The following is a 112,270-nucleotide window of genomic DNA, read 5'->3' as shown; positions in this document are numbered from 1 at the left end:
TCGGCGTTTGCGATCGCCGCGATCGAGGTGCCGGCTGCCACCTGGCTCAGCCGCAGCATCGGACTCGACGGCGTCTGGCTCGCCTATCCCATCACATTCGCCGCGATGATGCTGCTGCAGATGAGCTATTATCTCGTGGTCTGGCGCAAGCGGACGGTGCACAGGATGATCTGATGCACTCCGATGCCTCCCGGCCGCTGGAATATGATGACCGTCATAAAACCCTGGACGGGGCTGCTGCGCTGGACCACAATGTGAGAAACCGAGGAGACCGCCCATGAGCCGTCCAGCGCCAGAATTCATGTTCGACTTCGGCAGTCCCAACGCCTATCTGAGCCACGAGGCGATCCCGGCGATCGTGCAGCGGATCGGCGTCCAGTTCTACTATGTCCCGGTGCTGCTCGGCGGCATCTTCAAGGCGACCAACAACAAGTCGCCCGCCGAGTCGCTCGCCGGCGTCAGGAACAAGCGTGAGTTCCACGAGGTCGAGACGCAGCGTTTCCTCAAGCGCTACCACGTGCAGCCCTGGGTCTGGAATCCATACTTCCCGGTGAATACGCTGAACCTGATGCGCGCGGCCATCGCCGCCCAGCTCGAAGGCGTGTTCGAGACCTATGTCGACGCGGCGTTCCACCACATGTGGCGCGAGCCGAAGAAGATGGACGATCCCGAGATCGCGATCGCTGCGATCACATCCTCCGGGCTCGACGGGGCCAAGCTGTTCGCGCGCGCCCAGGAGCCCGAGGTCAAGGCGAAGCTCATGGAGAACACGCAAGCCGCCGTCGAGCGCGGCGCATTCGGTTCGCCCACCTTCTTCGTCGGCAACGAGATGTTCTTCGGCAAGGAGCAGTTGCGCGACGTCGAGGAATATATCCTGGGCAAGTGATCGCCATCATCGCGAGCCGACGGGTCCACTCGAAGCACGGCCCGACGGGCTCGCCATAGGCGAGACCCGGGGCTCCTCGCAATGACGCTGAAGTGAGATCGGGAGACAAAGCATGCAACAGCGCAACGCCACCGTCGCGGTCGTCGGGGCCGGCGACTACATCGGCGCCGAGATCGTCAAGAAGTTCGCGTCGGAAGGCTTCACGGTGTTCGCCGGCCGCCGCAATGGCGACAAGCTCGCGCCGCTGGTCGCGGAGGTCGAGGCCGCCGGCGGGCGGATCGTGGCGCGCTCGCTCGATGCCCGCAAGGAGGACGAGACCACCGCCTTCCTCAACGACGCCGACAGGCATGCGCCGCTCGAGGTCGTGATCTTCAACGTCGGCGCCAACGTGAACTTCCCGATCCTCGAGACGACGGACCGGGTGTTCCGCAAGGTCTGGGAGATGGCGTGCTGGGCCGGCTTCGTCACCGGGCGCGAGGCCGCCCGGCTGATGCTGCCCCGCGGCGGCGGCAAGATCTTCTTCACCGGCGCGACCGCGTCGCTGCGCGGCGGCTCCGGCTATGCCGCCTTCGCTTCGGCCAAGTTCGGACTGCGCGCCGTGGCGCAGGCGATGGCGCGCGAACTGATGCCGCAGAACATCCATGTCGCCCATCTCATCATCGATTCCGGCGTCGATACCGCCTGGGTCCGCGAGCGCCGCGCCCAGCTCTGGGGTCAGGAGGCGCTCGACAATCCGGACCTGCTGATGCCGCCGGCGTCGGTCGCCGGTGCCTATTGGCAGCTCTACCAGCAGCCGAAGAGCGCCTGGACCTTCGAAATGGAGATCCGGCCGTTCGGCGAGAAATGGTAGAGGCGAATGGCGAATAGGGAGTAGCGAATAGGGAATGGAGCCTATTCCCATTCGCTGCTCGCCATTCGTCACTCGCTTCTGCATGATGCGGCCCGCTCACAGAGGGATCCACCCATGCGTATTCTCGTCGTCGGCGCCGGTGCCATCGGCGGCTATTTCGGCGGCCGGCTGCTGCAGTCCGGTGCCGATGTCACCTTCCTGGTCCGCCCGCGCCGCGCGGCTGAGCTCGCCAGTGCCGGCCTCGTGATCCGCAGTCCGACCGGTGACGTCACCTTGCCCAATCCGAAGACGGTGCAGGCGGACGGTTTGAAGCAGCACTTCGACGTCGTACTGCTGAGCTGCAAGGCGTTTGATCTCGACGACGCGATCGACTCGTTTGCACCCGCGGTGGGACCTGACACCGCGATCATTCCGATGCTGAACGGCATGAGGCACCTCGACGTGCTCGACGCCAGGTTCGGTCGCGCGCGCGTGCTCGGCGGGCTCTGCGCCATCGCCGCGACCTTGAACGAGAGCCGCGAGGTGGTGCAGCTGCAGCCGATGCAGTCGCTGAGCTTCGGCGAACGCGACGGCGGATCATCGGAGCGCGTCCGCGCGATCTTCGAGATTTTCCAGCGCGGCAATTTCAATGCGTCGGCCAGCGAGAACATCATGCAGGACATGTGGGAGAAGTGGGTTTTCCTGTCCTCGCTCGCGGCGTCGACCACCTTGATGCGCGGGCCGGTCGGCGTGATCCTGACCGCGCCGGGCGGCAAGGATTTCCTGCTCGGCATGCTCGACGAATGCAGCGCCACCGCTGCTGCTGCCGGCTACCCTCCGGCCGGTGCGTTCTTTCAGCGCGTTTCCGGCATGCTCACGGCGGAGGGTTCCCCCATGACCGCCTCGATGTTCCGCGATCTGCGCGCCGGCCTGCCGGTCGAGGCCGATCACGTCATCGGCGATCTCGTCGCCCGCGCCGATGCCGCCAAGGTCCCGGTGCCGCGGCTGCGCATCGCCTATACCCAGCTCAAGGTTTACGAGGCACAGCGGGGGAAGTAGCCTCGATGAGGCGGCAACGATGAGCGAAGTCCCTCGATAGATTCCGCGGTATGGGTCCCGGACCGTCGTCCGGGACGACGGCCTTTGTCTTGGCAACCATCCCGACTACAAATGCGCCAGATAATGCGCCAGCGCCGTGATCTCCTCGTCGCTCAGCGGATAGGCAACATCCGTCATCGCGGCCTGGCTGCCGCCGACGCGCTGTCCGCTCTTGTAGTCGTGCAGCGCCTTGACGAGATATTCCTCGCGCTGGCCGGCGAGCCGCGCCACGCCCTTGGTGCCGGCATAGCTGTCGAGATGGCATGAGGCACAGCGGCGACCGGCGGCGGCTTCGGCGCCCTTCTTCGACAGCTCCGGATTATCGTCGGGCGGTGACTTCGCCGGCTGCAGCGAAGCGAAATAGGCGCCAAGGTTGCGGATGTCCTCGTTGTTCAGCTGATCGATGATCGGCTTCATCGCCTCGTTCTTGCGGGTGCCGGCCCGGAAGAACACCAGCTGCCACTGGATGAACTGGTCCTGCTGGCCGGCCAGCGAAGGAATGTTCTCGGTCTGGGAGATGCCGTTCTCGCCATGGCAGCCGACGCAGAGCTCGGCCTTTGCCTTGCCGGCTTCGACATCAGCCGCCTGCGCGGAGGGGCTCATCAACACCAGCGCCAGCACGCATGCCGCAGCGGCAACTCCATGACGCATGTCAAATCCTCCGAATGCCCGGCTTCGCCTGCGCGGCCGGGATCGCCACGCTCAGATCAACGCGCAGCCCCGAAAATAGTTGGGGCTGCGGCCGCCATAAGGCAGCGCGCAGCCCCGCTTTCACGACGAGATCACTTCTTCTCGTAGCTGATGCGATAGATCGCGCCGGCCCAGTCGTCCGCCACCAGGATCGAACCGTCCTTGGCGAGGATGATGTCGTCGGGACGGCCGAGGTAGCCCTGGTCGCCCTCGATGAAGCCGGAAGCGAACACCTCTTGCTTGGCGTCCTTGCCGTCGGGACCGACGATGACGCGCATGATCCGGGCGCCCTGGTACTTGTGCCGGTTCCAGGAGCCGTGCTCGGCGATCAGGATGTTGTTCTTGTACTCCGCCGGGAACTGGTCGCCGGTATAGAACTTCATGCCCAGGGGCGCGACGTGAGCCCCGAGGTTCAGCACCGGAGGCGTGAACTCCGAGCATTTGTGGCCCATCGCGAATTTCGGATCCGGCAGGTCGCCCTGGTGGCAATAGGGATAGCCGAAATGCTCGCCGAGCTTCGAGATCATGTTGAGTTTGTCGCTCGGCAGATCGTCGCTGACCCAGTCGCGCGCATTCTCCGTGAACCAGTATTTGCCGGTGCGCGGATCGACGTCGCCGCCGACGCTGTTGCGCACGCCGAGCGCATAGATCTCGGCATTGCCGGTGCGCGGATCGACGCGGCGGATCTGCGACACCGATGTCGGCGGAATGCCGATGTTGAAGGGCGGTCCGAAGGGAATATAGAACCAGCCGTCCTTGTCGACCGCGATGTATTTCCAGCCATGCGCCGCATAGGACGGCATGTCGTCATAGACGACCTTGCCCTGGCCGAGATTGTCGAGATTGGCCTCGGCATTCTCATATTTGATCAGCTTGTCGACGGCGATGACGTACAGATTGCCGTCCTGGAAGGCGAGGCCGGTCGGCATGTTCAGGCCCTTGAGGACCGTCTTGACCTCGCGCTTGCCGCCCTTGTCGCTGATCGCATAGACGTTGCCGAGCCCGAACGAGCCGACGAACAGCGTGCCCTTGTCGCCCCAGGCCATCTGCCGCGCGGCAAGCACGCCCGAGGCCCAGACTTCCATCTTGAAGCCGTCGGGCAGCTTCACCTGCTTGACGATCTTGGCGAGCTCGGCATCGGAGGCGCCGGTCGGCGGGCCCGATGGCGGCGCCAACCCCTTCTGCGCCTCGGTCTCGTCGCCGAGGAACCAGTCGTCCGGCGGATGCGTCCAGAATTCCTTGGTGCCCGATTCGTACTTCTTGAGCGGCTTACCCGCGTCGGATTTCTGCTGCGCGCCGGCAATGCTGGTGCCGGCGAGAAGACCGATTGTTGCAAGCGCAAGAATGCTTCGGTGGAAAGCCGATGTCATCGCTTCACTCCCATGAGGCAGCTCGTCTGGCTGCGTCTACTTTTCGGAACGTATCTGAGGACGTCCTTTGGCCGGCCACGTCGAGTGGTCCTGCGCGAAAATGGTAGCACATCCTGAGCGGGTGAGAAGCGGATTGCGGCGAAGTTTGCGCGGCACTCACGAGCCGCCTCTGCACTCAAAGCATGCCAAATGCGCGCTTGATGTGCGCGCTCTTGCAACCCATCGATCGCTTTTGCGCTGACGGCAAGCACGGCCATGCGCTGTATTCATACGCACTGATCGCAGGCGCGACTGGCGGCCGCATCGCCAGTCGCTACTCTGCGGCAGCACGAGCGGGCGCGGGCCGTGCGAGAACCTCCAAGACTCGTGCCGAACAAAACTCGTGCCAAACAGGATGCCCGATGTCGCGACAGTCCGAACTTCAGACGCCGAAGGCCGGTGCAGGTGTTCTCGAGCTGCTGCGCCGGTTCGCCGCCGACCCGGCCGCGGCGGCGGGCTATGGTGAAGAATGTCTGACGAGGACACGAGCGATCGAGCCGCAGTTGAAGGCGTTCGAATATCTGCCGCGCGACGTCACGGCGAAGGCCGGACCGCTGGGCGGAATTCCCGTCGCCATCAAGGACATCATCGCCACCTCGGACATGCCGACCACCAACGGCTCGCAGATCTATCGCGATCACGTCCCGGAGGCGGACGCCTGGGTGGTCGAGCGGCTGCGCAATCTCGGCGCGACGATCTTCGGCAAGACGGTCTCGACCGAGTTCGCGTGGCGTCATCCAGGCCCGACCGTCAACCCATGGAACCCCGAGCACACGCCGGGCGGCTCATCGTCCGGATCAGCCGCGGCGGTTGCGGCGGGCCTGGTGCCGCTGGCGCTGGGCACGCAGACGCTCGGCTCGGTGATCCGGCCGGCGGCGTTCAACGGCGTCGTCGGCTTCAAGCCGAGCTTCGGCGCGATTCCCCGCGTCGGCGTGCATCCGCTCAGCCCGTCGCTCGACCATGTCGGCTTTTTCGCCCGCCGCGTCGACGACGTCGCCTTCGCCCTCTCGCTGCTGGCCGGCAGCAGCGCCGACGATCGCCACGGCCGGCCGCTGCCGGGCTTCACGGTGGATGTTGCGCAGGGCGTCGCGCCGCTCTCCAGGCCGCGGCTCGCGGTGGTACGCTTCGCCAAATGGGAGCGCGCGGAGGCGGACCAGAAGGCGGTGTTCGAGTCGGTCGTCGACACGTTGCGCAGCGCCGGCGCGGCGATCACCGAGATCGAACTGAGAGAGCTCGATACGGCAAACGGGAAGGCGGTCACCACCATCATGCTCAGCGAGGCGACCACGATCTTCTCCGACCTGATCGCGCGCTATCCGGATCGCGTCAGCGCAGTCATGAAGGACCATGTCGAGAGCGGCCGCAGCAAGACCGCCATGGAATATCTCGCCGCCAAGGCGGCCCAGGCCCACCGGCAGAGGGCGCTCGCAACCGAGCTCGACGGGTTCGATGCGGTGCTCACCTTGCCGGCCTTCGGCGAAGCGCCGCGCGGCCTGGATTGGACCGGCGATGCCGAATATTGCGCGCCCTGGACCTTCGTCGGAGCGCCTGCAATCTCCCTGCCGGCGGGGTTCGGCCATGACGGCCTTCCACTCGGCGTGCAGATCACCGGCCCCTATCGCAACGACCTCCACGTGCTCCGCGTCGCGAAATGGGCCGAAGCTGTGCTGGCGTTCGATCCCGGCGTACCGCTGCTGGCGCGCGAATAGCCCTCAAAAAGTGCGAGCGAGGATGCCGCCGCGCCACAAGGTTCACCTGCGACAAGCCCAGTGGCGGGTTTGCGGCCGGCGCTGTAGAACGATCACATGACAGTCACAGACATCGCGAGCAGGACCTATAATCACGGTTGGCGCCTCGATCCGATCGTGCGCAGCCTGCTCGATACCGATTTTTACAAGCTGTTGATGCTGCAGATGATTCGGGAATTCTACCCGAGTCAGCAGGTGACGTTCTCGGTCATCAACCGGACGAAGCGTGTACGCTTGGCAGACGTCATCGACGAAGGCGAGTTGCGCGCCCAGCTCGATCACGCCCGCACCATCCGCTTCTCCAAGAAGGAGCTGATCTGGCTGGCCGGCAACACATTCTACGGCAAGACCCACATGTTCTCGCCGGAGTTCATCGCCTGGCTCGCCAATTTCCGCCTGCCCGAATACGAGCTGCGCAAGTCCGAGGGCCAGTACGAGCTGCATTTCCATGGGCCATGGACGCACACCACGATGTGGGAGATCCCGGCGCTCGCCATCGTCAACGAGCTGCGCTCGCGCCAGGCGATGAAGGGCCAGGGCCGGTTCGCGCTCGACGTACTGTTCGCTCGCGCCAAGGCCAAGCTGTGGGCCAAGGTGGAGCGGCTGCGCAAGCTGGACGGCCTGCGGCTGTCGGATTTCGGCACCCGCCGCCGTCACGGCTTCCTGTGGCAGCGCTGGTGCGTCGAGGCCGTGAAGGAAGGTCTCGGCTCGTCGTTCACCGGCACTTCCAACGTGCTGCTGGCGATGGACAATGATCTCGAAGCCATCGGCACCAACGCGCATGAGCTGCCGATGGTCGCGGCGGCGCTTGCCAAGGACGATGACGAGCTTCGCTTCGCGCCCTATCGCATTCTCGACCAGTGGCGGCAGACCTATGCCGGCAACCTCCTGATCGCGCTGCCCGACGCATTCGGCACCAAGGCCTTCCTGCGCGACGCACCCGATTGGGTCGCCGACTGGACCGGCTTCCGGCCCGACAGCGCGCCGCCGATCCAGGCCGGCGAGGAGATCATCGCCTGGTGGAAATCGAAGGGACGCGATCCCAAGCAGAAGCTCCTGGTGTTCTCCGACGCGATGGACGTCGAATCCATCGAGCAGATCCATCATCGCTTCTCCGACCAGGTGCGGCTGTCGTTCGGCTGGGGCACCAACCTGACCAACGATTTCGTCGGCTGCTCGCCGGACGGCTCGGTCGACCTCGATCCGATCTCGCTGGTCTGCAAGGTGACGTCGGCGGACGGCCATCCCGCCGTGAAGCTGTCCGACAACCCGGAGAAGGCGACCGGCGACCCCACCGAGATCGCGCGTTACCTGCGGGTGTTCGGCGACGCCGGGCGAGTGCGCACGCCGGTGGTCGTCTAGGCGGCCAACACCCGGCGGCAATTTTCTCTTTTCTGCCACGATTCTTGTTCCGGTTTTGTTCGACTTGCGGTATTACCACCGCGAGCGTTCGGATCGGATGGCAGGAGATCGTTGGCATGCGTCGGGTGATCGGCCGAGTTGGGCAGCTGCTGTCTGCAATCATCCTTTGGGTCGGCGCGATCCTGATCACCACGGGGCCGGCTGCCGCTGACAAGCGGGTGGCGTTGGTGATCGGCAACTCCATCCACGAGCGCGCGCCGCTGCTGGACGAGCCGGCGGCGGACGCCCGGCTGATCGCCGACAGCCTGTCGCGGCTGGGCTTCACCCTGAGCGGTGGTGCTGCGCAGATCGACCTCGACCGACGCGGCTTCGATCGCGCGCTGGCCGAGTTCAAGGGCCGGATCGCCGACGCCGACGTCGCGCTGGTCTATTACGCCGGCTACGGACTCAACCTGGGCGGCGCCGATTATCTCGTCCCGGTCGACGCGGCGCCGGCGACGCCCGCGGACCTGACCACCGAGCTGCGCGACCTGACTGGCATTCTGCGCGAGCTGAGCGGATCGAGCTCCCGGCAAAACGTGATCATTCTCGACGCCTTCCGCTCCAATCCGTTCTCCGGGCGCGGCATCGCCGGTCTTGCCGCCGGCCTCGTCCCGGTCGACGTTTCCGCACAGACCGTGATCTCCTTTGCCGCACAGGCCGGGACGGCGGGACAGCGCGGTCCGGACGGTCACGGCGTGTTCGCCGCCGCCCTTGCAGAAGCGCTCCAGCAGCCTGGCCAACGCCTGATCGAGACCTTCAACCAGACCAACGCAGCGGTGGAGCGCGCCACCGACGGAGCGCAGCGCCCGCTCGTGATGTTCACGTCGATCGACGGCAGCGCCCAACTGAGCGCCGCTGCGGCGAAGCCGGCGCAGCCCGCTGGCCTGGGCGCCGGACATAGCAGCGCTCCCCTGCCCAGCCCGACCGCATCCTCCGACGCGCCGGACGCGCGGACGCCCGGACTCGCGGTGCTGTATGACGAGGATCTCTCCAACCCCAACGGCAAGCGGTATTCCGGCTCGGTGACCTGGCGGACCGAGACGGTCAAGAATGCACAATCAGGGCGGCCCACGCCGGTGATCCGTGGCGAGATCGACCTTCCCGAGCGCAAGCTGAAGGTCAGCCTGCAGCTGCGCCGCAACGACGATCCCAGCCTGCCGGCCAGCCATGTCGCCGAGCTCACCTTCAGGCCCGCCGCCGATTTCGTCGGTGGCGGCGTCAGCAACGTGCCGGGAATGCTGATGAAGACGGATGAGAAGTCGCGCGGGACGCCGCTCGCCGGGCTCTCCGTCAAGATCACCGAAGGCTCGTTCCTGGTCGGCTTGTCCAACGTCGAGGCCGATCGCGCACGCAATGAGGAGCTTCTCGCGCGGCGCGAATGGTTCGACATCCCGGTCGTCTATGCGAACCAGCGCCGGGGCATCCTCGCAATCGGCAAAGGTCCAAGTGGGGATCGGATATTTGCCGACGCACTCGCGGCCTGGGACAAATCCCCGGCGACGAAACGATGAGGCATAAAGCGAGAGAGCAACGGAGCGGAATTTTTGGAGCGGGCGAAGGGGTTCGAACCCTCGACCCCGACCTTGGCAAGGTCGTGCTCTACCACTGAGCTACACCCGCATCCGTGACGCCTTGGCGGCGTGGCCGCCAGCGACGGGCAGACCTATGCCAAATGCCGCGGACGAATGCAACAGGTCTGCGACAGGTTTCGTACGCCGGCGACGTTCAAATTTTAGCGGTCGGGACCGGCCGAACCGGGCCAAAACCTGCCCATCACCGGACCGCGATGGGCGCTGATTGAAATTTCCGGCTGGACCGCCACTTAAAGTGAAAGAAAACGTGTATTGAGGCGCGGCGGCGGTCGGTTCCCGGTCGCCGTCCATCGGAATTTTTTCGGACGAGGGACCCCGTGACCATTGTTGAACAGGGCGGCGGAGCGGCGCCGCAGGTGCCGGATCTGATCAAGGACACCACGACGCAGAGCTTCGTGAAGGACGTCATCGAGGAATCGAAGCGGCAGCCGGTCCTCATCGACTTCTGGGCGCCGTGGTGCGGACCGTGCAAGCAGCTGACGCCCATCCTGGAAAAGGCCGTCAAGGCCGCCAAGGGCAAGGTCAAGCTGGTCAAGATGAACATCGACGAGCATCCGGCCATCCCAGGCCAGATGGGCATCCAGTCGATTCCGGCCGTGATCGCGTTCGTCGGCGGACGGCCCGCCGATGGCTTCATGGGTGCCGTGCCCGAGAGCCAGGTCGCCACCTTCATCGAAAAGATCACCAAGGGCGTTCCCGGCGCCGGCGAGCCCGACATCGCCGAGATCCTCAAGGAAGCCGAAGCCGTGCTGGCCGAGGGCGATGCGGCCGGCGCGGCCGAGATCTATGCCGAGGTGCTCGCGGTCGACGCCGCCAACATCCCGGCGATCGCCGGGCTTGCCAAGTGCCAGGTCGAGCTCGGCGCGATCGACGAGGCCAAGCAGACGCTGGCGATGGTCCCGGACTCCAAGCGCAGCGATTCGGCGGTCTCCGCCGTGCAGGCCGCGATCGATCTGGCCGAGCAGGCCCAGTCGCTCGGGCCGGTCGGCGAGCTCGAACAGAAGGTCGCCGCCAATCCGCTCGACCACCAGGCGCGTTTCGACCTGGCGACCGCGCTGAACGCCGCGGGCAAGCGGAAGGAAGCCACCGACCAGTTGCTCGAGATCGTGAAGCGTGACCGCAAATGGAACGAGGACGGCGCGCGCAAGCAGCTCGTGCAGTTCTTCGAAGCCTGGGGCGGCGCCGACGAGGCCACCATCGAGGGCCGCAAGCGGCTGTCGACGATCCTGTTTTCGTAACCCGGCTGGGCGGGACGCGCGCTCGTTCCAGCGGACACGAGGTATCGCATGCCGATCAATGCCGAATATCGCGGTCCCGCCGAGCTGCCGGAGATCGTTCCGGTGTTTCCGTTGGCGGGAGCCTTGCTGCTGCCGCGCGGCCAAATGCCGCTCAACATCTTCGAGCCGCGTTATCTCGCGATGGTCGACGATGCGCTTCGTGACGGCCATCGGCTCATCGGCATGATCCAGCCCGATGTCACGCATTCCTCGAGCGAGGAGCGGCCGGTGCTGTTCAAGGTCGGCTGCGTCGGCCGGATCACGCAGCTCGCCGAGTCCGGCGATGGCCGCTACATCCTCGAGCTCACTGGCGTGTCCCGCTTCAAGGTGGTCGAGGAAATGACGGTGCTCACGCCCTACCGGCAGTGCAAGGTCGATTATTTCCCGTTCGTCGATGATTTCACGGCGCGCAAGGGTGAAGACGCGGTGGACCGCGAGGCGCTGCTCGCGGTGCTCACCGACTTCCTCAAGGCCAACAATCTCAAGGTCGACTGGGCCGGCATCGAAGCGGCGCCGAACGAAGCGCTCGTGAACGCGCTGGCGATGATGTCGCCCTACGGACCGGCGGAGAAGCAGGCGATGCTCGAGGCGCCGGACCTGAAGACCCGCGCCGAAATCCTCATCGCCGTGACCGAGATGGATCTCGCCAAGAAGCGGACCTCGGGCGATCCGCCGCTGCAATGATCATTCGGCGGGAGCCGCACGCGGCGCTGGCGGAGCCGCCGTCAGACGCATCAGCGCGATGGTGGCGACGATCACCCCGATGTAGACTGCAAGCTGCATCGCGGTAGGCTGATCAGTATAGCCGATCAGAGCCTTGAGCGTCCGCCCGGCGACGCCACGCTCGGGCAGAACCGCGCTCGAATCCCACACCACTTGGTCGAATGACGTCAGCCAGTTGGCGCGGGCGAGAAAGAACACCGCCTGCGCGGCCATTCCCGCCGACAACAGGGTGATCAGCACGGTGGTGGTCTTGAACAGCGCGCGCGGCGGGATGCGCATCAGACCGAGATAGGTCGCGAGACAGACGGCGACGCCGAGCAGCAGGCCAAGAACGCCGCCACCGAGCAGCGCCCGCCCGCCGCCGTCGCCGGAGGCCGCCACGCCATAGAGAAACAGCGCGACCTCACTGCCCTCGCGCAACACGGCAATGGCGATCACGGTCGCCAGCGCGACCAGCGGCTTGGCGCCTTCGGCCACCGCCTGGCCCATCGTCCGCAGCTCGTTGCTCATCTCGCGGCCGTGCCGGGCCATCCAGACATTGTGCCAGGTCAGCATGATCACGGCAGCCGACAGGATCCCCGCATTGAACAATTCCTGTCCCATGCCTTCAAAGAGCTGAGTCAGCGTTCCCGCGAACGCCGCGACGATGCATGCGCCGACCAGGCCGGCAAACAGCCCCGCGCCGATCCAGCGCAGGCGATGCGGGACCGCGCTGGTGACGGCAAGCACGATGCCGACGATCAGGCCGGCTTCGAACACTTCGCGGAACACGATGATCAGGGCGGCGAGCATGGGATCTGGACCTATTGGACGTTGACGAAGCCGCGGGCCTTTTCGTTGAAGTCGTTATAGAACTCGTAGCGCCCGGACTTCATCGCGCGGACGTTGAGAACCGCCTCGCTGTTGGCCGCGATCACCTTCTCGACCTTCAGGGTCTCGCTCTCGAACTCGATCGCCTTGCCCTCCATGTTCCTGACGCGGATGGTCAGCGGCGCGTCCGCAGGAACGGTCGGCTCCTTGGGCTCGAATTGACCATTGGCATAGGTGAGGCAGATCTCGTTCGATCCGCCGGCGTGCGCCTGCGCTGCCATCACGAGCATGCCGACGCTTCCACCTACGACGACCAACTTCCGCACCACGTCGACCAACATCGATCCGTCCCCTCTCCTATCCAGACAAGCAAATCGGAGAACGGTTGCGCGCCCCGGATCGATGTCGACACCGGGCACCCGTTCGCGACGACGAACAACTAAGCGGCTCGTCGCCGTGTCTGCAAAGAGACTCCTTCTAAGTTGGAACCATTCTTGGCGAATGTGTCGCGGCAGTGGCCTCGCGGTGAACGGAGTGCGGCCGAACGGCAGTTGAGGCGACGCGGCGGTGACGGAGCGTCACGGTGCCTTCCTCTGGCCGGGTACGTGGCGGCGCTGCGGTCGACCGGAATTCCCCGCATCAGTAGCCGGCGATGGCGAGACCGACCACGCCGGCGAGCATGACCCAGCCGAAATGCCGCCCGCGCGTCGCCAGCGCATTGGCGCCTGCAGCGAAAGCGAACACGACGATGACCGTGGCCACCGTCCAATGCCGCGCCGGCTCCGACGCCATTTGCGGGGCGACGGCGAGCAGCACGCCACAGCCGATCCACGCCACCGTGCCAGTCTGCCAGACCAGCCGCAGCAGGGTTCGCAGCCGCTCCGGCGAGATGGCGGCACGCGCGAAGACCATCGTCTCGCCGAGCACGCCATGGATCACGGCGACGGTGATCGCCAGCAGCCCCGCGCATACCAGCAGCACATCACGCATGGCATACCCTCCATACAGTTCTGTATGGAGGATGCACGACGTCCTGGCGGCCGTCAATACAGTTGTGTATGGTCGTCTCATGGAGACGACATGACCGATCAGCTCTCGGCCGACGATTGGCTGGACCAGGGATTGAAGGTGCTGGCCAGCCAAGGCTTCACCGCGCTGAAGGCGGAACCGCTGGCAAAAGCCCTGGGCGTGTCACGCGGCAGCTTCTACTGGCATTTCGCCGACGTGGCTGCGTTTCACGCCGCCCTCCTCAAGACGTGGCGGGAGATTGCGGCCGAGCAGATCATCACCGGGGTGGAGGCGAGCGCCGGCGACCAGCCGGCGATTGCCGTGCTCCTCCGGCGCACGTTCACGGTCAAGCTCGTTCTGGAGCGCGCCGTGCGCAACTGGGCCGGATCCGACCCCGCCGCGCGCCAGGCGGTGCAGGCCATCGATAGGCGCCGGCTGGGCTATGTCGAGAGCCTGCTTGCAGCCGAGGGACTGACGCCGACGATCGCACACGCACGCGCCCAGGTGCTGTACTGGGCTTTTCTCGGCCATGCGCTGTCGGATCGGCCGTTGCCGGCCCAGCAACTGGACACGGTCATCGACGAACTGATCCGGATCGCCCTGCACAGGCCTTGATGGACGACAAGCAGGCGCGCGATATGCTACAGAGGCGCCCGCCGGAGACCCTTGCCATGAACGCCCCGCTCGAACGCCCCGCCAATTCCGTCGATCCCAAGCTGCTCGAGATCCTGGTCTGTCCGGTGACCAAGGGCCCGCTGGAATACGACGCGGCGAAGCAGGAGCTGGTCTCCCGGTCGGCGAAGCTCGCCTACCCGATCCGCGACGGCATCCCGATCATGCTGCCCGAGGAAGCGCGGAAGATCGACTGACCGATGCGGTCCGTCGTGATCCGCTGCGCGCTCGCTTTGGCGCTGATGGCCCTCGCTTCGGCGGTCTCGGCCGAGGAGAGCGCCGTCCGCATTGGCCCACTCGACGCCGTCTTGACGACGCCAGCGGGTGTCGCGCGCCCGCCGGTGGCGCTGTTGATCGCCGGCTCGGGGTCGACGGACCGGGACGGCAACGGGCCGCAGCTCAAGCCGGCGACCTTGAAGAAGCTCGCCGAGCAGCTCGCCCTCCAGGGCATTGCCAGCCTGCGCTACGACAAGCGCGGCGCGCGCGGCTGGAAGGCGGAATTCGGCAAGCCTGAGGACTTCCGCTTCAAGGACTATGTCGACGACGCCGCTTCGCTGGTCGACTTCCTGCGCGGCAAGTTCGCCCGCATCGTTCTCGTCGGCCACAGCGAGGGCGGCCTGGTCGCCATCCTCACCGCCCGCCGCACCCCGGTCGACCGCCTCGTGCTGCTCACGACGTCGGCGCGGCGGCAGGGCGATCTGCTCAAGGCGCAGCTCGAGAAGAAGCTGCCGGCGGCGAAGATGGAGCCGGTCGCCAAGGCGATCGACGCCATAATGGCCGGGCAGGTCGTGGACCCGCCACCGCCCGAGCTGCCGGTCGCGCCGAGCATGCAGCCCAGCATCGGCTCCGCCTTCGCAGAGGACCCGATCGATCCGCTGAAGCAGCTCACGATCCCGATCCTGATCGTCGGCGGCGCCCGCGATCACCAGATCGCACGCCTCGACATGGTCGCGCTCGCCGCCGCCGCACCGGCCGCCAAGTCGCTGTGGCTGCCGGACATGAACCACGTCCTGGTCGACGTCGCCAATGAGGACGAGAACCTCGCCTCCTACAACGACACGGAGCGTCCGCTCGACCCCGACATGGTCGAAGCCGTCGCCGGTTTCATCACGGCCGCAGGCCCGCGCTAGCTCTTTGTTTGAGCATGATCTTTTCGGAAAACCGGTCCCCACTTTTCCGGATCATGCTTTATAACGCTTCCCCCTTCAACAGCCGCGGCATCTCCCCGGTGAGGCCCGCGGCCTGCTTGATGAACAACTCCTTCAGCGGCGGCGCGCGATCGACGATCCCAAGGCCGATGTCGCGCACGGCGCGCAGCAAGGTCGACTTGTTCGAGAACAGGAAGTTCAGCGAGTTGGTGGCGACGCCCATCGCCATCGTGTCGAAGCGGCGCCAGCGCTGGTAGCGCTCGAGCACATCGACCTGCCCCGGATCGATCCCCATGCGCGCAGCATCGACCACGACCTCGGCCAGCGCGGCGACGTCCTTCAGCCCCATGTTGAGGCCCTGCCCCGCGATCGGATGGATCACATGGGCGGCGTCGCCGACCAGCGCCAGCCGCGGCGCGATGAAGGAGCGGGCAACGAAATAGGACAGCGGAAACGCCCGGGGCTGGTCGAGCACCTTGAGCTCGCCGAGATGCAGGCCGGCGCGCTTCTCCAGCTCGGCGTGGAATTCGTCCGCGCTCAGCTCCACGAGGCGCTTCGCTTCCTTGCGCCGCTCGGTCCACACCAGCGAGGAGCGCTTGCCGGTCAGCGGCAGGATCGCGAATGGGCCGGGCGGCAGGAAATGCTCTTCGGCGCGGCCGCCATGGTCGCGCTCGTGACCGATGGTGACGACGATGCCGGACTGATCATAGTCCCAGCCATGGGTCTGGATGCCCGCGCGCTCGCGCAGCTTCGAACGCGCGCCGTCGGCGGCAACCAGCAGGCTGGCTTCGCAGCGGCTGCCATCGCCCAGGGTCACTGCAACGCTGTCGCCGCGCGTCTCAAAACCGGTCACCGGCATCGCCTTGAGCTCGACGCCCGCCGCCTCCGCATGCTTGACCAGCGCGTCGATCAGGTGCCGGTTCTCGACCATGTGCGCGAACGGCTCGCCGGCCTCGACCTGGCCCGCAAAGGTCAGGAACGACGGCCGCGTCGCATCCTCGAGCTTGGAATCGGTGATGACCATGTCGAGGATCGGCTGCGCCTGCGGCGCCACGTCCGCCCAGACGCCGATCGCGTCGAACAGCTTGCGGCAGGCCGCGACGATGGCGCTGGCGCGTGGATCGCGGCTTGGCCGGTTGGCGAGCGCCGGATCGGCCACGATGACGGGCACCTCGGGGCCGAGCCCCTGCCGGAGCGCCAGCGCAAGCGCCAGGCCGGCAAAGGCGCCGCCACAAATGACAATGCTTCGCTGTGTCGTCATGGCACCCTGCTCACGGTTACTCTTGCGGGGCGATTATAGCTGGGCGAAACAGGGGCGTGAACCAAGGGCTGCCACCCCAGGCCGTCATTTCCGGATGCCTGATCCCGCCCGAACGGGGCCGGAGCGGACGGCCGAGCCAGCGAAAGCAACACGCCATGTCCAAGGGACTGATCGACCTGATCTCGATCCTCGATCTCGAGCCGATCGAGGTGAACCTGTTCCGCGGCAACAGCCCGAAGACCAGCTGGCAGCGCGTGTTCGGCGGCCAGGTGATCGGCCAGGCGATGATGGCGGCGTGCCGCACCGTCGAGGGCCGGCTGCCGCATTCGCTGCACTGCTATTTCATCCTGCCGGGCGACCCGCAGGTGCCGATCATCTACCAGGTGGAGCGCCTCCGCGACGGCAAGAGCTACGCGACGCGCCGCGTCACCGCGATCCAGCACGGCAACGCTATCTTCTCCATCATGGTCTCGTTCCACAGCGACGAGGAGAGCGCGTTCAACCATCAGGACAGGATGCCGGACGTGCCGCCGCCGGAGAAGCTGACGGCCGAGGAGATCTCCAAGCAGCCGATGTTCCAGGAGGTCTTCCAGCGGATGCCGGACTTCATCCGCCGCTATTACGAATCCGATCGTCCGATCGAATTGCGCCCGGTCGAGCTCAGCCGCTATTTCGGCCAGAAGATCGACGACGGGCGCATCCATGTCTGGATCAGGACGGCGGCGAAGCTGCCCGATGATCCGGCGCTGCACATGTGCGCGCTAGCCTATGCGTCGGACTTCTCGCTGCTTGACGCCGTGATGGCGCGCTACGGCCGCACGCTGTTCGACAAGCGCATGATGCCGGCCTCGCTGGATCATGCGATGTGGTTTCACCGCCCGTTCCGCGCCGACGAATGGTTGCTCTATGCGCAGGATTCGCCGAGCGCGCAGGGCGGCCGCGGGCTCACCCGCGGCTCGATCTTCAAGCCCGACGGCACGCTGGTCGCCTCCGTCGCGCAGGAGGGATCGATCCGCGAGCGCCGGGCCTAGCCGCATCACATCGGCTGCGCGGTGCGCGGCACGACCGCGAATTGCGACACGTACCAGGCGCTGTACCAGCGCAGCAGCCACGGGATCGGAATGATCACCGAGCTGCCGAGCACGAACGCGAAGGTGCGCCACAGCACCTGCAGGCCCGAGCCGGTGAACACGACCTCGCGCCGCGTCCCCTGGATGTTGCGGCACACCCAGCGCATCCAGGCGGTCAGCACCCAGGCCCAGCCGATGACGGTGATGCCCGACACGATCATCAGCAGGTACCAGCCGGCATAGACGACGGGGCTACCTTCGAAATGGATCGGCAACCGCTCGCCATTCGAGGCGAGGTTGCTCAGCAGCCAGCGCAGCACCATCCAGCCCAGGAACGCCGGGGCAACCAGCGAGATGAGGTTGAGGATCGGCCGGTCGCTGAGGCTGACATAGGCCAGCACGCCCATCGCGACGAAGACGTACCAGATGTCGAGCGGCTGACCGGTGAAGGTGAGGTTCGGCCGGCCGGGCACCCTCATCCGCTCGATCACGTAGCGGTAGAGATAGACAGCGGTCCAGGGCGTGATGACGATCAGGAACTGGCCGACGACATATAGCAGCGTCCAGCCGAGATAGGACCAGATGTCGAGCTTGACCGAGAGCGCGCCGCCCGACGCGGCGGTGCCGGCGTCGAACGCGGGCGGCGTGGCCGGCGACATGCTCGGCACGCCCGACATCAGGCCGGGAATGCGCCCGGCCTTCTCCCAGCCGGCCATGCCGTCGCTCCACAGCAGCGTCTCGGCGGTCACGACGCCCCGGGCGATCAGGTCGCGCAGTTCGTCTTCCGAAATGGGACCCTGTTGCTGGCCTTGCGCCGCGTAATACCAGGAACGATTCGACATGGGATGTCCTTGAATAGAGGATGGCAGGAACACGTCTTCAGTCTGTCGGGCGATGTCGCGTTCCGTTCAGTGATATCCGTCACTCCTTGACGTTTTCGCTTAACGCTGCGCTGATTTTGTGCCATTTGCCTAGGAACAGGCCAAAACGGCCGTCCCAAGCCTGCCTCCGAAACAGGCTGCTTCGCTCCGAGGAAACCAAGGCCCGCCCATGAAGCTCGTCGTCGCGATCATCAAACCCTTCAAGCTCGACGAGGTGCGCCAGGCCCTCACCGCGATCGGCGTCCACGGCATGACCGTGACCGAGGTCAAGGGCTACGGCCGCCAGAAGGGCCACACTGAGATCTACCGGGGCGCCGAATATATCGTGAACTTCCTGCCCAAGCTGCGCATCGAGATCGCGGTCAACTCCGAGATGGCCGACAAGGCGGTCGAGGTGATCACCACGCATGCGCGCACCGGCCAGATCGGCGACGGCAAGATCTTCGTGACGCCGATCGATCATGCCCGCCGCATCCGCACCGGCGAGACCGACACCGACGCTCTGTAAACCGTTCAAGCAGCCGCGACGGCTGCACGCCCGCCGCAACGGCGCGGCGGAGCGAACATTCTCAAACTGATCCGACATGCCGGGGGGACTGTCATGGGGACCTGCGCGTCTCGTTGCCTGCGCGCGCCTGCTGCTTTGGCTGCGGCGGCCGCGATCATCTTCGTTACACCCGCACGGGCGGCAGCGCCGTCCACGATCGATCCGGCCGACACCGCCTGGATGATCGTCGCCACCGCGCTGGTGCTGATGATGACCATTCCCGGTCTGGCGCTGTTCTACTCGGGCATGGTGCGCAAGAAGAACGTGCTGGCGACCATGGCGCAGAGCCTCGCGGCGGTGATGCTGATCTCGATCCTGTGGGTCGCGTTCGGCTATTCGCTGGCGTTCGTCGGCGACGGCACCTGGATCGGCTCGCTCGACCGCGCGTTCCTCGCCGGCATGGGCATGGACAGCGTCCATCCTGGCGCCAAGACCATCCCCGAGTCGCTGTTCATGCTGTACCAGATGACGTTTGCGATCATCACGGTGGCGCTGGTGGCGGGCTCGGTCGCCGACCGCATGCGATTCTCGGCCTATCTGCTGTTCAGCATCGCCTGGTTCATCTTCGTCTATGTCCCGCTGGCGCATTGGATCTGGGGCGGCGGCTTCCTTGCGCAGGCCGGCGTGGTCGATTTCGCCGGCGGCCTCGTCGTGCATCTCTCCGCCGGCACTGCCGGGCTGGTCGCCGCGCTGGTGATGGGACGGCGCCAGGGCTATGGCAGCGAGAACCTCTCGCCGTTCGACCTGTCGCTCGCGGTGGTCGGCACCGGCCTGCTCTGGGTCGGCTGGTTCGGCTTCAATGGCGGCTCGGCGCTTGGGGCCAATGCACATGCGGTGATGGCGATCCTGACCACGCATCTCGCCGCCTGCGCCGGCGCCGTCACCTGGGGCGCGCTGGAATGGTCGACCCGGCGCAAGCCCTCGGTGCTCGGCATGATCTCCGGCGCGGTCGCCGGCCTCGGCACCATCACGCCCGCGTCCGGCTTCGTCGCGCCGTGGCACGGCCTGGTGATCGGCGCGCTCGCCGGTATCATCTGCTACTGGGCCTGCACCTCGCTGAAGCACCGCTTCAACTATGACGATTCGCTCGACGTGTTCGGCGTCCACGGCATCGGCGGCCTGACCGGGACCCTGCTGGCCGGCGTGTTCGCGACGGCCGCGATCGGCGGCACCACCGGGCTGATCGAGGGCAACCCAAAGCAGCTTGCGGCCCAGCTCTACGGCGTCGCCGTCACACTGGTGTGGTCGGGCGGCGTGACCTGGGGTCTCCTGAAGCTAGTCAGCGCCTTCGTGCCGCTGCGGGTGTCGCGCGAGCACGAGCTGGAAGGGCTCGACATCTCCCAGCACGGCGAGGCGCTGCAATAGCTGCAGCAAACGGCGCCAATTGACCTGTTCGGCGTCGCGGGATTCTGCCCGCGCCGTGGGCAGCATTGTGTCTTGAGCCTGACATGCGCAACTTTTGCGCATGCCTGCCCATTCCTTGAGCGCGGCGGAATGGCGCAGCCCCTGATGCCCCCCCTGAGGGCTGAAAAGGTCAGGATTCACCGCTCGTTAGCCCTGACCAGCCGTCTGGCACGGCATTTGATTCTATCGCCCCCGGCTGTGCCCGCGTCGTGAAGATTTTCTCCGCGTGGTGAACCTCAGTCGACAGGAAGCGCTCGGTAATGTCCGTACCGGGCCCAAGCGGGGATTGGACCCATGAAAATTGTTATGGCGATCATTAAGCCATTCAAGCTCGAAGAAGTCCGGGACGCCCTGACCGCCATCGGCGTTCATGGTCTCACGGTGACGGAAGTGAAGGGGTACGGCCGTCAGAAAGGTCATACGGAAATCTACCGCGGCGCTGAATATGCGGTGAGCTTCCTGCCCAAGATCAAGATCGAGGTCGCGATCCCCTCCGACCAGGTCGACAAGACCATCGATGCCATCTCCTCGGCCGCCAAGACCGGCCAGATCGGCGACGGCAAGATCTTCGTCATCAGCCTCGACCACGCCGTGCGCATCCGCACCGGCGAAGCGGACGCTGCGGCCCTTTGATTTCGCGCTCAAACCAGAACACTTACGGAGTAGAATAAAATGACGTTCAAACGTCCAACCAGCGCGGGATGGATCACGCTCGCCATCGCCGGGCTCTGCGTCGCAGGCCTCGCCGACGTGGCGTTCGCCGAGGACGCGCCGGCCGCCGCTGCCGCAGCCGCCCCCGTTCCCAACAAGGGCGACGTCGCCTGGATGCTCGTGTCCAGCGCCCTCGTGCTGATGATGTCCATCCCCGGCCTCGCGCTGTTCTATGGCGGTCTCGTCCGCACCAAGAACATGGCCTCGGTCCTCACCCAGGTGTTCGCGATCGTCGCCATGGTCGGCGTGATCTGGACGCTCTACGGCTACTCGATGGCCTTCACCGACGGCGGCAGCATGACCTCGTGGGTCGGCGGCTTCTCCAAGGCCTTCCTGCACGGCGTCGACGCCAACTCGACCGTTCCGACCTTCTCGAACGGCGTGGTGATCCCGGAGCTCGCCTACTTCGTGTTCCAGATGACCTTCGCGATGATCACCCCGGCCCTGATCGTCGGCGCCTTCGCCGAACGCATCAAGTTCTCGGCCGTGATGCTGTTCATCCTGCTCTGGGTGACCTTCATCTACTTCCCGATCGCGCACTGGGTCTGGTACATCGCCGCTCCCGATGACGTCGCTGCCGCTGCCAAGGCTCTCGCTGCCGCTGGCGACGCTGCTGCCAAGACGGCCGCCCAGGCCAAGCTCGACGAAGTCACCGGCGCGGTCGGCTGGCTCGCCGGCGCCGGCGCTCTCGACTTCGCAGGCGGCACGGTCGTTCACATCAACGCCGGCATCGCCGGCCTGGTGGGCGCGGTCCTGATCGGCAAGCGCACCGGCTACGGCAAGGAGCTGATGGCTCCGCACTCGCTGACCATGACCATGATCGGCGCCGCGCTGCTGTGGGTCGGCTGGTTCGGCTTCAATGCCGGCTCGAACCTGGAGTCGAACGGCGTCACCGCGCTGGCCTTCGTCAACACCATGGTCGCCACCGCCGGTGCGGCGCTGTCCTGGCTGCTGTGCGAATGGGCCGTCAAGGGCAAGCCCTCGCTGCTCGGCATCTGCTCGGGTGCGGTCGCCGGCCTCGTCGCCGTCACGCCGGCCTCCGGCTTCGCCGGCCCGATCGGCGCGCTGGTGCTCGGCCTGATCGTCTCCCCGATCTGCCTGTTCTTCGTCTCCACCGTGAAGAACGCGCTGGGTTATGACGACGCCCTCGACGTGTTCGGCGTGCACTGCATCGGCGGCATCGTCGGCGCTCTCGCCACCGGCATCCTGGTCAACCCGGCGCTGGGCGGCGTCGGCATCACCGACTACACCAACATCACCGGCAACAACGCCGGCACCTACGACTTCGCCACGCAGATGCTGGCGCAGATCAAGGCTGTCGTCGCCACGCTGGTGTGGTCGGGTGTCGGCTCGGCGATCCTCTACAAGGTCGTCGACGTGATCATCGGCCTGCGCCCGACCGTCGAGCAGGAGCGCGAGGGTCTGGACATCACCGACCACGGCGAGCGCGCCTACAACTACTGAGTTCTCCCGGGACTTGGTCGTAAGCGACCAGGTCCGCAACTTCGGTTCGGGCAAATACCCGGCAATGCCCTGACCGTTGAGGGGCTCCAGCGCAAGCTGGGGCCCCTTTCTTTTTTGGCCTTTCGACTGGGCTTGTCTTTTGTCCGAGATGGGCAGCCGCAGCGCTGCGGACAGGTCGTAGAGGCCGATCGCGTGCCACACCGCCGGTGTCGTCCCCGCGAACGCGGACCCATACCGCGTGATCTTTGTAAGGGGCAGGCGGCAGGTACCACAGGTCTGGCCGAACACACCCGGCCCTCCCTGCGCAACGATTTTAACGGCTGCTTCGCGTTCTCCCTGGTACGCCGGGCTGTCTGGCCACCATCACGAGCGCGACACGCCAGGGCATCGCCACCCGCTTGATATCAGCGTCGGGATATCAGGACCGCGCGACTTGACCGTGCGTGCATCGATCGTTCGTCCGCGCAACTAAGTCACGCTGCGTTGACCCACGCCCGTCGCATCCCACTGCCAACGATCCGTGACGGTCGCGAAACGCCCCTCATGCGGCAGCAGGGCGCGCGGAAATGTGATTTGCCCGACGTTGCAAGGGGAAATGCTGCGGCAAACTAAAACGACGGGCAGTTTGCCCATGGCAGGCTTGCGGTCACGTCCATCCCGCTCGGCTTTACGGTGAGCCCGGCCATCCCCGTCCTTGTTTGCTCAAAAGGAAGACGTGGATGCCCGGGACAAGCCCGGGCATGACGGAGTAGTTAGTTCGCGATCACCGCGCCCTGATGACGGGCGTGACGCCGAATAGCACGTCCGCCGTTGCTCTGGCCGATGGGCGCTGCGAGCAATGCAAGCCGATGGACGGCTCATGCACCTTCGAACTTGAACGACACGTTGAGCTTGGCCCGATAGGCTTCCACTTTCCCCTTCGCGTCGAGCTGCATGTCCAGCTTGACGACTTCCGCGACGCGGAGGTCTCGGAGTGTTTTCGCCGCCTGTTCGACCGCATTCGCGGCCGCCTTTTCCCAGGATTCACCGCTGGTACCGATCAGCTCGATGACTTTGTAGACGCTGTCAGACATGTCGTTCTCCTGTTCGGTATGAAGCAGGAAGCAGGAGCTTCCTGCCACAACCGAGCGTAGCATCACGACATCAACACGGGAAGCGCTCGGCAGAGTATTGATCCCGAAGTTCACCCAGCCTTTCAGGGCAGGATTTCCTATTCTCAGATGCGATCGCGGCCCTCTACGCCGGGAACTTCTCGACTGACGACCTGAGGGCCATGGGCAGGCGCTCGGCGAAGAGATCGCAACCAGATGGTCGACGAGCCGCGCAAGAAAGGTCTGGATCTCTGAGCCGCGCCAGGGCCGGGCGCTGCTGAGCCGGCATCTTACGCCGTTCGATCGGTTATACTCCGCCCAACTTGCAGATGTGCTTCCATTCCTCCGGCGTCACCGGCTGCACCGACAGGCGCGACTGCTTGACCAGGGCCATCTCACTGAGCGTCGTGTCGGTCTTGATCGCGGCGAGCGTCACCGGGGTCTTGAACGCCTTGTGCGCCTTGATGTCGACGCAGACGAATTTGCCGGTCTTGTCGGTCGGGTCGGGATAGGCTTCCTTGATGATCTCGGCGATGCCGACGATCTCCTTCCCCTCGTTGGAATGATAGTAGAAGGCGAGGTCGCCCTTCTTCATCGCCACCAGGTTCTGCCGCGCCGTGTAGTTGCGCACGCCGGTCCAGGCCTCCCCCTTCGCGCCCTTCTCCACCTGCTGGTCCCACGACCATACCGAGGGTTCGGATTTCACCAGCCAGTAGTTCATGATGCAGTTCTCTTTTCTCTTTCCATTCATCGTGGCCGGGCAAAAGTGCGAAGCACGTCTGTTGTCAAAGGCCCCGGCCATCCACGTCTCACCGCCAGCTCTATTATCTTAGACGTGGATGCCCGCGACAAGCGCGGGCATGACGGCGGAGGTGGCTGCGCGACCGGTAGCGCCGCGCCTACACCGCTCACTCCTCCGCCTTGAACGGGCGCAGCATCAGCGCCTCGATCGCAGCGTCGATCGTGACGCTGCCGGCGAGAATGGCGGCCACGGCCAGCGCGACCGGCATCTCGACGCCGCGCGAGGTGGCGAGCTCGACCAGCACGGGCGCGGTGTATTGTCCCTCGGCGAGCTTGCCCGCCGGCAGCGGCTCGCCGCGGCCGAGCGCGAGGCCGGCGGCGAAGTTGCGCGACTGCGGGCCGGCGCAGGTGAGGATGAGGTCGCCGAGGCCGGACAGGCCGGTCAAGGTCTCGCTGCGCGCGCCATAGGCGCGGCCGAGCCGGACCAGCTCGGCGAAACCGCGCGTGGTCAGCGCCGCCAGGGCCGAGGCGCCGAGCTGCCGTCCGGCGACGATGCCGGCGGCGATCGCCAGCACGTTCTTGGCGGCGCCGCCGATCTCGACGCCGCGCACGTCGGTCGCGTGATAGGGCCGGAAGGTCGGCGAGCCCAGTGCCTGCACCAGCGCCGCCGCAAGCGGCTCGTCGCGGGCGGCGAGCGTCACCGCCGTGGGCAGGCCGCGCGCGACATCGTCGGCGAAGCTCGGGCCGGACAGGATGGCGGGGATCGCATTCGGCGCCGCCTCGGCGATGACCTCGGTCATGAATTTGTGGGTGCCGTGCTCGATGCCCTTGGCGCAGGCGATGAGCGGTGTGCCAGGCCGAAGCAGCGGCGCGAGGTGCATGACCGCGCCGCGCAGGTGCTGCGCGGGAACGACGATGAGAACGGCGTCGGCGCGGGCGGCCCGGGCGAGATCGGCGGTGACGGCGATGCTGTCGGCGAGCGGAATGCCGGGCAGGCGCGGATTCTCGCGCGCGCTGGCGATGCGCGCGGCGTGGTCGGCATCGCGGGCGTACAGCGTGACGTCACGGCCGGCGCGTGCCGCGACGGCGGCGAGCGCGGTGCCCCACGCCCCGGCGCCGATGATGCTGATGGTTTGGAAACTGATCATGCGCGGCAACCGCCGCTGCGCTCCCTCTCCCCTTGTGGGGGAGGGCTGGGGAGGGGGGTGCCACGGGCGAGAGCGTTCGTGGGGCTACGCCCACCCCCGACCCCTCCCCGCCTAGCGAAGCTCCGCTTCGCGCGGGGGTAGAGGGGCGCACCGAGTTTGACGCGCCAGCTTGCGCTATGGCGTACAAGAGAACGAGCCAATGGATGGCGGGTGCTCGGCGCAGCCAGCAACTCTGCCACGGTCAAAACCCCGCGCGCGTATTCGCGAACTTGCCCGGCACGCTGGCATTGGCATCCAGCAGCCAGCGGGCGCGCGGGGCGGCGTCCATGCCGTCGACCATGCCGAGCGCGAGCCGCTCCAGTCCGGCCCAGGCAATCATCGCACCGTTGTCGGTACACAGCGCCGGCGGCGGCATGATCAGGCGGGTGCCGCCGGCTTGCGCGACATCGTCGAGCGCGCCGCGGATCGCCTGGTTGGCGGCGACGCCGCCGGCGGCGACCAGCGCGGTTGGCGCACCGAAGCGCTGCTTGAACAGATCGAGGCCGACGCGCAGACGGTCGGCGGTCGACTCCAGCACCGCCGCCTGGAAGCTGGCGCAGAGGTCGGCGACATCCTGGTCGGTGATGCTCTCCAGTCGGCCGATCTCGTTGCGCACCGCGGTCTTCAATCCCGACAGCGAGAAATTCGCATCGCTGCGGCCTAGCATCGGACGCGGAAACGCAAAGCGCTGACCGTCGCCGTTGCGCGCGGCCTGCTCGACTTCAGGTCCGCCGGGATAGGGCAGGCCCAGCATCTTCGCGACCTTGTCGAACGCCTCGCCCATGGCGTCGTCGACGGTGGTGCCGAGCCTGATGTAGTCGCCGACGCCGGCGACCGCGACGATCTGGGTATGGCCGCCGGAGGCCAGGAACAGGCAATAGGGGAAGTCGATTGCATCGGTGAGGCGCGGCGTCAGCGCATGCGCCTCGAGATGGTTGACCGCGATCAGCGGGGTATTGTGGACGAGAGCAATCGCCTTGGCGGTGGTGAGGCCGACGATGACGCCGCCGATCAGTCCTGGGCCGGCCGCCGCGGCGACGCCACCGAGCGCGGCATAGTCGATGCCGGCTTCGCGCATCGCTGCGTCGATGAGATGGTCGAGCATGTCGACATGGGCGCGCGCCGCGATCTCGGGAACCACGCCGCCATAGATGGCGTGCTCGTCGGTCTGCGAGCGCACGACATTGGACAGGATCTGCCCCTTGCCATCCGAATCACGCGCCACCACGGCGGCGGCGGTCTCGTCGCAGGTGGTTTCGATGCCCAGCACGAGCGTTTGCGATTCGTTACCCAATCTCAACCCTTTTGGTCATTATGAGTGCGCAGAACCGCCTAACACCACGAGGTCGCCAGGTGCAATCACCCGTCCGTTGCAGCCCGGCCGATCCGTATTCGACGGGAGCATAGCACATGGCCGTGCTGGTGACCCGTCCCGCCCCCGACAATGAACGCACCGCCGCGGCTTTGCGCGCGCGCGGCTTCGACGTGCTGCTGGCGCCGATGCTGCGCTTCGAGCCGGTCGCGCTGCCGCCTGACGCCGGCCGCGACGCCGCCGGACTGATCGTGACGTCATCGAACGCGCTGCGCGCGGCCGCGCCGCAGCTCGGAGTGTCCGCCTTGCTGCGCCTGCCGCTGTTCGCGGTCGGCGACCAGACCGCGGCGGCCGCACGCGACGCCGGCTTCACGCAGGTGATCTCGGCCGCGGGCGATGCGACGGCGTTGCGCGACCTGATCGCCAATGGCGGCGTCGTCGACGCCGGGGCCACCCTGCTCTATCTTGCGGGCGCCGACATCTCGCGCGATCTCGCCTCCGAGCTCGCCGCGCGCGGCTACGACGTGGTCACGCAGACCGTCTACCAGATGGCACAGGTGACCAGCCTGCCACGCGAGGTCTGCGACGCGTTCGCGGCAAACGCGATTCGTGCGGTGCTGCATTATTCGCGGCGGAGCGCGGCGGCGTTCGTGGCGGCGATCCGGGCCGACGGCGTCGAAATCTCGGCGCTGGCGGTGCCGCATGCCTGCCTGTCGGCCAATGTCGCCGAGGTTCTTCGAGAGGCTGGCGCGACCCAGGTCACAATCGCGGCGCATCCGGATGAAAACGACATGCTGGAGGGCCTGACCCGTGCGCTACGGTCGTGAATGGCGTAAGAGGGCCTGCTCAATCTTGCCTCAGCCAGGGAACTTCCACCATGGTCGATGAACCCGACACCGCTGCACCGGCCTCCGACACCGGGCGGCCGAAACGGCCACCGCCGACCATCGACCTGGAGCCGACCTCGCGCGAGGAGCGCCCGTCGGCCAGCGAGAGCGCGGCCGAGCGGCCGACTGCCTCGCCATGGTCCGCGCCGGCCGAAGCCTTGGCCGAGGGGTCGTCGGGCGCGGCGAGCCAGTCGCATCCGCATGCCGCCGGTGACACCGAACCGGAATCTGCTGCCAGCGAGACGCCCGAGGAGACCGTCGCCGCGGCCGAGCCGCCGCGCGCCGACCTTCCTCCGCCCCCGCCACCCCGCCCGGTCTCACCCTGGATCATCGCGCCATTCTCCGGCGCGGCCGCGGCCGCGCTGGTGATCGGCGTCGGCTGGATGCTGGGCTGGCCGCAGGTCGTACCGCCGTCGGCCGTCTCACCGCAGGCCGCGGCGGTCGAGGCGCTCGCCACCCGCGTCGCCGGGCTGGAGCAGCGCATCGGCAAGCCGGATGGCGCCGTGACCGGCCGGCTTGAGGCCGCCGACAAGGCGATTGCAGCGCTGCGCAACGATATCGCCGGCCTGCGCGCGCAGGCTGACAAGACGGTGGCCGCGCTCAACGACGTCAGGGCGCAGCCGCGCGACGGCGCCGCGCCGGCGCCCGCACCCGAGCCGGTCGATCTCTCCGGCCTGACCGCCCGCATCGATGCGCTGGAGCAGGCGAGCAAGAGCCAGAGCGCGGCGCTGGCGCAGGAGAGCCGCAAGATCACCGAGGCCGCGGCTGCCAAGCCCACCGACGACGCGCCGCTGCGCCGTGTGGTCGCCGCGACCCTGCTCGACGTCGCCGTGCGTCACGGCGATCCCTACGGGCCGGCGCTGTCGACGGCGAAGTCGCTGGCGCCCGATCCGGCCGCGCTGAAGCCGCTGGAGGTCTTCGCCACCAGCGGCGTGCCGAGCCCCGCGGCGCTGAGCCGCGAGCTGCTCACCATCGTGCCGAAGCTCTCGCCGCCGGCACCGGAGAGCACCACGGGAACCTCGATCCTCAGCAAGCTCTCGGCCGGCGCCTCGAGCCTGGTCAAGGTCGAGCGCACCGACGGCGCCGGCACCGATCGCGGCGCGGTGGTGGCGCGGATCACCGCGGCGGCGCTGCGCAACGATTTCGCCGAGGCGCGCCGCGAGCTGAAGGGTCTCTCGCCGGAGGATCGCGCCCCCGCCAATGACTGGCTCGCACGTGCCGACGCCCGCGACGCCGCGCTGGCCGCCGCCCGTAAATTCGCCGACGACGCGATGACCGCGCTCGCCAAACCCGCGCAATAGGACGCCCAAGGACGCACATGTTCCGGATCGTCATTTTCCTCATCCTGGTCGGGCTCGCCGCGGCGGGCTCGGCCTGGGTCGCTGAGCAGACCGGCGACGTCGTCTTGAATTGGGGTCCGTGGCGGATCGCCATGACCTTGCCGGTGTTCGTGCTTGCGCTCGGCCTGACCATCGCCGCCTGCGTGCTGGTCTGGAACCTGTTCAGCGCGCTGCTGCGGGCGCCCGGCCGGATCCGCAAGGCGCATCGCGCCCGCCGGCATCAGCGCGGCCGGCACGCCATCACCCACGGCCTGCTCGCGATCGGCCATGGCGATTCGACCGCGGCGCGCCAGCACGCCGACACCGCCAGGCGGCTCGCCGGCGACGATCCGCTGACGCTTCTCCTGCACGCCCAGGCGGCGCAGCTCGAAGGCGACCGCGACGGCGCCCGGCGCGCCTTCCGCGCCATGGCCGAACGCCACGATACCCGCCTGCTCGGCCTGCGCGGCCTGTTCATCGAGGCGCAGCGCGCCGATGACGCCTACGCCGCCGTCATGATCGCCGACGAGGCGCTCAAGCTGGCGCCCAACGCCACCTGGGCCTCGCATGCCGTGCTCGGCTTCCGTTGCGCCGAGGCCGACTGGGACGGTGCGCTGGCGATCCTCGACAGCAACTACACCGCCGGGATGATCGACAAGCCGACCTACCGCCGCCAGCGCGGCGTGCTGCTGACGGCGCGCGCGCTGGCGCTGGAGACTGCGGATCGCGACCTGTCGCGCACGAGCGCGATGGAGGCGGTGAAGCTGGCGCCCACCCTGGTGCCGGCCGCGGTGCTGGCGGCGAAGTTCGAGAGCGAGGCGCACCAGGTGCGGCGCGCGATGAAGATCATCGAGGCGGCCTGGGCCGCCGGCCCGCATCCGGAGCTTGCCGACGCCTACGCCCATGTGCGGCTCGGCGATTCCGCAACCCAGCGGCTGGCGCGGGTGGAGAACCTCGCCGCGCGCACGCCCGGCCATGTCGAGGGCGCGCTGGCCGTGGCGCGCGCGGCGATCGACGCCGCCGAGTACGGCCGCGCCCGCGCGGCGCTGGCGCCGTTCACCGACGATCCGACCCAGCGCGTGGCGATGCTGATGGCCGAGCTGGAGCGCACCGAGCATGGCGATGCCGGCAAGGCGCGGGAATGGGCGCTGCGCGCGGTGCGCGCCCGCCACGACCCGGCCTGGACCGCGGACGGCTATGTCAGCGACCGCTGGCAGCCGATCTCGCCGGTCACCGGCCGGCTCGACGCCTTCCAGTGGCAGACGCCGGTGGCGAGCCTGCCCTCGGAGCGCAGCAGCGTCATCGAAAGCTCGGCCTTCGCCGAGGCCGTGCTGGCCCCGCCGGCCCGTCCGGCCGCCGCCGAAGCCGTGATCGAACCGCCAAGCGAACCCGCGAGCGAGCCGGTGGTCATCACGCCGGCCGTGCAGGACAACGAGCCGCCTCGCCCGGCGGCGGCCGCCGAGCCCGAACAGGCCGAAAAGCCGGTCGAGGAGGCCGTGGACAAGCCTGTCGACAAGCCGGTGGATATCCCTGTGGACACGGCTGAGGACGGCAAGCTGATCGAAGCCACCGCGGTCGCCGTTGAGCCGGCGCCGCCGTTGCAGGCCGCGGGCCCTGCCGAGACCGAAGCCGAGCCGGACACGGAGGCCGAGCCGGACGCGGTGGCCGCCAAACCGGCCGAGACCGCGGCGACCGCACCGACGCCGCTGTTCCGCACCCGCAACGATCTCGCCCGACCGGCCGAGACGCCCGTCCAGGCGATCGTCCCGATCATGCGGCCGCCGGACGATCCCGGCGTCGACGACGACGACCAGCCCCGCGACGAGTTCGCCGAGCAGATCGCGCCCAAGGCGCAGGCCGGCGGCTGGCGCGGGTTCTGGTCGCGGTTCGGCGGCTGAGGGCCCAGGCCCTCCCGCTGTTCCCGGCCACACCGGTTCGATTCCAGGCCGCGGCGGCGCGCGTTGTCCTTGCCAACGGGCCGTCCGCCCGATATCAGGAGCACGTTCGCGTCGTCCGTCCCCGTGCCGGGCGCTCGCCGCTATGGTTCGCCGCAATAGCTCAGCTGGTAGAGCACGTCATTCGTAATGACGGGGTCGGGGGTTCGAGTCCCTCTTGCGGCACCAGTATTTTCAAGCACTTATCTCTCATCAGACATTTCGGCGGCAGTTCCGAGGTACGGCACAGGTACGGCCTCGCCGACGGACTAATCTCTCCCTAACTAAATTGGACGTGGAGATAATTATCCCCTTCACGCGAATCACAATACGCGTAAAGTGTCGCTTGATTTGGGACGTTGTGTCCTAAAGACAAACGGCCCGCCGGATTTCTCCAACGAGCCGTTTGCTGGTCCCGGTAGGTTCTCTACCTGGATCGCCAGTGAGGGGGCGGGGCCGACCAACCGGGAAGTTCGTCCGGCCCTGCTCCTCACAATGCGACTCAATCGGAACTGAGTCGCGCCCGGACTCTCAGGCGAATCATTCGATTCCGCAAGGGACAGTTGGCTCATTTCCCATATTTCGGAGGTGGGCGCTCAAAATCTCGGGTCACCAGCGGCGTGACGCCACGAGCGACTATATCTCCTTGAAGACTTGAAAAGCCGTCGCGCCCAAGTTGTTCAAGATAAGCCCCATCTGGAGAAGCGGGCCAATTGCCCGAAATCGAGATTGATCCCTTAGTCGTGCCATCGAGGCTTGGGATCACGATTATCCGTGAAGCGCGCGATCTGTTCGGGATTTTGGCTATGCGTATTCAACAGACAGACTGATCTTGAGACCCTCCATGCTCGCTCCAAGCTGTTTCAACGGTAGCTCGACGATCCGCCGCCCAGCTTTCGGCCGTTGGAGGCCAGCGCCTTCCCAGGCTCCCAAATGGAGCGAGTCCGGGCCGACGATTGTGGCCCCCTGGTAGTGGACGATTAGGACCGATCAGCGCTCCTAAAATGGACAGCTGTTAGGAGAGGCGACCTTGGCTTTCAGGAACTGCTCCCTAGATGATACATCTGGGGGTGTCGGACGCAGGGAGGCGAGTTATGTCCAAAGATGGACCGCCTATTAGCGGCGGGTATCGCTACGGTGAAGTGGAGGCGCTCCGCACGGGTTTGCCTACTAGCGCGATGGCAACGCGCCGCAAGCCTACCGTGGACGAACTAGAAGCACGAAAGACGCTAGTAAAGTTCGCGGCGTACCCGGAAAGAACGAAGTCTATCGGTAAGCCGCTTCCGACAACGGTTGGCGTCAGCAAGCGTCGGGCCGAATCCCTTCGAAGAATCGAAGAATTGAGACAAAAAGAACTTGCTGATATGACAGTGACCCTATTTCAAGATGGCGATCTGAAGATCAAATGGGTCTATGGAGGAGCTCACAAGAATCGCCTTGTTGAAGAAGATTCGGCAGGAATTTCCCGAATCTCAATAACATATGGGAACAAAGATCGCGCGCTCTACGCTTGGTTTCATGACCGCGTAAGATGGTGCAAGTAAACCGGGCGTTCTGCCTCGCCGCTTGCTGACCAGTAGTTAATCGAACGGCTAAGCGCCGCGGCTCTCAAAATCCCCGAAAAATGTATCGTAATGCGCTCGCGAATTTCGCGCATTTGCGCGAAGGAGTATGGGGGCCAATCGGCGCCGACGATTTTTGGTCCGCGCCCAGCCGTCTTGTGCCTGAGCGTACAGCGAAGGAGGACGACCGAGATGACCCTTAAGCTTGGCGGAGCGCGGATCGCGGTTATATGGGGAAACTGTCGTCACGAAATTGTCCTCAGCCCCCGTAACTGGTCTGCGGTCAAACGGGGCGGCAAGCTCAAGATTAGATCACGGGGGTTCTCAGAAGAGGGCCCCCAGTGGGAATATTGGAGCTTTGCTGGGGGCCTCAATGGCGCTCTCTTGGTGGAGTATGGCGAAGCGGGAGTGGGCTTTGATGGTGATCTGCATGACGCGACAATCGAGGAGCCCTAGTGATCACCGGGATCCGGGTACTGTGGTCTTTGCTATCTAGGCTCCGACTGCTCTGGCCAACTCGCCAACTAGCTCGTCGCTGCTATGCCAATAGTCGTCCAGCCAACTGATCGCATCCGGCAGTGTTTGCTTGGTGAAAGATATTGAGTCGTTGTAGCAGACGAGAGCCCCTCCTATTATTATTCCGTCCTCAACCCCGATCACTCTCTTTCCATCGATTTCATCTGGAGGCTCTTCCGGCACGCCTTCGTCGTCCGACGTCTGCTCCCCCAAAGATTCGTACTGACAAATCTCAAGCAGCGCCCTCTCGTTGTCCGGTTTGCTTAGCCGGAGGTATTCGGTCCAGTTGCTGACCATTGTTGATTGCTCTCTGGAGTCCAGGATCTTCGGGTACTCTGTATTCATAAAGTGGTCCCCCTTGGATTTGGGCCGCTATAGACGCTGCGCGAAACAGACCTTTCAAGACTGAACTTGCGGCCGAAACTTTACATGATTGGTCGATCGCTTTGCGCCACTCGATTTTCGCAATTTTTCGCGCGGAGCACTATAGGGCCGATCCACGTCGCGCAATTTTGGCCCCCGCCCCCCGGCCGCAGTCGCTCTGGAATCGAGAGGCGCGCCGTTGGCGACTGTTCGCAAATGAATTATTATCCGAACAGTCCTGATCACGGTGGCACGAATTCCTTGGCAGAATCACAGCTGAGGCTGGTGAGGCCGGCCGCCCAAAGCCGAACAGTCCGACCGCAGCGGCAGACCAATGCCGAGTTGCGCAGCCGCGAGTACCTGATCGACGCGGAGCCGCCGCAGCGCCTGTAATTCATCGCCACGGATCGGATGCGTGCTCGGTGACCCCTTCTTGCCCCTGCGGACCGCCAAGGTCGCGGCTTCGAAGTCCACTTGGTCCCAACGAAGGTCGACCAATTCGGAGGCCCGTAGGCCGTGACGGTAGGCCACGAGGATCATAGTCGCATTCCAATGTCCCCACCGGTTGCCCCTCGCTGCTTGGGTGAGCTTGGCCACCTTCAGCGAGAGCAGGACCCAAAGTCGCCCCCCGTATTCACCACCGACTCGTTTTGATAGACCGTTCGGAGGAACTCCAGCGGGCTTACGTCAGCCATTTTCCAATCTCTTGATCAAACTTTTCCACTTGAACGCGCATGCGTGCGCCTTGTTGCACTTCGTCGCAATAGCCGCCCAACGTCATTCGTAATGACGGGGTCGGGGGTTCGAGTCCTTTCTGCGGGACCGGCCTATCCCTCCTTCCCCGTCTCTCCTGTCCTGCCCCCCCTCCACGCGCTACGCGCCATTTGCCGGTTAAGAATTGCTTAACCCAAATCGCGCCAACGTCCGGCGCGAGCGGCGGGATGAATGCCCGCACTGGCGGCTGGCGGCGATCCGGACGGGCACGTCCGTCGCGTTCGAATCCCGCAGGTGCCGGTTGCGCTCGGGCGTACGCCAGCGGCAGGTCCGGTGGCGATCAGTATCCAGCGGTCATGGTGGGACGTCTCTCGCGAGGGCACGGCGCCTGCGCGCGTGACGATTCGACCGGCACTGGCGATGCACCGGCTGCCGGCTACGGCGCCGGACCAACGGCCGAAGACGCAACGCGAGACAAAGGCGAACCCGCGACATGAGCACCACTGCCCTCGACAGCCACACGCAGTTTCAATCGATCGTCGGCCAGATCCGGACGCTCGCCTACAAATATATCGAGGACAAGGACTTCGTCAGCGCGCAGCTCGCGTTCCAGAAGCTGCTCGAGCTCGACCCCAAGGACATCAACGCGCGCTTCATCTATGCGCAGCTGATCGACGACGGCTCGCACAAGAAGCGGGCCGAGGCGCGCGACATGATGCTGGCGATCCTCGACGAGAACCCCGAGATCTTCGAGCAGGCCACCGAAGGCAATCTGCACCTGATCCGCAGCGCCGCCGTGCGCTGCAGCCATGTCGGCCCGTTCACGCGCTCGATGGAGCTGTTCCGCAAGCTCGCGGCAGCCTCCAACGAGGCCGCCGACTATTTCTCGCTCAGCGAGATCCTGACTCAGAACAATGAGTTCGAAGAGGCGGTCGCGGCGCTCGAGAAGGCGATCAAGCTCAACCCCGCCTACGACAACCCGCTCAACCGCGAGACACTGGATCTGGCGCGCACGAACGCCAAGAAGGGCAACAAGGCCAAGGAAGCCAAGGGCCGCGCCAAGGTCGGCCGCTACCCGGAGACCAAGGACTTCCTCGGCGACCTGCAGACGCTGATCACCAGCCACATCGCCGTCAACCTCGCCGCCGCGCCCAAATTCCTCGACAAGAGCACGCGCTTCTTCACCATGGGCTCGTGCTTCGCGCGCAACCTCTCCAAGAGCCTCAACGACAGCGGCTACAACAGCCACCACATGGAGATCTCGGAGTACATCAACACGACCTTCGCCAACCGCGTGTTCGTCGACTGGCTGCGCGGCGCCAAGATCGATCCGGAGATCCGCGAGCGCATCGTCGAGCTGCTGCCGCCGGGATCGAGCCCGGAGAATACGCTGGCGGTCATCAAGCAGGCCGACGTGTTCATCCTGACGCTCGGCGTCGCCGCGGCCTTCTTCGACCGCGAGACCGGCGCCTTCGTGCTGCCGCGGCCGACCGCGCTGAACTCGCGGGCGCTGGCGGAGAAGTACAAGTTCCGCACCGCCAGCGTGCAGGAGAACGTCGACAACGTCCTCTACCTGATCGAGTTCATCCGCAGCATCCGGCCGGACATCAAGGTGATCGTCACCGTGTCGCCGGTGCCGCTCCTGACCTCGTTCGAATATGAATCGGTGGTGCAGGCCGACTGCCTGTCGAAGAGCACGATGCGGCTGGTCGCGCACGAGGTCGTCAACAATTCGAACCTCGCGGACATCTGGTACTGGCCGTCGTTCGAGGTGTTCCGCTGGGCCGGCTCGAACGCGTCGAGCTTCTTCGCCGCCGACGACGGCGCCGCCTGGCACGTCTCGGAGGACAAGGTGTCCGCGACCGTCCGCGCCTTCGTGCAGACCTTCTCGCCGGCCTGAGCGCTGGTCGGGACGGCGATCGAAGGCGGCTGCCTCAGGGCAGTCGCTTCTTCCACAGGCGGATGATCAGGATGCCGGCCTGGGCGTAGCCTGGCGGCGAACTTTCCGTGCCGAACGGCGTCTTCGAATACAGCGAGCTCGAGACCAGGAAGCCGCCGACATACGGCTCAGGCAAGCCCGACAGCGCCAGGAAGCAGCGGTGGGTGAGCAGGCCGTCCTCCGGCAGATTGCCGCGCACCAGCCGGCAGTCGCCGATGCCGGTGAATGCGATGCCGTTGAGCTGGCCTTCGGTGTAGGTGCCGAGCAGGGTCGGATCCATCGCCTGACCGATACAGACCCGCATCTCGCCGATGCTCTTGTCACCGGTCTCGGTCATGCGGCCGTCAGCGGGCCGGACCCCGACGGAGCGGATCGAGAGCTGATCCTCCAGCGCCGGCGCGAAGCCGGTCTTGGTCGGCGCGCAGAAATCCGACGGCACGACACGGCCCTGGCGCACACTGCGCGCGATGTAGATCTCCTCGACATTGTCGCCGGACTGCGCCGGGCCCTGCCCGCTGGCGGTCAGCGGCGTCACGGCCGCCAAGAACACTGCAACGATCACCCGGCGCATGCGCGCATCCTTCCTCCGAATCGATCGCTCTCCCTATCGGATTCGGCGAATCTTCTGAACAGCACCAACGAACAGTACATAGGCATACGATCATACCTCAAGTCCAGCATCTCACCGGCATCATGGGAGCACCTCGTCATGACGGTAATTTGGTAGCCACAGCCGGGTGTGCCGGATCGCCTCGGTGCCCACCGCCCAAGGGCTGCGGCCGGTGGATTTCCGGATGGGCTCGTCCCGAGCTCCCCTCGTCCTGAACGGACGTCGCCGCGACGGCGGAAAGGTTTCGAGAAAGATGCTGCGCCGATCCGCACTGCGCTGTGCCGGCATGCGCTCCATTCGCGCCTGCAACGCGGAGCGTGACCTCGGTCACATCGGGCGGCCACGCCGGCGCCTAGACCTTCCCGCAGTCAACAAAGGGGAGCTTACTCGATGCGCAAGATGATCCTGATCGGAGCCATGGTGCTCGCCTCCGCCACCGTCGCGCAGGCCGAAGGAACACGCAGCCTGTCGCTGTCGTCGAACGACGCCGCCGCGCGGGCGCCGCGTCCGACCTACGTCCAGCAAGCCGGCGAGGTCACCGTCACTCCGGCGCCAGTTCCGGCCGTCGCGGCCCAGACCCAGCCCATCGACCCGCCCGCCGCGCCACCGGTTGCGCCAGCGGCCCCGGCCGCCGTGCCGTCGCCGCCGCAGCCCGCCGCCACCGCGGCGCCGGCACCGCAGCCGGGCTCGGTGCAGCGATCATCGCGGCGGTCGACATCGGCGCGCTCGGACCGGACGCGCCGCAAGGGCTGGACCGAAGCCCGCATCGTCCGCGAGCTGCATCGCCACGGCATCTATTGGTGAGCGGCCGGCAACAGAGGACAAACGAAAAAGGCCGGGCGAACGCCCGGCCTTTCGCGCGCAGAGGTCATGCAGCCATCACTGCGAGATGGTCTGGATCACGCTCGAGATCGGCCGCGCATTGGTCATCGTGGTCGGCAGCTTCGGATCCTGGCCGATCATCGCGTCATATTCCGGCAACGTGTCGAGCGTGCCCTTCGGCTTCATCGCGACCACCTTGTAGCCGCCGGCCTTGAGCCGGCGCAGCAGGGTCGGCAATGCGAGCGCGGTGTTCTTCTGGAAGTCGTGCATCAGGATGATGCCCTTGCCCTTCTTGTCGAGCCCGGTCATCACCGTGTTGACGACCTGGTCGGCATCCTTGGAGCGGAAGTCGAAGCTGTCGACGTCGCAGGAGAACATCGCGACGTTGCGGCTGCCGAGATAGGCCACGGCCGACGGCCGGTGCTGCAACTGCGGGAAGCGGAAGAACGGCGCCGGGTTGGTGCCGAGCGCGAACTTGACCGCGCTGAAGCCCTTCTCCAGCTCCTCCTTGGCGGTTTCGTCGGTCATCTTCTTGCCGTTCAGATTGGCGTGCGACCAGGTGTGCACGCCGACCACGTGACCGGCCGCCAGCACCTGGCGCAGGATCTCCGGATGATAGGTCGCATGCTTGCCGATCGTGAAGAAGATGCCGGTGGTGCATTCGTCGGCCAGCGCCTTCAGCACCGCCGGCGTGTTGACCGGCCACGGGCCGTCATCGAAGGTCAGCACCACCTCGCGGTCGGCGAGGAAGTCGAACTGCTTGAAATGGTCGAGGCCGAAGCCGGGGCCACCGGTGGTGTCGACCAGGACGGTGCGGGAGATGCCGAGCGCGTCCGGATTGGCGCAGGTCGATCTGGGCTGCACCGGCGCCGGCACGCTTGCGGCCGTGCGCGTGGGAATGGTGCCGGTGGTCTCGACATCATCCTTCGCGCTGGCCTTGGCGGCAACGCGCGCCGGAGGCGGCGCCGGCTCGGAGGGCTTCGCCGCTGCGCTCTGCGCGGCGGCCTTGGCGGCGCTGGGCTTCGATACGTAGTACCAGACACCGGTGATCGCCAACGCCGCGACGACGGTGGCCAGCAGCAAGCCTAACGCATGACGCATGGTTACTCTTCCCGAAAACGCGAGACACTCGATGGCGGACGCAACGCTGTCCGCCTGCTTCGATTAGCTTCCATTAGTGCCAACGAATCCTTAACGCGGTGCCAACACGGGCAGGATCAGCCAAGATTTCCAGGATGATGCCGGCGCGAGACCGGCAGTTGACCGGAGCGACATGTCGCCGCGGCCATCGGCCTGCCGAACCTGCCGGGCAGGGTTGAGCCGCCGGATCTGGCGTGACCGGCATCACGGTTGCTCGAGCGGGATCGGACCATGATGGGCGCATTGAAACGCGGCCCGCGACATGCGGCGCCAATGGGAGCCAGCCATGACGAATTCGACCAACCTGCTGCGCAAGGCCGTCCTGACGGTCGTCAACCTTGCCGCCGTCTCGACCTTGTCCTCGACCGCGAGCTTCGCCTTCAGCGCCGAGGCGCAGCAGATGTGCACCGGCGACGCCTTCCGGCTGTGCAGCAGCGAGATCCCCAACATCCCGGCGATCACCGCCTGCATGATCAAGAACCGCTCGTCGCTGAGCTCCGGCTGCCGCGTCGTGCTCGACCGCGAGCTGTCCAGGCGCAACGGCAAGGTCGCCGAGGCGGGCGACGCCAATTGAGAACGCTTCCGGCTCCCGCCTGCGCGCCCCGGCTGCGACCGGGGCGCTTGCGAGGCCCGGTTGTGAGCACTAAAAGCGCCGCCAAACCTTCAATGCCGGGAGCGAGGCGCCAGTCATGAACAAACTCACACTGATCATCCCCCTGGTGCTGATCGCGTCGACCGCCTCGGCCCAGCAGCAGCCCGGTCAGGACGCGTGCGCGCGCGACGTGTCACGGCATTGCCGCGCCGTGATGAACAACGGCGACCAGGCGGTGCTGGCCTGTCTCAAGGAACACCGCGCCAAGCTGTCCAAGGCCTGCGACAAGGTGCTGACCGAGCACGGGCAGTAAGCGCCCAACTAAGGCCCGCTGCGAGCCCCGGTCGCCACGGCCGGCGCCTGCTCGGCGGTGCGGTCGATGTCCTCCTTGGCGCGGACCGAGCCGAATGGCCGCTCCAGCATCCGGCGGATGCGCACCGGGTCGGCCCCGATGTGGAAATCGATCGCGCGCTTGTGCAGCTCGCGCTCGGCGCGCGTCGAGCGGTTGCGCTGACGCAGATAGTCGATCCAGGTCGGACAGTGATAGCGCTCGGTCCAGAGCTCGGGATCGGCGATGTCGCGCGCGATCGACCAGCCATAGGCGCCGTTGCGCTGGCGGCTGAGCTGGACGTCCTGCATCAGGTCGTGGAAGGCGCGGGCATTGTCCTCGGCGACGCGGTACTCGATCTCGACCACCAGCGGGCCCGAGCGCGGCGTCAGCTCGAGCTGCACCTCGGGATCGGCCAGGGTCTCGCCGTCCTCGTTGCGGGCGCCGATCGGCGGCATCCGCAGCCACAGGCCGAGCAGCGGCGACACCATCATCAGCGCTCCCGACGCCAGCAGCGCGACCTCGACGCCGGCGGCGTCGGTGAGACGTCCCCAGCCCCAGCTGCCGATCGCGATGCCGCCGGAGATCGCCGCCTGGAATGCCGCCAGCGCGCGGCCCGCGACCCAGCGCGGCGCCGACAACTGCACGCCGATGTTGAACAGCGCCACCGCGAGCATCCACACCGCGCCGGCGATGACGAGCGCCGCCGCCGTCAGCACCGGCGCGGTGCTGAGCGCGACGGCCGCGGTGGCCGCGCCCAAGGTGAGCGCGCAGGTGCGGATCGCGGCCTCGCCCGACAGCCGCTTCCTGATCTCGCCGATGTTGAGCGCGCCGACCACCGCGCCCATGCCGAAGGCGCCGAGCATGATGCCGTAGGTCTGCGCGCCGCCATGCAGCAGGTCGCGCGCGACCAGCGGCATCAGCGCGGAGATCGAGCCGCCGATGATGCCGGTGACCAGCGTGCGGATCAGCACGATCCGGATCGACGGCGAATGGACGATGTAGCGGACGCCGGAGACGATGGCGCGGTTGAGCGGCTCGCGCGGCAGCCGGCTCGGCTCCACCACGCGCCGCCACAGGAAGAGCGCCGCGAGCAGCGGCAGATACAGCAGCGCATTGGCCGCGAACGCCGCAACCGCGCCGGCAGCCGCGACCACGACGCCGCCGATCGCAGGTCCGAAGCTGCGCGCGATGTTGTAGCTGATGCCGTTCAGCGCGACCGCGGCGGGCAGCGTCTCCGGCGGCACCTGTTCGCTGACCGAGGATTGCCAGGCCGGCCCCATCAGCGCCATGCCGCTGCCGATGACGAAGCACAGCGCCAGCAGGCGCTCGGGCGTCACCAGCCCGTACCATGCCAGCACCGTCAGGGTGATGGCGCCGCCGAGCGCCACCGCGAGCGCGACCAGCGCGACGATGCGCCGGTCGTACATGTCGGCGATCGCGCCGGCGGGCATCGAGATGAACATCACCGGCAGCATCAAGGCGGTCTGCACCAGCGCCACCTTGTCGGCCGACGACGTCATCTGCGTCATCGCCCAGGCGGCGCCGACCGCCTGGATCAGCAGGCCCAGGTTCGACAGCAGGCTAGCCAGCCAGATGCGGCGGAACACCGCGTGCCGGAGCGGCGCGGCGATGCTCTCGGCCGCGAACAGCTCACGTTTCTGCGGCGCATTCATGCGGGTCCGTCCACGTCGCCAGGTCGCCTCCGATAAGATCGCATCGAACTATCGCTTGATTCCGGCCGGACCTATGTGATGCCTGCGAATGTCTGCCGCTGTCCAGTGCCCAGAGCGCTCGCATCAGGGACCGCGGCCAACGAACACGACATGAACAAGACCAAAGGGAGACCGCCGATGAATCTGACGCGCCGCACCATTTTGAAGAGCATGGGAACCTTGCCCCTGCTCACGAGCGGCCTGACCTTACCAGCGCGCGCGCAAACGGCGGCAGCCGCGGCCGGCGAGATGCCGCCTGTGCTGTTCGTCCACGGCAATGGCGATCACGCGGCGCTATGGATGACCACGCTGTGGCGGATGGAATCCGACGGCGTGCCGCGCACGCGCCTCGCTGCGCTGGACTTCACCGACCCGCTGGCGCGCAACGACGATTCCGTGGCGCAGCCGAGCCGCTCGTCGACCGAGGATCAGCGCCGCGAGCTGACCGAAGCGATCAAGGCCCTCAAGGAGCGCACGGGCGCGGCGCGCATCGCATTGGTCGGCAGCTCGCGCGGCGGCAACGCGATCCGCAACGTGGTGAAGAACGGCGGCGGCGCCGATGTCAGTCATGCCGTGCTGTGCGGCACGCCCAATCATGGCGTGTTCGACTGGGAGGATAGCCCCGGCAGCGAATTCAACGGCCGCGGCCCGTTCCTGCGCGGATTGAATGCCGGCGACAGCGAGGTGACGGAGGGCACCGCCTTCCTGACGCTGCGCAGCGATGGCCTCGACAAATATGCCCAGGCTGACGGCCGCCTGGTCGGCAAGCCCGGTGTCCCCACCGGCATCACGGCCGAGGGGCCGGCACTGAAGGGCGCGACCAATCTCGTGATCGGAGCGCTCGACCATCGCGAGGTGGCGTTCCACCCGCGCGCGTTCCGCGAGATCTACAAATTCATCGCCGGCCGTGAGCCGACGCAGATCGCGATCCAGCCCGAGCCGCAGGTGCGGATCAGCGGCCTCGTGACGGCAACGCCGGGCGGCGCGCCGACCAATCGCCCGGTGGCGGGCGCAAGCGTGGAGGTCTATCGCGTCTCGAGCGAGACCGGCGCACGCAATGGCGAGCCGGTGTATCGCGGCCAGACCGGCGCCGACGGACGCTGGGGTCCCGCGGAGGTCGATCCGACGTCCTATCTCGAGATCGTGCTGACTTCGCCGGGCGCGCCGATCACGCATTTCTACCGCTCGCCATTCCCGCGTTCGTCCGACGTCGTGCATCTGCGCGCGGCGCGGCCGCTCGGCAAGGCCGATGCCGGCGCTGGAGCGATCCTCATCATGATCAGGCCGCGCGGCTATTTCGGCCTGCCCCGCGACATCGTGCTGCTCGACGGCAAGGAACCTGCCGACATACAGAAGGGAATACCGACCGATGCCGCAACGACATTGCGGCTGCCGGCGGGCGACGTCGGACGCAGCGTCACCGGACTGTTCAACGAGGAACGCATCGCCGCCCGTCTTTGGCCAGCATCGGAGAGCAGGATTGCAATGATCGAGCTGACTAATTAGTTGCCGGAGTATGATGGTACATCACAGCCTCGAAGAGCGCGGAATCGCGCTCTCCCTCTCGCGTTGCGAGCGAGATGACAGCGTTACCTCTGGCGGAAGACCGTCCCTGCGCGGCGGCCCGGCGCGGCCTGCAGCCGGGGGCTCGGTTGGTCGCAATGCAGCCGATCGATGGTTCCAGGCTCGTGACAGCGTCAAGAGGCCGTGAATGAGTACCGCCGACGTCCATTATCTGCCGCAGGCACGATTGCCGCTGATACCGCCAACACCGCCGCGGGCGCCGGACAGCATGGGCGCGCTGCGCCGCGTGCTGATGATGGGCGACAACGCGATCGCGACCTGGAGCCAGCGCGCCTATGAGGACGACATCATTCGCGGCCGCTTCTTCGGCAGCTCCAGCTACATTCTCAATACGCCCGATACGATCAAGCATGTGCTGGTCGACAATTGGGAGAACTACGGCCGCACCGTCGGCGCCATCCGCGTGCTGCGTCCGGTGCTCGGCGAGGGGCTGCTGATCGCCGAAGGCAAGGCGTGGAAGCACCAGCGCCGGACGCTCGCGCCGGCTTTCACGCCGCGCGCCGTTTCCGGCCTCATCCCGCACATGGTCGCGGTGAGCGACGAGACCGTCGCCAGGCTGAGGCAGCAGTGCGGGCAGCCGCTCGACCTGCGCGAGATCATGCAGCGCATGACGCTCGACATCGCCGGCCGCACGATGTTCTCGTTCGAGATGGGCCGCCACGGCGCCACCCTGCGCGATTTCGTCTACGAATATGGCGCGCGGCTGGCCAGCCCGCATCTGCTCGACATCGTGCTGCCGCTGTCCTGGCCGACACCGCGCGATGTCGCGCGCCGGCGGTTCCGCAAGCGCTGGACCGCCTTCGTGGCCATGCTGATGGCGGAGCGCCGCGCCGCCGGCAAGCTGGAGGACGCACCGCCGCGCGACCTGTTCGACCTGATGGGCGCGGCACGCGATCCCGAGACCGGCGCGGCGTTCACCGACGCACAACTCGCCGACGAGGTCGCGACCATGATCCTCGCCGGCCATGAGACCACGGCAACGGCACTGTTCTGGGCGCTGTATCTGATCGCGCTCGATCCAGCCAATCAGGACAGGCTGGCGCAGGAGGCGCGCGCCGCGACCGATCTCAGCGACCCCGATCAACTGCCGTTCACGCGCGCCGTGCTGGACGAGACATTGCGGCTCTATCCGCCCGCGTTCCTGATCGCGCGCGCCGCCGGCGGCCCGGACCGGATCGCCGCGTTCCCCGTGAAGCGCGGCGACGTCGTGCTGATCTCGCCGTGGCTGCTGCACCGGCACGAGAAGCTGTGGGATGCCCCCAACGCCTTCAAGCCCGAGCGATTCGTGCCGGGCGCGCCGCCGCCGGAGCGCTTCGCCTATCTGCCGTTCGGGGCCGGCGCGCGGGTCTGCATCGGGGCGCATTTCGCGCTCGTCGAAGCCGTGCTGGCGCTGGCGCGGCTGGTCGGCGCCTTCAGGATCGAGCTCGTCGACCGCGCGCCGGTGCTGCCGGTGGGCGTGGTGACGACGCAGCCGGACCGGTCGCCGCTGTTCAAGATCACGCCCAGGATGGAGGTCTGACCGCCACGCGGCAGCCACGCTCGGCACTTGCTTGCGGGTTTGCCAAGTCCCATCTTAGCCGGGCATGAGCGACATCCAGGCCCAGCTTTCGGTTCTGAAGCAGACCGCCCATCCGGCCGTCGCCGACGCGATCATACGGCTGATCGAGTCGGGCGAAGATCACGAGCTCAACCGTATCAACGCCCTCGAGTTCTCCGCGCGCGCAGGTCTCGACGAGGAGCAGGTCATCTCCGGCTTCCTCCATGCGGCACGGATCGGCTTGTTCGATCTCACCTGGAACGTCCTGTGTCCCGGCTGCAGCGGCGTGCTCGATGCGCACGCCACGCTGAAATCCCTCCGCCATGACGATTACCATTGCGGATTATGCGCGTGCGGCTACGAGCCCTCCGTCGACGAGCAGGTCGAGGTTGCCTTCACCGTGACCTCCAAGGTCAGGCGCATCGCAGCCCACGATCCCAACACGCTGACGCTCTGGGAGTATTACAAGCAGATCTTCTGGAGCTCCGGCATCGACCTCGACCGGGAGTCCTTTGCTTCGCTGAGCGAGCAAGTGACCCTCGATGCCCTCGAGCTGCCGGCCGGCGAGAAGGCGGTGCTATCGCTGCAGCTCCCGTCGGATTTCATCATCATCTTCGAGCCGGTGACGCATTCTGCGCATTTCATCGACGTTCAGGGCGAGCCGACCAGGGAGCGCCAGCAACTCGGGCTGCTGTTCAACAAGACGCATCCTCCGACCGGTTCGGTCACCTTGCGTCCAGGCCCGCTGCGGCTGGCGCTCGACAATCAGGCCGGCGTACGGACGCTGCCGACGGTGTTCATCGCCGGCGATGCGCTCCACCATCTCCTCGGCAAGCGCCGGCCGTTCCTGACCGCCAAGCGCATCCTGTCCAACCAGACCTTCCGCGACGTGTTCAAGGCCGACAATCTCAACATCGACCAGCGGCTGAAGATCACCTCGCTGACCTTCCTGTTCACCGACCTCAAGAGCTCGACCGCGCTGTATGAACGCGTCGGCGACCTTGCGGCGTTCGACCTGGTGCGCGCCCATTTCCGCGCGCTGCTGGAAATCATCAACGCCGAGAAGGGCGCAGTGGTGAAGACGATCGGCGACGCCGTGATGGCGACTTTCATCAAGCCGGAGCATGCGCTCGCCGCCGGCTTGCGCATGCGCGCGGCGATGCAGCGGCTCAATGCCGAGCGCGGCACCGAGGACCTCGTGGTCAAGATCGGCATCCACGAGGGGCCGTGCCTCGCGGTGATGCTGAACGACCGCCAGGACTATTTCGGTCAGACCGTCAACATCGCCGCCCGCGTGCAGAGCCTGTCGACCGCGCAGGAGATCCATCTCACCGCGCCCGTGGTCGAGAGCCCCGGCGTCGCCGACATCCTGCGCAGCGCAAAGATCGCGCCGATCCAGAAGCACGCGGCGCTGCGCGGCATCGCCGACCGGATGATGGTGTACGAAATCCCCTGAGGCCTTACCGAAATGTCATGCGCTGCGCAGGCCGCGGCGGATTGCCGGCGGCGCGTGGCATTTGCATATAATGAGCAGTTGCCGACCGGCTTGCGGCCGCCAAGGGATCCAACAGCGAAGGACGCCATGCTCGAAGGACTGCGCCAATTCATCGCCGACGTGGTTTCGCCGCACGAAACCCCGGCCTTCGACGACAACGGCTATCAGCTGGCGGCAACCGCGCTGCTGATCCACGTGATCTCGCTGGACGGCGAGCCGAGCGAGATCGAGCGGCGCAAGCTGCACGGCCTGATCGAGCTGCGCTTCGGGCTCGACCACGGCTCCGCCGACCGGCTGATCGCCCAGGCCATGCTGGCCGAGGGCGAAGCGGTCGATCTCTATCGCTTCACCAGCGTGATCATGCGCGAGGTCGATGAAGCCGGCCGCCTGCGCATCGTCGAGATGATGTGGGAGCTGGTGTTCGCCGACGGCAAGGTGACCGAGTTCGAGGACAATGTGGTCTGGCGCGCCTCGGAGCTGCTCGGCATCTCCACGCATGACCGCATCGACATCAAGCACCGGGTCGCGGCGCGCAAGTCCGGCGCTCCCGCGTGAACCGCTCTGTCTCGGCCGGAACCGGCGTGATCCGGAGATGAACAAACTTTAATTTTGTTCCGAACCTCGCCCCTGCATGTAAACCTATGTGAATCCGAAACTATTACTGCAATCTGGTGCAGGACTGCCGATCGCGGCGTCTTGCATGTTCCCGTCCGCCTATGCTCTCGTCCGCCGCTATTGGATGATGTGTGGATTGTGATCGAAGAGCAGGATTGTGGGTGAACGTGTCACGCTGGTAACGGGTGCGTCGGCCGGGATCGGCAGCGAATTGGCGCGCGTGTTTGCCGCGAACGGGCACCGGCTCGCATTGACGGCCCGGCGCGAAGACCGGCTCGCCGCGCTGGCGCAGGAGATCGCGGCCAAAGGCGGCCCGGCGCCGCTGGTGATCCCCTGTGATCTCACCTCCGCCGTCGCCGGGGCGACCATCGAGGCCGCGCTGGCCGCCGCCGGCGTGGAGCTGGAATATCTGGTCAACAATGCCGGCTTCGGCCTGTTCGGCAAGGCGGTGCAGCTCGACCGCGCCGAGCAGCTGGACATGATCTCGGTGAACGTCCGCGCCCTGACCGAGCTGTCGCTGCGCTTTTCCGAGCAGTTGATCCGCAACAAGGGCGGCATTCTCAATCTGGGCTCGGTGGCCGGGTTCCTGCCGGGGCCCGGCATGGCGGTCTATTACGCCTCCAAGGCCTATGTGATCTCGTTCACCGAGGCGCTGCGCAAGGAGATGGCGCCGCATGGCGTCCGGGTCACCGTGCTGTGCCCCGGTCCGGTGCCGTCGGAATTCCAGGATCGCGCCGGGTTCAAACCGGGCGTGGATTCGGTGATCCTCAACGTCTCGCCCAAGGCGGTGGCAGAGGCCGGCTACCGCGGCCTGATGGCCGACAAGCGCGTGGTGCTGCCCGGGCTCGGCATCAAGATCGTACCGTTCCTGCTGCGCTGGTTCCCGCGGGGCTTCATCCTCGATGCGGTCGGGCGGCTGCAATTGAAGCGGAGCTGATCGCGCTGGCCCGGCCCTTGCTTTGCAATGTGCGCTCGCTCACGCGCCGTTAACCTTTGCTTAGCTATGATCGCCAGGTGATGCTCAGGCAAGACCCTTCGTTCCATCCGAACGGGCCCCAGGCGGACGTTCGGCAGCTCCATCCGAAGCCGGCCATGGCGGCTGCGCCGCATCGGCCGGTCCTCATCATCCTGCACCAGGAAACCTCGAGCCCCGGCCGGGTCGGCAATGCGCTGCGCGCCCGCGGCTATCCGCTCGACATCCGCCGGCCGCGGTTCGGCGATCCGCTGCCGGAGACGCTCGATGGGCATTCGGGTGCCGTTATTTTCGGCGGTCCGATGAGCGCGAACGATCCGGATGATTTCGTCCGCCGCGAGATCGACTGGATCGAGGTGCCGCTGCGGGAGCAGCGTCCGTTTCTTGGGATCTGCCTGGGCGCGCAGATGCTGGCGATCCAGCTCGGCGCCGAGGTGGCGCCGCATCCGCAGGGGCGCGCCGAGATCGGCTATTATCCGATTCGCCCGACCCGGGCCGGACGCAAGCTGTGCCCGCATTGGCCCGACCATGTCTATCATTGGCACCGCGAAGGCTTCGACCTGCCCGACGGCGCCGAGCTGCTCGCCGAGGGCGGCGATTTTCCGGTCCAGGCCTATCAATACCAGAACGCCACCGGGCTGCAGTTCCACCCCGACGTGACCTACGCGATGATGTGCCGCTGGACCACCCGCGGCCATGCCCGGCTGGACACGCCCGGCGCCCGCCTGCGCCACCATCATTTCGAGGGCCGCGCCGTGCATGACGCCGCCGAGCGGGCCTGGCTGGCGCATTTTCTGGATGGCTGGCTGGCACGCGAGCCGGTGGCGGCGATGGCGGAGGCTGCGGAGTAGGACCGGTGATTTGAGCGGATTGGCTTGGGCGATGCTGAAACAGCCCGGCTTCGCCAAGGGGCTTCGCCGGGCACCACGCTTCGCCCTTCAGGCTACTTGCGCGGCTGCGGACGACGGCCCGCCGCCGCCCTTCGGGCTATGGCGCGGCAACCTTCGCTCGCTTCGCTATCGGATTGTTGAAATCGGCTTGCCGAGCCGAAGCTTGCGAAGCGAGCGAAGGTTGGTGGAGCCAGGCGGGATCGAACCGCCGACCTCGTCATTGCGAACGACGCGCTCTCCCAGCTGAGCTATGGCCCCGTAACACGACCGCTTCGATGTTGGGAAAAGGCGGCCGGCAGATCGGGCGCCATTTACAGTGGGTGCCGAGGTCAAGTCAAGAACGGTCACATCGCCCGTTAGCCTTGACGGGCAGCTTCCCTTGTTTGCGCCGGGGGGAACCGATATCTAGCGAATAGCCCTCCCCCCGGCCCAAGAAGTCCCCCGAATGAAGCCGATCATTTACGTTCTGATCCAGATCATCACACTTTACATGTACCTGTTGATTGCTTCGGCGATCCTGTCGTGGCTGATCGCCTTCAATGTGGTCAACACGCGCAATCAATTCGTCGCGGGTGTCGCCGAGTTCCTGTACCGAATCACCGAGCCAGTATTGGGCCCGATCAGACGCCGCCTGCCGAATTTCGGGGGGCTCGATATTTCGCCGATCATCGTGTTCTTCTTGCTTATGCTCCTCCAGATGTATCTGGCTGACTACGTCTATCCTTTCGTGCCGTAGGCTCAAGGAATGGACTCGCCTCCCTGGCGTCCAGCCTCGGACGGCCTGACCGTCGCGCTTCGCGTGACGCCGCGCGGCGGCCGCGACGCGATTGACGGCGTCGAAACGCTGTCCGACGGCCGCAGCGTGCTCAAGGTCCGCGTCCGGGCCATCGCCGATGGCGGCGAGGCGAATCGCGCGGTGACCGAGCTGCTCGCCAAGGCGATCGGCGTCACCAAGGCCTCGGTGCGAATCACCTCGGGCACCACCTCGCGGCTGAAGCAGGTTGCCATCGATGGCGATACCGCCAAGCTCGATCAGGCCTTGCGCGACCTCATTGCAGCCCATAAGCCGACCGGGAAATCCTAGAGCGGGCCGCGCTCGCGCGACCAGCGGCGAACGACGAGGCAGAGAGCAGACATGACGGCGCGCATCATCGATGGAAAAGTGATTGCGGCGGATCTGCGCGCGCAAGTCGCCCGTGAGGTCGAGCGGGTCAAGCGCGAACATGGCCTGACGCCAGGGCTGGCCGTGGTGCTGGTCGGCAACGACCCGGCGTCCGAGGTCTATGTCCGCAGCAAGCACACCCAGACCCAGGCGGCCGGCATGGCCTCGTTCGAGCACAGACTGCCGGCCGACGTGTCGCAGGACGCGCTGCTGGCCTTGATCGGCAAGCTCAACCGCGATCCCGCCGTGCACGGCATCCTGGTGCAGCTGCCGCTGCCGAAGGGGCTGGAGACCGAGGTCGTGATCAATGCGATCGATCCGGCGAAGGACGTCGACGGGCTGCATCCGCACAATGCCGGCCGCCTCGCCGGCGGGCAGCCGGCGCTGGCGCCATGCACGCCGCTCGGTTGCATCATCCTCAGCAAGACCATTCACGCCTCGCTGGAGGGCCTGAACGCGATCGTGATCGGCCGCTCCAACCTGGTCGGCCGTCCGCTGGTGCAGTTGCTGCTCAACGAGAACGCCACGGTGACCATCGCGCATTCCCGTTCGCGCGACCTGCCGGCGCTGACCGCGCGCGCCGATCTGGTCTACGCCGCCGTCGGCCGCCCGGAGATGGTGAAGCGCGACTGGATCAAGCCGGGCGCGACCGTGATCGACGTCGGCATCAACCGCATCCCGACGGCCGAGGGCAAGACGCGGCTGGTCGGCGATGTCGCCTATGCAGAGGTGTCGGAGGTCGCCGGCGCGATCACGCCGGTGCCGGGCGGCGTCGGCCAGATGACCGTGGCCTGCCTGCTGGTGAACACGCTGCGCGCCGCCTGCGCCATTGCCGGGCTGCCGAAGCCGGCGGTCTGAGCTCACCGTCATTCCGGGGCGATGCGCAGCATCGAGCTGAGGTGCGCAGTTGCGCACCTGAGAATCTCGAGATTCCGGGTTCAGCCGCTGCGCGGCTGCCCCGGGATGACGTCAATCGTTTTACTTCTTCGCCGCCTTGGCGCGCGCGATGCCCTCGGCGATCAGCTGGTGGGCGTCGTCGGCATTGCCCCAGCGCAGCACCTTCACCCATTTGCCGGGCTCGAGATCCTTGTAGTGCTCGTAGAAGTGCTGGATCTGCTGCAGCGTGATGTCCGGCAGGTCGCTGTAGGTGCGGACCTTGTCGTAACGCTGGGTCAGCTTCGAGGACGGCACCGCGATGATCTTCTCGTCGCCGCCGGCCTCGTCCTCCATTAGCAGCACGCCGACCGGACGCACGCTCATCACCGCGCCCGGCACGATCGCGCGGGTGTTGGCGACCAGCACGTCGCAGGGATCGCCGTCATTGGACAGCGTGTGCGGGATGAAGCCGTAATTGCCGGGATAGCGCATCGCCGTATAGAGGAAGCGGTCGACGAACAGCGTGCCGGCTTCCTTGTCGAGCTCGTACTTGATCGGCTCGCCGCCGACCGGCACTTCGATGACGACGTTGACCTCGCGCGGCGGATCTTTCCCGATCGGGATGGCGTCGATGCGCATGGATGCTCCGTAGAACTTGAACGTTTCAGGGTCGGACGCCCGAGGAATGAGCGCTGGCATTCGCAGTCGCAAAAAAAACGCGGCTGCGCAACAGCTACCTCAAGCCAACACTTTCAGTTCAATTCACCGGCGCGTTAACGCTTAACGCGCCCAGAGCACAGCCGGTCCAGGCTCAGTTGGTCCAGGCAAAGGCAACCTTGTCGAGCGACTTCGGTCCGAAGCGCTCCGACGACCGCGCGACCATGCGGCCGCCCAAGGCGCGGTAGAACTCGGTGGCGGGATCGTTGTCGGACAACGCCCACACCACCATGCTCTTCAGGCCGCTCTGCGCGAGGTCGCGCTTGGCGGACTGAAAGAGCCGGCGACCGAACCCCAGCCCCTGAAATTCCGGTCGCAGATAAAGCTCGTAGACTTCACCGTCGAAGTGCAGGCTGCGGGCGCGATTGCGGCCGTAATTCGCATAGCCTGCGACCTTGTCGTTGAACACCAGCACGCTGACGCGGCTGCCTTTGCGGATCGCGCTGTCCCACCATTGGGGGCCACGCCGGTTGATCAGCTTCTCCAGCTCAGCGCCAGGGATGATCCCCTGGTAGGCGGAACGCCAAGCTTCATCATGGGCTGACGCCACCGCAGCCGCATCTGCAGCCTTGGCCGGACGGACTTCGATCAGGGTTGTGCTCATGAGTAGATCAAAGCAAGTCGGCGGTCCGCCTTCAAGGTGCCACGTTAAAGATCGGTTAACCTGTGGACTTTCGGCATCACCGTGGCGGAAAGCTGTGCCGAAAAGGGACAATTTCGCAACATTGTTGAGGGTCGGCGGTGCCCTGTCACCGCGCGTTCATACGTCGAACGAGAAATCGCATCCGACGGGCCGCGGCCTCGGCTAGTGTGGCGCGGGCTCAACATCTTCCCGTTCGGCTGAATGGTGCTGCTTCGCTGCGTCTCATGGTTGCTCGCGCTAGTCGTCCTGTCAGTAGCAGCCGGCGCAACGGCACAGCCGTTCGGTCCCGCGTCGCCCGAAACCGAGCCGGCGCGCCGGCAGCAATGGCTGATTCCGTCGATCGAGCCAGAAATTCCCGCGCATGCGATCCTCTATCGGCCTGCTGGCGATGGACCGTTTCCGCTGGCGGTGATCGCGCATGCCTCGACGCAGAATCCGCTGTGGCGGGCACAGCTGCCGCAGCCCACCTACACGGCGCTGGCGCGTCTCCTGGTCGGCCGGGGCTATGCCGTGCTGGTCCCGGAGCGGCTCGGGCACGGCCGCACCGGCGGTCCCTATGTCGAAGACCAGGGCGGCTGCGCCGACGCGGACTACGAGAAGGCAGGACGCGCGACGGCGGCGCAGATTTCGCGCGCGCTCGCCTACATGCGCGAGCAGCCGTTCGCGGCGAAGGGCGGCGCCGTCGTCATCGGCCATTCGGCCGGCGGCTGGGGCGCACTGGCACTCGCCGATCAGCCGCCGCAGATCGTCTCGGCAATCATCGTGTTCGCACCCGGCCGTGGCGGCCATGCCGACGACGTGCCAGGGCGCGTCTGTGCAGAGGCGCGCCTGCTCGATACGGCCCGCGTGTTCGGACTCGGCGCGCGTGCTCCGGTCACGTGGCTGGTTGCGACCAATGACAGCTACTTTCCACCAGCGCTTTCGCGTCGGCTCGCGGAGGCCTTCAATTCGGCCGGAGGCCGGGCGGGCTTCAAGCTGTTGCCAGCTTCCGGCGCGGAGGGGCATTGGATGATCGAGCACGACGACGGCGTGGCACTGGCGGCGAATTTGTTGTTGAAGGCGCTGACAACGACTCGTCGGTCGACGCATCCGATGCCGCCGAACTAGCAGGACACGATGACGCTGTATTTCCTGGTCAAATATCTCCACGTGCTCGGCGCCATCGTCATTCTCGGCACCGGCACGGGGATCGCATTCTTCATGCTGATGGCGCATCTCAGCGGCGAGGCCGCGTTCATCGCGCGCACCGCCGGCGTCGTGGTGATCGCCGACATGCTGTTCACGCTGTCGGCCGTGCTGCTGCAGCCGATCACCGGCGGCACGCTGATGTGGCTGTCGTCGACGGCCGTCACCGACGGCTGGCTGCTCACCTCGCTCGCGCTCTACGCCGTTGCCGGCCTGTTCTGGGTGCCGGTGATCTTCATGCAGATCGAGCTGCGCGACCTGGCGCGCCTCGCGGACATCGGCGCCGAGAAGCTGCCGCCGCGCTATTTCATCGTCTTCCGCCGCTGGTTCCTGTGTGGCATCCCCGGTTTCGGCGCGGTCATGGCCATCCTGTGGCTGATGATCGCAAAGCCGTTCTGAGGACAGGCGCATGATCCGTTCGGTCAACTCCCGCATCCTCGTGCTCGGCGCCTCCGGCCTGATCGGACGCTTCATCACCGACGATCTGCGCCAGCGTGGCTGTACGACGGTCGGTGTCGCGCGCGCGTTCTCGCCCTCGCAACGCGCGTCGCCGTTCGACATCGAGCTGCCGATCATGGCGCTCGATGCGCCGGCCTTGGCGAGCCTGATCCGCGCTCACGAGAGCGACGTCGTCGTCAATTGCCTCGGCGTGCTGCAGGATGGTCCGGGGAGCGACACCGCTGCCGTGCATCGCGACTTCGTCGCGCGCCTGCTCGCGGCGATCACGGCCTGCGGCCGTCGCGTGCGCTTCATCCACATCTCGATCCCCGGCATGGCCGACGAGGATCACACCGCCTTCGCCACCACCAAGCGCGAGGCGGAGCGGCTGATTGCATCCTCAGGCATTGCCCACGCCATCCTGCGCCCGGGCTTCGTGATCGCACCGTCGGCCTATGGCGGCAGCGCGATGGTCCGCGCGCTGGCAGCGCTCCCGGTCGACCTGCCGGCGAAGGATGCGGCGACGCCGTTCCAGCCGGTGGCGGTGGCGGACATCGCCACGACCATCGCCTGGCTTGCAATGCAGCCGACCGATGACGAGGCGACGCGCGCGGTGAGCTGGGACCTGATGCAGCCGGAGGCGGTGACGCTCGGCGACGTCATCGGCGCGTTTCGTCGCAGTTTCGGCACGATGGATTGGCCACGCGTTGCCGTGCCTGCGACCCTGATCAATCTCGGCGCTTTCGCCGGTGACCTCTGCAGCCGGCTCGGCTGGATGCCGCCGATGCGCACCACCGCGATCGCCGAGCTTCGCCGCGGGGTGCAAGGCGATCCCGCACCGTGGATCGCGGCAACCGGCATCACACCCGCGACGCTGGACCGCGCCGTCGGCGCGCATGGCGCCACCATTCAGGACAAATGGTTCGCGCGGCTGTTCCTGATCAAGGCGCTGATCATCGCGAGCCTCGTGCTGTTCTGGGTCGCATCGGGGTCGATTGCGCTGTTCATCTCGTTTCCCGCGACCACGGCGATCCTAACCACGCGCGGCTGGCCCGACTGGTTCGCCGTTCCGTTCGCGGCGATCACCAGCATGATGGACATCTCGGTCGGCGTGTTGATCGCGTTCCGCAAAACGGCGACTTTCGGCCTCGCTACCGGCATCTTCGTCTCGCTCGGCTACATGGTGGGCTGCGCGGTGCTGACGCCTGATCTCTGGCTCGAACCGCTCGGCGCATTGGTGAAGACGGAACCGGCGATCGTGCTGATGCTGGTCGCGCTGCTCATGATGGACAATCGCTGATGACCAACTGGCCCGACGACGACGTGATTCTCTACGACGGCGTCTGTGTGTTCTGCTCCCGCTGGGTGCAGTTCGTGATCGCGCGCGACGCCGCCAAGCGTTTCCGGTTCACGCCGATCCAGTCGCCATACGGCACCCGGCTGGCGCAGGCCTTCGGCATCGATCCCCGGGATCCCGACACCAACGCCGTCGTGCATGGCGGCACGGCGCATTTGAAATCCGATGCTGCGCTGACCGTCTTGTCGAACCTGCCGGGCTGGGGCTGGACGCGCGCGCTGCTCGCCATTCCGAAGCCGCTGCGCGATGTGGTCTACAGCGTGGTCGCGCGCAACCGCTACCACATCTTCGGCAAATACGAATCCTGCTTCGTGCCGGATGCCGAGCTGCGCAATCGGGTGCTGGAGCAGTGATCGGGTCGGCGCTGAGATGCGGCAGCGAGCCGCCAATTAATCGATTGAAACGAATGATACATACAATATAATCTGTTGGATCGATTGATAACAGCATGAAATTCTTCTCCCCAGACTTGGTTTGGGAGAGATTTCCATGACTGCCCCTTCGCATGATCTGATCGCCGATGCGCCCATTGCCGTTCATCATCGACCTGCGCACGCGCCGGCGGCATCGGCGCTGCTGCCCGGGCTCGCGCTGTCAGCCGCGCTCGCGGCCGGCGCCTTCGGGCTGCGGCTGCTGCCGGGCCTCGGCCTGTTCAGCCCGATGATCCTGGCGATCGTGGCAGGGATGGCGCTGCACAACGTGGTCGGCACCCCGGCGCGGGCAAAGCCCGGCGTCGCCTTCTCGATGCGCCGCGTCCTGCGGCTGGCGATCATCCTGCTCGGCCTGCAGCTGACGGCGGCCCAGATCGTCGAGGTCGGCGCGCGTGGTCTCGCCGTGATCGCCCTGAGCCTCACCGGCACCTTCCTGTTCACGGTGTGGATGGGACGGCTGCTCGGCGTCAACCGCAAGCTGGCGGAGCTGATCGCCGCGGGGACCTCGATCTGCGGCGCGTCCGCCGTGATCGCGACCAACACGGTCACGCGCGCCCATGACGAGGACGTCGCCTATGCGGTGGCCTGCGTCACGGTGTTCGGCTCGATCGCGATGTTCATCTATCCGCTGCTTCCGGCGCTGCTGCATCTCGACGCGCACGCCTTCGGCCTGTGGAGTGGCGCCTCCATTCACGAGATCGCCCAGGTGGTCGCGGCCGCGTTTCAGCAGGGCCAGCAGGCCGGCGAGTTCGGCACCATCGCCAAGCTGGCCCGCGTGATGCTGCTGGCGCCGGTCGTGCTCACGCTCGGCCTGCTGGCAACGCGGCGTGTGCGCCATGGCGGCGAGACCCGGGGCAATGCGCAGCCGCCACTGCCCTGGTTCGTGTTCGGCTTCATCGCGCTGGTCGGCCTCAACAGCGTGATCAGCATTCCCGCCGAGATGAAGACGGTGATCGTGACGGCGACCACATTCCTGCTGTCGATGGCGCTGGCCGCGATGGGACTGGAAACCGATTTCGCCAAGCTCAAGGCAAAGGGCCTGCGGCCGCTGGCGCTGGGCCTGCTCGCCTTCCTGTTCATCGCAGGCTTCAGCCTGGCCCTGGTGAAGCTGACCACGTAGGACGCATGTGACGCTCGAACAGCTCAGGATTTTCGTTGCGGTCGCGACCCGCGAGCACGTCACCCAGGCGGCCCGCGACCTCAATCTGACCCAGTCGGCGACATCGGCGGCCGTGGCCGCGCTCGAAGCCCGCTACGAGACCAAGCTGTTCGATCGTGTCGGACGCCGCATCGTGCTCACGGCGACCGGGAAGGCGTTTCTCGTCGAAGCAAAGGCGGTGCTGGCGCGCGCGGCCGCAGCCGAGACCGTGCTGAACGATCTCGCCGGCCTGAAGCGGGGGCAGCTGGCGCTGGCCGCGAGCCAGACCATCGCCGGCTATTGGCTGCCGGCCTTCATTCACCGTTTCAAGACGGCGCATCCCGCCATCAAGCTGCAACTGTCGATCGGCAATACGGAGCAGGTGGCGGACCGGGTGCGCGAAGGCTCCGCCGATCTCGGCTTCGTCGAGGGCGACGTCGACGATCCCGCGCTCGCGGCCCAGCCGGTCGCCGAGGACGAAATGGTGCTGGTCGGGCCGATCGATCATCCCCTGTGCCGCGGCGCGTCTGTCACAACCAGAGACCTGAAGACGGCACGCTGGGTGCTGCGCGAGCAGGGCTCCGGCACGCGCGCCGTGCTCGAATCAGCGCTCGGCGGGTTCGGGATCGCGCCAGCCGAGCTCGACGTGGCGTTCGATCTGCCGTCCAACGAAGCCGTGCGCGGCGCCGTCGAGGCCGGCGCCGGCGTCACGGTGCTGTCGCGCCTCGTCGTGATGCGCGCGGTCAAGGCGGGCCTGCTTGCTGTCGCCAATATCGAACTGCCCAAGCGCCGCTTCTACAGCCTGCGCCACAAGGAGCACCATCAGACCCAGGCTGCGCGGGAGTTCCTGCGAATCGCAGGGGAGACCGCGGCTGTCGACACTCATCGGTGACGGCTGAACCGCGAAAATCACAGAGAGAATCGAATCTGGATCAACGAATTCCGTCATCGCGAGCGCAGCGAAGCGATCCAGAACTGCGACCACCTGCGTGACCCTGGATTGCTTCGCTGCGCTCGCAATGACGAAGGAAGGACTAGGGCTTACGTAACGATGCCAACGCTTCCCGCGCCGCCCGCTCGCCCGAGTCTCGCGCGCCATGGGCGGTGGAGAAGAAGTCCGATGGCGTCGCTTCCCCAGCGAAGAACAGGCGGTCATCGACCGGCGCGGCGAACACCGCGCGCTTGTCGGCATGGCCCGGCAGCGCATGCGAATAGGCGCCGCGCGCGAACGGGTCGGCACCCCAGCGCGACTCGGCGAGCGGCTTGAGACTTTTGCGGATGTCGCCGCCGAGCAGCGCGACGACGTCATCGATCGCCTGGGCCGCGAGCGCGCCCTCGCCGGCCGCTTCGATGTCGCGGGCGAAGCTGCCGCCGTAGAAGCCTTCGATGCAAGGCTGGCCGAACGGGCGCAGCTGGAAGCTGCCGACCCGCGCGGTGCTGCTGCGGCCGCGCATCCCGGAATCTTTTGGCAGGTGCTCCCAGCCGTCGAGCGCCAGCGTCACCTTGTTGTCGAGGCCGAGCGGCAGACCGGCGGCGGCTTCGACCTTGGCCGGCAATCCGGGCGTAAAGCGGATCGCCTCGTCCGCGATGAGATTGGTCGGCACGGTGACGATCACCTTGTCGGCGGTCAGCGTGCCCTGTGATGTCGTCAGACGGATAGGCTTGTCGCTGTGATCGATCCGCGTGACGTCGCAGTTCAGCGCGATTGGCAGGCCGGCACCGTAGGCGGCAACCAGCGCGCCATAGCCGCGGCGGATCCGCCAGTTCAGCTCGGTGTCCTCATAGGCCTCGAAGTCGAGCAGCGACATCTGCTCGAGCTCGCAGCCGTTGAGATAGGTGCAGATCGCATCGATCATGCCGTTCCAGCGATTGCCGGGCTCGAGGCAGATGCTCGCAGGCGCATCGCGGCCGCTCTTGGCAGCATCTGCCGTGCGGGTGAAGAACGACTCCAGCGCGCAAAGGAAATCCTCGCGCTCAGGCTGCGGGAATGCCGCGTCATAGGCCTGGTCGCGCCACGGCGGACGTGACTTGTCGATGGCGAAAGCGAGCTTCTCGGCGATGGCGACGAACGAATTGCGATCGGCCGAATGCAGCCAGCCGCAGCCGAGATCGAAGGTCACCTCGGGCGAGGCCATGATGGTGTGGGCTCGCCCGCCGATGCGGTCGCGCGCCTCCAGCACGATGAAGGAGACGCCCGCGTTCTTCAGTGCGTGCGCGGCGCCGAGGCCGGCCGCGCCGGCCCCGATGATGGCGATGTCGGTGGAGAGTGGAAAGGACATTGGCTCATCCAACTCCGTCGTCATGCCCGGGCTTGACCCGCCTGCGCGGCCGAAGCCGCTTCGGCGCGGCGAAGGCCCGGGCATCCACGCCGTCGCTTCCACGGCGCCAGACCGTGGATGGCCGGGTCAAGCCCGGCCATGACGAAGGAAAGAGCAAAGGCTGGCCTTACGCCACCGCTTCCTTCTGCTTCTCCGCGCGCTTGCGCTCGTTCGGGTCGAGGTGCTTCTTGCGCAGGCGGATCGACTTCGGCGTGATCTCCACCAACTCGTCGTCCTCGATATAGGCCAGCGCCTTTTCCAGCGTCATCCGGATCGGCGGAGTCAGACGGACGGCCTCATCCTTCGAGGTGGTGCGGATGTTGGTGAGCTGCTTGCCCTTGAGGACGTTGATCTCGAGATCGTTGTCACGGGTGTGCTCGCCGACGATCATGCCCTTGTAGACCTTCCAGCCCGGCTCGATCATCATCGGGCCGCGGTCCTCCAGCTTGAACATCGCGTAGGCCACGGCCTCGCCCTGGTCGTTCGAGATCAGGACGCCGTTGCGGCGGCCCTGGATCGCGCCCTTGTACGGCAGGTAGTTGTGGAACAGGCGGTTCATGATCGCCGTGCCCTTGGTGTCGGTCATCAGCTCGCCCTGATAGCCGATCAGGCCGCGGGTCGGCGCGTAGAACACCAGCCGCAGACGGTTGCCGCCGGACGGCCGCATCTCGATCAGCTCGGCCTTGCGCTCGCTCATCTTCTGCACGACGACGCCGGAATGCTCCTCGTCGACGTCGATCACGACTTCCTCGATGGGCTCCAGGGTCTGGCCGGTGGCCGGGTCCTTCTCGAACACGACGCGCGGACGGGACACGGAGAGCTCGAAGCCTTCGCGGCGCATGGTCTCGATCAGGATCGCGAGTTGCAATTCGCCGCGGCCGGACACTTCCATCGCGTCCTTGTCCTGCGATTCCACCACACGCAGCGCGACATTGCCCTCGGCCTCGCGCAGCAGGCGGTCGCGGATCAAGCGGCTGGTGACCTTGTCGCCTTCGGTGCCGGCGAGCGGCGAATTGTTGACGATGAACGACATCGACACGGTCGGCGGATCGATCGGCTGCGCCTGCAGCGGGCTCTCGACGACCGGATCGCAGAACGTATCGGCCACGGTGCCCTTGGTGAGGCCCGCGATGGCGACGATGTCGCCGGCTTCGGCGAAGTCCACGGGCTGGCGCTCGAGACCCCTGAACGCCAGGATCTTGGTGATGCGGCCGGTCTCGATCAGCTTGCCTTCACGCGACAGCACCTTGACCGCCTGGTTCGGCTTCACCGTGCCGGACGCGATGCGCCCGGTGATGATGCGGCCGAGATAGGGGTTGGCCTCGAGAATGGTGCCGAGCAGCCGGAACGGGCCCTCTTCGACCACCGGCGGCGCCACATGCTTGATGACGAGATCGAACAGCGGCTGCATGCCGTCTTCGTGCGAGGCATCGGGCGAGGTGCCCATCCAGCCGTTCTTGCCCGACCCGTAGAGGATCGGAAAATCGAGCTGCTCATCGGTGGCATCGAGGGCGGCGAACAGGTCGAACACCTCGTTGACGACTTCGGTGATGCGCGCGTCGGGCCGGTCGACCTTGTTGATGGCGACGATCGGCTTCAGGCCGAGCTTGAGCGCCTTGCCGACCACGAACTTGGTCTGCGGCATCGGGCCTTCGGCGGCATCGACCAGCACGATCACGCCGTCGACCATCGACAGGATGCGCTCGACCTCGCCGCCGAAATCGGCGTGGCCGGGGGTGTCGACGATGTTGATCTGGGTATCCTTCCACTGCACCGAGGTGCACTTGGCCAGAATGGTGATGCCGCGCTCGCGTTCCAGATCGTTCGAATCCATCGCGCGCTCAACCTGACGCTGGTTTTCGCGATAGGTACCGGATTGCTGCAGCAGCTTGTCGACCAGGGTCGTCTTGCCGTGGTCAACGTGGGCGATGATAGCGATGTTACGGAGGTTCATGGTCGGTGTCTTCTAAGCTTTCTCAAGAGCCCGTGCTCTGTCCCCGGCGGGGCGCGCGCTTTATGATAGTCGAATCAAGCTGTTAGCTTTGCGACGCGCGCTCGCGAAACTCGTTCGGCGGCAGGGGCCGGCAGCCCCAAATAGGAAGCCCGGCCAATCGACCGGGCAGACCTCGCGCGTTGCGGCGCAATATAGGCAGAAAATGCCAAAAAACAATGACTGCTTTCAGGAGCGAGGAGCAGTTTCCGGGCGGCTGGCTAATGCCTCCGCCGCCACGCGCCTCCGGCCGCGCGGGAGAAAACGCTGACGGCCGACGCGGCCGCTGCGCCCATGCGCGGAAAGTCAATGGCGCCTGCGGGCTCAGCCCGCCTCGGCCTGCTCGGTCGGATAGACACCGCGCAGGACCTCCTCGAAATGGGTCTTCACGGCCTCGTTGCACAGGCAGGAACGGCGCTTCAGCGCGTCGAAGTCCCGCACCATGAAGGCGCCGCGGCGGGTTTCGAGAATGCCCTCGGCCCTGAAGGTCTGGACAACCCGGCTGACGTAGCTGCGGCCGACGCCCAGCAGGGTGGCCAGCTGCTCATGCGTCAGCGGCACGATCGGCTCGCCATCGGTGCGGTCCATCGCGGCCACGATCCACTTCGCCGTGCGCTGCTCGATCGAATGGATCGCGTTGCAGGCGGTCGACTGGAACATCTGCGCCAGCATGCAATCGGCGTAGCGCGCGAACACGTTGCGCAGCGTCTTGGATTGCAGCTTGGCGGCCGCCAGGCGGGACAACGGCAGCCGGGCGAACGGGCCGCCGAACTTGACGACGATCCGCGTATAGGCGGGCAGGAAGCCCTCGCTGACGATCCCGCCGACGGCGCCCTCGCGGCCGACCAGGATGGTCTCGACGTCGCGACCGTCCTCATTGGGAACGAGATAGGACGTCAGCGCCGGCCCGCAGGGAAAATGCACGATCTGCACGTCGTCGCCCGGACTGTAGAGCAGCTCGTTCGGCGTTGCCGTGTCCTCGACCAGATTCGGCGAGATCAGCGCGTAGTCGGCCGGACTGAGCCGCCGCAGCAGGTTGTTGTAGGGCCGTTCCCGGCTCAGCGTGGTCACACCCTGGCTCAGCATCGTCATCCCCCGTGCGCAACGCATGTGCGTGATCCGTGCTCCTTGTGTTCACAAGTGCACCGACAGAGGAACTCTGATATGCTGCCTTGGTTCCAGGAACCCGCCAGCGCGCTCGAGAGGAGGCGCCGGCCGCGGGGTCCGTCCCTCCTCCTGGAACCCGCAGATCCCATGACCAGCTCGCAATCAGGCGTGCCCGAGTTCTATCAGCATGTGCTGGTCGTCGAAGACGACCCCATCATTGCGCTCGGATTGGAAGACACGATCACCGACCTCGGCGTTCCCGACATCAGGATCGCAGCCGACGTCGCCACCGCGCTCGCCATGATCGCCGAGCGTGTCCCGCAATTCGCACTCCTCGATGTCGGCCTGGTCCGCGAGAAGAGCTTTGCGATTGCCGAGCGGCTGGCGGCGCTCGGCATTCCCTTCGCATTCTCGACCGGTTATGGCGCCGACCGCGTGCCGGCCGCATTCGCCGACCGGCCGCGGCTGCCGAAGCCGTGCCCGACCGAGGCGCTGGAGGCCGTGCTGCGGCGACGCGATTAGTTGCCGTCGCAGCACGCGATCGTGTTGCCGCCGAGCAACAAGACCTCAGCCGAGCTTCGGATCGAGCGTGGTCGACCACAGCGCGACGTCGGCGCGATCCCGCAGGGTCACGGTCATCTGGCCCGTTGCGCCTTCGATCTTGACGTGGCCGAAGAACTGCATCCCGGCCGATGGCGGCAGGTTCTGCTTGTCGAGGCCGGGCGCCTTGATGAAGCGCACCTCGGGGCCGAAGGTGTTGTCGAGCTCGTTCGGACCGAACGTGCCGGCATGCAACGGACCGGAGACGAACTCCCAGAACGGCTCGAAGTCCTGGAACTGCGCCTTGTTCGGATCGTAATAATGCGCGGCCGCGTAGTGCACGTCCGCCGTCAGCCACACCGTGTTCTGGATCGGCGCCGTCTTGATGAAGCGCAGGATCTCGGCAATCTCGAGCTCGCGGCCGCGCGCCGGGCCGTCACCCTGGGCGATGGCTTCCGAGCCCTTCTTGTTGGCCGCGTCGTCATAGACGATGATGCTGAGCGGCATGTCGGAGGCGATCACCTTCCAGGTCGCGCGCGAATTGAGCAGCGCCTGCTTCAGCCAGCGCATCTGCTCCGGCCCGATGAAGTAGGACGCCGGGCCATATTTGTCCTCGAGATTGGGACCGTTGGCGCCGCGGTAGCTGCGCTCGTCGAGCACGAACACGTCGAGATGCGGACCGTAGTTGATGGTGCGATAGACGCGGCCCGGCTCGATGATGCTCTCGCGCATCGGATACATCTCGTGGAAGGCGCGCGCCGCGCGGGCCGCGAGCAGCTGGATGTTGCGCTCCTTGTAGCTCGCCGGCAGCTCCTTGGAAGCCGACCAGTTGTTGGTGACCTCATGATCGTCCCACTGCACGAAGATCGGCACCTCGGCATTGAAGGCGCGAACGTTCTCGTCGAGGAAATTGTATTTGTGGGCGGCTCGGAATTCGTCGAGCGTCTCGGCGACCTTGGCCTTCTCTTCCACGGTGAGGTTCTTCCACACCTTGTTGTCCGGCAGCTTTACCTCGGACTTGATCGGGCCGTCGGCATAGATGGTGTCGCCGGAATGCAGGAAGAAATCCGGGCGGTGCTTCTTCATCGTCGCAAAGGTGAACATGCCGCCATCATCGGGATTGATGCCCCAGCCCTGCCCCGCCACATCCCCGCCCCAGACGAACGAGACGTCGCGCTTGTTGCCGGGCGCGGTGCGGAAGCGGCCGGCCACGGCCTCGCTTTCGACCGCGGTATGCGACAGGTCGCGGAACTTGACGCGGTAGAAGATGTCCTGGCCGCTCGGCAGGCCTTCGATCAGCATCTTGGCCGTGAAGTCGCTCTCCGGAAGCGCGGCGATCGGTGGCAGCGCCCGCGCGTCCTTGAACGATTCGGTGGTCGCCACCTCGACCAGCATCTGCGACGGCCGATCGGCACGCGCCCAGACCACGCCGCCATCCATGCCGACGTCGCCGGACTGCACGCCATGCGTGATCTGCGGCCGGTCGGCGGCGCGGCTCAGATAGGGCATCGCCAGCGTCGTGACGCCGGCTGCGGCGGCCGTCGACAGGAAGCGGCGGCGGGACAGGGCTGTGTGCGGTCGAGGAATGCGAAGCGTCATGCGGATCTCCTGGTCGGATCGCGCGCGGGAGCAGGCGCGAGTCACGGCCCGGCAGACCTAGGAAAGATTGATGACGCTGGAATTACAATCGCGCCCCGGCCGCCGCGTGACACGGCCGCAGCGCAAGCGTGGTCCGACCTCAGGTGCCGGCGGCACGCAACTGCGCGCCGGTTCGCTGCAGATTGGCGGGCATGCTCATCAGGATGAGCTTGCGATCGGCCACCGCGTTGTGGAACTGCTCGAGCGCGATGTTGAACGCGGTCAACGCAGCGTGCTCGATCGCACCGTCCTCGAAGAAGGTCAGCGTGTTGCGCAGGATCTCGTCGGCCTCGCTCTGCAATTGGTCGAGCTCCTCGGTCGAATCGCTCCTGCGCGCGATGGTGATCATCTCCAGCAGACGATCGCGCAGCGAGGTGTTGATGGTGCGTTCGTCGCGCTTGAGATAGCCGGCGAACCACGCACCGGCCGAACCCATCGCCGAAAGCGCCATCAGGCTCCACCAGATGTAGTCGCTGTAGCGGTCGAGGAAGGTCTTCTCCTCGCCGTCGACGAACGCCGCCGCGCCGGGATGAGCGGGGATCGCCGCGTCCTTGTCGGTGTCCGGCGTCTCGATCTTGGCGGCAAGCGGAAATTCCGACAGCAATTGCTGGCGCACCGAGAACAGCTGATGCGTGAACGTCGAGACCGTCGAGTCGGTGAGGCCCTTGCGTGCCACGATGTGGTGATTGAAGCTGATCGTCTTCACTTCATCTTCGGGGCGATCGGGCGCCCCGCCGAACGCGCCGGCCGGAATCTCGGTGGCCTCGTATTCGGGATGGTTCTGTGCGATGGCTGCGGCGGAATCGATGGCCAGGAACGTCGGAGGCCCGCTTTCCTTGGTGGCGGCGGCGATCGCATCCGCCGTGATCTTGCTGTTGATGGGACCGGCCGCCAGATAGACATCGGCCCTCTGGCTTCGGACCGCTTCGGCGGCCTCGGTGATCGGGAATTGGACGATCTCGACCTTGCTGGGGTCGACGCCATATTGGCGCAGGATGACCTTCAGCAGGTTCGCGTTCGCCGGCGTCCGGCCGATGATGCCGACTTTGTGGCCCGCGAGCTGCGAGATCTTCGTGATCTTGGCGCCACCTTTGCGGCTCTTGCCCTTGCCGGACGAGGGCACCCAGAGGATGACGACGTTCTTGCGCAGCGTCGCCACCGCCTGTGCGTTCTTTGGGACCTCGAGGTCACCCCGCACGATCGCAAGATCCACCTTGGCGGCGGCCAGCGCCTGCGCGCTCTCGGCGGCGCCCTCGGTCGGAACCGGCCGCAGCCTGACGGAGGCGTGCGACTGGGAAAAGGCCTGGGTCAGGGCCTGGACGACCTTCAGGTCGTCGCTGTTGGGCGGACCGACCGCGATCTTGAGCACCACGGGACGCATCGCAAAATAGTAGGCACCCGTCAAAGCGCCGACGACCGCAAGGATCCCGGCGATGACGATGAACACGGCAGGGCGCATCCGTGAGCGCTGCGCTGGCGTGGTCTGAGCATCTACCAGATTCTGTCCTCCGGTGGTCCTGGGCCCGGGCGATGCCACAGGCGGCTTCGTCTGGCCACGTCGTCCTTCGATAGAGCTGAACTGTAGCAAATTTCTTGTCCGCCCGGGGTGACATCTGCGTCATGGTTACCATCGCACCAGCCACCGGGGGATCGGGACAGGTCCGAGCCCCTCCGGCAACGGCCTGTGACAAGGCTCTGATCGGGCGGACCCCAGCGCGATCCGGCTGGAGGTAGACCCCGCAATCGCCCGGATGTTGCCACGTGTCCGGTCGATTGCACCACGAGAGGAGATCGAGATGCCGCAACGATTGTCGGCGGAGGCACGCGCCACTGCCTTGCGGGAGCTTCCCGGCTGGTCCGAGGCGGTGGGCCGTGAGGCCATCGCCCGCACGTTCACATTCACAGACTTCAACGAAGCCTTCGGCTTCATGACCCGCGTCGCCCTGGTCGCCGAAAAGGCTGACCATCATCCCGAGTGGCGCAACGTCTACCGCACCGTCGAGGTGGTCCTCACGACCCATGACGCCGGCGGCGTGACCCTGCGCGACATCGAGCTCGCCAAGGCGATGAACGCGATCGCCGCGACGATGCGCGGCTGAGGCCTTGGCGACGACGGCACGCGCCTTGCGGCCGGCGTCGCCATCACCACATCCGAGGGCGAGGACCGCGCCCCCGGCGCCGTCTGGAACCGGAGATCGGACATCATGTCGGATGCGACCGACTACAGCGTTGGCTTCGAGCCCGCGGAGCGGCTGGCCCGGGATCGCGAGACCCTTCGCCGTCGTTTCTGGATCAAGTTCAAGAAGGTTGTCGCGCGGTTGCCATTCGCCGAGGAGCTGCTTGCGGCGTATTACTGCGCCTTCGACAAGGAGACACCCCGGCACGTACAGGTCGCCCTGCTCGGCGCCATCGCCTACTTCGTCGTGCCGTTCGACTTCATGCCTGACGTGCTGCCCATCCTCGGCTTCACCGACGACGCGGCGGTGCTCGCCACCGCCATCCGCATGGTCGCCTCGAACATCACGCCCGACCATCATGCCGCCGCCCGCGCCGTACTCGCGCGGCTGGCGGCAGACAAGAACGCTGACGTCGCGAAGGACGGCGAGACGATCGGCTGACGACGGCTCCGGCCGGGCAAGCCGGGCGCCCGCAGTCAGCGCCTCGGAAGGGCGCAAAAGCAAAAAGCCCCGCATCCGCGGGGCTTTTCTCTTGATGGGACGTCGTCGAACGCTCCGAGCTCAGCGCTGGCCGCGCGCCTGGGCGCGGGCGCTGCCGGTCTTCTCGGCCTCCCAGGCCTGGTACTGCTTGAACAGCGCCTCGCGGTCGGCCTGGCTGGGCATCGCCCTGCCGGCGCTGCTCTGCTTCAGGAAGTCGTCGAAGCGGTCGCGTTGCGCGCCTTCCATGGCATGGCTCTCCAGCCATTTGCTGGCGGACGGCAGCCGCTGCCAGCCGGCGAGCGGGGCCGACAGCGAAACCTCCTTCCACTTCGGATGGAACGGCGGATTCTGGAATGCCGGGAATTTGGTGAAGAAGGCGTCGACGAAGGTTGCGAGCTTGCGATAGCGGTCGGTGTTCGGCGCCCAATTGTAGGCGGCGAGCACGGCCGGCACCGCGATCGTGTCGACCTTCTCGCCCTCGGCGATCAGGTTCGGGTAGTCCTTCGCCGTCAGGGTCGCGGGCAGATAGTCGGTCTGCAGCGGTCGATCGTAATCGACGTTGACGAGATGGAAGCGGCCGTCGTTCACGAAGGTCGAGACCGACTTGTAGGGCTTGCCGCCGACCACGATGACGGCATCGAGCTCGCCGCGCTTCAGCTTCTCCATCGCGATGCGCTGCTCGATGTAGGCGAAGTTGGCGCGCAGGCCAAGCCGCTCGAACACCGTCAGCGCCGTGACGAAGGTGCCGCCATTCGGCAGGTCGACGCTGACGCGGCGGCCCTCGAGGTCACGCAGGTTGCGCACCGCGCGCGGCGCGATCACCTGCATCTCTTCATTGTAGAGCTTGGTGACGTAGGTGAACTGCCGCTTGATGTCCTTGGCGAAACCCTTGCGCTCGAGATAGTCGAGCGTATCGGCGCGGACGATGCCGAGATCGACGCCCTGCAGGAACAGGATGTCGGCCACGCTCTGCACCGAGCCGCGGCCGACGATCGGCAGGACGCGCAGATTGTTGCCGTCGTCGAGCAGCGAGGCCAGGTCGGCGCCGAACTGCACATAGGTGCCGCCGATCGTGCCGGTGATGAGCGTCACCGTGTTGGCGTTCAGCGCCTGCTTGGTCTGCACCGAGCCGAACTGGAAGATCGCCTTGAGGCTGTCGCTCACCTTGGCCGGGTCGAACTCGCCTTCCTCGGCGTGGGCAGCAAAACCGCACGCTATCATCATTGCGGCTAGGGCCGCTCCAACAAGACGTCGCATCTGTCCCCCTTGATGTAAGGCTGGCACATGGTTGCGAGCCGGACGCGGGCAGCGCCAAGTCTCGGCTGGCGTCGCCCCTGAACGGACCCGAAAATCATGCGTGAAACAAAAAAATGAAACGGGGCGGCATCGCTGCCGTCACGAGCGTTCAGTTCTGCAGCTGATCGAGCCTGCGCTGCGCCTCTGACGAGCCGAGTTGGGCGGCGCGGCGGTACCAGTTGCGAGCCGCAGCCGGATCGGCATTGATATTGCGGATGTCCTTCGTTCCCAGCACGTGGGGATCGTAGGTCTGCGCCAGCATCAGCGCCGCGGCCGGTTCTTGCGCCTCGGCGGCGCGCTCCAGCAGCAGTCGCGCCGGCGGGATGTCACCCGCGGCCAGCAGACTCTTGGCGCGTTTCATGATGCCAGCGAGTTCGTCGGGATCGAGCCGGCGGACCTGCGCGGGCGGCGGAGCGGCGGTCACGGCGCCGAGGCCGGGTGCGACGATTGCCGATCCCGCGCCAGGCGAATTGATCGAGGACGGCTCCATCGCGCTCGGGGCCGGCGCGGCCGGTGCCGTGGCGAAGCTCGGCGGCGCTGCAACCGGCGCAGGCTGCGTCACGCTGCGATTCTGCAGCGCTGTCTGGTAGGCGTTGGCGATGTCGTCACGCGTCGGGGCGACGGCTGCCGTCTGCACCGGCGCCGCAGCGGCAGCCGGCGGCTCGGGCGGCAGTCGCGCCGGCTCGTTCAGCTGCATGTCGCGCGCGGTGAGCTGCGTGTTGGTGGCCTGCGGCGGGGCCGTCGGATCCGGCGTGGCGCCGATGATGGAAGCCTTGGCACTGGCGATCAGGTCGCGCGTCGCATCCGAGGTGACAAGCGCGAAGAGCACCGCGACGCCGGCCGCAGCCACCACGGCGAGAAGGATCCGGGACGAGATCGAGACGCGGCGGGTCCGCGCCGGCCACTGGTCCTCGAAATGCGTGCTGTCGATCTGATTGCCGCTCTCATACTCAGAGAGGAACATCGGCATCGATTCGTCGTTTGGATAGTTGTCCTGGGTCGACCGGCCGAAACGATAGTTCGGTGGGCGCTCCTGAGGGAGTTCGTCGGGGAAAGGCCTGAAGTCAGGCTCCGAAGGAGTTCTGTTGTTGAAACGTCCGCGCGTCGTCCGCTCAGCCATGGCCTTCATCCCCATCTCAACTTCACGCAACATACTTTTGGTCCCAAGCCCGTCAGAAGCTCGAGACACGTCACGATTGCCAGAGGCACCCCACTGCCGACAACTAATTGACTAATTGAATCCGACTAAAAGTGGACGAGAGCCGGCATGATTCTGGAAATATTTTGATCTGATTGTGGCGACGCACGTGCGACATCGCACGGCACCAAATCCAGAAACGTCGAGATAACAACGGCAAAGCCCTACAATTAACCATGCCATAATGTGGCGCGGTTGCGTTAACCAAGAAACGCTCGTTTTCGGATTTTCTGCTTCCGGTTGCGAATCCGTGACGCCGGCGCGGCAGCCCGCCGAACAAATTTGCGACCGCCGCGCATCGCGCGGATGTCACAGCGACCTCGGGCCGGCTCGGCTCGAGCCTTGCGCCCGCAGAACAGACAGGGCTCTGCCCGGTTTGGTTGCGCGGATCAGGGCGAGGCTACCCCGGGGGAATACAGCAACCCCGGGGGCCTTCATTGCGCGACGTCCTCAGGGGTGCAGGATCACCTTGCCCATCGCCTGGCGGCCGGCCAGCACCTTCAAGGCATCGGCGGTCTGCGCCAGCGGGAAGGTGCGGTCGACATGCGACGACAGCTTGCCCTCCGCGGTCCACTGCACGAGCTTTTCGAGGTTCGCGCGGTTCTTGGCGGGGTTGAGTCGGGTCCAGGCGCCCCAGAACACGCCGCGGATATCACAGCCCTTCAGCAGCGCGAGGTTCAGCGGCATCTTCGGGATGTCGCCGGCGGCGAAGCCGATCACCAGGAACCGGCCTTCCCAAGCGATCGAGCGCAGCGCGGCCTCGGCGTAGGTGCCACCGACGGGATCGAAGATGATGTCGGCGCCCTTGCCGTCGGTGAGCCGCCGCAGCCCCTCCTTGAGATCCTCCTTGGCGTAGTTCAACGTCAGCGTCGCGCCGTGCTGCCTGGCGAATTCGAGCTTCTCGTCCGAAGAGGCACAGGCGATGACCTTCAGCCCCATCAGCTTGCCCAGCTCGCAAGCGGCAAGGCCGGTGCCGCCGGCGGCACCAAGCACCGCCAGCGTCTCGCCCGGCTTCGGACTGGCACGATCCTCCAGCGCATGCAGCGCGGTGCCGTAGATGATGATGATGCCCGCGGCGCGATCGAAATCGAGATTGTCCGGAATCTTGACGATCGACGCGGCCGGCAGCGCGATCTTTTCGCGCGCGCCGTTGTGGCCGCAGGAGGCGACGACACGGTCGCCGACCTTCAGGTCGGTGACGCCATCGCCAACGCTCTCGATGACACCTGCGACCTCTGCGCCCGGCGAGAACGGGAACGGCGGCTTGATCTGGTACTTACCCTGGATCATCAGGATGTCGAAGAAGTTCAGCGCCGCCGCCTTGATCGCAATCACGGCCTCGCCGGGACCGGCCACCGGATCTGGCACCTCGGTGAGGACGAGATCGTCGGGCTGACAGAATTGCGAGCAGAGAATGGCTTTCATGGGCGCTCCTTGGTCGTTGCCGCCGGATCGAGGTCCGGCTTTGGGAACGTCATGCCGGATTTGCCGCCGCGCCACAATCATCATCGGGCCGCGGCATGGGCGCGACGCCGGCCCGAGGACGCGAAGCGCCGGACAATCCGGCTCTGCGGCCTTTGCAAGCGGTGCATTTAGCCGCTATCCATCGCGACCACGGTCAGCGATTCCGGGCCATTTTCCAGTCACAATATTGGTGGAACGAAGTCGCGGGGGAACTCAACGTATCATGTTGTTCGGGCGATTGTTGACAACGCTGGTCGGCGGCGTGCTGCTGTTCGGAGCTCCGAGCCTCGTCGTGGCACAGAGCGCCGCGCCAAAGGCCGCAGCTCCGCATCCGAAGGCCGCACCGAAATCGGAATCGAAGCCGGCCGTTCCCAGCATCGGCGGCGCGGAACCGACGCTGATCGGACAGTTCGGCGGCTGGGGCGCCTACACCGCGATGCCCGGCGGCAAGAAGGTCTGCTTCGCGCTGGCCAAGCCGACAACCTCCAAGACCAATCCGCCCAACCGTCCGCGCGATCCCGCCTATGCCTTCGTGTCGACCCGGCCCTCCGAGAAGGTCTTCAACGAGGTTTCGATCATGATCGGCTATGCGCTGAAGCCCGGATCCGACGCCGCGGTGGAGGTCGGCGGTGCCTCCTATGCCATGTATACCCAGGGTGACGGGCTCTGGATCAAGAACGCCGCCGAGGAAGAGCGGATGGTCGAGGCCATGCGCAAGGCGCCCGAGGCGGTGGTCAAGGGCGTTTCGGCCAAGGGCACGGAGACCACCGACGTGTTCTCGCTGAAGGGGCTCGCCCAGGCGCTCGACCGCATCGCGCAGGATTGCCGCCGGTAGACGGCGGCCGCCGGTACCGCTCGTCAGGCGGGTCGCATTTGCCGGCCGGATCGTTATATAAACCCGCTGAACGCCTTCGGCCGCCGCGGCCGGGCAGCACTTTGGGCTCCTCGACATGGCAACGACTGCCGGGCTGCGCGACTCATCTGCGCCCCTCGAAAAGACTCCGCTCGAAACCTACGTCCCGCCGGCGAAGCCCTCGCTGATCGGCCTGTCGCGCGCGGAGCTGGCCGCGAGACTGGGCGAGGTCGGAGTACCCGAGCGCCAGCAGAAGATGCGGGTGCAGCAGTTGTGGCACTGGATCTATTTCCGCGGCGCCAGCTCGTTCGACGAGATGACGTCGGTGTCGAAGGACACACGCACCGCGCTGGCCGAGCATTTCACCGTCGACCGTCCCGAGGTCGTGGCCGAGCAGATCTCCAACGACGGCACCCGCAAATGGCTGCTGCGGCTGCCGAGCGGCGACAATCTGCAGAAGGCCCACGAGGTCGAGTGCGTCTACATCCCCGAGACCGATCGCGGCACCTTGTGCGTCTCGTCGCAGGTCGGCTGCACGCTGAACTGTTCGTTCTGCCACACCGGCACGCAGCGGCTGGTGCGCAACCTCACCGCGGGCGAGATCGTGGGCCAGGTCATGGTGGCGCGCGACCGGTTGAACGACTGGGCCGACCGCGAGACCCCGCTCGGCAACCGGCTCATCACCAACATCGTCATGATGGGGATGGGCGAGCCACTGTACAATTTCGACGCGGTGCGCGACGCGCTGCTGATCGTCTCGGACAACGAGGGCATCGGCATCTCCCGCCGCCGGATCACGCTGTCGACCTCGGGCGTGGTGCCGAACATCAAGCGCGCCGGCGAGGAGATCGGCGTGATGCTGGCGATCTCGCTGCACGCCGTGCGCGACGAGCTGCGCAACGAGCTGGTGCCGCTCAATCGCAAATATCCGATTGCCGAGCTGCTGCAGGCCTGCCGCGACTATCCCGGCGCCTCCAACGCGCGCCGCATCACCTTCGAATATGTGATGCTCAAGGGCGTCAACGATTCGCTCGATGACGCCCGGCTGCTGGTCAAGCTGCTGAAGGGAATCCCGGCCAAGATCAACCTGATTCCGTTCAATCCCTGGCCCGGCTCGGCATATGAATGCTCGGATTGGGAGCAGATCGAGAAGTTCTCCGAATACGTCTTCAACGCCGGCTACTCCTCACCGGTGCGCACGCCGCGCGGCCGCGACATCCTCGCCGCCTGCGGCCAGTTGAAGTCGGAGACGGAGAAGCTGTCCGCACGGGAGCGTCAGGCGCTGCGTGCGATGGCAATGACGGATTGATTCTTCTAATCCTCGGCGACTTCAAGCAACTCGTCATGCCCGGGCTTGACCCGGCCATCCATCCGCCAGCATGACTCGATCTTGATCGAGTGATGGATGGCCGGGTCAAGCCCGGCCATGACGAGCGAAGAAAACGGAGCCTTGCTTGTCTAACGCGGGTCTAGAGCCATGGCGCTGATCGGCCGTCTCATCGTGATCGCGTTCGCCTTTTTCGCCGCGTGTTTCCTGGCCGGGCTGATCGTCGTGACCGCGATCCTGTTCCCGGAGTTCTCCGATCTCGGCAACGGCCCGATCGACCAGGGCGCGTTCGAGGTCATCATCGGCTTCGGCTTCATCTTCGTGTCGGGGTTCGCGCTGATCCCGGCGCTGCTGATCGCGCTGATCACCGAGGCGTTCTCGATCCGCAGCGTGCTCGCCTATGCGATCGGCGGCGGCGTGGTCGGCGCCGCCTGCTATCTTGGCCTGGTCCCGTTCGATCCCGAGACCTTCCGGTTCGAGGGCATCGTGCGCCGCCATCTCGAGATCCTGACCGGCGCCGGCATCGTCGGAGGGCTGGCCTATTGGCTGATCGCCGGTCGCAACGCCGGCCGCTGGCGCGAGCCGTCGCCGCCTCTCCCGCCGCCCCCTCCGCTTCCGTCGGGGTCGCCGCGGTGAGCGCGCGGCCTTTCCATCGCCACCCGCTTTCGCTAAACCGCGCGCCATGAACCGCACTGGACTCTTCATCGCATTGTCGCTCGCGCTCGTCATCGGCGTGCTGTTCGGCGTCTATCCCGAGCTCGACCTCAAGCTCGCCGCGCTGTTCTACGATTCCCACACGCGCAGCTTCCCCGTGAAGCTCGACGGCTATGCCGGGTTCGCGCGCGATGCCGCGATGTGGGTTGCCTGGGGCATCGCGCTGCCGTCCATCGTTGCGCTGGTGGTGAAGCTCATCCGTCCCGACCGGCCGCTGCTGGTGAAGGGCCGCACCATGGCGTTCCTGCTGCTGACCTTGTCGCTGTCGGCCGGCGTGCTCACCAACTTCACCTTCAAATCCTATTGGGGCCGGCCGCGCCCGGTCGTCGTGACCGAGTTCGGCGGCGACATGCAGTTCGTGCCGTGGTGGGATCCGCGCGGCGGCTGCGGCCGCAACTGCTCGTTCTTCTCCGGCGAGGGCGCGACCGCGTTCTGGACCCTGGCGCCGGCCGCGCTGACGCCGCCCGCCATCCGGCCCGTCGCCTACGGCGCCGCCGTCCTGTTCGGCATCGCCACCTCGGTGCTGCGGATGGCGTTCGGCGGACATTTCTTCACCGATATCGCCGCGGCCGGCCTCGTCACCTTCATCGTGATCTGGCTGCTGCACGGCTACATCTACCGCTGGCCGTCCACCCGGCTCACCGACGCCGGCATCGACGCCGCCCTGACCCGCTTCGCCTGGCCGGGCTTCCGGCTGATGCGCCGGCTGTTCGGCCGCCGCCAGCCCGGCACCAGCCCCGCGGCCTGAGCGCAGCCGGAAGCCGATTAATCGCGTGCCGATCGGGGCGAAATCTGCTATCCGCGCCCGAATTTCTGAACGATACGGCCATCAACACCGGTTGGACTCCCCATGACCACGATCCTGAAAAGCCTGCCCAAGGGCGAGAAAGTCGGCATCGCCTTTTCCGGCGGCCTCGACACCAGCGCCGCGCTGCTCTGGATGAAGCAGAAGGGCGCGCGCTGCTTTGCCTACACCGCCAATCTCGGCCAGCCGGACGAGTCCGACTATGACGAGATCCCGCGCAAGGCGCTGAGCTTCGGCGCCGAGAAGGCGCGCTTGGTCGATTGCCGCACCCAGCTGGTGCATGAGGGCATCGCCGCGATCCAGTCCGGTGCCTTCCACATCTCGACCGGCGGCATCACCTATTTCAACACCACCCCGCTCGGCCGCGCCGTGACGGGCACCATGCTGGTCGCCGCGATGAAGGAGGACGGCGTCAACATTTGGGGCGACGGCTCGACCTACAAGGGCAACGACATCGAGCGGTTCTATCGCTACGGCCTGCTGACCAATCCAAACCTCAAGATCTACAAGCCCTGGCTCGACCAGCAGTTCATCGACGAGCTCGGCGGCCGCGCCGAGATGTCGGCGTTCCTGACCGCCAACGGCTTCAATTACAAGATGAGCGCCGAGAAGGCGTACTCGACCGACAGCAACCTGCTCGGCGCCACCCACGAGGCCAAAGATCTCGAGAGCCTCGACAGCGGCATCCGCATCGTCAACCCGATCATGGGCGTGCCGTTCTGGCGCGAGGACTGTGTGGTCAAGCCGGAAACCGTCGTCGTCCGCTTTGAGGAGGGCCAGCCGGTCGCGCTGAACGGCCAGACTTTCGGCGACGCCGTGGCGCTGTTCCTGGAGGCGAACGCGATCGGCGGTCGCCATGGTCTCGGGATGAGCGACCAGATCGAGAACCGCATCATCGAGGCCAAGAGCCGCGGCATCTACGAGGCGCCGGGCATGGCGCTGCTGCACATCGCCTATGAGCGGCTCGTCACCGGCATCCACAACGAGGATACGATCGAACAGTACCGCATCAGCGGCATGCGCCTGGGACGCCTGCTCTACCAGGGCCGGTGGTTCGATTCGCAGGCTTTGATGCTGCGCGAGACGGCGCAGCGCTGGGTGGCGCGCGCCGTCACCGGCGAGGTGACGCTGGAGCTGCGCCGCGGCAACGACTACTCGATCCTCAACACCGAGAGCCCCAACCTGACCTACCAGCCGGAGCGGCTGAGCATGGAGAAGGTCGAGGACGCCGCCTTCACGCCGGCCGACCGCATCGGCCAGCTGACGATGCGCAATCTCGACATCACCGACACCCGCTCCAAGCTGAAGCTCTATTCGGACACCGGGCTGCTGTCGGGTTCGGACGGCGCGGAGATCTTCCAGCTCGGCCACGACAAGGGTTGAGCGACGTCTCAAACAAGATACGGCGCCGTCTCCACCGGCGTCGTCCCTGCGAACGCAGGAGCCATAACCACCGGCTGACGTGGTGAGAGCTGGCTGTAGCTCCAACCATCGCAAAACTGGATCCTGGGAGTATGGGTCCCCGCGTTCGCGGGAAGACATCGAGTTGGCCGCGACAGATTGCCTCCAACAAAAAATGGCCGGGATTGCTCCCGGCCATTTTCTTTACTGAGTCGCAGCGCCTCAGCGCGGCGGCGCGACGCCCGGAGGCGGCGGCGGCAGCGCGGCCTGGCCGCCATTCAGCAGCGGCGTGATGCGGCGGACCGTGACGCGCCGGTTGATGCGGCTCGGCCCCTGCGTCTGCTCCTTCAGGTACTGCTCGCCATAGCCCTGCGAGGTCAGGTTCTCGGCCGGCACGCCGAACTGCTGCGTCAGCAGCGTCGCCACCGACTCGGCGCGGCGATCCGACAGCGACAGATTGTCGGTCTCGTTGCCGACCGCGTCGGTGTGGCCCTCGATCAGGTAGACCTCGCGCGGATTGCGCTGGATGGCCTGGTTGAGGCCGTCGGCGATGACCTGCAGCTTCGCCGCCTGCTCCGGTCCGATCTCCCACGATCCGGTATCGAAAGTGATCGTGTTGAGATCGATCGACGGCATCAGCTGGCGCACCGACGGCGAGTAGCGGACCTCGTCGAGCGAGTAACGGCGCTGCACGCGCTCGACAGGCGGGGCCATCAGCGTGTCGTAGATGACATCCGGCGGCGCCTCCTCGGCGTCGACGATGTAGCGGTTGTAGGGGATGCGGATCTCCGGCGGCGGCAGGTCGACATAGAAGCCGCCGACCGCCTGAGGATCGCGGAAGGTGTTGTCGATGATGATGATCTCGCGGCCGCCGACGTCGCGACGGATGCGGCGCAGCAGCCGTCCATCGGGCGCCGTGATCGTGACGATCTGGCTGCCGTCGGGACGGATCACCACGGTGCGCGTCTCGCCCCGCTCCTGCTGCACGCGGATGTCACGGGCGCCGTAGCGGAAGCGCTCGAGCTCGTCGTGACGCACGAAGGCCTGTCCGCTCGGATCGCGGACGATGACGCGGCCCGGCTCGTAGATCACCGTGCGGCCCCCCTCCTGGACCTCGCGGCGCTGGCCGCGGAAGTCTTCCAGCCGCTGCGGCCCGGGCATCGGAGCGCCCGGTGCGATCGGCGTGAGCTGCTGGGGCGTCGGCGGGGGCGGCGCCGGAAGTGGCGCTGCGACCTGCGGCGGCGTCCGATTGGACATGGCCGGGGGACCGGCAGGCGGCACGGCGCCCGGCCCGGCCTGCGGCGCGCCGGCGGGTCCCGGTCCGGGTCCAGCAGCACCGGGACCTGCCGCCGGGGGCGCCGCCCCCGGGGCACCCGGGGCCGTTCCCGGACGTCCGCCGGGCGGGCTGCCAGCGACGGGCGGCGTGCCTTGCTGTGTTGGCGTCTGGGCGGCCGGAGGCGCGGGTGGCGCCGGCGGAGTTCCCGGAGCAGGCGCGACGGTGCCGGCGGGCGGGATCGGAGCCCCGCGCGGCGGGGGTCCGCCTTGCGGGGAACCGGGCGGCGGGCCGCCGGCGCCCGGACGGCCTCCTGGTCCACCGGACGGTGGAGTAGGCGCGGCCGAGGGTTGCGGCGACGGGCCCGCGGCGGGTGGCGGCGAATGGGGCGGTGTTGCGCCAGCCGGAGGCGGCGGGGTTCCTGGCCGCTGATTCGGCGCAGCACTCGGCGGCGGGGGCGGAGCAACCACGGGCGGCGCAGGCGGCGTTGGCCGCGATGGTGCCGCCGCGGGCGGCGGCGGAGCGGGCGGAGTTGCTGGACGCGGAGGCTCGCGCACCACGGGCGGCGGGGCCGGCGGATGCGCCGGAGGCGCTGCGACCGGGGGCGGCGGCGGTGTCGGACGCGGGGGAGCCGCCGGCGGCGGGGGCGCGGGGCGCGGTGGCTCCGCACGGGGTGGCGGCGGGGGAGGCGGCGGCGCGGGACGCGGTGCCGCAGCCGGGGGAGGCGGTGGGGGAGCAGGACGCGGCGGAGCCGCCGCGGGCGGCGGCGCAGGCGGTGCCTGATGGGGCGGTGCAGCGGCCGGCGGCGGGCCAGCCGGCCGCTGAGGCGGGCCTGGCGGTTGACCATGCGGCGGCTGCTTGGGCCGACCGTCCGGGCCGACCTCGCCGCCGGGGCCGCCTGGACCTTGCGCCATGATCATCGGCGCGCTCTGCGCGTGGGAGCCGGAGCTCATCAGTTGCATCGCCGACAGCGCAGTCGTCGCCAGCAGCAGGACGCGAAGTTTGCTCATGTGTCTTGTTTTCCCGGAACGATCTTTTTCAAGCACGGAGAGATCAACGAGTATGGGTTAGGCCGGATTGTGGCGCAGTTCAAATCCGCAGGCGGATTTATTTCGACGCGAAGCCACCACCGCAGGGCCGCCATTCAGGTTTCATTCAGCCTTGATTTTCAAGGGCTTGGCGTAACCGCAGAGATGCGGACCGGCTCGCGGCCAAGCCCTCGGCAGGCGATCATCATGACCGTCCAATCGCGGTCAATCCGTGGCCGGATTCGGTGTGGTGGGACCGAGCGGCCCTCGGCCGGGGATTTCGTCCGGCGTCGGCCCTGGCAGCTCGCGCGGCGGCGCCGGCGCATCAGGCTCGTACACCGGCGGCGGAATGTCGGGCTGCGGATTGCCGACCGGGTCTTCCTGCGGCGGTTCGACCGGATGGCCCGGCGTCGCCGGCGGAATCTCTGGCGGTTCGATCGGCATCACATCGCGACCTTGCGGTTGTCGCCGAGGTCGGGACGCGTGCCGGTCACCGCGGCCGCAGCCATCTTGACGTAGCTCACGACCGTGCCGGGCGAATCCCAGAACTCGGCGTCGTCAGGCGTGATCTTCAACAGGCGGATGTTCGGATCCTCGGCGCTGTCCCACCAGGCCTTGGCCGGCGCCGAGAAGAGCTCCCGGATCTTGCCGCGATCGTTGGAGACAGCTGCCGTGCCCGTCAGCGAGACGTATTTCTGGGCTCCGGCGTCCGCAAACGACAGATTGATCTGCGGCGACCGCGCGATCTCCTCGTCCTTGTGACGCCGCGCGTCGGTGAGGAAATAGATCATGTTCTCGTCGCGCGCGAGATAGGCGCTCATCGGCCGTGCTCGCAGCCTGTCACCGTCGCGGGTGACCAGCATCGCAAATCCGATCTTCTTCATCAGGTCCCAAACGCGATCCTGATCGCGCGCGTCGTCATTGCTCATGGCCGGCTCCCTTGATGTCAGGGCCGACAACGCAGCGTGGGGCGCCGCGTTCCGGACGTAGCAGGGAAAGCGGACGGATGCGCGGTTCAGCCGCGCAGCAGCAGCGTGTTGCTGCGGGTGCGGCCGCTCTCGCGGTAACCGCGGCCGAGCATGTCGGCGAGGCAGTCGTTCTGCCATTCGTCGCGCGACAGATGTTCGATGACCACCGCCCGCGGCCACAAGGCGGCAGGCGCGTCACGGAAGAAGCAGGTCAGCACGCGGTCCTCGAAACCTTCCACGTCGATCTTCAGCGCGTCGACCTTGGTCGCTCCGGCCTGTTCGAGGATGGTCTGCAGCCGCAACGATGGGACCTTGAATGCCTCCGCTCCGGCCTCGCCGATCACGATATGGCTGGCGCCGAGATTGTCACCGTCCGTCTCGATCATCACCTCGCCGTCGCTGTCGCCTGCGGCCGCTGCCACCAGCCTGACCTGGGACAGCGCGGACGCAGCACGGTTGAAGCTCAGCCGCGCATGCGTGACCGGATGCGGCTCCACCGCGATCACGAGGCCGTCGGGCCCGACGTGACGGGCCAGCGGCAAGGCGAACGTTCCGACATTGGCGCCGATATCCACCACCACGCCGCCCTGCGGAACGTGGCTGCGCAGGAAATCCAGCTCCTCGCGATTGTAGTCGGGATTGAACAGCGCGCCGCGCTCGGTCGCACTGAGCTGATGGTAGAAGCGGAAACTGGCGCCCTGATAGCCGACGTCAACGGGGCCCGCCCCGAGCACATTGACGACGCGCGTCAACATCGGCCGGAACGCGCCGCGCTTGAGCCCGGAGCCGTGCGCCAGCCGGATCACCAGCGCCTGGGCGGCGTTGGGAGCGAAGGCACCAAAGGGAGGCGGAGAAGGATCGTTGTCGGGCGTCAAGGTCGCGTCCTGGGCTGAAGGCGACGTGTGATAGCCGGTTTCGCTGCGATCTCCAATGCAGGCGGCGTGTCCGCATTGTGTCGTCACCGGGACAGCGCTGCGGCAGGGGCGCGAGGCGCTCAGGCCGCCTTGCGCTGGCGCAGGAAACGTCCGATGAGGCGACGCTTCCCCTTGCGCGGAATGAGGTCGATGTCGCTGACGAGCTTGGCGCCGCCCTTGCGCCGCTCGAGCACGATCTTGCGGCTGTGGAAGGCCTCCAGCTCCACCCGGTGCGCCACGCTCACGATGGTCGCCTTCGGCAGCTCGCTCGTCACCATCTCCATCATCTTGTCCTGGCTCTTCTCGTCGAGCGCGGACGTCGCCTCATCGAGCACGACGATGTCGGGACTGTGCAGCAGCAGGCGCGCGAAAGCGAGGCGCTGCTTCTCGCCGCCCGAGAGCGTCTGGTCCCACGGCGCCTCCTCCTCGATCTTGTCCTTGAGATGATCGAGCCCGACCTTGTGCAGGGCTTCGCCGACCTGCGCCACGCTCCAGTCCTCGGCGGCGCCGGGATAGGCGACGGCCCGGCGCAGGCTGCCCGAGGGCACGTAGGGGCGCTGCGGCAGCATGAACAGCCGCCGGTCGGGATGGAAGTTGATGCTGCCGCCGCCCCACGGCCACAGGCCGGCAATGGCGCGCACCAGCGTGCTCTTGCCGGTGCCGGATTCGCCGGCGACCAGGAGTCGCTCGCCGGGATCGACGACGACTTCGGTTTCGCCGACCACGGCGGTGCCGTCGTCGAGCGTCACCTGCAGATCATTCAGACTGAGCATCGCTTCGCCGGTGGTCTCGCCGCGCTTGATGCGGCCAATGCCGTCGCCCCGCTCTGCACGCTCCAGCGCGTCGAGCGACATCATCAGCGAGGCGATGCGGCGGGCACAGGCGTTCCAATCCGCGAGACGCGGATAATTGTCGACCAGCCAGCCGAACGCAGTCTGCACGATCGTGAACGCGCTCGCGGCCTGCATCACCTGCCCGAGCGTCATGCTGCCGTCGAGAAATTTCGGCGCGCACAACAGCAGCGGCACGACCGGAGCGATGAGGCTGGAGCCCTGCGACACCAGCGTGGTGCGCATGTGCTGGCCGGCGAGCCGCGCCCATTGCTGCAGCACGTTGCCGAACGTCCGGTCGATGCCGGCGCGCTCTTCGGTCTCGCCGCCGAGCAGGGCGATGCTCTCGCCGTTTTCGCGGACGCGGGTCAGAGTATAGCGGAAATCGGCCTCGGCCTGGTTCTTGTCCTCGGACACCTGCACGAAGCGGCGGCCGATCGTCATGATCGAGCCCGAGGCGATGGCGGCGTACACGATCGCAGCAATGACCAGAAAACCGGGAATGGTGATCTCGGTCGCGCCGAGATGCAACGTCAGCGCGCCGCCGATGGTCCAGAGCACGACGATGAACGTCGCGGCCGACAGCAGCGCAGAGGTCACGCCGGCGATGAAGTCGACCGGCGAATCGGTTGCGACGCGCAGGTCCTCGGCGATCCGGTATTCCGGATTCTTGTGGTCGCCGCTGACGAGATTGAGCTGATAGTAGCGCCCGCTGGTCAGCCAGCGGGTGATGACGCTGTTGGTCAGCCACGCGCGCCAACGCCGCTGGATCGCCATCCGCGCATAGACCTGGGCGACGCCGAGGATGACGCTGCCGATCGCGAGCGGAAAGAAGATCGCGGTGAGATGAAAGACGGTCGCCGAATCGCGTTTCTCGATCGCGTCGAAGATCGACCGATTCCAGACGTTGATGCCGTACTGAAATCCGACAGTCGCAACGATCAGGACCAGCAGCCCGATCGTGAACGCCCACGCCAGACGGTCGCCGCTCCGGCCCCAATAACCGCGGGCGCTGATCCAGAACCGGGTCAGCAGATAGCGCTTGCGCAGTTGCTCGGCCTCTTCGGGCGACAGCTCCGGATCAGGCTCCACCAATTCGGGCGGCGGCGGCTCGACCTCAGCGCCATTCTCGGCCGCGATCTCGATGATCGGCGCCTTCTCGGGCGCCTGTGCCCCCGGCCGCGCGATGTCCTGAACCTGTCCCATGGCGCGATAACAGCAACGCAACCAGAAGGTTCCCGTCCGGGTTCCCGCGCAATGCGTGCCGGTCTCACGGCACCTGCGTGTTCGGCGCCATGGGTGGGGCGCGATACAGCGGCACCGGAACGACCTTGTGCAGCACGCGCGACAATTCCTCGATCGAATAGGGCTTGCGCAACAGCTCGAAGCCATGCGTGCCGTGCTGCGCCAGCACATGGCTGTAACCGCTCGCGAGCACGACCCGCACGTTGAGCTCGAGCCGCCTGATTTCCTCGGCAAGTTCCAGCCCGGTCATGCCGGGCATCACGACGTCGGTGAAGACGACGTCGAACCGGCTGGTGCCGCCGATCAGCTCCTCCAGCGCGTCCCGGGCGTTGTCGACCAGCGTGGTCCGATAGCCGAGCTCGGCCAGCGCTTCGGTCGCCGACCTGCCGACGTCGATGTTGTCCTCGACCACCAGCACCGACATGCCTCGACCGCCGATCGGCTCGGCAGGGCTGCCGTCCTCGCCGCGCTGCACCTGGGCTGGAGCGACGCGCGGCAGATAGAGCGTGAACGTCGCGCCGCGGCCCTTCTCGCTCGTGACCCCGATTTCGCCGCCGGACTGCTTGGCGAAGCCGAACACCTGCGAGAGGCCGAGGCCGGTGCCCTGGCCGATGGTCTTGGTCGTGAAGAACGGCTCGAAGATGCGTCCGAAATGCTCCGACGGGATGCCGACGCCGGTGTCCTGGACGTTGATGGCGACATAGCCCAGCGGCGGACGGTCATGCGGCGCCGCCGGAGTCGGCAGCGCCGCTGCGGGGGCGACGGTGATGCTGAGACGTCCCTGGCCGGCCATTGCGTCGCGGGCATTGACGGCCAGGTTGATCAGCGCCGTCTCGAACTGGCCAGCGTCGGAATTGACGTAGCACGGCTCGTCGGGAACGGAGATCACGACCTCGACGCGTGACCCGACCAGGGTCTTGGTCATGTCGCGCAGGGCGACGACGCTGCGGCCGATGTCGAAGACCTCGGGCTTCAGCGTCTGGCGCCGGGCGAACGCGAGGAGCTGCGCCGTGAGCTTCGATGCGCGCGCCACCGTATCCGAGATCGCGTCGATATAGCGCTGCCGCCGTTCGTCAGCCAGATCCGGCCGGCGCAACAGGTCGGCCGAGGCCCGGATCACGGTCAGCAGATTGTTGAAGTCGTGGGCGACGCCGCCGGTCAGTTGTCCCAGCGCCTCCATGCGCTGGCCGTGCTTGAGCGCATCCTCGGCCTCGAGGCGGCGGGCGGCCTCGACATGCAGGCGCTCGGTCCGCCGCTGGGCAAGGGTCAGGAAGACGACGAGCAGCGCGGTGGCCGGGATGCCGAAGATGAGGTGCCGGCCGATCGTGCCGAGCCAGCGGTTGCGGATGGTCGACGTCGCCAGCCCCGCCGAGACGTAGACCGGATAGCCGCCGAGCCGCTGATACCCGACGAGACGCTCGACGCCATCGACCGGCGAGATCTCGGTGACGAGCTGCTCCGCATCTGCGGCCCCGGCGGGAATGTCGCTGGGCCCTGCAGCCGCGCCTCTCCCGCCGCCCGGGAAGCGCGCCAGGATGAGACCATCGAAACGGCGCAGCGCGAAGTAGCTGCCGGGCGCCCGGCCGATCCGGGCGTAGAAGTGCTCGAAATAATCCGGCAGCACCGAGGCCTGGATGATACCGGTGAAGCTGCCGTCGTCGCTCTGGCGGCGGCGGCTGATGCTGAAGAACGGCGCGCCCTGATAGGGCGGCCGCGGCGTCAACCGCGCGCCGATGAAGGTGCCGATGCTGTCCTTGACGTGGGCGCTGAAGTAGTCGCGGTCGAGGAACGTCATGTCCGGCGCCGGATAGATCATGCTGTTGACCAGCGGCCGGCCATTGGCGTCGAACACCCAGGCGGACTTCATCTGCGGCAGCGCGTCCGACAATTGTCGCAACCGGGCATGCAGCGCCTGCTCGCGCGCCTTGATGTCGGCATCCGACAGGTCGCGGACGACCTCGTCGATCTCCGAGAGGCTGCGCTCGATGGTCTCGAACACCTTCAGCGCGTGCTCGTGGACGATTTCGAGCGAGCGGCTGATCTCGCGATCGGCCTCCTCATATGTCGTGCCGTGGGAGACGTAGGCCGCGATCACGAACAGAGCGACAGGAAGCGCAAGTGACGCGACCATCATCCAGCGCAGCATCGTCAGCGATTTGCGTTGTGCGGTCTGCACGGTCGCTCCGGCCTCAAAGGGCCACGAGCTTAACGCAATCGACGGCGGCTACAAACTCGCTGCGCCCGGAACTTGTGCCGGTTCCGGGCGCATGATCGGTAAAGCTGTCCGCCCGGCTAGATCTGCCGCTCGACCAGCTTGAACTTGAGTTCCGCGATCGCCTCGGCGGGGTTCAGCCCCTTCGGGCAGGCCTTGGCGCAGTTCATGATGGTGTGGCAGCGGTACAGCCGGAACGGGTCCTCGAGATTGTCGAGCCGCTCGCCGGTGGCTTCGTCGCGGCTGTCCTTGACCCAGCGCGTCGCCTGCAGCAGCGCGGCGGGTCCGAGATAACGCTCGCTGTTCCACCAGTAGCTCGGGCACGAGGTCGAGCAGCAGGCGCACAGGATGCACTCGTAAAGGCCGTCGAGCTTCTCGCGATCCTCGTGGCTCTGCCGCCATTCCTTCTGCGGCGTCGGCGAGGTCGTCTTCAGCCAGGGCTCGATCGAGGCGTATTGCGCGTAGAAATTGGTGAGGTCGGGCACCAGGTCCTTCACGACGGGCTGATGCGGCAGCGGATTGATCTTGACCGCGCCGTCCTTCACGTCGTGCATCGAGCGGGTGCAGGCCAGGGTGTTCTGGCCGTCGATGTTCATCGCGCAGGAGCCGCACACGCCCTCGCGGCAGGAGCGGCGGAAGGTCAGCGACGGATCGATGTGGTTCTTGATCCAGATGAGGCCGTCGAGCACCATCGGGCCGCAATCGTTGACGTCGACGTAGTAGGTGTCGACGCTCGGATTCTTGCCGTCGTCCGGATTCCAGCGATAGACCTTGAACTCGCGAACCTCGGTGGCACCGGCCGGCTTCGGCCAGGTCTTGCCACCGGTGATCTGAGAATTCTTTGGAAGTGCGAACTCAGCCATTTCGGAAGGCCTTCTTGGGTTTGACGGTCGGGCTCAGGTCACACGCGATCAGTACACGCGCGCCTTCGGCGGAATGTACTGCACGTCGTTGGTCATGGTGTAGTTGTGCACCGGGCGGTAATCGATCGTCGTCTTGCCATCCTTGCTGTCGATCCACGCCAGCGTGTGCTTCATCCAGTTCGTGTCGTCGCGATCCGGAAAATCCTCGCGCGCATGGGCGCCGCGGCTCTCGGTGCGATTGACGGCCGAGTCCATCGTCACGACCGCCTGCGCGATCAGATTGTCGAACTCGAGCGTCTCGATCAGGTCGGAATTCCACACCAGCGAGCGGTCAGACACGGCGATGTCGCCGATGCCGCCATACACCTTGTGGATCAGGTTATGGCCTTCCTGCAGCACCTCGCCGGTGCGGAACACGGCGCAGTTGGTCTGCATCACGTTCTGCATGCTCTCGCGCAGCTTCGCGGTCGGCGTGCCGCCGGAGGCATGGCGATAATGGTCGAGCCGGCCGAGCGCCTTGTCGGCGGAGTCCTTCGGCAGGTCCGGCTGCTTGCCGTTCGGCGTCAGCTTCTCCGCCAGTCGCAGCGCCGCCGCGCGGCCGAACACCACGAGGTCGATCAGGGAGTTCGAGCCGAGCCGGTTGGCGCCGTGCACGGAGACGCAGGCGGCCTCTCCCACCGCCATCAGGCCGGGGACGATCGCGTTGTCGTCGCCGTCCTTCTTGGTCAGCACCTCGGCGTGATAGTTGGTCGGGATGCCGCCCATGTTGTAGTGCACCGTCGGCACGATCGGGATCGGCTCGCGGGTGACGTCGACATTGGCGAAGATCTTGGCCGATTCAGAGATGCCGGGCAGACGCTCGGCCAGCACCTTCGGATCGAGATGGTCGAGATGCAGGAAGATGTGGTCCTTCTTCCGGCCGACGCCGCGGCCTTCGCGGATCTCGATGGTCATCGCGCGGGAGACGACGTCGCGCGAGGCGAGGTCCTTGGCGGATGGCGCGTAGCGCTCCATGAAGCGTTCGCCCTCGGCGTTGACGAGATAGCCGCCTTCGCCGCGCGCGCCTTCGGTGACCAGACAGCCGGAGCCGTAGATGCCGGTCGGGTGGAACTGCACGAACTCCATGTCCTGCAGCGGCAGGCCGGCGCGCAGCGCCATGCCGCCACCGTCACCGGTGCAGGTGTGCGCCGAGGTGCAGGAGGCAAAGGCGCGTCCATAGCCGCCCGTCGCCAGGATCGTGGTCTGTGCGCGGAAGCGGTGCAGCGTGCCGTCGTCGAGCTTCAGCGCGATGACGCCACGGCAGACGCCCTGGTCGTCCATGATCAGGTCGATGGCGAAGAACTCGATGAAGAACTCCGCGGCGTGCCGCAGCGACTGGCCGTACATCGTGTGGAGCATCGCGTGGCCGGTGCGGTCGGCGGCGGCGCAGGTGCGCTGCGCCTGGCCCTTGCCGTAGTCCAGGGTCATGCCGCCGAACGGCCGCTGGTAGATCTTGCCGTCCTCGGTGCGCGAGAACGGCACGCCCCAATGCTCGAGCTCATAGACGGCCTCGGGCGCGTTGCGCACCATGTATTCGATCGCGTCCTGGTCGCCGAGCCAATCCGACCCCTTGACGGTGTCGTACATGTGCCAGCGCCAGTCGTCCTGGTGCATGTTGCCGAGCGAGGCCGAGATGCCGCCCTGCGCCGCCACGGTGTGCGAGCGGGTCGGAAACACCTTGGTGATGCAGGCGGTGCGCAGGCCCGCCTCGCTGCAGCCGACGACGGCGCGCAGGCCCGCGCCACCGGCACCGACCACGACGACGTCGTAGGTGTGGTCCTCGATCGGATAGGCTTTTCCGTTCGTCGCGGGCGCGCCGTTCGCGCTGCCATTTGCTCCGCCGGCCATGGGCTAGACTCCAGTGGACAGTTTGATGAGGGCGTAGATCGAGGCGAGCGCCACGGTCACCGCGAAGAAGTTGTTGGCCATGATCGCAACGAGCTTGAGCGGCTCGCTGTGGACGTAGTCCTCGATCACGACCTGCATGCCGATCTTCATGTGCCAGCAGCTCGCGATCACGAACAGCAGCATGATCACGGCGATCGGAATCGAGCCCAGGATCTGGACCGCGCCGGCCTGGTTGCGGCCGAGCAGCATGATCACGACCACGACGACCGGCACGATCAGCAGGGTCATGGCGACGGCGGTGATGCGCTGGCGCCAGAAGTCGCCGGTGCCGGAATGCGCTGCGCCGAGGTTGCGGACGCGGCCGAGCGGGGTCCGCATCGATTTCGCGCGTGCGTTGCTCATCGGCCGCCTCCCACCGCGTAAGCCACGATCCACACCAGGACGGTCAAGGTGATGCCGCCGATCAGGGCACCCCAGGTCAGCGCCTCGCGCTCATTGGGCTTGAAGCCGTAGCCGAGGTCCCAGACGAAGTGGCGGATGCCGGACAGCAGGTGGTGCAGCAGCGCCCAGGTGTAGCCGAACACGATCAGGCGGCCGAGGAAGCTGCCCATGAAGCCCTGGACGTAGGAGTAGGCGCTGGGACCAGACGCGGCGGCGATCAACCACCAGGCCAGCAGCAGCGTCCCGAAATATAGTGCAACCCCGGTGGCGCGATGGACGATCGAGAGGATCATCGTCAACGTCCAGCGGTAGGTTTGCAGATGCGGCGAAAGCGGTCGTTCGATCCTGGCTGTCATTGGTTGCTTTGATGATTTCTTGTGGGCCGTGAACGCGGGGGGCTTGCGGCCGTGTGGATCGGCAAGGCGGCCTTTATTTACGGAGAAGGAACAGGCGTTGCAACGAACAAATCGCTCAAAATAGAACGCAGATTCAGTACTAGGCGGCCCGAAGGAAAAGGATCAATCGCCGCCGTGGTATACCAGAAACCGGTCGCGACTGGATGCAGCGAACCACTATTCATTGCTACCTCCTCTCCCCGGCCGTTGCCAACGTGGCGGAACAGCTGAATAGCGCCGATCGCCGAGCACTGATTCACCGCTTAACGATGGTCCTGAGCGAGCGGTTTCGCGACAACAGCCAGCGCCATCTGATGATTCTGCAAACCTGCCCGGAGCGATACGCGGAGCAACAACCTGTCTCGGCGCCGGCCCGCGCGGCAGCAAAAGCGCCTCGATCTCCCGCGTTCCTCGCCGCGCACATGGCCCTCCGCCGGTCGATTTTGCCGCATGTCGCCACCCGGCGAAGCAGCCTAGTCTCGACGAGGTGCAACAGACGCGGTGCAGGGAGCCTCGATGCCGCTGCCGACGGTGCGACCGACAGCCACTGAACGCCCGGCGGAACTGCCGGCGCGCAAGGTGTCGTCGCACGAGCCCGTCGAGGAGCCCCTGACCTGCGTGCTCGGCTTCGCCGCCGCCGGCCTGTTCGCCGCCTGTCTCGCGCTGGCCATCCAGCATGAGATTGCCTCGCTCGCCGTGCTCGAATTCGTGCTGATCTGCGCCGCGCCGCCGCTGGCCGCGCTCGCCGGCCTCGCGATCGGACGACGGCGCTAGGCCGCCGTCACTTCGTATAAATGTCCTTGTACTGATCACGCAGCACGTTCTTCTGCACCTTGCTCATCGCGTTGCGCGGCAGCTCGTCGACCACGAATACGCGCTTGGGCATCTTGAATTTCGCCAGTCGGCCGTCGAGACCCTCGAGCACCCCCGCCTCGGTGACGTCGGCGCCGGGATGGCGGACCACGACGGCAGTGACACCTTCGCCGAAATCAGGATGCGGCACGCCGATGACGGCGGACTCGACCACGCCGGGCATGGCGTCGATCTCGCTCTCGATCTCCTTCGGATAGACGTTGAAGCCGCCGGAGATCACGAGATCCTTGCCGCGCCCGACGATGTGGACGTAGCCCTGTTTGTCGATCTTGCCGAGATCGCCGGTGATGAAGAAACCGTCGTCGCGGAATTCCGACTTGGTCTTCTCCGGCATGCGCCAATAGCCCTTGAACACGTTCGGGCCCTTCACCTCGATCATGCCGATCTCGTCGCGCGCCAGCTCCTTCGCGGTCTCCGGATCGGTGACGCGCACCGAGACTCCGGGCAGCGGGAAGCCGACCGCGCCGGGCACGCGCTCGCCCTCATACGGGTTCGACGTGTTCATGTTGGTCTCGGTCATGCCGTAGCGCTCGAGCACGGCATGGCCGGTGCGCGCGAACCATTCGCGGTGCGTGTCGGCGAGCAGCGGCGCCGAGCCGGAGACGAAGAGACGCATGTGACTGGTCGTCTCCTTCGACAGCCGCGGGTTCTGCAACAGCCGCGTGTAGAAGGTCGGAACGCCCATCAGCACGGTGGCGCGCGCCATCAGATTGATGATCAGGTCGGGATCGAGCTTGGGCAGGAAGATCATCGAGGCCCGCGCGAACAGCGTCACGTTGCTGGCCACGAACAGGCCGTGGGTGTGATAGATCGGCAGCGCGTGGATCAGCACGTCGTCCTTGGTGAAGCGCCAGTAGTCGATCAGGGTCAGCGAGTTCGAGGCGAGATTGTCGTGAGACAGCATCGCGCCCTTCGAGCGGCCGGTCGTGCCCGACGTATAGAGGATCGCCGCCAGATCATCGGCACCGCGCGGCACGGTGGTGAACGCGGTCTCCGCCTTGTCGGCGGCCTCGGTCAGCGAGCCCCTGCCGGAGGCATCCAGTGTCTCCACCTTGGCGCCGACCTTGGCCGCGAGCGCACCGATGCCCTCGGCCTTGGCAGGATCGCAGACCACCACGGTCGGCTCGGCATCGCCGATGAAATAGTCGAGCTCGTTGAGCGTGTAGGCGGTGTTGAGCGGCAGATAGACGCCGCCGGCGCGGACCGTGGCGAGATAGAGCACCAGGCCGGACACCGACTTCTCGGTCTGCGCCGCCACGCGATCTCCGGGCTTGACGCCACGGGCCACCAGCACGTTCGCCATCTGGCCCGCACGCGCGATCAGATCGCCGTAGGTGATGCGCTGGCCGTCATGGGTCTCGATCGCGAGACGGCTGGGATCGTCGAGACCGTCGAACAGGCGGGAGAACAGGTTGGCGTTGGCGGCTTGGTTCATGCGACATTCCCCTGGAGCGGTGGCCCGCCGGCAGTGCCAGCCTGCGGAACATGATGCTCGACGAAGACGAAAAGGGCTGGGACGGCGGATGGCACCGGCGATGTCGCCAGGGTTGCCGTCTCTGATCGAGGCTGCCTTAGCAAAAACGCCCTTTCAAAGGCAACGGGAGACGCCAAGATATGACCAAAGGGAAACGGATCGCGTGGATCACGGGCGGCGGCACGGGGATCGGCGAGGCCGGCGCGCTGGCGCTGGCGTCCGATGGCTGGACGGTCGTGGTGTCGGGCCGTCGCAAGGCGGCGCTCGACTCCGTGGTGGCGCGAGTCGCGGCGAGCGGCGGCACAGCCGAGGCTGTCGTGCTCGACGTCGCCAAGGCGGCGGACGTGCAGGCCGCCGCCGATGCCATCCTGATGCGGCACGGCCGCATCGATCTCCTTGTGAACTCCGCCGGCGTCAACGTGCCGAGGCGGCGCTGGGACGACATGACGCTCGACGGCTGGAACCAGCTGGTCGAGATCAATCTCAACGGCGTGCTGTATTGCATGAAGGCGGTGCTGCCGGCGATGCGCGCGCAAGCGGACGGCACCATCATCAACGTCTCGTCCTGGGCCGGGCGCCACGTCTCGAAGATGCCGGGGCCGGCCTACACCTCGACCAAGCACGCGGTGCTCGCGCTGACGCACTCCTTCAACATGGAAGAATGTGTGAATGGCTTGCGCGCATGCTGCCTGATGCCGGGCGAAGTCGCGACGCCGATCCTGGAGCAGCGCCCGGTGGTGCCGAGCGCGGAGGAGCAGGCGCGGATGCTGCAGCCGGAGGATCTCGGCCGCACCATTGCTTTCGTCGCGAACATGCCGCCGCGCGTGTGCATCAACGAGATCCTGATCAGCCCGACTTGGAATCGTGGGTTCATCCAGACGCCGGGCAACAGGGATTGAGGGGGCTTGCATATCAAACATGCCGAACGTTCCCTACAACGACAGAGGACCTCGGGCCTGGTCTCACGGGATAACCACTGTCGGGCGGGCCTATCACGCGCGACCCCACCGGTGTCGTCCCCGCGAACGCGGGGACCCATACCGCGTGATGTCTGAAACAGGCAGGCGGCCAGTATCGAGCACGACAATTTAGCCCTGTGGTTATGGGTCCCGGATCTGCGCGCTTCGCGCTTGTCCGGGACGACAGTGGAGGTTGGCGCATCGAGCGCCGCCTCCGAAAAGCAGATTGAAATCGTGCGGTCTCATCCTCGCGACACGGTGCGCCCGAGCTGTGCTGAAACTCATCGCCCTCAAACAAACAGAGGGCGCAGGGAAGGCCGGGCGCTGGCCGCGCCCGTGGCCCGCCTGCGAAAGAAAATGCAGGCGGCAGGTACCACAGGTCTGGCCGAACACACCCGGCCCTCCCTGCGCAACGGTTTTAACGGCTGCTTCGCGTTCTCCCTGGTGCGCCGGCTTGCTGGCCACCATCACGAGCGCGACACGCCAGGGCATCGCCACCCGCTTGATATCAGCGTCGGGATATCAGGACCGCGCGACTTGACCGTGCGTGCATCGCCGTTCGTCCGCGCAGACTGATCCACGCTGCAGCAACACACGCCCATCGCATCCCACTGCCAACGTCTCGTGACGGTCGCGACACGCCCCTCATGCGGCAGCAGGGACGCGCGGAAATGTGCAGGTGATTTGCCCGACGGCACAAGGCCGAATATCGCGACAAACTAACACGACGGGCAGTTTGCGCATGGGAGGAATGCGGGCGACGTCACGCGATCTCGCATGAGACCGACAGCCACATCGTCCGCTTCTACGGCCGAGACCTCGGCCTCATCGACCGCGACCGCCGTTTCCTGCGCTTTGCTCCGCCGCGTGCGCGGCTCCGCGTCGCGCAGGAAACGGCGGAGACAAAACAGCAGTGATCGAATACTGTCAGGAGTCAGCCCGGTCCAAAATGTCAGGGATCAACCCGGTCGGTCAGGGCGATGAATCCAGTGGCGCGCGTCGTACGATCAGCAAAACGGCTGGCCCGTCGCTATCAAGACATGGGCATCGACTCTCATCGGCAGCGGAATTCGTGGACCCCCCACCCCCGACCCCTCCCCGCAAGGGGGAGGGGTGCGCACCGCGGTTGGAATTGGCGGGCGAGGTTCAAACGCTCAAGGATCGATCAGGCAATCTGCACCCGCCCTCAGAACGACGTGCCGCCGCCGAACCGGAATTCCTGGGTGACGTCGTATTTGCCCTTGGACAGCGGCACCGCGTAGTCGAAGCGGAGCGGGCCGAACGGGGAGGCCCAGATCAGGCCGACGCCGACGGAGGAGCGCACGACCTTGCTGTCGTCATACAGCATGCCGCATTTGCAGGCGGCCGAATTGACCTCGCCGGTGGCGGCCCAGGAGGTCGGGCCCTGATAGCCCCACAGCGAGCCGGCGTCGGCATAGACGGCGCCCTTGAGGCCGACTTCCTTGGGCAGGAACCAGAACGGCATCTGCAGCTCGGCGGAGGCGCCCCAATATTTGGTGCCGCCCAGCGAATCGCCGGTGGCGCCGAGGCTGCGATAGGTGATGTCGCGCGGCCCGATGCCGTTGGACGCGAAGCCGCGCACCAGCGTCGGGCCCATCTGGTAGTGGTCGAGCATGCGCAGGTCCTTGTCGCCGATCTTGTTCAGCATGCCGCCCTGCAGATGGATGACGCTGACGATATCGGCGACCAGCGGGGTGTAATATTTCGCGTCCACCGCCGACTTCAGATAGCTGACATTGCCGCCGACGCCGGCGAAATCCTGCCGCCAGTCGATCAGCAGGCCGTCGGTCGGGTTCTTGGTGTTGTCGAGCGTGTTGTAGGTAAGAGTGTAGCCGAGCGCCGAGGTCAGCGCGGCGCCGTCATTCAGCTCCTTGCGCACCGCCAGGCTGGATTCGCCGTCGCCGTAGCAGCCATAGCCATAGACGCCGGAGCTGGTCGCGTTGGTCGGATCGACGCCGCCGAGCACGCTCTGGATATAGGCCGGGGTCGGATTGAAGGCGAGCAGGCCGTTGGCGTTGTTGTTGTTGCAGTTCGCCAGATAGGACGGCAGCGTGATCTCCTGCCGGTACAGCGAGTAGCGCAGCTGCAGCGACAGGTCCTCGCGCAGCTGGAAGCCGAGCCGCGGGCTGAAGCCGATCGTGCGCGTGCCGTAGCTCGTATAGCTGTTGGCGAGCTGCTGACGATAGGAGACGTCCAGCCCGAGCGCCACGCGGTAGTCCAGCAGATAGGGCTCGACAAAGGACAGCGACACGCCGCGGGTATATTGTCCGTAGGTGACCGCCGCCTTGGCGTACAGGCCGCGGCCGAGGAAATTGCGCTCGGAGATCGAGACCTCGGCCAGGGCGCCGTCGGTGGTGGAATAGCCGCCCGAGATCGAGAAATCGCCGGTCGACTTTTCCTCCAGATTGACCACGAGGATGACGCGGTCGCTCGACGAGCCCGGCTCTGCGGTGATCTTCACGTCCTTGAAGAAATCCAGGTTCTTCAGCCGGCGCTCGGCGCGATCGACCAGCGCGCGGTTGTAGGCGTCGCCCTCGGACAGATCGAACTCGCGCCGGATCACGTAGTCGCGGGTGCGGGTGTTGCCGCGGATGGTGATGCGCTCGATATAGGTGCGCGGGCCCTCGTCGACCTGGAACACGATCGCGACCGTATGCGCTTCCAGATTGCGGTCGCCGCGCGGACGCACGACGGCAAAGGCAAAGCCGCGACGCGAGGCCTCGATCTGCATCTCCTCGACCGACTTCTCGAGCTGCTCGACGTTGTAGAGCGCGCCGACATTGACGCGCGAATAGCCGCGCAGCGTGTTGGCGTCGAGCGCCGCGACGCTCGACTGGAACTGCACCGAGCTGACGCGGTATTGCTGGCCCTCCTCGATCTGGAACGTGACCAGGAACCCCTTCTGGTCCGGGTCATATTCGCTGAGCGCCGCGACGACCTGAACGTCCGCATAGCCGTTCTTCAGATAGAAGCGGCGGATCAGGTCGCGATCGGCCTCGACGCGATCGGGGTCGTAGACGTCGTTGTTGCCGAGGAAGCTGAGCCAGTTCGTCTGGTGGGTCTTGATCACGTCGCGCAGGCGCGCGGCGGAATAGGCGTTGTTGCCGACGAAGCTGATCGATTTCACACCGGTCTTGACGCCCTCTTCGATCGTGAAGACGAGGTCGACGCGGTTGTTGGGCTGCTCGATGATCTCGGGCGTGACGCGGACGTCGTAGCGGCCGGAGCGGCGGTAGATCTCGGCGATCCGCTGCGCGTCCGACTGAACCATCGGACGGGACAGCGTGCCACGCGGCTTCGACTGCACTTCCGCCGTGAGCTGCTCGTCCTTGACCTTCTTGTTGCCCTCGAAGGCGACGCGGCCGATCACGGGATTCTCGACCACGCGCACGATCAGCCGGCCGCCCTGCCGGTCGATCTTCACGTCGGCGAACAGGCCGGTCTGGACCAGGGCCTTGAGGCCGTCGTCGACCTGGCCGGCATCGAGCGTGCCGGCGGGACCCGGCTTAAAGTAGGAGCGGATGGTGTCGGATTCGACGCGCCTGTTACCCTCGACGGTGATCGCGCTGGCGACGGCGGGTGCCGCCGCGGCCATGCGGGGCAGCGAGGAAACGGGCATGGCCAGCAGCATCAGGGCAAGCACGCCCAGCAGTCTCAGACGCATCATCGACGCTCTTTCGAAAGTCAGAGTCCTCGGCGCGCAGACGTTCGTCGGCACGCCACCGGAATCGCTGATGCCCGTCAAAGATGGTCGCGATGCGCCGATCTCGTTTCGTGAAATGTCTGATGATGCTGGATGTGACTGAGTGTTTCCGGTCAGACAAGATTCTCGGGCCAACCGAGCGGCAGAGGGCATGAGCAGATAATAAGTGCGTCGCCCGCGCTGCGACCGGAAAGCCACGGCTGAGACGGACATCTCCGTTAAGCAATCGGCCCGGCCGCGCCGCATTCGGTGGCTTCCGAAATCAAATTCTACAAATCTTCGGAAATTGGCAATACGAGGGAAAAACGAGGGTGCTAATTGATCGTCATCCGAACTAAGCCCCCAAGTAGTTCGGCCAAGGCCCGGTGCGCGTAGATTCCCATTGATATTCCGGCGCACCGGGCCGCCCCTTTTTCCCTCGCGCGCGAGCCGATGGCCCGTAGGATGGGCAGAGGCGCGGTAGTGCCGCGGCTCCATCCGAGGTCGCGGCAGCGCCATGCCCACGGTCTGAGCGTGAATGCGCGGCGCGGCGGTGTGCAGGCCGCCGCCTTCGGCGGTCGCCTTGCCCTCCTACGGTTCCCGCCGCCCCACCCGAATCACCACAATGTCCGCCGCTGTTGCGAAATTGCCTCTGGATCGGGGCAGGAAAACCGATCAAAACGGGCGGCAGCGCCGATGGTTAATCGCGTCTTAACCTCGCCCCACCTATGGTGACCGCTAAAGGCACCGGTTCATGGGCGATCGGCGGCTTCCACTGGTTTGGCGCGCGTTTTACGTATGGCAATGACCGCTTCATCCCCCGCGCCCGCTGGCGCCAGCCATTCGGAGAGCGAACGCTCGCCGTTTGCGCGGCTGAACGAGCTGCTCGCCCCCTACAAGCCGGGCAAGCCGATGATCACGCTCGCCGTCGGTGAGCCGCAGCATCCGGTGCCGGGCTTCGTCGGGCCGGTGCTGGCCCAGCACATCGCCGAGTTCGGCCGCTACCCCGCGGCCAAGGGCATCGAGCCGTTCCGCAAGGCGGCCGCCGGCTGGCTGTCGCGCCGATTCGCGCTGCCGCGCGCTGTTGATCCCGAGCACGAGATCCTGGTCCTCAACGGCAGCCGCGAGGGCCTGTTCTTCGCCGCCCATGCCGCGCTCCGCCACGTCGGCCCGCGCCGCGGCAAGCCCGCGATCCTGATGCCGAACCCGTTCTATCCGGTGTATGGCGTCGGCGCGCGCACCGCCGGCTGCGACTCCATCTATCTGCCGACGACGCGCGAGAACGGCTTTCTGCCGGACCTCGATGCGATCGACGAGGCGACGCTGTCGCGCACGATCGCGTTCTACCTTGCGACGCCGGCCAACCCGCAGGGCTCGGTGGCATCAGCGGACTATATGCGCAAGCTGGTCCGGCTCGCCAACGCCTACGGCTTCCTGATCTTCAGCGACGAATGCTATTCGGAGATCTACACGAAGGCGGCGCCCGGCAGCATGCTGGAGCATGCCGGGCCCGACTACACCAATGTGGTCGCGTTCCAGTCACTGTCGAAGCGCTCCAACGTGCCGGGCATGCGGATCGGCTTCGCCGCCGGCGACCGCCGATTCCTCGCGGGCTTTCACGAGCTGCGCAATGTCGCGGCGCCGCAGGTGCCGGTGCCGCTGCAGCACGTGGCGGTCGCCGCCTATGCCGACGAGGCCCATGTCGAGGAGAACCGGCGGCTGTACCGCGCCAAGTTCGATCTCGCCGACCAGATCATCGGCAACCGCTATGGCTACAGGCGGCCCGATGGCGGCTTCTGCGTCTGGCTCGACGTCACTGAGCGCGGCGGCGACGAGGAGGTGACGTTGCGGCTGTATCGCGACGCCGGCGTGCGCGTGGTGCCCGGCAGCTACCTGGCGCGGCCGCAGGCCGACGGCTTCAATCCGGGCCTCGGCTACATCAGGCTGGCGCTGGTGGCCGATGCCGAATCCACCGGTGAGGCGTTGCACCGGCTGGTCGAGGTCCTGGGATAATCGCGGGGCTGATGCAGATGCCGGCGATCGAACGAGTCATTCCCCTGGTCAACCACCTGCCGACGTCGCTGCGCGACGCGCTGGTGCGGCGGCTGCGCGAGCTCGCGGGCCTCTGCCTGATCGCGCTGTGCGGCGTGGCCGCGGCGGCGCTGATGACGTGGTCGGTGCGGGACCCCAGCCTGAGCCACGCCACCTCGCGCGCGATCCGCAACATCGTCGGCTATCCCGGCGCGATCAGCGCCGATCTGCTGATGCAGATCCTCGGTCTCGGCTCGATCATGGCGATCCTGCCGCTTTCGATCCGCGGCTGGCGGATGATGACGCACCGGCCGTTCGACCGCGAGGCGCTGCGCTTCGGCGCCTGGATTCTCGGCGCCGTCATCGCCGCCGGCTTTGCCAGCTGCTGGCCACGCTCGCATGCCTGGCCGCTGCCGACCGGTCTCGGCGGTGTCGTCGGCGATGCCCTGGTGCGCGCACCGGCCGTGGTGTTCGGACCGCCCGGCGTGATCTATCGGCTGGTGCTCGGCGCCCTTCTTCTGGTGGCGATGATCGGCTGCCTGCTGGTGGCCGGCGGCATGGGCGCAAAGGAAGCCGATCCGAGCCTGCTCGCGGAGGAGGACGACGACACGCCGCTGGCCGACCCTGAGGACGATGACGACCGCAAGGCGATCCGGCTCGGCTGGGTGTTCCACGCCATCATGAGCGCCAAGGCGCAGGTCGTCTGGTTCCTCAGCACGGCCTACCGCGCGCTGGTGTCGTCAGGTCCGCAGCCGCGCGCCGCCGCCGCAGGCCGGCAGGAGCCGAGCCTCGGCCGCGGCCAGGGCAAGCCGACGCTCGCGCCCGAAATGGATGAGGACGGCGGCGACGAGGAAGAAACCGAGGAGGGCGAGGACGAAGAAGAGGAGGAGGAGCCCGCTCCGAAGTCGCGCAAGAAGCCGGCGCCGAAGACTCCTGCGAAAAAGTCCAACGACAAATACGATCTGCCCTCGGTCTCGATGCTGGCGGCGCCGAAATCCTCCGACCGCCAGCCGCTGTCGAAGAGCGAGCTGGAGGCCAATTCGCGCGCGCTGGAAGGCGTGCTGCAGGATTTCGGGGTGCGCGGCGAGATCGTCAAGGCGCATCCCGGCCCGGTCGTCACGCTGTACGAGCTGGAGCCCGCGCCCGGCATCAAGTCGTCGCGCGTGATCGGCCTGGCCGACGACATCGCCCGCTCGATGAGCGCGCTGTCGGCGCGCGTCGCCGTCGTGCCCGGCCGCAACGCCATCGGCATCGAGCTGCCCAACGTGCATCGCGAGAAGGTGTACCTGCGCGAGCTGCTGGTGGCCAAGGAGGCGACCGAGAGCGTCGCCAAGCTGCCGCTGTGCCTCGGCAAGAACATCGGCGGCGAATCCATCATCATCGATCTCGCCCGCACCCCGCACATGCTGATCGCCGGCACCACCGGCTCGGGCAAGTCGGTCGCGATCAACACCATGATCCTGAGCCTGGTGTATCGGCTGCGCCCCGATCAGTGCCGCCTCATCATGGTCGACCCGAAGATGCTCGAGCTTTCCGTCTATGACGGCATCCCGCATCTCCTCACGCCCGTCGTGACCGACCCGAAGAAGGCCGTGGTCGCGCTGAAATGGGCCGTGCGCGAGATGGAGGAGCGCTACAAGAAGATGGCCAAGCTCGGCGTGCGCAACATCGACGGCTACAACGCCCGTCTCGGCGAAGCCCGCGCCAAGGGCGAGGAGCTGACCCGCACCGTCCATACCGGCTTCGACAAGGAGAGCGGCAAGGCGATCTACGAGGAAGAGAAGCTCGACCTCGATCCCCTGCCCTACATCGTCATCATCGTCGACGAGATGGCCGACCTGATGATGGTCGCCGGCAAGGACATCGAGGGCACGGTGCAGCGCCTCGCCCAGATGGCGCGCGCCGCCGGCCTGCACGTCATCCTGGCGACGCAGCGTCCGTCGGTCGACGTCATCACCGGCACCATCAAGGCCAACTTCCCGACCCGCATCTCCTTCCAGGTGACGTCCAAGATCGACAGCCGCACCATTCTCGGCGAGATGGGCGCCGAGCAGCTGCTCGGCCAGGGCGACATGCTCTACATGGCCGGCGGCGGCCGCATCAGCCGCGTGCACGGCCCGTTCTGCTCCGACGAGGAGGTCGAGAAGGTGGTCAAGCATCTCAAGGCCCAGGGCTCGCCGGAATATCTCGAGGCGGTCACCGCCGAGGAGCCGAGCGAGGAGGATGGCGCCGTGTTCGACGCCACCGGCATGGGTGGCGGTGGCGGCGGCGACGATCTGTTTTCCCAGGCGGTTGCCGTGGTGAAGCGCGACCGCAAGGCCTCCACCAGCTACATTCAACGCCGGCTGCAGATCGGCTATAACAAGGCCGCTTCGCTGATGGAGCGGATGGAACAGGAAGGCATCGTCGGCCAGGCCAACCACGCCGGCAAGCGCGAGATCCTGGTGCCCGAGGAGGAAGGCGGGTTCTGACGGCCCGATGGCCGCAGAAACGCCGCTTCGGTGCCCGATCTTCACGCGATTACGATCACGCTGCCCGGCCGAACCGGGATAGAACGCGTAAAACCTCAGGACGTCGTTTTGAAAAGCTCCTTGTTGAACAGCACGTTTTCGTATCACGCAGCTTGGCGCGGGCGCCGGATCGGCGCCTGGCTGGTCGCCTGCGCCGTGACGACATGCTCCATCGCCGGAGCGTCCGGTCACGCCGCCGCGCAAGGCACGCCGGCTCCGAAATCAGGCCCGAAGAGCGGCTCCCAGCTCAGCGCCTCCGACCAGCAGCGGGCCGGCCAGAGCCCCTCGACCACGCAGACGGCCCCGCCCAATCCGGTCATTCCCGATCCCCGGCGCAACGTGCCGGCCAGCATCTTCACCTCGTTCGACGCCAACCAGAAGGCGCAGGCGGCCAAGGTCAGCGCCTATCTGTCGTCGCTGCAGACGCTGGTCGGGAATTTCGTTCAGGTCGGCCCGGACGGCAGCAAGACCAAGGGTGATTTCTACATCCAGAAGCCCGGCAAGGTCCGCTTCGAATATGACCCGCCGACCCCGATCGACATCATCGCCGACGGCTCCTCGCTGGTGGTGCGCGACCGCAAGCTCGCCACCCAGGACGTCTATCCGCTGTCGCAGACGCCGCTGCGCTACCTCTTGTCCGACCGCATCGACCTGTTGAAGGACACCAACGTGATCGCGGTCGCCGCCGACGACCTCTACGTCACGATCACGATCGAGGAGAAGCAGGCCCTGATCGGCACCAGCCGGCTGATGCTGATGCTCGGCGCCAAGGACGGCCAGCTCAAGCAGTGGACCGTGACCGATCCGCAGGGCTACGACACCACGATTGCCGTCTACAATCTCGATACGACCAAGAAGCTCGACCCGGCGATGTTCAAGATCGACTTCACGGCCTACCCGTCGACCCCGCCGGGCTGACGCCGCTTCCCGCGCTCGCTCAGCGCGATTCGAGCCCGCGCACCTTCCACTGCGCTTCGGACAGCGCAAGCTTCTCGAAGCGCTTGCGCGCCTCCTCGAGGTCATCGGCTGGAAGCGCGTCGCAGCCGGGCCGCTCGCGCAGGATCATCGACGTCGTCGCCCAGCTCAGCCGTGCCGCCTTGCAGGCCAGCAGCAGATCCGTGAGGCGATCCTCCTCCAGCAGCGTCTCGATCGTCTCGATGGTGACGACGCAGAGCAGCGCCAGCGCCGCGATCACGGCAGGGAAATCGCCGGTGGCACAGAAGCGGTTGACGGCGGAGTCGCCGAGCTTGCCGGTGCGGCTGAGGGCGGCGACCTCAGCCTTGACCTGCTGATAGTCCCAGATCGCGCGCATCGCCGCACCGGGCGAGCGGGTCGGCGTCGCCTGCAGGGTGGCGCGGGTCGCCGGCGGTGCGGCCTTGATGAAGCGGGCGCGGGCGCCCTCGCTGGCCGCGGCGACGAAGGCGCGCGACAGCTTGGCCGGCAGGTCGGTGCGCAGCGCGAGCTTCTCGGCGAGATCCTCGTCGCGCTCGGCGATCTTGAACAGGCTGCGATAGCCGTCCTCGGACAGCTTTGACGTGAGGTTCTGCGCCAGCGCCATGCGCACCGCCGGAAAGCCGCGCGCGATCAGCTGCGTCGTGAGGGCGTCGCCGATGCCCCTGCGGCTGGCGATCGCGGCCAGATGCGCCGGGCTGCCGGTGCGGATGAACTCGGCGAGGTCGCGCTCGGTCAGCACCGCCGCCTTGGCCAGCATCGGCCCGGCGACGCGCAATTCGGGATGAACGGCGAGCATCCGCGCCGTCGCGTAAGGCGCGCGTTCGACGCCGGCGAGCGCCATGCTCAGCTCGGCCAGCAGCTCGGTCGCGACCTGCGGCATCAGCCTGGCGAACATCTGGTCGTAGAGATCGAGCTGCTCGGCGGACGCCGGCCGCGGACCGGCCAGGAACAGGCTGGTGGTCCGGCGCAGCATGTCGGTGGCGAGCTCGGACACCGTCCGCGCATCACCGGCGGGCGTCTTGGCGGTTGGAGCTGCCGCGGGCGCTGGAGGCATCACACGTCCCTCGTTGGGCGCCTCTCGGCCGTGACGGAGGCGCGGGTCGATCATCAATTGCGGAAGAATGCGAAGGCCGGACTAAAGGCGCGTTAAGCCCAGCGGCCGGAGCTGCAACCTCACGCGGCTGTCGTTAATGGATTGCAGCAGAGCGCGGCAACGACAATGTTCCCGTATTGTTCTTGCGAACAATGCCTGCTTCCGCTAGCGTCCCAGACGGGAGGGGCATCATGGTCCAGCGCGTTTCCACCGTCGCCTTTGAGGGGATCGAGGCCCGCGCGGTCGACGTGCAGGTCCAGGTCGCACCCGGACTGCCGGCCTTCGCGATCGTCGGCCTGCCGGACAAGGCGGTGTCGGAGGCGCGCGAGCGGGTGCGCTCGGCGCTGATCGCCTCCGGCCTGGCGCTGCCGGCGCGGCGGATCACCGTGAACCTGGCGCCGGCCGACGTGCCGAAGGAAGGCAGCCATTACGACCTGCCGATCGCGCTCGGCCTGATGGCCGCGATCGGCGCCATTCCGCCGGATGCGCTCAGCGGCTTCACCGTGCTCGGCGAGCTCGGCCTCGACGGCTCGATCGCGCCCGTGGCGGGCGTGCTGCCGGCCGCGATCGGCGCCAATGGCCGCGAGGAAGGCCTGATCTGCCCGGCAGCCTGCGGCGCCGAGGCGGCGTGGGCGAGCCCCGATTTGCAGATCATCGCGGCGAGCTCGCTGATCCAGATCGCCAACCACTTCAAGGGCACGCAGGTGCTGTCGCGGCCGCAGCCGAAAATCCAGGAGGCGCCCGCGAGCCTGCTCGACCTGCGCGACATCAAGGGCCAGGAGAGCGGCAAGCGCGCGCTCGAGATCGCCGCCGCCGGCGGGCATCATCTGCTGATGATCGGCTCGCCCGGCGCCGGCAAGTCGATGCTGGCGGCGCGGCTGCCGTCGATCCTGCCGCCGCTGTCGCCGGCCGAGCTCTTGGAAGTGTCGATGATCGCCTCGGTCGCCGGCGAGATCGAGGGCGGCGCGCTGACCAACCGGCGGCCGTTCCGCAGCCCGCATCATTCCGCCAGCATGGCGGCGCTGACCGGCGGCGGCCTGCGCGCCCGGCCCGGCGAGATCTCGCTGGCGCATCAGGGCGTGCTGTTCCTCGACGAGCTGCCGGAATTCGATCCGCGCGTGCTGGATTCGCTGCGCCAGCCGCTGGAGAATGGCGAGGTCTCGATCTCGCGCGCCAACCACCGCGTCACCTACCCTGCCCGCTTCATGCTGGTCGCCGCGATGAATCCGTGCCGCTGCGGCAACGCCTTCGAGCCCGGCTACGCCTGCAAGCGCGGCCGCATCGACCGCTGCACGGCCGACTACCAGACGCGCATCTCCGGCCCGCTGATGGACCGCATCGATCTGCGCATCGAGGTCCCCGCCGTCACCGCCGCCGACCTGATCCTGCCGCCGTCGAAGGAAGGCTCGGCCGAGGTCGCCGCCCGCGTCGCCGCCGCGCGCGACCTGCAGCGCGCCCGCTATGCCAAGGCCGGCCTACCGCATATCCGCACCAACGCCGAGGCGCCCGCCGCCGTGCTCGACGAGGTCGCCAGGCTCGACGCCCCCGGCCAGAAGCTCTTGCGCGAGGCCGCCGAGACGATGCGGCTGTCGGCGCGCGGCTATCACCGCGTGCTGCGCGTGGCGCGGACGCTCGCCGATCTCGACCACGCCGAGGCGATCGGCCGGCTGCATCTGGCCGAGGCGCTGTCGTATCGCGCGCTGGCGGAGGACAATCGTCACGCGGCGTGACTGCCCGCCCCTTCAACACTCTGGTAACGACTTCTCTTTACGCTCCGACAACCATAAGGCCCGCGTTTCGTCCTCAGGCCTGCCGCGTCGGTGCGTATCATGTTGCGTTTCAAGGTCATCGTTTCGGCCGTGCCGCTGATCGCGGCCGTGGTCATTGCCAAGGTCGAATTGGCACCCTCCCCGCAGCCCTGCATTGCCGTCGGCGCCGACAGCGCCTCGCTCGGCTCGGCGCCGTTCCACGCCGATCTGCATGTCGACTTCACCGACGATCCCGCGCTCGCCACGGTGCGCGTGGCCCTGGCGGACAGTCCGGAGGCGGCCGATGTCGTCGTGGTCGACGATGCGCCCGTGGAAGAGGATCGGGGTTGCGGCATCACGGCCGCCACCCAGGTCGTCGCGATCGCGGCTGATCGCCTTGCGGGTTCGCAGCGGATCTATCTCGCCCGCGATGATGCCGATGGCCGCGCCGACTATCGCATCTACGTCCGCTCCAGCCACATGACGGCCGGGGACGCTGCCGCACTGATCGTCGCGGCCCGCAATCATTCCTCATCGCCGGCCAATCCGGTTCTGTGACTCGGGCTAACCCCCGGTTCACCATCTCTGCACCGCCGGCTGGCGTGGGCATGACCTTTCAAAGTCTCAGCAATACCGACGCCGCATGGTGCGGGTCGGCGAGGACATTGGGATCGGAAGCTGGGGGTGATCGAGATGGGACCGATTTTTCACGTCAGGCTGCGCCTGCGCCGGTTCATACGCCGTCACCGCACCATCTTCGCGATTCTGCGCTCGCTGATGATCTTCTCCGCCGGCTTCGGCGGCGCCTACGGCTTCATCAAGGCCAGCATCTCCCCGAACTCCGGCTACAATCCGCACGCCTTCGCGATCGGCGCCAGCTTCCTGTTCGCGCTCGCCTGCGTCGGCCTGGCCACGCTCAGCATGCGGCTGCGCTTCGTCGCCAGGAAGCTGCACAAGATTGCGCTCCACAACGAGGTGCTGGCCGACCGGAACTGGGAGCTGCAGGAAGCCGAGCAGCGCGCCCGCAATCTGTTCGAGCAGCAGGGCGATCTCATCGTCATGCGCGCCCGCGACGGCACCATCGTCTTCGTCAACGACGCCTATTGCCGGATGGCGGGTCTCGACCGCGACAATCTGCTCGGCAGCGCGTTCACCTTCCAGCTGATCGAGCAGGGCGACAGCGCGCTGGAGCCGAACGGCACGCGCGTCCACGACCAGCGCATCGAGAGCGCGATCGGACCGCGCTGGATCGCGTGGCGCGAGGCGCTCGTGCGTTCCGACGCCGGCCAGCCCGCCCTGCTGCAATGTGTCGGCCGCGACGTCACCGACCGCACCGAAACCGAGCGCGCGCTGGCGGAGGCGCGCGACCAGGCCAACGCCGCGAACCGCGCCAAGTCACGCTTCCTGGCGATGGCCAGCCACGAGATCCGCACGCCGCTGAACGGCATCCTCGGCATGAGCGGCCTGTTGCTCGACACGCAGCTCACGCCGGAGCAGACGACCTACGCCAAGGCGGTCCGCACCTCGGGTGAAGCGCTGATGTCGCTGATCGACGAGCTGCTCGACTATTCGAAGATCGAGGCCGGCAAGCTGGCGCTCGAGGCGCAGCCGTTCTCGCTGGCAGCGCTGATCGAGGAGATCACCGAGCTGCTGGCGCCGCGCGCGCAGGCCAAGCAGCTGGAGATCGCGGCCTATCTCGACGAGCGCCTGCCGACCTGGGTAACGGGCGACGCCGCGCGGCTGCGCCAAGTGCTGCTCAACCTCGCCGGCAACGCCATCAAGTTCACCGCGACGGGCGGCGTTGCCCTGATCGCCGAGCCCGGCATCTGGCCGAACGAGATCAGCTTCCAGGTGCGCGACACCGGCATTGGCATCGCAGCCGACGCGCAGGACCGCATCTTCCGCGAATTCGAGCAGGCCGACGACAGCGTGGCGCGCAGCTTCGGCGGCACCGGGCTCGGCCTTGCGATCTCTGACCGGATCGTCAAGCGCATGGGCGGGCGCATTTCGCTGCAAAGCCAGCTCGGCGCCGGCTCGACCTTCGAGGTGGCGGTGCCGCTGCCGCCGGCGCTGGAGCGCGGCGAGCAGAACAGCTTCCGCGGCCCCGACCTCGCCGGACAGTCGATCATGCTGGTCGCGCCGGCCGGGCTGCAGGCCGAGCTGATCGAGCGGCGCCTGCAGAACTGGGGCGCGCAGACCTGCCTGGTCGCCGAGGCCGAGGTCGCGCGAGCCCTGCTGCCCGAACGCGCCTGGCATGCCGTGCTGGTCGACGACGCCATCGGCAGCGATGAATCGCTGCGTCTGGGCCGGGTCGCGCACCACCATACGACACGGCTGATCGTGCTGGTGACGCCGGCGAGCCGCCACGAGCTGGCACCGGCGGCGCCGTTTCACGGCTATCTCGTCAAGCCGCTGCGCGCCGCCTCGCTCGCCGCGCGCGTGAGCTTCGATACCGACGGCACGGTCCTCGCCGACGATCCGGTCCCGACGATCGCGCCGCCGATCGCGGCTCAGGCCGGCGCGGGCCTGTCGATCCTCGTCGCCGAGGACAACGACATCAACGCGCTCCTGATGCGCTCGCTGCTGACCAAGCTCGGCCATCACGCCGACATCGCCGTGCATGGCGAAGCGGCGCTCGACTCCTGGCTCGCGGCGCGCTCGGCCGGCGCGCCGTACGATCTGATCCTGATGGATGTGCAGATGCCGAAGCTCGACGGCATCGCTGCCGCCAGGCGCATCCGCGCCATCGAGGCCAGCGAGCCCGGCGGGCGCACGCCGATTCTGGCGCTGACGGCCAACGCGCTGGTCGAGGACCGCTACGCCTGCTTCGAGGCCGGCATGGATGGGTTCCTGGTCAAGCCGATCGATCGCGACAAGCTCGACGAGGCGCTGGCGAATCTGGCGGCGGCCCGGCAGGTGGCCGCGTAAGTCGTTAGTTGCGGCACCGACGGTGCGCTGCCTCTCCCCGTTCTTACGGCAGGGCGATCGCATATGGCTTTCCTGGGCGGACCTTTCATGGCCTCATGGTTCGAGACGCGTCGCGAGAGCGACGCTCCTCACCATGAGGATCAATAGCTTTGCGGCGGAGAAGGCCCTCATCCTGAGGAGCCCGCCGAAGGCGGGCGTCTCGAAGGATGGTCGCGAAAAGACTGCGCGCCCCAGCCTCTTTCACCATATGCGATAGCCCTAGTTCTTACGGGGAGAGGGCTGGGGTGAGGGGCAGCTGCACGAGTAGTGCGAATGGTGAGACCTGTACCCCCTCACCCGGATTGCATCTGGCGATGCAATCCGACCTCTCCCCGCAAGCGGGGCGAGGTAAGCATCTCGCAAGCCGCGAGAGCTTCCATCATCGTAGGCGGGCGATCTCACTCACTCATCAGCGCGCCGGGCCGGCCTCGGCGGCTCCGCTTACAGCCGCCTCAGCGCCACCGTCTCGATCTCGTGATCCGCGCCCTTCTTCAGGATCAGGGTCGCGCGCGGCCGTGTCGGGAGGATATTGTCCTCGAGATTGGCCAGGTTGGTGCGCTCCCAGATCGCGATCGCGGTGGCGATGGCCTCCTCGTCCGACAGCAGCGCGTAGCGGTTGAAGTAGGACCTGGGATCATGGAACGCCGTGTCGCGCAGCGACAGGAAGCGCTTGACGTACCATTTGCGCAGGATCGCCTCGTCGGCATCGATATAGACCGAGAAGTCGAAGAAGTCGGAGACGACCGGCACGGCCTTGCCGTCGCGCGGCAGCGGACCGGTCTGCAGCACGTTGACGCCTTCGACGATGAGGATGTCCGGCTGGTCGATCTCGGTCCACTGATTGGGGACGATGTCGTAGCTCAGATGGGAATACACCGGCGCGCGCACCGGATGGCGGCCGGCCTTGATGTCGGACAGAAAGCCGAGCAGCCGCGGCAGGTCATAGCTTTCCGGAAAGCCCTTCTTCTGCATCAGGCCCTGCCGCTCCAGCACCGCGTTCGGATACAGGAAGCCGTCGGTGGTGATGAGATCGACCTTGGGCCGCGGCGACCAGCGGGTCAGCAACGCCTGCAGCACGCGCGCAGTGGTCGACTTGCCGACCGCCACCGAGCCGGCGACGCCGATGATGTAGGGCATCTTGCGGTCGCGGATGCCGAGGAACTGACGCTGCGCGTAGTACAGCCGCTGCGCCGCGTCGACATACATCGACAGCAGTCGCGATAGCGGGAGGTAGATGTCCTCGACCTCCTGAAGGTCGAGACGATCGTGCATCGACCGCAGCTTGGAGAACTCGCCGGGCTCCAAGGTCATCGGCGTGTCGTTGCGCAACTCGGCCCATTGTTCGCGGGTAAAAACGCGGTACGGATTATATTGTTGTTCGGTGGTGCGCATATCCATGACGCTGCCCTTCGTTTCCCCGCCGTCGCGCCCTACTCCGTCTTGCGCGACGCCTTTTCTTCCAGTCCCGATTGACCGGTGCGCTTGCCGAGCGCCGCCTCGACCTCCTCGAGCCGGACGTCACGCGACTTCAACAACACCAACAGATGAAACAGCAGATCGGCGCTTTCGGAGATCAGATGCTCGCGGTCGGTGCCAACAGCGGCAATGACGGTCTCGACCGCCTCCTCGCCCATCTTCTTGGCGCATTGCGGCGGCCCCTTGTCGAGCAGCTTGCGCGTATAGGACGCCTCGCCGCCCGCCGCGGCGCGCGCGTCGATGATGGCAGCGAGATCGTGAAGCGTGAAGCGGGACATCAGCCGGTACTCGGAACGCCTGCCCGACCACGGCGGCCGGACCAGCGTTCATCTAACATTTTTGCGACGCAATGTCGTCAGGGATCGAGCCGCATCGGCAGGCCCTGGCGCACCATGTGCTCCTTGGCCTGCCGGATGGTAAATTCCCCGAAATGGAAGATCGACGCGGCCAGCACCGCGGTCGCGCGGCCCTCGCGGATGCCGTCCACCAGATGATCGAGGTTGCCGACACCGCCGGAGGCGATCACCGGCACCGGGACGCTGTCGGCGACCGCCCGGGTCAGCGGCAGGTCGAAGCCCTGGCGGGTGCCGTCGCGGTCCATCGAGGTCAGCAGGATCTCCCCTGCCCCCAGCGATACCACCTCCTGGGCATATTCCAGCGCATCGATGCCGGTCGATTTGCGGCCGCCATGGGTGAAGATCTCCCAGCGGCTTCCGCCGCCAGGCCGCGACACGGACTTGGCGTCGATCGCGACCACGATGCACTGCTCGCCGAACTTCTCGGCCGCCTCCTTGACGAATTCGCGCCTGCTCACCGCGGCCGAATTGATCGAGACCTTGTCGGCGCCGGAACGCAGCAGGGTCTTGATGTCGTCGATGGTGCGCACGCCGCCGCCGACCGTGACCGGCATGAAGCAGGCCTCCGCCGTGCGCCGGACGACGTCCAGCATGATGCCGCGGTTCTCATGGGTGGCGGTGATGTCGAGGAAGCAGAGCTCGTCGGCGCCGGCGGCGTCATAGGCGATCGCCGCCTCCACCGGATCGCCGGCGTCGCGCAGATTGACGAAGTTGACGCCCTTGACCACCCGTCCGTCCTTGACGTCGAGGCAGGGAATGACGCGGACCTTGAACATCCTGTTTTCTCCTACGCACGCGCCGCGCGGATCAGCGCCAGTGCTTCCGCGGGATCGAGGCGGCCGTCATAGAGCGCGCGGCCAGCGATGGCGCCTTCGAGCTTTTTCGCCCGTGGTGCCAGCATCGCCTTGACGTCCTCGATCGAGGCCAGGCCGCCGGAGGCAATCACGGGGATCGAGATGGCATCACCGAGCGCGATCGTGGCCTCGAGATTGAGGCCCTTGAGCAGGCCGTCGCGCGCGATGTCGGTGAAGATGATCGCGGCGACGCCGGCGTCCTCGAAACGCCTGGCGATGTCGAGCGCCGTGACCTCGGAGGTCTCGGCCCAGCCCTCGACGGCGACCTTGCCGTCGCGGGCATCGAGTCCGACGGCGACGCGGCCGGGGAAGGCCTTGGCTGCGGTCTTCACCAGCTCGGGATCGCGCACCGCCGCGGTGCCGATGATGACACGGGTGATGCCTTTGCTGAGCCAGGCCTCCACCGTCTTGAGATCGCGGATGCCGCCGCCGAGCTGCACCGGCATGTTGACGACTTTCAACATCGCTTCCACGGCGTGCGCATTCATCGGCTTACCGGCGAAGGCGCCGTCGAGATCGACGACGTGGAGATAGTCGAAGCCCTGGTCGGCGAAGCTCTTGGCTTGCGCAGCGGGATCGAGATTGAACACGGTGGCGCGGGCCATGTCGCCCTGCTCCAGGCGCACGCACTGGCCGTTCTTCAGATCGATGGCAGGAAAAAGGATCATCGGAGCTGTCTTTCAGGCAAGCGCCCTGCCCGCCTCCTGGACGGACAGGCGCGCTGCGCTCACGGCTTCCACTTCAGGAAGTTGGAAATGAGGGCGAGACCGAAACGCTGGCTCTTCTCGGGATGGAATTGCGTGCCGATCGCGGTGTCCTTGCCGACGATCGCGGTGACCGGACCGCCGTAGTCCGCGCGCGCCAGCACGTCGTTCTCGTTGACGGCATTCAAGTGATAGGAGTGCACAAAGTAGGCGTGCAGGCCCTTCGGCCCGAGCGGCAGCCGCTCCAGCACCGGATGCTCTTGCAGCACATCGAGCGTGTTCCATCCCATGTGCGGGATCTTCAGGCTCTCGTCGCGAGGCGTGATCTTCTCGACGTCGCCGGAGACCCAGTCGAAGCCGTCGGTGGTGACATGCTCCTTGCCGCGCGTCGCCATCAGCTGCATGCCGACGCAGATGCCGAAGAACGGCCGCGCCTTGTGGCGCACGGCCTCGGTCATCGCCTCCAGCATGCCATCGACGGAGTCGAGTCCGCGGCGGCAGTCGGCGAAGGCGCCGACGCCGGGCAGCACGATGCGGTCGGCGCGATACACCGTGTCCGGATCGCGCGTCACCACGACCTTCTGCGGATCCGCCATGCCGCGCGCGGCGCGCTCGAACGCCTTGGCGGCGGAATGCAGATTGCCGGAGCCGTAATCGATGATCGCGACACTCATCGTCCACCTCCGGGTTCTGGGAACAAGCCAATGATGCTGGCATGCGGCAGCGGCGGCGGGTGCTGCCCATTGCCATTGTCACGCGAGGGCGGCGGTGCGCCGCGATCGACGGTGTAGTTGCTGTAGCCGAGATCGCTGCGCCGGGCGGCCCAGCGCTCGAAGAAGCGGCGCTCGGCGGCATCGAGATCGTCGGCCACGACGACGTCGAGCTGGCGCCAATTGCCGCGCGAATAGCTCCAGCGCTTCAGGCTCGAGGCTTCGAGCCCGAGCAGGATCGCAAGCAACAGATCGATTCCGGCAATCGCGGCGCCGCTGACGCCGACGCGTACCAGGACGACGTCGAGCGCGATCATCAGCAGGGCCCAGACCAGCATCGCAAGCCAGAGGCGATGCCAGGCCAGCCAGACGGCGCCGAGCACGGCGGCCCAGAAATGGAAGCCGTCGCGGATGAAGACGAAGCGATCGGTCGAGCGCAGATCGGCTCCGGCGGCGAGGGGAGCGTGAACCGTATAAACGGGCATGTCGAAATTCCCTTGGGAGGAGGGAGGTCAGCCGCCGAGCTGACCCTTGGTGGATGGCACTTCGCCCTTGTTGCGCGGGTCGATCGCGAGCGCGGTTCGCAGCGCCCTGGCCAGACCCTTGAAGCAGGATTCGGCGATATGATGGGCGTTCTCGCCGTACAGCGTCTCGACATGCAGCGTGATGCCGGCGTTCATGGCAAAGGCGTTGAACCACTCGCGCACCAGCTCGGTGTCGAACTCGCCGATCTTGTCGCGCGCGAAGGTCGTGCGGAACACCAGCATCGGCCGGCCCGACACGTCGATCACGACGCGCGTCAGCGTCTCGTCCATCGGCATGTGGATCGAGGCGTAGCGGGTGATGCCGGCCATGTCGCCGAGCGCCTGACGCACGGCCTGGCCGAGGGCGATGCCGACATCCTCGGTGGTGTGGTGGAAATCGATATGCAGGTCGCCGACCGCCTTGACGGTCATGTCGATGCGGGAATGCCGGGCAAGCAGATCCAGCATGTGATCGAAGAAGCCGATCCCGGTCGCGATATCAACCACGCCGGTGCCGTCGAGGTTCACGGACACCTCGATCTCGGTCTCTTTGGTCTTGCGCCTGATGGTCGCGCTACGCATGGGGTCAGCTTTCCCTTGAAAACGCGGCCCTTTTATCAGGCGGATGACACCTTAGCTACTGCGGGATGACGCCCCGGACGCCTGATCTCGGGCCATGGTGAGCGGATTTCAAGGCCTGGCAGGGCAGGGCAGGGACCCGGTAATTGTATCCCGACGCCTCAGCCCCTAAATCAGGGCATCAACCAGGGATCCCCCATGCACGCATCTTCGAACGAGCCCACCGTCTGGCACGGCACCACGATCCTGACCGTCCGCAAGGGGGGCAGGGTGGTGATCGGCGGCGACGGCCAAGTCTCGATCGGCCAGACCGTGATCAAGTCCAACGCCCGCAAGGTGCGCAAGCTCGGCAAGGGCGACGTCATCGGCGGCTTCGCCGGCGCCACGGCCGACGCGTTCACCCTGTTCGAGCGGCTGGAGAGCAAGCTGGAGCAATATCCGGGGCAGCTGACCCGGGCCGCGGTCGAGCTCGCCAAGGACTGGCGCACCGACCGCTACCTGCGGCGGCTGGAGGCGATGATGATCGTGGCCGACAAGGAGGTCTCGCTGGTGCTGACCGGGACGGGCGACGTCCTGGAACCGGAGGCCGGCGTGATGGCGATCGGCTCCGGCGGCAACTATGCGCTGGCGGCCGCGCGGGCGCTGATCGACACCGACAAGGACGCCGAGAGCATCGTGCGCCGCTCGCTCGACATCGCCGCCGACATCTGCGTCTACACCAACCGCAACATCACCATCGAAGCGCTGTCGGCCGAGTAGACGATGACCGCGGACGAGATCGGCGCCCCGTCCCGGCCTTGGTCCGGACCCTGGCTCATCCTGGCGCTCGGTCTGCTGGTGCTGCAGGCCGCACTGTTGTTCGCGATGGGCCGGCTGCCGATCTGCGCCTGCGGCACCGTGAAGCTGTGGCACGGCGTGGTGCAGAGCTCGGAGAACTCCCAGCATC

General features: G+C 66.6%; 104 protein-coding genes, 4 tRNA genes and 1 pseudogene (2 of these 109 running past the window's edge). 61 read left to right on the top strand and 48 right to left on the bottom strand.

Annotated features, from left to right (window positions below; genetic code table 11):
* The 4 genes from ACQR1X_RS13870 to panE all read left to right on the top strand — a co-directional run.
* Positions 1-174: the end of an MATE family efflux transporter gene (locus tag ACQR1X_RS13870; RefSeq protein WP_434899035.1), read on the top strand. Its footprint begins 1,140 nt before the window's first position; 174 of the gene's 1,314 nt are visible here — the last part of the coding sequence; its start codon lies beyond the left edge, outside the window; its stop codon occupies positions 172-174.
* A 103-nt stretch (positions 175-277) separates the two neighbouring features.
* On the top strand, positions 278-886 hold the full coding sequence (locus tag ACQR1X_RS13865) for a 2-hydroxychromene-2-carboxylate isomerase (protein ID WP_434899017.1): 609 nt from the start codon (positions 278-280) through the stop codon (positions 884-886).
* 112 nt (positions 887-998) lie between these two features.
* Positions 999-1,736 (top strand): SDR family oxidoreductase, encoded by a 738-nt coding sequence (locus ACQR1X_RS13860; RefSeq protein ID WP_316180249.1) that lies wholly within the window; start codon positions 999-1,001, stop codon positions 1,734-1,736.
* Positions 1,737-1,850: 114 nt separating this feature from the next.
* Positions 1,851-2,774 carry a 2-dehydropantoate 2-reductase gene (gene panE, locus ACQR1X_RS13855; protein ID WP_316180247.1) on the top strand — a complete coding sequence of 308 codons (924 nt, stop codon included), beginning with the start codon at positions 1,851-1,853 and terminating at the stop codon, positions 2,772-2,774.
* 105 nt (positions 2,775-2,879) lie between these two features.
* Here the strand turns inward: panE and ACQR1X_RS13850 are convergent, their stop codons facing one another.
* Together ACQR1X_RS13850 and ACQR1X_RS13845 are read right to left on the bottom strand one after the other, a co-directional pair.
* Positions 2,880-3,464, bottom strand: a complete 585-nt coding sequence (locus ACQR1X_RS13850; protein WP_316180246.1) for a c-type cytochrome — start codon at positions 3,462-3,464, stop codon at positions 2,880-2,882.
* A 131-nt stretch (positions 3,465-3,595) separates the two neighbouring features.
* The gene (locus ACQR1X_RS13845) at positions 3,596-4,873 is read right to left on the bottom strand and encodes a PQQ-dependent sugar dehydrogenase (RefSeq protein ID WP_315800769.1); all 1,278 of its coding nucleotides are present in this window, start codon (positions 4,871-4,873) and stop codon (positions 3,596-3,598) included.
* 401 nt (positions 4,874-5,274) lie between these two features.
* On the opposite strand from ACQR1X_RS13845, the gene ACQR1X_RS13840 reads away from it, so the two are divergent.
* The 3 genes from ACQR1X_RS13840 to ACQR1X_RS13830 all read left to right on the top strand — a co-directional run bounded on the left by ACQR1X_RS13840 (position 5,275) and on the right by ACQR1X_RS13830 (position 9,575).
* Positions 5,275-6,621: an amidase gene (locus ACQR1X_RS13840; protein WP_434890052.1), complete on the top strand. Its 1,347-nt coding sequence runs from the start codon at positions 5,275-5,277 to the stop codon at positions 6,619-6,621.
* Positions 6,622-6,717: 96 nt separating this feature from the next.
* Complete coding sequence (pncB, locus tag ACQR1X_RS13835; protein ID WP_434838812.1) at positions 6,718-8,022, top strand: nicotinate phosphoribosyltransferase; 1,305 nt, start codon at positions 6,718-6,720, stop codon at positions 8,020-8,022.
* A gap of 116 nt (positions 8,023-8,138) precedes the next feature.
* On the top strand, positions 8,139-9,575 hold the full coding sequence (locus ACQR1X_RS13830; RefSeq protein WP_434899016.1) for a caspase family protein: 1,437 nt from the start codon (positions 8,139-8,141) through the stop codon (positions 9,573-9,575).
* A 34-nt stretch (positions 9,576-9,609) separates the two neighbouring features.
* On the opposite strand, the gene ACQR1X_RS13825 is transcribed toward ACQR1X_RS13830, so the two are convergent.
* A tRNA-Gly gene (locus tag ACQR1X_RS13825) sits at positions 9,610-9,684 on the bottom strand.
* Between the two features lie 289 nt (positions 9,685-9,973).
* Between ACQR1X_RS13825 and trxA the strand changes: the two genes are divergently transcribed.
* Together trxA and ACQR1X_RS13815 are read left to right on the top strand one after the other, a co-directional pair.
* Positions 9,974-10,894 (top strand): thioredoxin, encoded by a 921-nt coding sequence (gene trxA / locus ACQR1X_RS13820; RefSeq protein WP_434846061.1) that lies wholly within the window; start codon positions 9,974-9,976, stop codon positions 10,892-10,894.
* 48 nt (positions 10,895-10,942) lie between these two features.
* Complete coding sequence (locus ACQR1X_RS13815) at positions 10,943-11,617, top strand: LON peptidase substrate-binding domain-containing protein (RefSeq protein ID WP_315715855.1); 675 nt, start codon at positions 10,943-10,945, stop codon at positions 11,615-11,617.
* On the opposite strand, the gene ACQR1X_RS13810 is transcribed toward ACQR1X_RS13815, so the two are convergent.
* The 3 genes from ACQR1X_RS13810 to ACQR1X_RS13800 all read right to left on the bottom strand — a co-directional run bounded on the left by ACQR1X_RS13810 (position 11,618) and on the right by ACQR1X_RS13800 (position 13,456).
* Positions 11,618-12,448 (bottom strand): FTR1 family iron permease, encoded by an 831-nt coding sequence (locus tag ACQR1X_RS13810; protein ID WP_315800774.1) that lies wholly within the window; start codon positions 12,446-12,448, stop codon positions 11,618-11,620. It lies immediately after the preceding gene.
* Positions 12,449-12,459: 11 nt separating this feature from the next.
* Positions 12,460-12,756 carry a cupredoxin domain-containing protein gene (locus tag ACQR1X_RS13805; RefSeq protein ID WP_315800775.1) on the bottom strand — a complete coding sequence of 99 codons (297 nt, stop codon included), beginning with the start codon at positions 12,754-12,756 and terminating at the stop codon, positions 12,460-12,462.
* 349 nt (positions 12,757-13,105) lie between these two features.
* Positions 13,106-13,456, bottom strand: coding sequence for a hypothetical protein (locus ACQR1X_RS13800; protein ID WP_315800776.1), 351 nt, complete (start codon positions 13,454-13,456; stop codon positions 13,106-13,108).
* A gap of 90 nt (positions 13,457-13,546) precedes the next feature.
* On the opposite strand from ACQR1X_RS13800, the gene ACQR1X_RS13795 reads away from it, so the two are divergent.
* From ACQR1X_RS13795 to ACQR1X_RS13785, 3 genes are read left to right on the top strand one after another with little or no spacing between them, the layout of a single operon-like run.
* Positions 13,547-14,089, top strand: coding sequence for a TetR/AcrR family transcriptional regulator (locus tag ACQR1X_RS13795; protein ID WP_434838809.1), 543 nt, complete (start codon positions 13,547-13,549; stop codon positions 14,087-14,089).
* A 56-nt stretch (positions 14,090-14,145) separates the two neighbouring features.
* Entirely contained in the window at positions 14,146-14,343 is a 198-nt protein-coding gene (locus ACQR1X_RS13790; protein ID WP_434899015.1) for a Trm112 family protein, read from the top strand.
* Positions 14,344-14,346: 3 nt separating this feature from the next.
* A complete protein-coding gene (locus ACQR1X_RS13785; protein WP_434846063.1) occupies positions 14,347-15,276 on the top strand; it encodes an alpha/beta hydrolase in 930 nt (309 codons plus the stop codon).
* Between the two features lie 58 nt (positions 15,277-15,334).
* Here the strand turns inward: ACQR1X_RS13785 and ACQR1X_RS13780 are convergent.
* A pseudogene (locus ACQR1X_RS13780) lies at positions 15,335-16,558 on the bottom strand (ubiquinone biosynthesis hydroxylase); the annotation flags it as partial.
* A 152-nt stretch (positions 16,559-16,710) separates the two neighbouring features.
* Here ACQR1X_RS13780 and tesB point away from each other — a divergent pair.
* Positions 16,711-17,586 carry an acyl-CoA thioesterase II gene (tesB, locus tag ACQR1X_RS13775; protein WP_315800779.1) on the top strand — a complete coding sequence of 292 codons (876 nt, stop codon included), beginning with the start codon at positions 16,711-16,713 and terminating at the stop codon, positions 17,584-17,586.
* A gap of 5 nt (positions 17,587-17,591) precedes the next feature.
* Here the strand turns inward: tesB and ACQR1X_RS13770 are convergent, their stop codons facing one another.
* Positions 17,592-18,467, bottom strand: coding sequence for a DUF4339 domain-containing protein (locus tag ACQR1X_RS13770; protein WP_434899014.1), 876 nt, complete (start codon positions 18,465-18,467; stop codon positions 17,592-17,594).
* A gap of 208 nt (positions 18,468-18,675) precedes the next feature.
* Between ACQR1X_RS13770 and ACQR1X_RS13765 the strand changes: the two genes are divergently transcribed.
* From ACQR1X_RS13765 to ACQR1X_RS13750, 4 genes are all read left to right on the top strand, one after another.
* Positions 18,676-19,014, top strand: coding sequence for a P-II family nitrogen regulator (locus tag ACQR1X_RS13765; RefSeq protein ID WP_315800781.1), 339 nt, complete (start codon positions 18,676-18,678; stop codon positions 19,012-19,014).
* A gap of 93 nt (positions 19,015-19,107) precedes the next feature.
* Entirely contained in the window at positions 19,108-20,418 is a 1,311-nt protein-coding gene (locus tag ACQR1X_RS13760) for an ammonium transporter (RefSeq protein WP_315800782.1), read from the top strand.
* A 333-nt stretch (positions 20,419-20,751) separates the two neighbouring features.
* Positions 20,752-21,090: a P-II family nitrogen regulator gene (locus ACQR1X_RS13755; protein ID WP_006611147.1), complete on the top strand. Its 339-nt coding sequence runs from the start codon at positions 20,752-20,754 to the stop codon at positions 21,088-21,090.
* A gap of 39 nt (positions 21,091-21,129) precedes the next feature.
* Positions 21,130-22,632: an ammonium transporter gene (locus tag ACQR1X_RS13750; protein ID WP_315800783.1), complete on the top strand. Its 1,503-nt coding sequence runs from the start codon at positions 21,130-21,132 to the stop codon at positions 22,630-22,632.
* A gap of 857 nt (positions 22,633-23,489) precedes the next feature.
* Here the strand turns inward: ACQR1X_RS13750 and ACQR1X_RS13745 are convergent.
* The 4 genes from ACQR1X_RS13745 to tsaD form a co-directional block, all read right to left on the bottom strand.
* Positions 23,490-23,705, bottom strand: a complete 216-nt coding sequence (locus ACQR1X_RS13745; RefSeq protein WP_315800784.1) for a dodecin family protein — start codon at positions 23,703-23,705, stop codon at positions 23,490-23,492.
* 325 nt (positions 23,706-24,030) lie between these two features.
* A complete protein-coding gene (locus tag ACQR1X_RS13740) occupies positions 24,031-24,444 on the bottom strand; it encodes an EVE domain-containing protein (RefSeq protein ID WP_316238568.1) in 414 nt (137 codons plus the stop codon).
* A gap of 187 nt (positions 24,445-24,631) precedes the next feature.
* Positions 24,632-25,612, bottom strand: coding sequence for an NAD(P)H-dependent glycerol-3-phosphate dehydrogenase (locus ACQR1X_RS13735; protein ID WP_316180229.1), 981 nt, complete (start codon positions 25,610-25,612; stop codon positions 24,632-24,634).
* A gap of 241 nt (positions 25,613-25,853) precedes the next feature.
* Positions 25,854-26,921 carry a tRNA (adenosine(37)-N6)-threonylcarbamoyltransferase complex transferase subunit TsaD gene (gene tsaD, locus ACQR1X_RS13730; protein WP_316180228.1) on the bottom strand — a complete coding sequence of 356 codons (1,068 nt, stop codon included), beginning with the start codon at positions 26,919-26,921 and terminating at the stop codon, positions 25,854-25,856.
* 140 nt (positions 26,922-27,061) lie between these two features.
* Between tsaD and ACQR1X_RS13725 the strand changes: the two genes are divergently transcribed.
* From ACQR1X_RS13725 to ACQR1X_RS13705, 5 genes are all read left to right on the top strand, one after another.
* Positions 27,062-27,790 (top strand): uroporphyrinogen-III synthase, encoded by a 729-nt coding sequence (locus ACQR1X_RS13725; protein ID WP_434899013.1) that lies wholly within the window; start codon positions 27,062-27,064, stop codon positions 27,788-27,790.
* Between the two features lie 50 nt (positions 27,791-27,840).
* A complete protein-coding gene (locus tag ACQR1X_RS13720) occupies positions 27,841-29,151 on the top strand; it encodes a COG4223 family protein (protein ID WP_434899012.1) in 1,311 nt (436 codons plus the stop codon).
* 17 nt (positions 29,152-29,168) lie between these two features.
* The gene (locus tag ACQR1X_RS13715; protein WP_434899011.1) at positions 29,169-31,067 is read left to right on the top strand and encodes a heme biosynthesis HemY N-terminal domain-containing protein; all 1,899 of its coding nucleotides are present in this window, start codon (positions 29,169-29,171) and stop codon (positions 31,065-31,067) included.
* 149 nt (positions 31,068-31,216) lie between these two features.
* Positions 31,217-31,292, top strand: a tRNA-Thr gene (locus ACQR1X_RS13710).
* Positions 31,293-32,197: 905 nt separating this feature from the next.
* On the top strand, positions 32,198-32,647 hold the full coding sequence (locus ACQR1X_RS13705) for a hypothetical protein (protein ID WP_434899010.1): 450 nt from the start codon (positions 32,198-32,200) through the stop codon (positions 32,645-32,647).
* A gap of 510 nt (positions 32,648-33,157) precedes the next feature.
* Here ACQR1X_RS13705 and ACQR1X_RS13700 read toward each other — a convergent pair.
* Together ACQR1X_RS13700 and ACQR1X_RS13695 are read right to left on the bottom strand one after the other, a co-directional pair.
* On the bottom strand, positions 33,158-33,526 hold the full coding sequence (locus ACQR1X_RS13700; RefSeq protein WP_434899009.1) for a hypothetical protein: 369 nt from the start codon (positions 33,524-33,526) through the stop codon (positions 33,158-33,160).
* Positions 33,527-33,814: 288 nt separating this feature from the next.
* Positions 33,815-34,141: a tyrosine-type recombinase/integrase gene (locus ACQR1X_RS13695; protein ID WP_434899008.1), complete on the bottom strand. Its 327-nt coding sequence runs from the start codon at positions 34,139-34,141 to the stop codon at positions 33,815-33,817.
* A 160-nt stretch (positions 34,142-34,301) separates the two neighbouring features.
* Between ACQR1X_RS13695 and ACQR1X_RS13690 the strand changes: the two genes are divergently transcribed.
* Positions 34,302-34,366: transfer RNA gene (locus ACQR1X_RS13690), tRNA-Ser, on the top strand.
* 385 nt (positions 34,367-34,751) lie between these two features.
* The gene (locus ACQR1X_RS13685; RefSeq protein WP_434848416.1) at positions 34,752-36,158 is read left to right on the top strand and encodes a GSCFA domain-containing protein; all 1,407 of its coding nucleotides are present in this window, start codon (positions 34,752-34,754) and stop codon (positions 36,156-36,158) included.
* A gap of 34 nt (positions 36,159-36,192) precedes the next feature.
* On the opposite strand, the gene ACQR1X_RS13680 is transcribed toward ACQR1X_RS13685, so the two are convergent.
* Entirely contained in the window at positions 36,193-36,768 is a 576-nt protein-coding gene (locus tag ACQR1X_RS13680) for a hypothetical protein (RefSeq protein ID WP_315800808.1), read from the bottom strand.
* A gap of 429 nt (positions 36,769-37,197) precedes the next feature.
* Between ACQR1X_RS13680 and ACQR1X_RS13675 the strand changes: the two genes are divergently transcribed.
* Positions 37,198-37,611, top strand: a complete 414-nt coding sequence (locus ACQR1X_RS13675) for a hypothetical protein (RefSeq protein WP_434899007.1) — start codon at positions 37,198-37,200, stop codon at positions 37,609-37,611.
* A 75-nt stretch (positions 37,612-37,686) separates the two neighbouring features.
* Here ACQR1X_RS13675 and ACQR1X_RS13670 read toward each other — a convergent pair whose 3' ends face one another.
* Entirely contained in the window at positions 37,687-38,730 is a 1,044-nt protein-coding gene (locus tag ACQR1X_RS13670; RefSeq protein ID WP_434899006.1) for a polysaccharide deacetylase family protein, read from the bottom strand.
* A gap of 325 nt (positions 38,731-39,055) precedes the next feature.
* Here ACQR1X_RS13670 and ACQR1X_RS13665 point away from each other — a divergent pair, with 325 nt between their 5' ends.
* Positions 39,056-39,343, top strand: a complete 288-nt coding sequence (locus ACQR1X_RS13665) for a hypothetical protein (protein ID WP_434881630.1) — start codon at positions 39,056-39,058, stop codon at positions 39,341-39,343.
* 115 nt (positions 39,344-39,458) lie between these two features.
* The gene (locus ACQR1X_RS13660; RefSeq protein WP_315800812.1) at positions 39,459-39,674 is read left to right on the top strand and encodes a cysteine rich repeat-containing protein; all 216 of its coding nucleotides are present in this window, start codon (positions 39,459-39,461) and stop codon (positions 39,672-39,674) included.
* 8 nt (positions 39,675-39,682) lie between these two features.
* Here the strand turns inward: ACQR1X_RS13660 and ACQR1X_RS13655 are convergent, their stop codons facing one another.
* The gene (locus ACQR1X_RS13655) at positions 39,683-41,365 is read right to left on the bottom strand and encodes an MFS transporter (protein WP_434899005.1); all 1,683 of its coding nucleotides are present in this window, start codon (positions 41,363-41,365) and stop codon (positions 39,683-39,685) included.
* Between the two features lie 177 nt (positions 41,366-41,542).
* Between ACQR1X_RS13655 and ACQR1X_RS13650 the strand changes: the two genes are divergently transcribed.
* The 6 genes from ACQR1X_RS13650 to ACQR1X_RS13625 all read left to right on the top strand — a co-directional run bounded on the left by ACQR1X_RS13650 (position 41,543) and on the right by ACQR1X_RS13625 (position 48,459).
* Positions 41,543-42,910 carry a hydrolase gene (locus tag ACQR1X_RS13650; RefSeq protein ID WP_316215463.1) on the top strand — a complete coding sequence of 456 codons (1,368 nt, stop codon included), beginning with the start codon at positions 41,543-41,545 and terminating at the stop codon, positions 42,908-42,910.
* Between the two features lie 205 nt (positions 42,911-43,115).
* Positions 43,116-44,507, top strand: a complete 1,392-nt coding sequence (locus tag ACQR1X_RS13645; protein ID WP_316180196.1) for a cytochrome P450 — start codon at positions 43,116-43,118, stop codon at positions 44,505-44,507.
* A gap of 64 nt (positions 44,508-44,571) precedes the next feature.
* Positions 44,572-45,981, top strand: coding sequence for an adenylate/guanylate cyclase domain-containing protein (locus ACQR1X_RS13640; protein ID WP_434899004.1), 1,410 nt, complete (start codon positions 44,572-44,574; stop codon positions 45,979-45,981).
* Positions 45,982-46,107: 126 nt separating this feature from the next.
* A complete protein-coding gene (locus tag ACQR1X_RS13635) occupies positions 46,108-46,575 on the top strand; it encodes a TerB family tellurite resistance protein (RefSeq protein WP_315800817.1) in 468 nt (155 codons plus the stop codon).
* Between the two features lie 217 nt (positions 46,576-46,792).
* Positions 46,793-47,572, top strand: a complete 780-nt coding sequence (locus ACQR1X_RS13630) for an SDR family NAD(P)-dependent oxidoreductase (RefSeq protein WP_434899003.1) — start codon at positions 46,793-46,795, stop codon at positions 47,570-47,572.
* An 80-nt stretch (positions 47,573-47,652) separates the two neighbouring features.
* Positions 47,653-48,459 (top strand): glutamine amidotransferase, encoded by an 807-nt coding sequence (locus ACQR1X_RS13625; RefSeq protein WP_315800819.1) that lies wholly within the window; start codon positions 47,653-47,655, stop codon positions 48,457-48,459.
* A 221-nt stretch (positions 48,460-48,680) separates the two neighbouring features.
* Here ACQR1X_RS13625 and ACQR1X_RS13620 read toward each other — a convergent pair.
* A tRNA-Ala gene (locus ACQR1X_RS13620) sits at positions 48,681-48,756 on the bottom strand.
* A 187-nt stretch (positions 48,757-48,943) separates the two neighbouring features.
* Here ACQR1X_RS13620 and ACQR1X_RS13615 point away from each other — a divergent pair.
* Genes ACQR1X_RS13615 through folD form a run of 3 tightly spaced genes read left to right on the top strand, consistent with a single transcriptional unit; the run spans position 48,944 to position 50,518 of the window.
* On the top strand, positions 48,944-49,234 hold the full coding sequence (locus tag ACQR1X_RS13615) for a YggT family protein (RefSeq protein ID WP_316180194.1): 291 nt from the start codon (positions 48,944-48,946) through the stop codon (positions 49,232-49,234).
* 9 nt (positions 49,235-49,243) lie between these two features.
* Positions 49,244-49,582: a DUF167 domain-containing protein gene (locus tag ACQR1X_RS13610; protein ID WP_316180192.1), complete on the top strand. Its 339-nt coding sequence runs from the start codon at positions 49,244-49,246 to the stop codon at positions 49,580-49,582.
* Between the two features lie 51 nt (positions 49,583-49,633).
* Positions 49,634-50,518: a bifunctional methylenetetrahydrofolate dehydrogenase/methenyltetrahydrofolate cyclohydrolase FolD gene (gene folD, locus ACQR1X_RS13605; protein ID WP_315800821.1), complete on the top strand. Its 885-nt coding sequence runs from the start codon at positions 49,634-49,636 to the stop codon at positions 50,516-50,518.
* A 120-nt stretch (positions 50,519-50,638) separates the two neighbouring features.
* Here the strand turns inward: folD and ppa are convergent, their stop codons facing one another.
* Entirely contained in the window at positions 50,639-51,175 is a 537-nt protein-coding gene (gene ppa, locus ACQR1X_RS13600) for an inorganic diphosphatase (protein WP_011923519.1), read from the bottom strand.
* A 172-nt stretch (positions 51,176-51,347) separates the two neighbouring features.
* A complete protein-coding gene (locus ACQR1X_RS13595; protein ID WP_006611902.1) occupies positions 51,348-51,857 on the bottom strand; it encodes a GNAT family N-acetyltransferase in 510 nt (169 codons plus the stop codon).
* 240 nt (positions 51,858-52,097) lie between these two features.
* On the opposite strand from ACQR1X_RS13595, the gene ACQR1X_RS13590 reads away from it, so the two are divergent.
* The 6 genes from ACQR1X_RS13590 (at position 52,098) to ACQR1X_RS13565 (ending at position 57,337) form a co-directional block, all read left to right on the top strand.
* Entirely contained in the window at positions 52,098-53,003 is a 906-nt protein-coding gene (locus ACQR1X_RS13590; RefSeq protein ID WP_316180190.1) for a dienelactone hydrolase family protein, read from the top strand.
* A 9-nt stretch (positions 53,004-53,012) separates the two neighbouring features.
* Complete coding sequence (locus ACQR1X_RS13585) at positions 53,013-53,480, top strand: DUF2269 family protein (RefSeq protein ID WP_316180188.1); 468 nt, start codon at positions 53,013-53,015, stop codon at positions 53,478-53,480.
* Between the two features lie 10 nt (positions 53,481-53,490).
* Positions 53,491-54,819, top strand: a complete 1,329-nt coding sequence (locus ACQR1X_RS13580) for an SDR family oxidoreductase (RefSeq protein ID WP_316180186.1) — start codon at positions 53,491-53,493, stop codon at positions 54,817-54,819.
* A complete protein-coding gene (locus ACQR1X_RS13575; RefSeq protein ID WP_316180185.1) occupies positions 54,819-55,229 on the top strand; it encodes a thiol-disulfide oxidoreductase DCC family protein in 411 nt (136 codons plus the stop codon). Before ACQR1X_RS13580 ends, ACQR1X_RS13575 begins: the two co-directional genes overlap by 1 nt.
* Before the next feature lie 136 nt (positions 55,230-55,365).
* Positions 55,366-56,427: a YeiH family protein gene (locus ACQR1X_RS13570; RefSeq protein ID WP_410051952.1), complete on the top strand. Its 1,062-nt coding sequence runs from the start codon at positions 55,366-55,368 to the stop codon at positions 56,425-56,427.
* A gap of 7 nt (positions 56,428-56,434) precedes the next feature.
* Entirely contained in the window at positions 56,435-57,337 is a 903-nt protein-coding gene (locus tag ACQR1X_RS13565; RefSeq protein ID WP_316238583.1) for a LysR family transcriptional regulator, read from the top strand.
* A gap of 142 nt (positions 57,338-57,479) precedes the next feature.
* Here the strand turns inward: ACQR1X_RS13565 and ACQR1X_RS13560 are convergent, their stop codons facing one another.
* The 3 genes from ACQR1X_RS13560 to ACQR1X_RS13550 form a co-directional block, all read right to left on the bottom strand.
* A complete protein-coding gene (locus tag ACQR1X_RS13560; protein ID WP_434899002.1) occupies positions 57,480-58,724 on the bottom strand; it encodes a flavin monoamine oxidase family protein in 1,245 nt (414 codons plus the stop codon).
* A 166-nt stretch (positions 58,725-58,890) separates the two neighbouring features.
* A complete protein-coding gene (gene typA / locus ACQR1X_RS13555) occupies positions 58,891-60,717 on the bottom strand; it encodes a translational GTPase TypA (RefSeq protein WP_315800830.1) in 1,827 nt (608 codons plus the stop codon).
* A 360-nt stretch (positions 60,718-61,077) separates the two neighbouring features.
* A complete protein-coding gene (locus ACQR1X_RS13550; RefSeq protein ID WP_315800831.1) occupies positions 61,078-61,839 on the bottom strand; it encodes a Crp/Fnr family transcriptional regulator in 762 nt (253 codons plus the stop codon).
* A gap of 168 nt (positions 61,840-62,007) precedes the next feature.
* Between ACQR1X_RS13550 and ACQR1X_RS13545 the strand changes: the two genes are divergently transcribed.
* Positions 62,008-62,382 (top strand): response regulator, encoded by a 375-nt coding sequence (locus tag ACQR1X_RS13545; RefSeq protein WP_315800832.1) that lies wholly within the window; start codon positions 62,008-62,010, stop codon positions 62,380-62,382.
* A gap of 45 nt (positions 62,383-62,427) precedes the next feature.
* Here ACQR1X_RS13545 and ACQR1X_RS13540 read toward each other — a convergent pair whose 3' ends face one another.
* A complete protein-coding gene (locus tag ACQR1X_RS13540) occupies positions 62,428-63,999 on the bottom strand; it encodes an alkaline phosphatase D family protein (RefSeq protein ID WP_316180181.1) in 1,572 nt (523 codons plus the stop codon).
* A 139-nt stretch (positions 64,000-64,138) separates the two neighbouring features.
* Complete coding sequence (locus ACQR1X_RS13535; RefSeq protein ID WP_316180179.1) at positions 64,139-65,485, bottom strand: TAXI family TRAP transporter solute-binding subunit; 1,347 nt, start codon at positions 65,483-65,485, stop codon at positions 64,139-64,141.
* Between the two features lie 349 nt (positions 65,486-65,834).
* On the opposite strand from ACQR1X_RS13535, the gene ACQR1X_RS13530 reads away from it, so the two are divergent.
* Together ACQR1X_RS13530 and ACQR1X_RS13525 are read left to right on the top strand one after the other, a co-directional pair.
* The gene (locus ACQR1X_RS13530; RefSeq protein ID WP_315800835.1) at positions 65,835-66,137 is read left to right on the top strand and encodes a 4a-hydroxytetrahydrobiopterin dehydratase; all 303 of its coding nucleotides are present in this window, start codon (positions 65,835-65,837) and stop codon (positions 66,135-66,137) included.
* A gap of 105 nt (positions 66,138-66,242) precedes the next feature.
* Positions 66,243-66,656: a YkvA family protein gene (locus ACQR1X_RS13525; RefSeq protein ID WP_315800836.1), complete on the top strand. Its 414-nt coding sequence runs from the start codon at positions 66,243-66,245 to the stop codon at positions 66,654-66,656.
* Between the two features lie 120 nt (positions 66,657-66,776).
* Here the strand turns inward: ACQR1X_RS13525 and ACQR1X_RS13520 are convergent, their stop codons facing one another.
* The 3 genes from ACQR1X_RS13520 to ACQR1X_RS13510 all read right to left on the bottom strand — a co-directional run bounded on the left by ACQR1X_RS13520 (position 66,777) and on the right by ACQR1X_RS13510 (position 70,614).
* Complete coding sequence (locus ACQR1X_RS13520) at positions 66,777-67,952, bottom strand: TAXI family TRAP transporter solute-binding subunit (RefSeq protein ID WP_315800837.1); 1,176 nt, start codon at positions 67,950-67,952, stop codon at positions 66,777-66,779.
* Between the two features lie 148 nt (positions 67,953-68,100).
* Positions 68,101-69,111, bottom strand: a complete 1,011-nt coding sequence (locus ACQR1X_RS13515; protein WP_315800838.1) for a hypothetical protein — start codon at positions 69,109-69,111, stop codon at positions 68,101-68,103.
* Positions 69,112-69,639: 528 nt separating this feature from the next.
* Positions 69,640-70,614, bottom strand: a complete 975-nt coding sequence (locus ACQR1X_RS13510) for an NADPH:quinone oxidoreductase family protein (RefSeq protein WP_315800839.1) — start codon at positions 70,612-70,614, stop codon at positions 69,640-69,642.
* A gap of 262 nt (positions 70,615-70,876) precedes the next feature.
* Here ACQR1X_RS13510 and ACQR1X_RS13505 point away from each other — a divergent pair, with 262 nt between their 5' ends.
* From ACQR1X_RS13505 to argG, 5 genes are all read left to right on the top strand, one after another.
* The gene (locus ACQR1X_RS13505) at positions 70,877-71,488 is read left to right on the top strand and encodes an invasion associated locus B family protein (RefSeq protein WP_316238585.1); all 612 of its coding nucleotides are present in this window, start codon (positions 70,877-70,879) and stop codon (positions 71,486-71,488) included.
* A gap of 115 nt (positions 71,489-71,603) precedes the next feature.
* Positions 71,604-72,815, top strand: coding sequence for a 23S rRNA (adenine(2503)-C(2))-methyltransferase RlmN (gene rlmN / locus ACQR1X_RS13500; protein WP_315800841.1), 1,212 nt, complete (start codon positions 71,604-71,606; stop codon positions 72,813-72,815).
* 168 nt (positions 72,816-72,983) lie between these two features.
* Positions 72,984-73,469 carry a hypothetical protein gene (locus tag ACQR1X_RS13495; protein ID WP_434895431.1) on the top strand — a complete coding sequence of 162 codons (486 nt, stop codon included), beginning with the start codon at positions 72,984-72,986 and terminating at the stop codon, positions 73,467-73,469.
* A gap of 46 nt (positions 73,470-73,515) precedes the next feature.
* On the top strand, positions 73,516-74,295 hold the full coding sequence (locus ACQR1X_RS13490) for a phosphatase PAP2 family protein (RefSeq protein WP_434899001.1): 780 nt from the start codon (positions 73,516-73,518) through the stop codon (positions 74,293-74,295).
* 102 nt (positions 74,296-74,397) lie between these two features.
* Positions 74,398-75,735 (top strand): argininosuccinate synthase, encoded by a 1,338-nt coding sequence (gene argG / locus ACQR1X_RS13485; protein WP_316238588.1) that lies wholly within the window; start codon positions 74,398-74,400, stop codon positions 75,733-75,735.
* Positions 75,736-75,975: 240 nt separating this feature from the next.
* On the opposite strand, the gene ACQR1X_RS13480 is transcribed toward argG, so the two are convergent.
* The 10 genes from ACQR1X_RS13480 to sdhC all read right to left on the bottom strand — a co-directional run bounded on the left by ACQR1X_RS13480 (position 75,976) and on the right by sdhC (position 87,770).
* Entirely contained in the window at positions 75,976-78,036 is a 2,061-nt protein-coding gene (locus tag ACQR1X_RS13480; RefSeq protein ID WP_434899000.1) for an OmpA family protein, read from the bottom strand.
* 243 nt (positions 78,037-78,279) lie between these two features.
* Positions 78,280-78,498: a hypothetical protein gene (locus tag ACQR1X_RS13475; protein WP_315800846.1), complete on the bottom strand. Its 219-nt coding sequence runs from the start codon at positions 78,496-78,498 to the stop codon at positions 78,280-78,282.
* A complete protein-coding gene (locus ACQR1X_RS13470; RefSeq protein ID WP_434898999.1) occupies positions 78,498-78,983 on the bottom strand; it encodes a pyridoxamine 5'-phosphate oxidase family protein in 486 nt (161 codons plus the stop codon). The genes ACQR1X_RS13475 and ACQR1X_RS13470 overlap by 1 nt, the downstream gene beginning before the upstream one ends.
* Positions 78,984-79,069: 86 nt before the next feature.
* On the bottom strand, positions 79,070-79,897 hold the full coding sequence (locus ACQR1X_RS13465; RefSeq protein ID WP_316215445.1) for an FkbM family methyltransferase: 828 nt from the start codon (positions 79,895-79,897) through the stop codon (positions 79,070-79,072).
* 119 nt (positions 79,898-80,016) lie between these two features.
* Positions 80,017-81,972 carry an ABC transporter ATP-binding protein/permease gene (locus ACQR1X_RS13460; RefSeq protein ID WP_434898998.1) on the bottom strand — a complete coding sequence of 652 codons (1,956 nt, stop codon included), beginning with the start codon at positions 81,970-81,972 and terminating at the stop codon, positions 80,017-80,019.
* A 64-nt stretch (positions 81,973-82,036) separates the two neighbouring features.
* The gene (locus tag ACQR1X_RS13455) at positions 82,037-84,187 is read right to left on the bottom strand and encodes an ATP-binding protein (RefSeq protein ID WP_434898997.1); all 2,151 of its coding nucleotides are present in this window, start codon (positions 84,185-84,187) and stop codon (positions 82,037-82,039) included.
* A gap of 116 nt (positions 84,188-84,303) precedes the next feature.
* Positions 84,304-85,086 (bottom strand): succinate dehydrogenase iron-sulfur subunit, encoded by a 783-nt coding sequence (locus ACQR1X_RS13450; protein ID WP_315800851.1) that lies wholly within the window; start codon positions 85,084-85,086, stop codon positions 84,304-84,306.
* A gap of 48 nt (positions 85,087-85,134) precedes the next feature.
* Complete coding sequence (sdhA, locus tag ACQR1X_RS13445; RefSeq protein ID WP_315800852.1) at positions 85,135-86,973, bottom strand: succinate dehydrogenase flavoprotein subunit; 1,839 nt, start codon at positions 86,971-86,973, stop codon at positions 85,135-85,137.
* Positions 86,974-86,976: 3 nt separating this feature from the next.
* Positions 86,977-87,351, bottom strand: coding sequence for a succinate dehydrogenase, hydrophobic membrane anchor protein (gene sdhD, locus ACQR1X_RS13440; protein ID WP_315800930.1), 375 nt, complete (start codon positions 87,349-87,351; stop codon positions 86,977-86,979).
* 20 nt (positions 87,352-87,371) lie between these two features.
* On the bottom strand, positions 87,372-87,770 hold the full coding sequence (gene sdhC, locus ACQR1X_RS13435) for a succinate dehydrogenase, cytochrome b556 subunit (protein WP_315800853.1): 399 nt from the start codon (positions 87,768-87,770) through the stop codon (positions 87,372-87,374).
* A gap of 555 nt (positions 87,771-88,325) precedes the next feature.
* Between sdhC and ACQR1X_RS13430 the strand changes: the two genes are divergently transcribed.
* Positions 88,326-88,583: a hypothetical protein gene (locus tag ACQR1X_RS13430; RefSeq protein ID WP_315800854.1), complete on the top strand. Its 258-nt coding sequence runs from the start codon at positions 88,326-88,328 to the stop codon at positions 88,581-88,583.
* 7 nt (positions 88,584-88,590) lie between these two features.
* On the opposite strand, the gene ACQR1X_RS13425 is transcribed toward ACQR1X_RS13430, so the two are convergent.
* Positions 88,591-90,117, bottom strand: a complete 1,527-nt coding sequence (locus tag ACQR1X_RS13425) for a malonate--CoA ligase (RefSeq protein WP_315800855.1) — start codon at positions 90,115-90,117, stop codon at positions 88,591-88,593.
* Positions 90,118-90,296: 179 nt separating this feature from the next.
* Here ACQR1X_RS13425 and ACQR1X_RS13420 point away from each other — a divergent pair, with 179 nt between their 5' ends.
* Positions 90,297-91,055, top strand: coding sequence for an SDR family oxidoreductase (locus tag ACQR1X_RS13420; protein WP_315800856.1), 759 nt, complete (start codon positions 90,297-90,299; stop codon positions 91,053-91,055).
* Positions 91,056-92,301: 1,246 nt separating this feature from the next.
* Here ACQR1X_RS13420 and bamA read toward each other — a convergent pair.
* On the bottom strand, positions 92,302-94,803 hold the full coding sequence (bamA, locus tag ACQR1X_RS13415; protein WP_315800857.1) for an outer membrane protein assembly factor BamA: 2,502 nt from the start codon (positions 94,801-94,803) through the stop codon (positions 92,302-92,304).
* Between bamA and ACQR1X_RS13410 the strand changes: the two genes are divergently transcribed.
* From ACQR1X_RS13410 to ACQR1X_RS13395, 4 genes are all read left to right on the top strand, one after another.
* On the top strand, positions 94,754-94,942 hold the full coding sequence (locus ACQR1X_RS13410) for a hypothetical protein (RefSeq protein ID WP_315800934.1): 189 nt from the start codon (positions 94,754-94,756) through the stop codon (positions 94,940-94,942). The genes bamA and ACQR1X_RS13410 overlap by 50 nt on opposite strands.
* A 674-nt stretch (positions 94,943-95,616) precedes the next feature.
* The gene (locus ACQR1X_RS13405; RefSeq protein WP_434838756.1) at positions 95,617-96,831 is read left to right on the top strand and encodes an aminotransferase class I/II-fold pyridoxal phosphate-dependent enzyme; all 1,215 of its coding nucleotides are present in this window, start codon (positions 95,617-95,619) and stop codon (positions 96,829-96,831) included.
* An 11-nt stretch (positions 96,832-96,842) separates the two neighbouring features.
* Positions 96,843-99,320 carry a DNA translocase FtsK gene (locus ACQR1X_RS13400; protein ID WP_434898996.1) on the top strand — a complete coding sequence of 826 codons (2,478 nt, stop codon included), beginning with the start codon at positions 96,843-96,845 and terminating at the stop codon, positions 99,318-99,320.
* Positions 99,321-99,488: 168 nt separating this feature from the next.
* Complete coding sequence (locus ACQR1X_RS13395; RefSeq protein WP_409997877.1) at positions 99,489-100,277, top strand: outer membrane lipoprotein carrier protein LolA; 789 nt, start codon at positions 99,489-99,491, stop codon at positions 100,275-100,277.
* Between the two features lie 19 nt (positions 100,278-100,296).
* On the opposite strand, the gene ACQR1X_RS13390 is transcribed toward ACQR1X_RS13395, so the two are convergent.
* Complete coding sequence (locus tag ACQR1X_RS13390) at positions 100,297-101,367, bottom strand: DUF2336 domain-containing protein (RefSeq protein ID WP_434898995.1); 1,071 nt, start codon at positions 101,365-101,367, stop codon at positions 100,297-100,299.
* A 230-nt stretch (positions 101,368-101,597) separates the two neighbouring features.
* Here ACQR1X_RS13390 and ACQR1X_RS13385 point away from each other — a divergent pair, with 230 nt between their 5' ends.
* The 3 genes from ACQR1X_RS13385 (at position 101,598) to ACQR1X_RS13375 (ending at position 106,082) form a co-directional block, all read left to right on the top strand.
* Positions 101,598-103,136, top strand: a complete 1,539-nt coding sequence (locus ACQR1X_RS13385) for a YifB family Mg chelatase-like AAA ATPase (RefSeq protein ID WP_434898994.1) — start codon at positions 101,598-101,600, stop codon at positions 103,134-103,136.
* Positions 103,137-103,235: 99 nt separating this feature from the next.
* Entirely contained in the window at positions 103,236-103,712 is a 477-nt protein-coding gene (locus ACQR1X_RS13380; RefSeq protein WP_434898993.1) for a hypothetical protein, read from the top strand.
* 135 nt (positions 103,713-103,847) lie between these two features.
* Complete coding sequence (locus ACQR1X_RS13375) at positions 103,848-106,082, top strand: ATP-binding protein (protein ID WP_434898992.1); 2,235 nt, start codon at positions 103,848-103,850, stop codon at positions 106,080-106,082.
* A 480-nt stretch (positions 106,083-106,562) separates the two neighbouring features.
* Here ACQR1X_RS13375 and coaA read toward each other — a convergent pair whose 3' ends face one another.
* From coaA to hisB, 7 genes are all read right to left on the bottom strand, one after another.
* Entirely contained in the window at positions 106,563-107,519 is a 957-nt protein-coding gene (coaA, locus tag ACQR1X_RS13370; RefSeq protein WP_315800864.1) for a type I pantothenate kinase, read from the bottom strand.
* Positions 107,520-107,551: 32 nt separating this feature from the next.
* Positions 107,552-107,875 (bottom strand): phosphoribosyl-ATP diphosphatase, encoded by a 324-nt coding sequence (locus ACQR1X_RS13365; protein ID WP_316183042.1) that lies wholly within the window; start codon positions 107,873-107,875, stop codon positions 107,552-107,554.
* Positions 107,876-107,952: 77 nt separating this feature from the next.
* Positions 107,953-108,729: an imidazole glycerol phosphate synthase subunit HisF gene (hisF, locus tag ACQR1X_RS13360; protein WP_316183041.1), complete on the bottom strand. Its 777-nt coding sequence runs from the start codon at positions 108,727-108,729 to the stop codon at positions 107,953-107,955.
* An 11-nt stretch (positions 108,730-108,740) separates the two neighbouring features.
* A complete protein-coding gene (hisA, locus tag ACQR1X_RS13355; RefSeq protein WP_434898991.1) occupies positions 108,741-109,475 on the bottom strand; it encodes a 1-(5-phosphoribosyl)-5-[(5-phosphoribosylamino)methylideneamino]imidazole-4-carboxamide isomerase in 735 nt (244 codons plus the stop codon).
* A 59-nt stretch (positions 109,476-109,534) separates the two neighbouring features.
* Positions 109,535-110,185: an imidazole glycerol phosphate synthase subunit HisH gene (hisH, locus tag ACQR1X_RS13350; RefSeq protein ID WP_316215433.1), complete on the bottom strand. Its 651-nt coding sequence runs from the start codon at positions 110,183-110,185 to the stop codon at positions 109,535-109,537.
* Entirely contained in the window at positions 110,182-110,706 is a 525-nt protein-coding gene (locus ACQR1X_RS13345; protein WP_315800869.1) for a DUF2628 domain-containing protein, read from the bottom strand. The genes hisH and ACQR1X_RS13345 overlap by 4 nt, the downstream gene beginning before the upstream one ends.
* A gap of 27 nt (positions 110,707-110,733) precedes the next feature.
* Positions 110,734-111,327: an imidazoleglycerol-phosphate dehydratase HisB gene (hisB, locus tag ACQR1X_RS13340; protein ID WP_315800870.1), complete on the bottom strand. Its 594-nt coding sequence runs from the start codon at positions 111,325-111,327 to the stop codon at positions 110,734-110,736.
* A 195-nt stretch (positions 111,328-111,522) separates the two neighbouring features.
* Between hisB and hslV the strand changes: the two genes are divergently transcribed.
* Together hslV and ACQR1X_RS13330 are read left to right on the top strand one after the other, a co-directional pair.
* Positions 111,523-112,083: an ATP-dependent protease subunit HslV gene (gene hslV / locus ACQR1X_RS13335; protein WP_315750519.1), complete on the top strand. Its 561-nt coding sequence runs from the start codon at positions 111,523-111,525 to the stop codon at positions 112,081-112,083.
* A gap of 3 nt (positions 112,084-112,086) precedes the next feature.
* Positions 112,087-112,270, top strand: the 5' end (the start) of a protein-coding gene (locus ACQR1X_RS13330) for a DUF2585 domain-containing protein (RefSeq protein WP_434898990.1). It continues 416 nt past the right edge of the window; the window shows 184 of its 600 coding nt (coding positions 1-184); the start codon lies at positions 112,087-112,089; its stop codon lies off the right edge, out of view.

This window comes from Bradyrhizobium sp. HKCCYLRH3073 (genome assembly GCF_051167995.1).
Taxonomy (GTDB): Bacteria; Pseudomonadota; Alphaproteobacteria; order Rhizobiales; family Xanthobacteraceae; genus Bradyrhizobium.
This window is presented reverse-complemented; position numbering and strand designations above follow the sequence as displayed.

Bases quoted from the DNA above. Each gene is read 5' to 3' on its own strand.
- bamA (WP_315800857.1), bottom strand. From the start codon at position 94,803: ATGATGCGTCTGAGACTGCTGGGCGTGCTTGCCCTGATGCTGCTGGCC.
- ACQR1X_RS13570 (WP_410051952.1), top strand. From the start codon at position 55,366: ATGACTGCCCCTTCGCATGATCTGATCGCCGATGCGCCCATTGCCGTT.
- ACQR1X_RS13805 (WP_315800775.1), bottom strand. From the start codon at position 12,756: ATGCTCGTGATGGCAGCGCAGGCGCACGCCGGCGGATCGAACGAGATC.
- ACQR1X_RS13525 (WP_315800836.1), top strand. From the start codon at position 66,243: ATGTCGGATGCGACCGACTACAGCGTTGGCTTCGAGCCCGCGGAGCGG.
- ACQR1X_RS13510 (WP_315800839.1), bottom strand. From the start codon at position 70,614: ATGAAAGCCATTCTCTGCTCGCAATTCTGTCAGCCCGACGATCTCGTC.
- ACQR1X_RS13575 (WP_316180185.1), top strand. From the start codon at position 54,819: ATGACCAACTGGCCCGACGACGACGTGATTCTCTACGACGGCGTCTGT.
- ACQR1X_RS13460 (WP_434898998.1), bottom strand. From the start codon at position 81,972: ATGGGACAGGTTCAGGACATCGCGCGGCCGGGGGCACAGGCGCCCGAG.
- ACQR1X_RS13850 (WP_316180246.1), bottom strand. From the start codon at position 3,464: ATGCGTCATGGAGTTGCCGCTGCGGCATGCGTGCTGGCGCTGGTGTTG.
- ACQR1X_RS13345 (WP_315800869.1), bottom strand. From the start codon at position 110,706: ATGCCCGTTTATACGGTTCACGCTCCCCTCGCCGCCGGAGCCGATCTG.
- ACQR1X_RS13865 (WP_434899017.1), top strand. From the start codon at position 278: ATGAGCCGTCCAGCGCCAGAATTCATGTTCGACTTCGGCAGTCCCAAC.
- ACQR1X_RS13475 (WP_315800846.1), bottom strand. From the start codon at position 78,498: ATGCCGATCGAACCGCCAGAGATTCCGCCGGCGACGCCGGGCCATCCG.
- sdhC (WP_315800853.1), bottom strand. From the start codon at position 87,770: ATGACAGCCAGGATCGAACGACCGCTTTCGCCGCATCTGCAAACCTAC.
- coaA (WP_315800864.1), bottom strand. From the start codon at position 107,519: ATGGATATGCGCACCACCGAACAACAATATAATCCGTACCGCGTTTTT.
- ACQR1X_RS13660 (WP_315800812.1), top strand. From the start codon at position 39,459: ATGAACAAACTCACACTGATCATCCCCCTGGTGCTGATCGCGTCGACC.
- pncB (WP_434838812.1), top strand. From the start codon at position 6,718: ATGACAGTCACAGACATCGCGAGCAGGACCTATAATCACGGTTGGCGC.
- ACQR1X_RS13725 (WP_434899013.1), top strand. From the start codon at position 27,062: ATGGCCGTGCTGGTGACCCGTCCCGCCCCCGACAATGAACGCACCGCC.
- ACQR1X_RS13560 (WP_434899002.1), bottom strand. From the start codon at position 58,724: ATGTCCTTTCCACTCTCCACCGACATCGCCATCATCGGGGCCGGCGCG.
- ACQR1X_RS13700 (WP_434899009.1), bottom strand. From the start codon at position 33,526: ATGAATACAGAGTACCCGAAGATCCTGGACTCCAGAGAGCAATCAACA.
- ACQR1X_RS13800 (WP_315800776.1), bottom strand. From the start codon at position 13,456: ATGCGTGATGTGCTGCTGGTATGCGCGGGGCTGCTGGCGATCACCGTC.
- ACQR1X_RS13845 (WP_315800769.1), bottom strand. From the start codon at position 4,873: ATGACATCGGCTTTCCACCGAAGCATTCTTGCGCTTGCAACAATCGGT.
- ACQR1X_RS13365 (WP_316183042.1), bottom strand. From the start codon at position 107,875: ATGTCCCGCTTCACGCTTCACGATCTCGCTGCCATCATCGACGCGCGC.
- ACQR1X_RS13750 (WP_315800783.1), top strand. From the start codon at position 21,130: ATGACGTTCAAACGTCCAACCAGCGCGGGATGGATCACGCTCGCCATC.
- ACQR1X_RS13425 (WP_315800855.1), bottom strand. From the start codon at position 90,117: ATGAACCAAGCCGCCAACGCCAACCTGTTCTCCCGCCTGTTCGACGGT.
- ACQR1X_RS13720 (WP_434899012.1), top strand. From the start codon at position 27,841: ATGGTCGATGAACCCGACACCGCTGCACCGGCCTCCGACACCGGGCGG.
- ACQR1X_RS13625 (WP_315800819.1), top strand. From the start codon at position 47,653: ATGCTCAGGCAAGACCCTTCGTTCCATCCGAACGGGCCCCAGGCGGAC.
- ACQR1X_RS13450 (WP_315800851.1), bottom strand. From the start codon at position 85,086: ATGGCTGAGTTCGCACTTCCAAAGAATTCTCAGATCACCGGTGGCAAG.
- ACQR1X_RS13400 (WP_434898996.1), top strand. From the start codon at position 96,843: ATGCAGATGCCGGCGATCGAACGAGTCATTCCCCTGGTCAACCACCTG.
- ACQR1X_RS13830 (WP_434899016.1), top strand. From the start codon at position 8,139: ATGCGTCGGGTGATCGGCCGAGTTGGGCAGCTGCTGTCTGCAATCATC.
- hisB (WP_315800870.1), bottom strand. From the start codon at position 111,327: ATGCGTAGCGCGACCATCAGGCGCAAGACCAAAGAGACCGAGATCGAG.
- ACQR1X_RS13635 (WP_315800817.1), top strand. From the start codon at position 46,108: ATGCTCGAAGGACTGCGCCAATTCATCGCCGACGTGGTTTCGCCGCAC.
- ACQR1X_RS13760 (WP_315800782.1), top strand. From the start codon at position 19,108: ATGGGGACCTGCGCGTCTCGTTGCCTGCGCGCGCCTGCTGCTTTGGCT.
- ACQR1X_RS13380 (WP_434898993.1), top strand. From the start codon at position 103,236: ATGTTGCGTTTCAAGGTCATCGTTTCGGCCGTGCCGCTGATCGCGGCC.
- ACQR1X_RS13595 (WP_006611902.1), bottom strand. From the start codon at position 51,857: ATGAGCACAACCCTGATCGAAGTCCGTCCGGCCAAGGCTGCAGATGCG.
- panE (WP_316180247.1), top strand. From the start codon at position 1,851: ATGCGTATTCTCGTCGTCGGCGCCGGTGCCATCGGCGGCTATTTCGGC.
- ACQR1X_RS13515 (WP_315800838.1), bottom strand. From the start codon at position 69,111: ATGGCTGAGCGGACGACGCGCGGACGTTTCAACAACAGAACTCCTTCG.
- ACQR1X_RS13530 (WP_315800835.1), top strand. From the start codon at position 65,835: ATGCCGCAACGATTGTCGGCGGAGGCACGCGCCACTGCCTTGCGGGAG.
- ACQR1X_RS13655 (WP_434899005.1), bottom strand. From the start codon at position 41,365: ATGAATGCGCCGCAGAAACGTGAGCTGTTCGCGGCCGAGAGCATCGCC.
- ACQR1X_RS13860 (WP_316180249.1), top strand. From the start codon at position 999: ATGCAACAGCGCAACGCCACCGTCGCGGTCGTCGGGGCCGGCGACTAC.
- ACQR1X_RS13545 (WP_315800832.1), top strand. From the start codon at position 62,008: ATGACCAGCTCGCAATCAGGCGTGCCCGAGTTCTATCAGCATGTGCTG.
- ACQR1X_RS13505 (WP_316238585.1), top strand. From the start codon at position 70,877: ATGTTGTTCGGGCGATTGTTGACAACGCTGGTCGGCGGCGTGCTGCTG.
- hisH (WP_316215433.1), bottom strand. From the start codon at position 110,185: ATGAGTGTCGCGATCATCGATTACGGCTCCGGCAATCTGCATTCCGCC.
- rlmN (WP_315800841.1), top strand. From the start codon at position 71,604: ATGGCAACGACTGCCGGGCTGCGCGACTCATCTGCGCCCCTCGAAAAG.
- ACQR1X_RS13815 (WP_315715855.1), top strand. From the start codon at position 10,943: ATGCCGATCAATGCCGAATATCGCGGTCCCGCCGAGCTGCCGGAGATC.
- ACQR1X_RS13765 (WP_315800781.1), top strand. From the start codon at position 18,676: ATGAAGCTCGTCGTCGCGATCATCAAACCCTTCAAGCTCGACGAGGTG.
- hisA (WP_434898991.1), bottom strand. From the start codon at position 109,475: ATGATCCTTTTTCCTGCCATCGATCTGAAGAACGGCCAGTGCGTGCGC.
- ACQR1X_RS13640 (WP_434899004.1), top strand. From the start codon at position 44,572: ATGAGCGACATCCAGGCCCAGCTTTCGGTTCTGAAGCAGACCGCCCAT.
- ACQR1X_RS13495 (WP_434895431.1), top strand. From the start codon at position 72,984: ATGGCGCTGATCGGCCGTCTCATCGTGATCGCGTTCGCCTTTTTCGCC.
- ACQR1X_RS13680 (WP_315800808.1), bottom strand. From the start codon at position 36,768: ATGCGCCGGGTGATCGTTGCAGTGTTCTTGGCGGCCGTGACGCCGCTG.
- tesB (WP_315800779.1), top strand. From the start codon at position 16,711: ATGTCCAAGGGACTGATCGACCTGATCTCGATCCTCGATCTCGAGCCG.
- ACQR1X_RS13735 (WP_316180229.1), bottom strand. From the start codon at position 25,612: ATGATCAGTTTCCAAACCATCAGCATCATCGGCGCCGGGGCGTGGGGC.
- folD (WP_315800821.1), top strand. From the start codon at position 49,634: ATGACGGCGCGCATCATCGATGGAAAAGTGATTGCGGCGGATCTGCGC.
- ACQR1X_RS13650 (WP_316215463.1), top strand. From the start codon at position 41,543: ATGAATCTGACGCGCCGCACCATTTTGAAGAGCATGGGAACCTTGCCC.
- typA (WP_315800830.1), bottom strand. From the start codon at position 60,717: ATGAACCTCCGTAACATCGCTATCATCGCCCACGTTGACCACGGCAAG.
- ACQR1X_RS13390 (WP_434898995.1), bottom strand. From the start codon at position 101,367: ATGCCTCCAGCGCCCGCGGCAGCTCCAACCGCCAAGACGCCCGCCGGT.
- ACQR1X_RS13385 (WP_434898994.1), top strand. From the start codon at position 101,598: ATGGTCCAGCGCGTTTCCACCGTCGCCTTTGAGGGGATCGAGGCCCGC.
- ACQR1X_RS13550 (WP_315800831.1), bottom strand. From the start codon at position 61,839: ATGCTGAGCCAGGGTGTGACCACGCTGAGCCGGGAACGGCCCTACAAC.
- argG (WP_316238588.1), top strand. From the start codon at position 74,398: ATGACCACGATCCTGAAAAGCCTGCCCAAGGGCGAGAAAGTCGGCATC.
- ACQR1X_RS13810 (WP_315800774.1), bottom strand. From the start codon at position 12,448: ATGCTCGCCGCCCTGATCATCGTGTTCCGCGAAGTGTTCGAAGCCGGC.
- ACQR1X_RS13610 (WP_316180192.1), top strand. From the start codon at position 49,244: ATGGACTCGCCTCCCTGGCGTCCAGCCTCGGACGGCCTGACCGTCGCG.
- ACQR1X_RS13665 (WP_434881630.1), top strand. From the start codon at position 39,056: ATGACGAATTCGACCAACCTGCTGCGCAAGGCCGTCCTGACGGTCGTC.
- ACQR1X_RS13685 (WP_434848416.1), top strand. From the start codon at position 34,752: ATGAGCACCACTGCCCTCGACAGCCACACGCAGTTTCAATCGATCGTC.
- ppa (WP_011923519.1), bottom strand. From the start codon at position 51,175: ATGCGCATCGACGCCATCCCGATCGGGAAAGATCCGCCGCGCGAGGTC.
- ACQR1X_RS13580 (WP_316180186.1), top strand. From the start codon at position 53,491: ATGATCCGTTCGGTCAACTCCCGCATCCTCGTGCTCGGCGCCTCCGGC.
- ACQR1X_RS13770 (WP_434899014.1), bottom strand. From the start codon at position 18,467: ATGTCGAATCGTTCCTGGTATTACGCGGCGCAAGGCCAGCAACAGGGT.
- ACQR1X_RS13675 (WP_434899007.1), top strand. From the start codon at position 37,198: ATGCGCAAGATGATCCTGATCGGAGCCATGGTGCTCGCCTCCGCCACC.
- sdhA (WP_315800852.1), bottom strand. From the start codon at position 86,973: ATGGCCGGCGGAGCAAATGGCAGCGCGAACGGCGCGCCCGCGACGAAC.
- ACQR1X_RS13795 (WP_434838809.1), top strand. From the start codon at position 13,547: ATGACCGATCAGCTCTCGGCCGACGATTGGCTGGACCAGGGATTGAAG.
- ACQR1X_RS13375 (WP_434898992.1), top strand. From the start codon at position 103,848: ATGGGACCGATTTTTCACGTCAGGCTGCGCCTGCGCCGGTTCATACGC.
- ACQR1X_RS13615 (WP_316180194.1), top strand. From the start codon at position 48,944: ATGAAGCCGATCATTTACGTTCTGATCCAGATCATCACACTTTACATG.
- ACQR1X_RS13705 (WP_434899010.1), top strand. From the start codon at position 32,198: ATGTCCAAAGATGGACCGCCTATTAGCGGCGGGTATCGCTACGGTGAA.
- ACQR1X_RS13670 (WP_434899006.1), bottom strand. From the start codon at position 38,730: ATGCGTCATGCGTTAGGCTTGCTGCTGGCCACCGTCGTCGCGGCGTTG.
- ACQR1X_RS13740 (WP_316238568.1), bottom strand. From the start codon at position 24,444: ATGAACTACTGGCTGGTGAAATCCGAACCCTCGGTATGGTCGTGGGAC.
- ACQR1X_RS13585 (WP_316180188.1), top strand. From the start codon at position 53,013: ATGACGCTGTATTTCCTGGTCAAATATCTCCACGTGCTCGGCGCCATC.
- hisF (WP_316183041.1), bottom strand. From the start codon at position 108,729: ATGTTCAAGGTCCGCGTCATTCCCTGCCTCGACGTCAAGGACGGACGG.
- ACQR1X_RS13590 (WP_316180190.1), top strand. From the start codon at position 52,098: ATGGTGCTGCTTCGCTGCGTCTCATGGTTGCTCGCGCTAGTCGTCCTG.
- ACQR1X_RS13520 (WP_315800837.1), bottom strand. From the start codon at position 67,952: ATGCGACGTCTTGTTGGAGCGGCCCTAGCCGCAATGATGATAGCGTGC.
- sdhD (WP_315800930.1), bottom strand. From the start codon at position 87,351: ATGCGGACCCCGCTCGGCCGCGTCCGCAACCTCGGCGCAGCGCATTCC.
- ACQR1X_RS13645 (WP_316180196.1), top strand. From the start codon at position 43,116: ATGAGTACCGCCGACGTCCATTATCTGCCGCAGGCACGATTGCCGCTG.
- ACQR1X_RS13745 (WP_315800784.1), bottom strand. From the start codon at position 23,705: ATGTCTGACAGCGTCTACAAAGTCATCGAGCTGATCGGTACCAGCGGT.
- ACQR1X_RS13470 (WP_434898999.1), bottom strand. From the start codon at position 78,983: ATGAGCAATGACGACGCGCGCGATCAGGATCGCGTTTGGGACCTGATG.
- ACQR1X_RS13715 (WP_434899011.1), top strand. From the start codon at position 29,169: ATGTTCCGGATCGTCATTTTCCTCATCCTGGTCGGGCTCGCCGCGGCG.
- ACQR1X_RS13540 (WP_316180181.1), bottom strand. From the start codon at position 63,999: ATGACGCTTCGCATTCCTCGACCGCACACAGCCCTGTCCCGCCGCCGC.
- ACQR1X_RS13840 (WP_434890052.1), top strand. From the start codon at position 5,275: ATGTCGCGACAGTCCGAACTTCAGACGCCGAAGGCCGGTGCAGGTGTT.
- ACQR1X_RS13755 (WP_006611147.1), top strand. From the start codon at position 20,752: ATGAAAATTGTTATGGCGATCATTAAGCCATTCAAGCTCGAAGAAGTC.
- ACQR1X_RS13785 (WP_434846063.1), top strand. From the start codon at position 14,347: ATGCGGTCCGTCGTGATCCGCTGCGCGCTCGCTTTGGCGCTGATGGCC.
- ACQR1X_RS13420 (WP_315800856.1), top strand. From the start codon at position 90,297: ATGACCAAAGGGAAACGGATCGCGTGGATCACGGGCGGCGGCACGGGG.
- ACQR1X_RS13790 (WP_434899015.1), top strand. From the start codon at position 14,146: ATGAACGCCCCGCTCGAACGCCCCGCCAATTCCGTCGATCCCAAGCTG.
- ACQR1X_RS13490 (WP_434899001.1), top strand. From the start codon at position 73,516: ATGAACCGCACTGGACTCTTCATCGCATTGTCGCTCGCGCTCGTCATC.
- ACQR1X_RS13480 (WP_434899000.1), bottom strand. From the start codon at position 78,036: ATGAGCAAACTTCGCGTCCTGCTGCTGGCGACGACTGCGCTGTCGGCG.
- ACQR1X_RS13430 (WP_315800854.1), top strand. From the start codon at position 88,326: ATGCCGCTGCCGACGGTGCGACCGACAGCCACTGAACGCCCGGCGGAA.
- ACQR1X_RS13405 (WP_434838756.1), top strand. From the start codon at position 95,617: ATGGCAATGACCGCTTCATCCCCCGCGCCCGCTGGCGCCAGCCATTCG.
- ACQR1X_RS13410 (WP_315800934.1), top strand. From the start codon at position 94,754: ATGGCCAGCAGCATCAGGGCAAGCACGCCCAGCAGTCTCAGACGCATC.
- hslV (WP_315750519.1), top strand. From the start codon at position 111,523: ATGCACGCATCTTCGAACGAGCCCACCGTCTGGCACGGCACCACGATC.